Below are 114,688 nucleotides of genomic sequence, written 5' to 3'. Positions count from 1 at the left end.
GCACGGGAGCGGAGTTCGGAGCGCTGGGCGGGATTCAATTGAAGGGCAGGCATAGTCAGGCAGGATAGGGGCGACGCCGGTAAAGGCGGCTGGAAAGGCGGCCGGAAAGCCGGCTGCAAACGCGGCCGGCAGGGCCTCTTACGTCGCAAGGGCGTCGCAACGGCGCGTATTATCCGTCAAACCGTCATGGTCTGGCGGCGAAATCACGAGAAATGGCCAAGAACAAGTTCAGGCAGTCGTGGCTGCACGACCATATCAACGACCCTTACGTCAAGCTGGCGCAGCGCGAAGGCTATCGCGCGCGCGCGGCCTACAAGCTCAAGGAGATCGACGAGCAGGACAAGCTGATCCAGCCGGGTCAGGTCATCGTCGACCTGGGCGCGGCGCCGGGCAGCTGGAGCCAGTATGTCCGCAACAAGCTGGCCGCCTCGCCGCGCGCGCGGGAAGGCCATATCGACGGAGCGGTGGTCGCGATCGACCTGCTGCCGATGGAGCCGGTCGCCGACGTGACCTTCATCCAGGGCGACTTCCGCGACGAGGAGGTGTTCCGGCAGCTCGAGCAGATCGTGCTGGAGGCCTCCGGCGGCAACAAGATCGACCTTGTTTTGTCCGATATGGCCCCCAATTTGTCCGGTGTGGCCTCGGCCGATGCGGCGCGCATCGAATATCTGTGCGACCTGGCGCTCGAATTTGCCCAGGCCCATCTGAAACCCGACGGCGCGTTGCTGGTAAAGTGCTTCCACGGCAGCGGCTACAGCCAGATCGTCGAAAAGTTCAAGCGCCAGTTCAAGGTGGTGGCCAAGCGCAAGCCGAAGGCCTCGCGGGACAAGTCCTCCGAAACCTTCATTCTTGGACGCCACCTGAAGTCGCCGGGCTGAAGCCGTTGGGCCGTCCGGCACGGGCCCTGCCCAGGGTCCGGCCGGGCACCATTGGCGTCATTGCCGGTCTGACTGTCGTCCCTCAGTTGGCCGCTAGCGCTATCACTATTGGCCCGATAGGGACGCTTTTCGCCCCCCGGGGCGGCGCTGCATTACAATGCAATGCAGCTATCGTTGGCAAGGCAATCGCAAAGGAGTTCGGCCTTGAATAACAACCTGTTTCAAAAGGCGGCAATCTGGCTCGTGATCGCGCTGGTGTTGTTTACCGTCTTCAAGCAGTTCGACAAGCCCCGTGCGCAGGAAAGCGTCACCTATTCCCAGTTCATGGATGACGCCAAGAACGGCAAGGTGAGCCGCGTCGACGTACAGGGCCGAAACCTCGTGGTGACGCCCAAGGAAGGGCAGAAATACACCATCATCTCGCCGGGCGACATCTGGATGGTCGGCGACCTGATGAAATACGGCGTCCAGGTGACTGGCAAGGCCGATGACGAGCCGAATGTGCTGGTCCAGGCCCTGTACTACCTCGGACCGACCCTGCTGATCATCGTATTCTGGTTCTACATGATGCGGCAGATGCAGGGGGGCGGGAAAGGCGGCGCCTTCTCGTTCGGCAAGTCGCGTGCGCGGCTGATCGACGAGAACCAGAACGCGGTCACCTTCCAGGACGTCGCCGGTTGCGACGAGGCCAAGGAAGAGGTGGTCGAGCTGGTCGACTTCCTGAAAGACCCGCAGAAGTTCCAGAAGCTGGGCGGGCGCATCCCGCGCGGCGTGCTGCTGGTCGGCCCTCCGGGTACCGGCAAGACGCTGCTGGCGCGCGCGATCGCCGGCGAGGCCAAGGTGCCGTTCTTCAGCATCTCCGGTTCGGACTTCGTCGAAATGTTCGTCGGCGTCGGCGCGGCCCGCGTGCGCGACATGTTCGAGAACGCCAAGAAGCAGGCCCCCTGCATCGTGTTCATCGATGAAATCGACGCGGTCGGCCGCCATCGCGGCGCCGGCATGGGCGGCGGCAACGACGAGCGCGAGCAGACGCTGAACCAGATGCTGGTCGAGATGGACGGCTTCGAGGCCAACTCGGGCGTGATCGTGATCGCCGCGACCAACCGTGCCGACGTCCTGGACAAGGCGCTGCTGCGTCCGGGCCGTTTCGACCGCCAGGTCTTCGTCGGCCTGCCGGACATCCGCGGCCGCGAGCAGATCCTGAAGGTCCATATGCGCAAGGTGCCGATCGGCAACGATGTCGACGCGTCGGTGATCGCGCGCGGCACGCCGGGCTTCTCCGGCGCCGACCTGGCCAATCTGGTCAACGAGGCCGCGCTGTTTGCCGCCCGCCGCAACAAGCGCGTGGTGGACATGCAGGACTTCGAGGACGCGAAGGACAAGATCTACATGGGTCCGGAGCGCAAGTCGACGGTGATGCGCGAAGAGGAACGCAAGGCGACCGCGTACCACGAGTCGGGCCATGCGGTGGTGGCCAAGCTGCTGCCCAAGGCAGACCCGGTGCACAAGGTCACCATCATGCCGCGTGGCTGGGCACTGGGCGTGACCTGGCAGCTGCCCGAGCATGACAAGTACTCGAAGTACAAGGACAACATGCTCGACGAGATCGCCATCCTGTTCGGCGGCCGCGCCGCCGAAGAGGTGTTCCTCAATGCGATGAGCACCGGCGCGTCCAACGACTTCGAACGCGCCACCAAGATCGCGCGCGACATGGTGACCCGCTTCGGCATGAGCGACACGCTGGGCACGATGGTCTATGTCGACACCGAGCAGGAAGGCCTGTTCGGCAAGATGTCGTCGAAATCGGTGTCGGAAGTCACGCAGCAGAAGGTCGACGGCGAGATCCGCCGCATCCTCGACGAGCAGTATGCGCTGGCCAAGCGCCTGCTCGAAGAGAATCGCGACAAGGTCGAGGCGATGACCGCGGCGCTGATGGAATGGGAAACCATCGATGCCGACCAGGTCAACGACATCATGGCCGGCAAGCCGCCGCGTCCTCCGCGCGGCATGCCGGGCGCCAGCGGTGGCGGCACGCCGCCGTCGGGCGGCTCGCCGGTGACGCCGTCGAACGCGCCGGCCGCGGCCTGATCCGAGACCGTCCGCCCAGAGGATGATGGCTGCGCTGCGCTTGGCGCGCTGAGCCTCGCAAAGCCGGTGCCCCAGGGCACCGGCTTTTTTCGTCCCGGCTTCCCCCGTTACCGGCCTCGTCCTTCGTCTTACTTCCCCGTTTATTCAGGACCGCAACTTGTCGACCTCGTATTTCCAGTGCGGGCGCTATCGCTTTGCACGCGACCGCCGCCCGCTGGTCATGGGCATCCTCAACGTGACGCCCGACTCGTTTTCCGATGGCGGCCAGCATGCGAGCCGCGACGCGGCGCTGCGGCATGCCGAGCAGATGATCGCCGAGGGCGTCGACATCATCGACATCGGCGGCGAATCGAGCCGGCCCGGCTCGGCGTCGCTGCCGCTGGAGCAGGAGCTGGCGCGCGTGCTGCCCATCGTCGAAGCGCTGCGCGACTGCGGCAAGCCGCTGTCGATCGATACCTACAAGCCCGAGACGATGCGCGCGGCGCTGGCGGCCGGCGCCGACCTGATCAATGACATCTGGGGCCTGCGCATGCCGGGCGCGCTCGAGGCCGTCGCGGCCGCCCAGGCGGGCCAGGGCGCCCAACCCGGCCTGTGCGTGATGCACATGCAGCGCGATCCCCAGACGATGCAGGAGGCCCCGCACTACGACGACGTGGTCGGCGAGGTCCGCGACTTCCTGCAGCAGCGCGTCGATGCGTTGCGCGCGGCCGGCGTCGACGACAGCCGCATCGTGCTCGATCCGGGCTTTGGCTTCGGCAAGACCGCGGATCATAATCTGCGCCTGCTCGGCGAGCTGCCGCAGCTGGCCGTCGACGGATTGCCGCTGCTGGCCGGGCTGTCGCGCAAATCGACGCTCGGCGCCATTCTGGGCGGACGGCCGCCGCAGCAGCGCGTCGCGGCCAGCATCGCCGCCGCTGTGTGCGCGGCCGAACGCGGCGCCTATATCGTGCGCGTGCACGATGTGCAGGCATCGGTCGACGCGATCAAGACCTGGTGGGCCGTGCGGCAGCAACGCGTCGACGCCGCGGCCTGACGCCCGTCACGGCCATCCCGGCGACCATCTACAACCAATCTCAGCGCAAAGAATTCGAACCCGAATCAGAACAGGGAGAACGATCGGATGACACGTAAATACTTCGGCACCGACGGCGTGCGCGGCAGGGTCGGCGAGGCGCCGATCACGCCGGATTTCGTGATGCGGCTGGGCTATGCGGCGGGGCGCGTGCTGGCGCTCGGCCAGCCGAGCACGCAAGGCAAGCCCACGGTGCTGATCGGCAAGGACACGCGGATCTCCGGCTATATGCTGGAAGCCGCGCTGGAAGCGGGCTTTACCGCGGCCGGTGTCCATGTGCTGCTGACCGGCCCGCTGCCGACGCCGGGTGTCGCCTATCTGACCCGCGCGCTGCGGCTGGCCGCCGGCGTGGTGATCTCGGCCAGCCACAATCCGTACCACGACAACGGCATCAAGTTCTTCTCGGCCACCGGCGACAAGCTGCCGGACGACGTCGAACTGGCGATCGAGGCCGAGCTCGAGGCGCCGATGCATTGCGTGCCGTCCGACCAGCTGGGGCGTGCGCGCCGGATCGACGACGCAGCCGGCCGCTACATCGAGTTCTGCAAGAGCACCTTCCCATACGACCGCGACCTGCACGGCCTGAAGCTGGTCGTCGACTGCGCGCATGGCGCGGCGTACCACATCGCTCCGCACGTGTTCCACGAGCTGGGTGCCGACGTGGTGTCGATCGGCAACCAGCCCAATGGCCGCAACATCAACGACGGCTACGGCGCCACCGCGCCGGACAAGCTGGTCGAGGCGGTCAAGGCGCACGGCGCCGACCTCGGCCTGGCCTTCGATGGCGATGCCGACCGGCTGCAGGTGGTCGACGCCGACGGCCGGCTCTACAACGGTGACGAGCTGCTCTATGCGATCGTGCAGGACCGCATCGCCTGTGGACAAAGCGTCCCAGGCGTGGTCGGCACGCTGATGACCAATATGGCGGTCGAGCTGGCGCTGCAACGCCAGGGCGTCGAATTCGTGCGGGCCAAGGTCGGCGACCGCTACGTGCTCGAGGAACTGGGCAAGCGCGGCTGGACACTGGGCGGCGAGGGTTCGGGCCATTTGCTATGCCTGGATCGCCACTCTACCGGCGACGGCATCGTGTCGGCGCTGCAGGTGCTGGCGGCGCTGCGCCGCAGCGGCAAGACCCTGGCGCAGCTGCTCGACGGTGTCTCGCTGTTCCCGCAGACGCTGATCAATGTGCGGGTGCAGAAGGGCTTCGACTGGCAAAGCCATGCCGGCCTGCAAGCGGCTCGCGCCGAGATCGAGCCGGCGCTGGCCGGCAAGGGGCGCGTGCTGATCCGTGCTTCCGGTACCGAGCCGGTGGTGCGGGTGATGGTCGAGGCCGAACAGGCCGAGACCGCCGAGCAGGCGGCCCGCAAGCTGGCCGACGCGCTGGCGACCTGATCCAGCACAAGGCGCCAGCCTGCCGTGAACGCCCGGCTCCGGCCGGGCGTTTTCCTTTGTCGCGCCGGGGCCGAGGGCCGATCGGTGCCTTCCATGCCTGCTCGAGTGCGTGCGGAAATGTCCGCTTAAATGTCTCTTCAGAGAAATTTTCGCGATGTCACGGAACTGTCATAGTGGCCGCATAAAGTTCGGGATGTCAAAAAACTGACATTCCCAACCATGTTCTCTGGAGGACATATGAAGCTGGTCAAGACTGCCGTTGCGGGCATCGTATCGATGGTGGTAGCAGGCTCCGCATTCGCGGCAGAAATTACCGGTGCAGGCGCTTCCTTTCCGGCGCCCGTCTATTCCAAGTGGGCCGACGCATACCAAAAAGCCACGGGTAACAAGGTCAACTATCAATCGATCGGATCGTCGGGCGGCATCAAGCAGATCAACGCCAAGACGGTCGATTTCGGCGCTTCGGACGCCCCGCTGAAGGACGAGGAACTGGCCAAGCAAGGTCTGGTGCAGTTCCCGACCGTGATCGGCGGCGTGGTGCCGGTGATCAATCTGCAAGGCATCAAGCCGGGCGACCTGACCATCACGGGCGAAGTGCTGGCGGACATCTACCTGGGCAAGATCAAGAAGTGGGACGATCCGGCCATCAAGGCGCTGAACCCGAACGCCAAGCTGCCGAGCCAGGACATCCTGCCGGTGCGCCGCGCCGACGGCTCGGGCACCACGTTCATCTTCACCAACTACCTGTCGAAGGTCAGCGCCGACTGGAAGAGCTCGGTGGGCGAGGGCACCACGGTCAACTGGCCGGGTGGCGGCACGGGCGGCAAGGGAAATGAAGGCGTGGCCGCCTTCGTGCAGCGTCTGAACGGCGCGATCGGCTATGTCGAGTACGCCTACGCCAAGCAGAACAAGATGACGCACGTGAAGATGAAGAACGCCGCCGGTGCGGTGGTCTCGCCGAGCGATGACGCGTTCAAGGCCGCTGCGGCCGGCGCCGACTGGAGCAAGTCGTACTACCAGATCCTGACCAACCAGCAGGGCAAGGACGCCTGGCCGATCGCCGGCGCGACCTTCATCCTGGTGCACAAGAACCAGGAAAAGCCGGCGCAGGGCGCGGAAGTGCTGAAGTTCTTCGACTGGGCCTACAAGAGCGGCGCCAGCATGGCCAGCGAACTGGACTACGTGCCGATGCCCGAGTCGGTCGTCAACCAGATCCGCACGACCTGGAAGAACAGCATCAAGGACGCGTCGGGCAAGGGCCTGTACTGATCGACCTGTGGTGATCCGAAGGGAGGGCGTGCCGAGCGCGCTGCCCTCTCCCCCGGCCCCTCTCCCGCCAGCGGGAGAGGGGAGCAAAACCGAGTACTCCTGAACATGGCGACCACGTCCGATCTTCCCGCCGTACGCGCACCCGGCCGCACCGGTGACATCCTGTTCGGTGGCCTGACGCGCGGCGCCGCCATCATCACGCTGTTGCTGCTGGGCGGCATCATCGTCTCGCTCGCCATCAGCGCCTGGCCTTCGATCCAGGCCTTCGGCCTCAAATTCCTGTGGACCGCGGAGTGGGATCCCCCCGCGGACATCTATGGCGCGCTGGTGCCGATCTACGGCACCATCGTGACCTCGCTGATCGCGCTGATCATCGCGGTGCCGGTCAGCTTCGGCATCGCGCTGTTCCTGACCGAACTGTCTCCGGCATGGCTGCGCCGCCCCCTGGGCACCGCGATCGAGTTGCTGGCCGCGGTGCCGTCGATCGTCTACGGCATGTGGGGCCTGCTGGTATTCGCGCCGCTGTTCGGCGAGTACTTCCAGAAGCCGCTGGCCGCGACCGTCGGCCAGCTGCCGCTGATCGGGCCGCTGTTCCAGGGCGCGCCGCTGGGCATCGGCCTGCTGTGCGCGGGCGTGATCCTGGCGATCATGATCATTCCGTATATCGCCTCGGTGATGCGCGACGTGTTCGAGGTCACCCCGGTGCTGCTGAAGGAATCCGCCTACGGCGTCGGCTGCACCACCTGGGAGGTGATGTGGAACGTCGTGCTGCCCTATACCCGTGCCGGCGTGATCGGCGGCGTGATGCTCGGCCTGGGCCGCGCGCTGGGCGAGACCATGGCGGTCACCTTCGTGATCGGCAACACCAACCTGCTGGACAACGCCTCGCTGTTCTCGCCGGGCAACAGCATCACCTCGGCGCTGGCCAACGAGTTCGCGGAGGCCGGTCCGGGCCTGCATACCGCCGCGCTGATGGAGCTTGGCCTGATCCTGTTCTTCATCACCTTCGTGGTATTGGCGCTGTCCAAACTGCTGTTGCTGCGCCTGTCGCGCAATGAGGGCAAGAAATGAATTCGACCAGCCAAGCCACCATGTCGACCTCGTCGATCCCGGCGGTCCATGCCAATGCCAACGAGGTGCGCGAGCGCCTGCAGGCGCGGCGCAAGCGCATCAACGTCTACGCGCTGGCCGCCTCGCTGGCCGCGATGACCTTCGGCCTGTTCTGGCTCGCGTGGATCCTGTGGACGACGATCTCGCTGGGCATCGGCGGATTGTCGATCGACCTGTTCACGCAGATGACGCCGGCACCGAATACCGCCGGCGGCGGTCTCGCCAACGCGATCTTCGGCAGTTTCGTGATGGTGGGCCTGGCCACCGTGTTCGGCACGCCGCTGGGCATCCTGGCCGGCATCTACCTGGCCGAGTATGGCCAGAAGTCCCCGCTGGCCAGCTTCATCCGCTTCATCAACGACATCCTGCTGTCGGCGCCGTCGATCGTGATCGGCCTGTTCGTCTACGCGCTGGTGGTGGCCCGGATGGGGCATTTCTCGGCCTGGGCCGGCATCTGCTCGCTGGCGCTGCTGCAGATCCCGATCGTCGTGCGCACCACCGAGAACATGCTGAACCTGGTGCCCAACGCGCTGCGCGAGGCCGCCTTCGCGCTCGGCACGCCGAAATGGAAGATGGTGCTGTCGATCACGGTCAAGGCCTCGTACGCGGGCATCATCACCGGCGTGCTGCTGGCGGTGGCCCGGATCGCCGGCGAAACCGCGCCGCTGCTGTTCACCGCGCTGTCGAACCAGTTCTGGAGCACGGATCTGAACAAGCCGATGGCCAACCTGCCGGTGACGATCTTCCGCTTCGCGATGAGCCCGTTCACCGAATGGCAGCAGCTGGCATGGGCCGGCGTGTTCCTGATCACGATCGGCGTCCTGGCGCTGAACATCCTGGCGCGCGTGCTGTTCAAGAAGAGCCAGTGAGCGCAACCGGCAGACAGCAAAACGAACCGCAAGCAGCACGCGAAACCACGAATCTACCTGCGAGACCCAGCATGACTTCGACCGTCATCGACATCCCCGACAGCGTCCGCGCCAAGATCGACGTGCGCAACCTGAACTTCTACTACGGACAGTTCCATGCGCTGAAGAACATCAACATGTCGATCCCGGACCGCAAGGTCACCGCCTTCATCGGTCCCTCGGGCTGCGGCAAATCGACCCTGCTGCGTACCCTGAACAAGATGTACGCGCTCTATCCCGAGCAGCGTGCCGAGGGCGAGATCAACATGGACGGCGAGAACCTGCTGACCAGCCGCAAGGACATCGCGCTGCTGCGCGCCAAGGTCGGCATGGTGTTCCAGAAGCCGACGCCGTTCCCGATGTCGATCTACGACAATATCGCCTTCGGCGTGCGGCTGTTCGAGAAGCTGTCGCGCTCGGAGATGGACGACCGCGTCGAGTGGGCGCTGTCGAAGGCCGCGCTGTGGAACGAGGCCAAGGACAAGCTGCACCAGTCGGGCTACAGCCTGTCCGGCGGCCAGCAGCAGCGGCTGTGCATCGCGCGCGGCATTGCGATCCGCCCGGAGGTGCTGCTGCTCGACGAGCCGTGCTCGGCGCTGGACCCGATCTCGACCGGCCGCATCGAGGAACTGATCGCGGAACTGAAGGACGAGTACACCGTGGTGATCGTGACCCATAATATGCAGCAGGCTGCGCGTTGCTCGGATTTCACCGCCTACATGTACCTGGGCGAGCTGATCGAGTTCGGCGAGACGGAGAAGATCTTCATCAAGCCGCACCGCAAGGAAACCGAGGACTACATCACCGGCCGTTTCGGCTGAGCAGCAAGGCAGCCCGTCCAAGCAACGCCCGCCGTGTCGCGCGACGCGCCAGCATCCGCGGCCAGGAGAACATGATGACCGACAAGCACCTGTCGACCCAATTCGACGCCGACCTCAACGCGATCAATACCAAGCTGCTGCAGATGGGCGGCCTGGTCGAGGCGCAGATCGATACCGCGATGAAGGCGCTGGCCGAATTCGACGCCACGCTGGCCGAGCAGGTCATCGAGCGCGAGAACCAGATCAACGCGCTCGAGATCGAGATCGATGCCGACTGCGGCAATATCATCGCGCGCCGCCAGCCGACCGCGCGCGATCTGCGCCTGGTGATGGCCATCTCCAAGACCATCACGAACCTGGAGCGCGCCGGCGACGAGGCCGAGAAGATCGCCAAGCGTACCAAGCACATCATGGAAGAGACCGGCGCGCAGGGCATCAACTACGCCGAGGTCAAGCTGGCCGGCGATCTGGCGATCGCGCTGCTGCGCAAGTCGCTCGATGCCTTCGCGCGCCTCGATACGGTCGCGGCCGCGCGCATCGTCAAGGACGACAAGGCGATCGACGACGAATTCCGTGCCTTCGTGCGCAAGCTGATCACCTACATGATGGAAGACCCGCGCACGATCTCGGTCGCGCTGGACTTCCTGTTCATCGCCAAGGCCGTCGAGCGCATCGGCGACCATGCGAAGAACATTGCCGAATTCATCATCTACATCGTCAAGGGCACCGACGTTCGCCACACGTCGCGCGAGGACATGGAAAAGGAAGCGCTGAGCTGATCCAACCGGTCGAGCGACGCCGTGGTACCTGTCCGTTGTCTTGCTGCCCGGTGTGTACCTGCCCGTTTCGCTCGCCGTAGATCGTCCGCTGTACTACGTCATCTCGCTGTTCCATCTGCCAATACCTGAACCTGCCAGAGAGCGGAGACCTCATTCATGCCTAGCAGTATTCTGGTCGTCGAAGACGAACCGGCCATTGCCGAACTGATCGCCGTCAACCTGCAGCACGCCGGGCACTATCCGATCCGTGCCTACAACGCCGAGCAGGCGCTGTCGCTGATGAGCGATGTATTGCCCGATCTGGTGCTGCTTGACTGGATGCTGCCGGGCAAGTCCGGGGCGGTGTTCGCCAAGGAACTGCGCAACAACGAACGCACCAAGCAGATCCCGATCATCATGCTGACCGCGCGCAGCGAGGAGCAGGACAAGGTCATGGGGCTGGAGGCGGGTGCCGACGACTACGTGACCAAGCCGTTCTCGCCGAAGGAGCTGCTGGCGCGCATCAAGGCGGTGCTGCGCCGCCGCGCGCCGCAGCTGACCGACGACGTCGTGGCGATCAACGGCCTGCGGCTGGACCCGGCCACGCATCGCGTCACCGGCCAGGACGAATCCGGCCCGATCAAGCTGGAACTCGGCCCGACCGAATTCCGCCTGCTGCATTTCCTGATGACCCACCCGGAGCGCGTGCACAGCCGCTCGCAGCTGCTGGACCAGGTCTGGGGCGACCACGTTTTCGTGGAAGAGCGCACCGTCGACGTGCATATCAAGCGGCTGCGCGCGGCGCTGGCTCCCGGCGGCTACAGCGCGATGATCGAGACGGTCCGCGGCAGCGGCTACCGCCTGGCCCGGTCGCCGGGACAGTGAGCGGCCGGCCTCGCCAGGTTTGCCGCGGGATCCGCGGGCTGGGCGAGGCGGCGTCGCTTTCCGCGGTTTCGTGGCACACTGCGGCCCATCCCGCCTGCGGGGGCGGCCCTGACTGTCGCCTTCGCCGTACCCTGCCAGGCTGCCATCGCACGATCTCATGAATGTCATCTGGGCCCGATCCGCGGCCGTCCTGATCCTGCTGGCCATCGCCGCCGCGCTGCTGGCCGTCTTCGTCGGCGTCACCGCCGCGCTGGCGGTGACCACCGGCGCGCTGCTGGCGCTGCTGGTGTTCTACCTGTATCAGATCAACCGGCTGTGGAAGGTGCTGGACGCGCCTGCCTACGGCGAGATTCCGAGCGCGGTCGGGCTGTGGGGCGAGGTCTATTACCGCCTGCACCGTCTCGTCAAGCGCTGGCGCATGCAGGTGCTGCAGGTCGAGCAGCAGCACACGCGCTTCATCCAGGCGATCCAGGCCTCGCCCAACGGCGTGCTGATGCTGGACGACGCCGACCAGATCGAGTGGTGCAACGCCGTGGCCGAGCTGCACTTCGGCCTCAGCGCGCGGCGCGACGCGCGCCAGCGCATCACGCACCTGATCCGGCGCCCGGAGTTTGTGCAGTACCTGATGTTGCAACGTTTCGACGAACCCTTGCAGATGCGCGACATGGGCGAACACAAGCAGAGCGTGCTGGCGGTGCAGGTGCTGCCCTATGGCGACAATCGCAAGCTGGTGCTGACGCAGGACATCACCAAGCTCGAGAACACCGAGTCGATGCGGCGCGATTTCGTCGCCAATGTCTCGCATGAACTGAAGACGCCGCTGACGGTGCTGACGGGCTTTCTCGAGACCGTGCGCGATCTGCCGGTCTCGGACGAGGATCGCCGGCGCTATGTCGACATGATGATGACGCAGGCGATGCGCATGCAGCATATCGTCGAGGACCTGCTGGCGCTGGCCAAGCTCGAGAGCGATATGCAGCCGCCCAGCCAGGATCCGGTCGACATCGGCGCGCTGGTGCATCACCTGGTGCACGACGCGCAGGGGCTGTCGCAGGGCCGGCACGAGATCACCGCCGACATCGACCGGACGGTCGGCATCCGCGGCAGCGAAACCGAGCTGCTGTCGGCGCTGGGCAATCTGGTATCGAACGCGGTGCGCTACACGCCCGACGGCGGCCGCATCGGCATCGGCCTGTGCTACCGCGACGGCCATGCGGTGTTCTCGGTCAGCGATACGGGCCTGGGCATCGCCGCCGAGCACATTCCGCGGCTGACCGAGCGCTTCTATCGGGTCGACCGCAGCCGCTCGCGCGATACCGGCGGCACCGGCCTGGGGCTGGCGATCGTCAAGCACGTGCTGTCGCGCCACCATGCCGAACTGCGCATCAGCAGCGAGGTAGGCAAGGGCAGCGTGTTCCGCGTGGTGTTTCCGGTCGACCGCAGCATCCATCAGCCGGGCGCGCGGCACGCGGCGTAGGGGTAGGGCGCCCGGAGGTAGGGTGCCGAGAGGCAGGGCGCCGTCTTTCTCGCGAACGCGAGGCAGGCACCTTTGCCTTCGGCGGAAAAGGCGCCGTCGCCCTCAGGCGAACATGCCCAGCAGCTCCATCTGGCTGATCCGCCGTTCCTTCCCCTTGCCCGTCTGCTGGACATAGCTGCCGTCCGGCTGCATGACCCACGCCGAACCGTTGTCGCGCAGATGCACGAGCAGCCCTTCCTGGATCACGCGCGTCTTCAGCGTCTTGTCCAGGATCGGGAAGGCGACCTCGACGCGGCGGAACAGATTGCGGTCCATCCAGTCCGCGCTCGACAGGTACAGCAGTTCTGTGCCGCCGGCGAGGAAGTAGTTGACCCGATGGTGCTCGAGGAAGCGGCCCACGATCGATCGCACCGTGATGTTCTCGGACAGTCCCGGCACGCCTGGCCGCAGCGCGCAGACGCCGCGCACGATCAGGTCGATCTGCACGCCGGCGCGCGAGGCCTTGTAGAGCTCCTCGATCACCGACGGCTCCAGCAGCGCGTTCATCTTGGCGATGATGCGCGCCGGCTTGCCGGCCCGCGCGTTGCGCGCTTCGGCACGGATATGCTCGACCAGGTTGCTCTGCATCGTGAACGGCGACTGCCACAGATGCTTGAGCTTGATCGAGCCGGCCGTGCCGGTCAGCAGCTGGAACACGTGGTGCACGTCCTCGCACACCTCCTCGTTGGCGGTCAGCAGCCCGAAGTCGGTGTACAGCCGCGCGGTGCGCGGATGGTAGTTGCCGGTGCCCAGATGCACGTAGCGGCGCAGCTTGGTCTGCTTGCTCTTCGGACCGGCCGGCTCGCGCCGTACGATCAGCAGCATCTTGGCGTGGCACTTGTGGCCGACCACGCCGTAGATCACGTGCGCGCCGGCCGATTCCAGGCGCTCGGCCCAGTTGATATTGGTTTCCTCGTCGAAGCGCGCCAGCAGCTCGAGCACGACGGTCACGTCCTTGCCGTTGCGCACCGCGGTCATCAGCGCTTCCATCACCAGCGAATCGTTGCCGGTGCGGTAGACGGTCTGCTTGATCGCCACCACGTCGGGATCGTTGGCCGCCAGCTGCAGCAGATCCAGCACCGAACTGAAGCTCTCGTACGGATGGTGCAGCAGCACGTCGCGCTGGCGGATCACGTCGAACATCGGCGTGCCGCCGCTGAACGCCTTGACTGCGGCCGGAACGTGCGGCGGATACTTGAGCGCGGGGCGGTCGACCATGTCGGGGATCGACATCAGCCGCACCAGGTTGACCGGGCCGCTGACGCGATACAGGTCCTGCTCGCCCAGCGCGAACTCGGTCAGCAGCCGCCGCGTCAGCGCCGGCGGCGTCTCGGCGGCGACCTCCAGCCGCACCGCATCGCCGTAGTGGCGCGTCGGCAGTTCGCCCTGCAGCGCCTCGCGCAGATCCGTGATCTCGTCTTCGGAGACGAACAGATCCGAATTGCGCGTGACGCGGAACTGGTAGCAGCCGTCGACCTCGATCGCCGGGAACAGCTCGTGCACGAAGCCCTGCATGAACGAGGACAGCAGCACGAAGCCGTACGGATAGCCCGACAGCGACTGCGGCATCTGCACGACGCGCGGCAGCGCGCGCGGCGCCTGCACGATCGCGAGATCGGCTTCGCGGCCGAACGCGTCCTTGCCCGACAGCTCGACGACGAAGTTCAGGCTCTTGTTGGAAACGCGGGGGAAGGGATGGGCCGGATCGAGCGCGATCGGCGTCAGCACCGGCCCGATCTCGCGCACGAAAAAGTCGCGTGCCCAGTCGCGCTGTGCGTCGTTCCACACCGTCGTCATATGGAAGAACACGCCCTCGCGCTCGAGCAGGGGGAATATCACGTCCTGCAGCATGGCATACTGCGCTGCAACGAGGCGCTGTGTCCGCTCGGTGATCGACTGGTAGGTCTGCTGGAACGACAGGCCGTCCGGGGTCAGGCCGGACGGGTTGTCGCGCATCTGCTCCTTCAGGCCGGCCATCCGGATCTCGAAGAATTCGTCGAGATTGCTCGACACGATGCAGATGAACTTGAGGCGCTCGAGCAGCGGTACCGACTGGTCCGCCGCCTGGGCCAACACACGGGAGTTGAATTCCAGGATGCCGAGTTCGCGATTGAGCAGCGTACCGGGCGGGGTCGTCGACATGGGCATGACCTTCTTTGGGCGATGCGGCGACTTTTCCATAGAATCGTGTCAACTTGATGACAACGTGATTTTGTCATGACACCGACACGGCCAGGACATATTCTTCGTGCCTCGCGCGGCCGGCGCTGAGCGGAACGCCGCCGGTCCGTGTTTCCAGACTGCTATGACGATGAACAATACTCCCCGCCTGCTCGCCGCCGTCGATATGGGCTCCAACAGCTTCCGGCTGATGATCGGCCGCGTCGACGAGACGCAGACCGCGACCGGTCCGGTCAGCCAGATCTTCCAGGTCGATGCGCTGCGCGAACCGGTTCGCCTGGCCGCGGGCCTGACCGCCGACAAGTACCTGGACCAGCCGGCGCGGCGCCGCGGCGTCGATGCGCTGCGGCGCTTCGGCGACCGCCTGCGCGAATTCTCGCCGGATCAGGTGCGCGCCGTCGCCACCAATACGCTGCGCGTGGCCAAGAACGCGTCGGAATTCCTGATCGAGGCCGAGAACGCGCTGGGCTTTCCGATCGAAGTGATTGCCGGCCGCGAGGAAGCCCGGCTGATCTACCTGGGCGCGTCGCACGATGCGCCGGCCTGCGCCGGCAATCGGCTGGTCGTCGATATCGGCGGCGGCTCGACGGAATTCATCATCGGCCATGGCTACACCGCCAAGCTGATGGAGTCGCTGTACATCGGCTGCGTATCGCACAGCCGGCAGTTCTTTCCCAGCGGCAATGTCGACGAGTACGCGATGAAGCAGGCGGAGCTGGCCGCGCGCCGCGAGATCCAGGTGCTGGTGCGCCAGTACCGCAGCGCGGGCTGGCAGCAGGCGGTGGGCTCCTCCGGTACGGCGCGCGCGCTGGCCGAGTTGATCGAACTGAACGGCATGAACGACAACGCGCAGGAGCATGGCATCACGCGCGAAGGGCTGGAGCGGCTCAAGCGCGCGCTGATCAAGGCGGAGAACACCCATCGCGTGCGGCTGATCGGGCTGAAGCCCGACCGGATTCCGGTCTTGCCCGGCGGGCTGTCGATCATGCTGGGCGTCTTTGCAGAGCTCGACATCGACCGCATGGACGTGACGGATGGCGCGCTGCGGCTTGGCGTGCTGTATGACCTGCTCGGCCGCAGTCATCACGAGGACATGCGCACCGTCACGGTCGATCAGTTCATGCGCCGCTACGGCGTCGACCGCGCGCAGGCCGCGCGCGTGCGCCAGGCCGCGCAACGATTGCTGGCGCAATTTCCCGATCCCGTCAATGAGCGGCGCGATGACAATCTGGCGCTGCTGGGCTGGGCTGCGAGCCTGCACGAGATCGGCATGTCGATCGCGCACAGCAGCTACCACAAGCATTCGGCCTATATCGCCACGCATGCGGACATGCCGGGCTTTTCGAAGACCGATCAGGCTCGGCTCGCGACGCTGCTGCTCGGCCATGCGGGCAAGCTCGGCAAGCTGTCGGGACGCGGACGCTTTCTCGACTGGCGCATGCTGTTCAGCCTGCGCCTGGCCTTCGTGCTGTGCCGGCGGCGCGCCGACGTCGAACTGCCGGAGATCAAGGTCAGCCAGCGCGCCGATGCGCTGGAAGAGGGCTTCGAGGTGCGGCTGCCCAAGGCGTGGGTCGAGGCCAATCCGCTGGTCGAATACAGCCTCGGCAAGGAAGCCGACGAATGGGAGCGGATCGGCATCCGCTACAAGGTGGTGTACGTCTGAATCTGTGGCAGTCGCCGTCAGAAGGCACCCGGAAACAACGCGGGTGTTCTCCCTCTCCCGCTAGCGGGAGAGGGCCGGGGTGAGGGCAGCGCGCCAGCGCGGCGCGCCTTACTTCATCCCGTCAGCGCTGCAGCCCGAGGAAATGCCGCGCATAACGCGGGTTCATGTCATTGACGCGCAGCAGCGTGAGGAAGTCCGCCACATTGAAGTCCGGATCCCAGGCCGGCATGCCGCAGATGCGCGCGCCCAGGCGCAGATAGCCCTTGATCAGCGCGGGCGGCTCGACTTCGAGATCCTGGTTCAGCTCGTGGACCGGCAGCGGCAGCCGCGGAAACGCGTGGTATTCGATCGGCGCCAGATAGTTGCGCGCGAACACGCGGCTGAGGCTGGCCGCGATATGGCCGCCGTCGTTGATTGGCGCGCTCGCGCAGCCCAGCATCGACTCGATACCCCAGCGCTGCAGGTACTCGCCCAGACCGCCCCACAGCGCCATGATGACGCTGCCGGTGCGGTAGTCGCGATGCACGCACGAACGCCCCAGCTCGACCATCTTCGGCTTCAGGTGCGCCAGCCGAACCAGGTCGAATTCCGATTCGGCGTAGAGGCAGCCGATGCGCTTGGCCTGGTGCGGCGGCAGCACGCGGTAGGTGCCGACGACCTTCAGCGTGGCCAGGTCGCGCACGATCAGGTGGTCGCAGTAGGCGTCGAACATGTCGATGTCGAGTTCGGGCGACGTGGTCGACAGGCGCGCGCCCATCTCCTCCGCGAACACCTTGTAGCGCAGCCGCTGCGCCTCGACTACTTCGTCCTGGTGGCGCGCCCACGCCACGCTGAGAGCAGGCGCTGCATCTTGCTGCGCAACGGATTGGCGATGAAGACGCCTCCGGCCCGGATGGCCCGCCAGGCCATTGGGCAAGGAATCGAAGAGCGGCTGGGTAGGCGTCGGGAGGTCTCGCATCAGATGTCCTTTCGATGACAACATGGCTGCGAAACAATGTAGAGGGGGCGGGTGACAGCCCCGTGAAGCGGCGATGACGGTTGCGTGACCGTGCCGCCGTGGCGACATCGAGAGGTGGCGGAGGTCAGCGTGCCACGTACCCGGTCCGAACCGCGATCACAGAAATTCCGGGTTGATGACCGCACGCAGCACGACCTGATCCTCGTGCTCGCGCGTGCGCGCCGTCAGCCACCAGATGCCGCTCTTGCGGATGCTCCAGCCGATCTCCGTACCCGCCAGCAGCAGGGCCGCCAGCCGGCCGATCCAGGGCTGATGGCCGACCACGACGGTGGTGCCGGTCGCATGCGGCCAGTCGATCGCGGCCAGCACGTCGGTGACGTCGCTGTCGGGCGCCAGCGCCGGCACCACCAGCGCGTCGGAGCGCAGCGCCGCGGCGGTCTCGCGGCTGCGTTGCGCCGGGCTGCACAACAGCCGCGCATCGGGCGGCAGGTGAGCGCGCAGCCAGGCGGCGGAGGCTTCGGCCTGCTTGCGGCCGCGGCGGGTCAGGGCACGTTGCAGGTCCGCGGCGCGGCCCATGCCGGCAACATCGGGGAGCGCTTCCGCTTCGGCGTGGCGCCACAGGATCAGGTTCATTGCTGGGGATCGGCACGGCGCGAATGCTGTGCGGCGGTCGTTGGGTTGACACTCCGGAGACCGGTACCCGGCTCCGTCTGGATCGATTCGACTGGCGTGCCGCGGCTCGGTTCGGGGGGTATTCGCCCCGGCCTTCGGTCGGTGCTGTCGGCCTGGACGTCCGCGGCATAGCGAGCCGATGCCGCGGCCAGTATGGCGCAGCGGCGTGGTCGGGGCAATGCGCCGTCATGCCGGTGGCAGGCCCATGGCGGCGCGCGACGCGGGAGTATCGGGTGCGTCGATGACAGTGAGATGACGGTCGTGCGGCAGTCACGATCGGCGCTGCCGGCGAGCGGGCAGCGTCGGACCGGGCACGGCCTATTCAGGGTTCAGCGCGGGGTTCGGCGGGGGCAGCGGGGGAGTCAGCGGTGTGCAGCGGTGTGCAGCGGGGTGCAGCGGGGTGCAGCGGGTGCGGCGGGGGCAGCGGGGGCAGCGGGGGCAGCGGGGCGTGGTGGGGCTGCCGTTCTCGTCGGCCGGCATCGCGTCGCGGGCGTCTTCCGCCAAATGGCGGAAACGTGGTCGACGCGGGAAAATGCGCTACAAGCCGCTGCAAGCCGCTACGAGACAACGCCAGGGCGAACGCGACCGGCGCGGTCATTCCAGACGAGTGACCGCGTGCGAGCTGCGATGGAGCGGGAGGCACGGCGCCGCCGGGCGACGCACAGAATCGCGTCGTCGCCGCGACGCCGAGCAGGAGCGAAACCGTTGGACCGGGCGGTCCGGTATCAGCTCTTGTGACGGAAGTTGATGCGACCCTTGGTCAGGTCGTAGGGCGACATTTCCAGCGTCACGCGGTCGCCGGCCAGAATACGGATCCGGTGCTTCTGCATCTTGCCCGATGCGTAGGCCCAGATTTCCACACCGTTTTCCAGCAGCACGCGATAGCGGTTGTCGGGCAGCGCTTCCGAAACGACGCCGCCGAATTCAATGAGTTCTTCCTTAGCCAAGCTTCCTTCCTTTGTGGCTCCATGATGGGCAGCCGGACGGCCGCCTTTGCGGATGCGCGATTATAGCATGAACGCACCTGCAGCATTTTGGGTTCCCGGCAGGGGCCTTTAGTTCCCGCGTGCACCGATACAGTGGCGCGAACGCCCTTTCAAGGTGCGAACGCTGCTGGACGTCCAAGGCACCGATCCCGTTTGACCGCTGCGGTGCCGGCGGATACAATGCGCGGCTTCGGGGCGTAGCGCAGCCTGGTAGCGCATCTGATTTGGGATCAGAGGGTCGCATGTTCGAATCATGTCGCCCCGACCAGAACGACAAGGGTTAGCAGGCTGAGGCCGGCTAACCCTTTTTCTCTTCCGACCGCCCTTAGCTCAGTTGGATAGAGCACTCGCCTTCTAAGCGAGCGGTCGCACGTTCGAATCGTGCAGGGCGGGCCATACTTCTTGCAGTGTCCATCAAGACACTTCCCGCGCGCGTGCCGTTCCAGCGCGCAATTCAATCCGACTTTTATCGCCGTCGCCCGGTGGCGAATTCCGCTTCTTCTTTCGTTTTTGAGCTTGCCCGCTGGCAAAGCGCATGCTTGCGTCTTAAACTAGCTAATGGTTAGCTAATTGATGTTGGCGCGGGTACTCGGTCGCGGCGCCGACTTTCCGCCTTCGCCAGTACAAGGAGAGCACGATGCTGATTGTCAACATGCACGACGCGAAAAGCCGCTTGTCCCAGTTGGTGGAGGCCGTCGAAAGCGGTTCGCAGGCCGAAGTGATCATTGCCCGCAACGGCCAGCCGGCTGCCCGCATCGTGCCGATCGAACCGCTGGACATTTCGAAACGGATCGGAGGGGGCGTCGCTTTCCTCGGTGCGTTTGCCGCGATGAGTCAGGAGGAGTTCGACGAAAGCAATGAAGAAATCGCCCGCCTGTTTACGGAGAGCGAATGATTCTTCTGCTCGACACTCAGGTAGCGATCTGGGCCGCACAGGATAGTCCCCGCTTGTCTGGTCCAGCGCGGACACTGCTGCTCGACCCCGGCAACGAAGTCGTGGTGAGCGCGGTCAGCCTGTGGGAGATCGCCATCAAGTTTGCCAGCGGCAAGCTGCCGTTCAGTCCGGCGATGGCGATGGCAGCCTTCCGGGCGAGCGGCTATCGCAGTCTTGCGATGACCGAAGCGCATGCGGGGATGGTGGCGAACCTGCCCCAAGTGGACGACCACAAGGATCCGTTCGATCGGATGCTGGTGGCGCAGGCGCTTGCCGAGTCGATGCGGCTCGTGACGGCCGACACCAAGCTGGCGCGCTATCCGGTCGGGTGCATCGAACCGGTGTAGCGGGCGCGGCCGGGAAAGGATGGGGACGTAAGAAGGAGCGGCGGCCGCGGGGAACAACTCGCGGCCGCCGGGCGGACGGACGCTTATTCGCCTTCCGGCAGGCTGGCGCCGACGATGTTGAAGCCGGCGTCCACGTACGTGATCTCGCCGGTCACGCCGCTGGACAGGTCCGACAGCAGGAAGGCCGCGACGTTGCCGACTTCCTCGATGGTGACGTTGCGGCGCAGCGGGGCGGCTTCCTCGAAGTGGCCGAGCAGCTTGCCAAAGCCCTTGATGCCGGATGCGGCCAGCGTCTTGATCGGGCCGGCCGAGATGCCGTTGGCGCGGATGCCGCGCGGGCCGACCGAGGCGGCCAGGTAGCGCACGCTGGCTTCCAGCGACGCCTTGGCCAGGCCCATCGTGTTGTAGTTGGGCACGACGCGCTCGCTGCCCAGATAGGTCAGCGTCAGCAGCGAGGCCTTGTCCGACAGCAGCGGCAGCGCGGCCTTCGCGAGCGCCGGGAAGCTGTAGGCCGAGATGTCGTGCGCCACGCGGAACGCTTCTCGCGACAGGCCGTCGAGGAAGTCGCCGGCGATCGCTTCGCGCGGGGCAAAGCCGATCGAATGGACCAGCCCGTCGAGCTTGTCCCAGCGCTGGCCGAGCGCGGCGAAGGTGGCGGCGATCTGCTCGTCGCTCGACACATCGCATTCGAATACCAGATCGCTGCCGAATTCCTTGGCAAAGTCCTGGATACGGTCCTTGAAGCGCTCGCCGACATAGGTGAAGGCCAGTTCCGCGCCTTCGCGCTTGCAGGCCGACGCGATGCCGTAGGCGATCGAGCGGTTCGACAGCAAGCCGGTGATCAGGATCCGCTTACCTGCCAGAAATCCCATAAGTTCTCCATGGTGGTCTTGTGATGCGCGTTCGCGGTGTGCCGGGGCAGGGCACGCTGGCGGGCACGGGTTCTGCTGGGTCCCGCCGGGCTGCAAGGGCCGGGTGGGATTCCGCTTGTTCCACTGGATCCCCGCCGCCCGTACCGGATTGCCGATGGCGAGCGGGCAGCCCCGCTGCGGCCGCGGCCACGCCGCGTACTGGAATGTCCGGATGGCTGGAACGCCGCCGAACGAAGGTAAAATTGTCGCACAACTTGGCCCGGACACCGACCGCGGCCGTACTGCCAAGCGAAGTTCAGGGGGGAGGGCATCGACCGGATGCAAAGGCAAGCAGCAGGGCCGTTTTCGGCATGGCATCGTATCCGGGCGCGGACTCGCACCGGCCTGGTCCAGATGCTGGCACGGTCCGCCGCAGCCGCCCTGATGGCCGCGCTGTTGCCGACGATGCCCGCCACGGCCTGGGCCGCGCACGGCTTCGCGCTGCACGGCGACCTGAAGTACCCGGCGGACTTCCATCACTTCGACTACGTCAATCCCGACGCCCCCCGCGGCGGCACGCTGACGCTGGCCAATCCGGACCGGCGCACCAGCTTCGACAAGTTCAATCCGTTCACGCTGAAGGGCGTCGCCGCGCCGGGCCTGACTTCGCTGATGTTCGAGTCGCTGCTGATCGGCAGCGCCGACGAGACCGCCAGCGCCTACGGCCTGCTGGCCGAGGACGTCACGGTGGCGCCCGACGAGCTGTCGGTGACCTTCCGCATCCGCCCGCAGGCCCGCTTTCACAACGGCGACCAGGTGCTGGCCAGCGACGTCAAGTATTCCTACGACATGCTGATGAGCAAGGCCTCAAGCCCGGGCTATCGCAGCATGTGCGCCGACGTCAAATCGCTGACCGTGATCGACGACCGCACGGTGCGCTACGACTTCAAGCAGCGCAACGGCGAGCTGCCGCTGATCGTCGGCTCGCTGCCGGTGTTCTCGCGCAAATGGACGGCCAAGGTACCGTTCGAGAAGCTGACCTTCGAGGCGCCGGTGACCAGCGGCCCCTATCTGATCGAGCGCTACGATGCCGGCCGCGGCATCATCTACAAGCGCAATCCGGACTACTGGGGCAAGGACCTGCCGGTGCGGCGCGGCACCTTCAATTTCGATCGCGTGGTCTACCGGCTGTACAAGGACGAGACCGCGCGGCTCGAGGCCTTCAAGGCCGGCGAGTTCGACGCCATCGTCGAGTACCGCTCCAAGAGCTGGGCCAAGAGCTATGTCGGCAAGCGCTTCGCCAACGGCGAGCTGATGAAGACCGAATTCCCGCACCGCAATGGCGCGGGCATGCAGGGCTTCGTGATGAATCTGCGCAAGCCGCTGTTCCAGGACGTGCGCGTGCGCCAGGCGCTGATCCTCGCGCTGGATTTCGAATGGCTGAACCGGCAGCTGTTCTACGGCGCCTACAAGCGCCTGGACAGCTGGTTCTCCAACAGCGAGCTGGCCGCCAGCTCGACCTTCGACGGCCGCCCCGGCCCCGGCGAGCTGGCACTGCTCGAGCCGCTGCGCAACGAACTGCCGCCCGAGGTCTTCGGTCCGATCGTCACGCAGCCGACCACCGAACCGCCGCGCTCGCTGCGCGACAACCTGCGCGAGGCGCGCCGGCTGCTGGCGCAGGCGGGCTGGACCTACAGCGACGGCGCGCTGCGCAACGCGAAGGGCGAGCCCTTCGTGTTCGAGTTCCTCGACGACGGCGGCGCGATGAGCCGCGTGATCACGACCTATGTGCGCAATCTGGAGAAGCTCGGCATCCAGGTCCATCAGCGCACCACCGACTTCGCGCTGTACCAGAAGCGGCTGGAGGACTTCGATTTCGACGTGGTGTCGATCCGCTTCCCCGATTCGCAGAGCCCGGGCAACGAGCTGCGCGATCGCTTCACCAGCGAGGCGGCGTCGATGCCGGGCTCGGACAACCTGTTCGGGCTGAAGTCGCCGGCGGTCGACAAGCTGGTCGACCAGGTGCTGCGCGCGCATACCCGCAAGGACCTGATCAACGCGTCGCGCGCGCTGGACCGCGTGCTGATGCACGGCTATTACGTGGTGCCGAACTGGTACAGCGCCTCGCACCGCGTGGCCTACCGGCGCGAGCTGGTCTATCCGCAGCGGCTGCCGTACTACTACACGGCCGAGGGCTGGGTGCTCAGCAGCTGGTGGCGCAGCGATGTGCCCGCCGCCGCGCAGGCCAAGACGGCCCCGGCCAGGGCGGTGCGCTGAGCGCGGCGACGGCTGCGACAGGCGCCACAGGAAAACAGGAAACGGCATGCTGGCCTATCTGCTCAAACGCGTTCTGCTGATGATCCCGACGCTGATCGGCGTGATCACGCTGACCTTCGTCGTGATCCAGTTCGTGCCCGGCGGCCCGGTCGAGCAGATGATGATGGAGCTCAAGGGCCGCGGCGGCGGCGGCGAGGCCAGCGGTGGCGGCGCCGAATACCGGGGCCGGCGCGGCGTCGACGCGGAGAAGATCAAGGAGATCCAGGCGCTGTACGGCTTCGACAAGCCGCCGCTGGAGCGCTACTGGATGATGCTCAAGCGCTTCGCGCAGTTCGACCTGGGCCAGAGCTACTTCCAGCACCGCAGCGTCTGGGAGCTGGTCAAGTCCAAGCTGCCGGTATCGGTCAGCCTGGGCCTGTGGACCTTTTTCCTGACCTATCTGATATCGGTGCCGCTCGGCATCGCCAAGGCGATCCGGGCGGGCAGCCGCTTCGACGTGGTGACCAGCATGATCGTGCTGGTCGGCTACGCGATCCCCGGCTTCGTGCTCGGCGTGCTGCTGCTGGTGCTGTTCGGCGGCGGCACCTTCGTGCAGTGGTTCCCGTTGCGCGGCCTGACCTCGGACAACTGGGAGCAGCTGTCGCTGATGGGCAAGGTGATGGACTATCTGTGGCACCTGGTGCTGCCGATCACCGCCTCGGTGGTCGGCAGCTTCGCCGTGGTGACGATGCTGACCAAGAACGCCTTCCTGGAGGAGGCGCGCAAGCAGTATGTGCTGACCGCGAGGTCCAAGGGCCTGTCGGAGCGGCGCGTGCTGTGGAAGCATATTTTCCGCAATGCGCTGATCCCGCTGGTCACGGGCTTCCCGGCGGCCTTCATCGGCGCCTTCTTCACCGGCTCGCTGCTGATCGAGACGCTGTTCTCGCTCGACGGGCTGGGCCTGTTGTCCTACGAGGCGGTGCTGCGCCGCGACTATCCGGTCGTGCTCGGCACGCTGTACCTGTTTACGCTGATCGGCCTGGTGACCCGGCTGATCTCCGATGTCTGCTACGTGCTGGTCGACCCCCGCATCCATTTCGAGGCCATGCCGCGATGACCCCGCGTTGGCAATCCCCCTTCCGCTCGACGCCGCGGCCGCCGCGCCTGGACCGGCTGCCGTCGTCGCTGTCGCCGCGCCAGCGCGCCTGGCAGCGCTTTCGCCGCAACCGGCTCGGCTACTGGAGCCTGATCGCCTTTGTCGTGCTGTTCGTGCTCAGCATGTTCGCCGAGGTGCTGTCGAGCGACCGGCCGCTGGTGGTCAAGTACCGCGGCGAGTGGTATTTCCCGATCGTGCAGACCTATGCCGAAACGACCTTCGACGGTGACTTCCCGACGCCGACCGACTATCTCGATCCCTTCATCCGTCAGCGCATCACCAGCAACGGCAACTGGGCCATCTATCCGCCCAACCGCTATTCGTACGACACGCTGAACTACTTCGCCAAGGAGCCCAATCCCGCGCCGCCGTCGGCCGAGAACTGGCTCGGCACCGATGACCGCGGCCGCGACGTGCTGGCGCGGCTGATCTACGGCTTCCGGGTGTCGGTGCTGTTCGGCCTGGCGCTGACCGTGATCGGTGTGGTGATCGGCACGATCACCGGCGCGCTGATGGGCTTTTTCGGCGGGCGCTTCGACCTGATCTCGCAGCGCGCGATCGAGATCTGGAGCTCGATGCCCGAGCTCTATCTGCTGATCATCTTCGCGTCGATCTTCGAGCCCAGCCTGGCGCTGCTGATCATCCTGCTGTCGCTGTTCGGCTGGATGGGTTTGTCGGACTACGTGCGCGCCGAGTTCTACCGCAACCGCTCGCTCGACTACGTCAAGGCGGCGCGCGCGCTGGGCCTGTCCAATGTGCAGATCATGTGGCGCCATATCCTGCCCAACAGCCTGACCCCGGTGATCACCTTCCTGCCGTTCCGCATGAGCGCCGCGATCCTGGCACTGACCAGCCTGGACTTCCTCGGCCTCGGCGTGCCGCCGACCACGCCCAGCCTGGGCGAGCTGCTGGCGCAGGGCAAGGCCAATCTGGACGCGTGGTGGATCTCGCTGTCGACCTTCGGCGTGCTGGTCGTCACGCTGCTGCTGCTGACCTTCATGGGCGATGCACTGCGCGATGCCTTCGACACGCGGCTGGGCCTCGCCGCGCTGCGCGGCCGGGTCGAACCGAAGCTGCCCGACCCGTCCGCCGGATCGGCCGGCGGACCGGCGGCGGATGCCGCAGCGGCGGGGCAGTCCGCCGCGGGAGCGCGGCCATGAACGACCTTCCCATCAGGATGCCCGCGCAGCCCATGGCCACGCCGCCCGACGCCGCCGACCCGGCGCTGATCCGCGTCGACCGCCTGTCGGTGACCTTCGGCGACGGCCCGGAGGCGACACGCGCCGTGCGGGATGTCAGTTTCTCGCTGCGCCCCGGGGAACGGTTCGCGCTGGTCGGCGAGTCGGGCTCCGGCAAGACCGTGACCGCGCTGTCGATGCTGCGTCTGGTCGAGGACGCGCGCTACCAGGGCGCGATCCATTTCGGCGGGCGCGACCTGCTGCGCGTGCCCGACCGGGAGATCCGCGCGATCCGCGGCAGCGAGATCGCGATGATCTTCCAGGAACCGATGACCGCGCTGAACCCGCTCTATACGGTCGGCAACCAGATCGTCGAGACGCTGGAGCTGCACGAGGGGCTGGACAAGCGCGCCGCGCGCGCGCGGGCGATCGCGCTGCTCGAGCGCACCGGCATCGAGGAGGCCGCGCACCGCTTCGACAGCTTCCCGCACCAGCTGTCGGGCGGCCAGCGCCAGCGCGCGATGATCGCGATGGCGCTGGCCTGCCGGCCCAGGCTGCTGCTGGCCGACGAGCCGACCACCGCGCTCGACGTCACCATCCGCGTGCAGATCCTCGAGCTGCTGCGCGACCTGCAGGCCGAGTTCGGCATGGCGGTGATGCTGATCACCCACGACCTGAACATGGTGCGCGCGTTCGCGCAGCGCATCGGCGTGATGGAGCAGGGCGTGCTGGTCGAGATCGGCGAGACCGCCGAGGTCTTCGCCAACCCGCGTCATCCGTATACGCAGCGGCTGATCGACAGCCGGCCGCGGCGCGAGGTGGTGCCGGTGCTGCCGCTGGCGCCGACCTTGCTGAGCGCGCGCGGCCTGGACGTCAACTACACGCGCAAGCGCCGCGGCCTGGCCGGCTGGTTCGGCCGCGACGTGGTGCGCGCGGTCAAGGAGGTGGATTTCGACCTGCGCGAGGGCGAGACGCTGGGCATCGTCGGCGAGTCCGGCTCGGGCAAGACCACGCTGGCCCACGCGGTGCTGGCGCTGCAGCGCAAGAGCGGCGGTCAGATCCAGTTCCTCGGGCGCAGCCTGGAACAGGTCAGGCGGGCCGAGCGCGCGTCGTTGCGCGCGCGGCTGCAGGTGGTGTTCCAGGACCCGTTCGGTTCGCTGTCGCCGCGCATGACGATCGAGCAGATCGTTGGCGAGGGCCTGGCGCTGCATCAGCCGGGGCTGTCGCGCGAGGCGATGCGCGAACGCGTGATCGAGGCGCTGCGGGAAGTGGGGCTGGACCGCACGGCGCTGGGGCGCTATCCGCACGAGTTCTCCGGCGGGCAGCGCCAGCGGATCGCCATCGCGCGTGTGCTGATCCTGAAGCCGCAGGTGGTGGTGCTCGACGAACCGACCTCGGCGCTCGACGTGTCGATCCAGCAGCAGGTGCTGGCGCTGCTGTCGCAGCTGCAGCGCAAGTACAACCTCAGCTACCTGTTCATCAGCCACGATCTGGCCGTGATCCGGGCCATGGCGCATCGGGTCATCGTGATGAAGGGCGGGGAGGTGGTCGAGGCCGGAGAGACCGATGCGGTGCTCGGCGCACCGCAGCACGCCTATACCCGCAAGCTGATGCGGGCGGCCCAGCTCGGCATGGAATCGGGTCCCGGGCCGCGGGCGGGAGACGTCGGCGGCTGGCCTGGCTGATGTCCCGGCGGGGGTGTCCGCCCATGGCCGCCCATTGTCCGATCGCGCGGTCAATCACGAGAATTAGCGTGCAAGTCCCCCGCTATTCCTTTGATTACATGGCGATTTCGGCCGATTTTGTAACGAACTTTGACATCACCGGCGTGACCTTATACCATCCCGCGAGAACTTGATGTGTGGGTGGTTTGCACGCCGCACGTCTCCTGGCGGGTGCGTTCGGCCGTACCCCGACACCGTTGTCGGGCGGATTCGGCGTCTGATACCCGCCCTCAGCAGTCTTTCCACATAGTCATCTCCGATCCACACGACGATGGGTTGTCGCGTCGCGTGAGGGATGGTGTGATTTGAATCATCCGAACCGGAACCAACGGGAGAACCCATGCAGCGAACGGTGCTTCATTCCCTGGCGCGTGCCGCCATCGGACTGACCCTGGCATGCGGCGCGGCCTTGTCGAATGGAGCCCTGGCTGACACGGTGTTCAAGGAGCCGGGCGCGGAGCTGAGCGTCGAGGCCCAGCAGCCCGAGCCGAAGAAGGGCCTGCTGTCGTCGATGATGAATTCGACCAGCCATGTCGCCAACAAGGCCGGCGATCTGGTGATGAACGCGCTGGGCCTGATCGGTGTCCGTTATCGCTTCGGCGGCAACACGCCGGAGTCGGGCCTCGATTGCAGCGGCTTCGTCCGCTACGTCTTCAACGACACCTTCGGCTTCATGCTGCCGCGGCGCTCGGTCGAGATCAGCCGCGTCGGCACCAACGTCGCCGCGCACGAACTGCGCCCGGGCGATCTGGTGTTCTTCAACACGATGCGCCATGCGTTCTCGCACGTGGGCATCTATATCGGCGACAACAAGTTCGTGCACGCACCGTCGACCGGCAGCAAGATCCGCGTCGACGACATGCGTTCGGCCTACTGGGTCACGCGCTACAACGGCGCGCGCCGCATCGACGATATGCCGGAGCGCGACAATGGCGCCCCGGGCGGCATCGGAGGCATGGTCGAGACGCTCAAGCGCTTCGACCCGAACGCCAGCGGGCGTACGTTCTACGGCGGCTGAGCGCAACGGCGCCGTCGGCTGCGATCGCCATCAACGAAAAAGGACTGCCTCGGCAGTCCTTTTTCGTTGGTGCGGTGGTGATGCGCCCGTAGCGGTGCGCTCGTCCGCTGCCTACTTCCCGGCAAGCGGCGCGGCCGGCTGCAGGCGCGCCTGCGCCAGCTTCTCGCGCAGCGCGGGCAGGGCGGCCACGGCGGCTTTCTCGCCCGCCAGGATCGCGCGGTTGCGTGCGCCGAAATCGCTGCCGCTCATGTCCGGCAGGTCGGGGCGGATCACCACGTCGGCGCGGGCCAGCGCCAGCCGGTTGATCGATTGGCCCATGATCGCCGTGGTCTGCAGCAGCACGCCGCTCTGGCCGGCATTGTTCTGGCTGGCCGGATCGGCCGAGATGTTGACCGCGATCACGAAGTCGGCGCCCATGCTGCGCGCCGAGTCGACCGGCACCGGCTCGACCAGGCCGCCGTCGACGTAGTCGTGTCCCTGGATCGACACCGGCTGGAACACGCCCGGCACGCTGCTGGACGCGCGTACCGCCTGGCCGGTATTGCCGCGCCGGAACAGGATCGCGCGGCCGGTCTTCAGGTCGGTGGCGACGATGCCCAGCGGGATCTTCATTGCCTCGATCGGCCGGTTGTCCACCAGCCGGTTCACGTAGTTCTGCAGCGCCTCGCCCTTGAGCCAGCCGCCGAAGCGGGTGCCGAACGGCAGCGCCCAGTCGGCGATGGTGGCCTCGTCCATCTTCAGCGCGTGCTGGTTCAGCTCGAAGCCGTCCATGCCGGAGGCGTACAGTGCGGCGACGACTGCGCCGGCGCTGGTGCCGGTGACCAGGTCGGGGCGGATGCCGTGCGCTTCCAGCGTCTTGATCACGCCGATATGGGCGAAGCCGCGCGCGGCGCCGCCGCCCAGCGCGAGGCCGATGCGGACGGGGCGGGGCGCGGGCGTGACGGCGGCCGGCGCGGCCGGCGTATCGGGCTTCGGGCCCAGGCTGCAGGCTGCGAGCAGGGACGCCGCGGTGGCGCCCGCCGCCGCGCTCAGGAAGGTACGTCGTTGCATGCGGGAATACGAATGGGAAAGGGCAGGACCCCGGGGCCGGCGTGCCGGCGCGTCACGCTCCGACTGCAGCCGGTGGCGGCAGCGGTTCAGACCGGGCGATAGCATAAATGATTCCGCGCAGCGGCCCGATCATCCGTAGCGGCCGCGGCCGGCATCAGTCAGCGCTGACTGATGCCTTTGCTACAATGACCGGCTTCGAATCGTCGCCCGCGCCCCCTGTTGCGCGGGCTGTTTTTCCGCGAATCTCCGCAGTCTTCCCCGGTTCTTCCCCTCTATGACCACACGCGTCCGCACCCGCTTCGCCCCGAGCCCGACCGGCTTCATCCATCTGGGCAATATCCGCTCCGCGCTGTATCCGTGGGCCTTCGCCCGCCGCATGAAGGGCGATTTCATCCTGCGCATCGAGGACACCGACGTCGAACGCTCCTCGCAGGAAGCGGTCGACGTGATCCTCGAGAGCATGGACTGGCTGGGCCTGGACATCGACGAGGGCCCGTTCTACCAGATGCAGCGGATGGACCGCTATCGCGAGGTGGTCAAGCAGATGCTGGATTCGGGGCTGGCCTACCACTGCTATATGAGCACCGAGGAGCTCGATGCACTGCGCGAGGCGCAGCGCGCGCGGGGCGAAAAACCCCGCTACAACGGCTTCTGGCGGCCCGAGCCGGGCAAGGTCCTGCCGGCGCCGCCGGCCGGCGTCGATCCGGTGGTCCGCTTCAGGAACCCGATCGGCGGCAGCGTGGTGTGGGACGACGCGGTCAAGGGCCGCATTGAGATCTCGAACGACGAGCTCGACGATCTGGTGATCGCGCGGCCGGACGGCACCCCGACCTACAACTTCTGCGTGGTGATCGACGATCTGGACATGAAGATCACCCATGTGATCCGCGGCGACGACCACGTCAACAACACGCCGCGCCAGATCAATATCATCCGCGCGCTGGGCGGCACGCCGCCGGTCTACGCTCACCTGCCGACCGTGCTGAACGAGCATGGCGAGAAGATGAGCAAGCGTCATGGCGCAATGGCGGTGACCGCCTACCGCGACGAAGGGTATCTGCCCGAGGCGGTGCTCAACTATCTGGCACGGCTGGGCTGGGCGCACGGCGACGCCGAGATCTTCTCGCGCGACCAGTTCGTCGAATGGTTCGACCTCGAACATCTGGGCAAGTCGCCGGCGCAATACAACCCGGAAAAGCTGGCCTGGCTGAACAACCACTACATCAAGGTCGGCGACAACGCGCGCCTGGCCGAGCTGACGCGGCCCTTCATCGAGCAGCTGGGCGGCAAGGTCGAGGGTGCCGACCTGGTCGGCGTGGTGGCGCTGGTCAAGGATCGCGCCAATACGCTGAAGGAGGTCGCGCAGACCGCGCTGCTGTTCTATCGTGGGGAGCCGCAGCCCGATCCGGCGCTGAAGGCCGAACATCTGACCGCCGAGATCGTGCCGGCGGTGCGCGCGCTGGCGCAGCGCCTGGAAACGCTGACCGAATGGCGGCGCGAGGCGATCTCGGCCGAGTTCAAGGCGGTGCTGGCCGAGTTCGGCCTGAAGATGCCGAAGCTGGCGATGCCGGTGCGGCTGCTGGTGGTCGGGCAGCTGCAGACGCCAAGCATCGATGCGGTACTGGAACTGATCGGCCGCGATACGGTGCTGCGCCGGCTGCAGGCCGGCGTCAGTGCCTGATTCAGCAAAAAAAGTTGCGGCGGGGGCTTGCGCTTTCGTCGTGACTTGCGCATAATCTCTTTCTCCCTGCGGCGCGGTTCAACACCAAGCGGGCATCACGGCAGTACCGCGGCGGTTTGGCGGCGAATATCCGAAGCGATTTCGACGACAACCGAAGCAGTAAAAAAAGTGAAATGGGGGCTTGCAAAAAAGCAAGGCTGTTATATAATCTTGGCTTCGCTGGAAACGACAAGATAATCGCTTCGATAAAACGAACGATAATCCGAAACGAAAGGCGAATCGCCGGTGACAATAACGGCGACCGCAGTACATATGGGGCTATAGCTCAGCTGGGAGAGCGCTTGCATGGCATGCAAGAGGTCAGCGGTTCGATCCCGCTTAGCTCCACCAAAATTCCAGCGATGACATCAGCAGTACGGTGTTGTCCGTTTCGATCAAGCGGTTCGCCGCGGCCGTCGGAACAAGACGGAACGTGTTGAAAAACAGGTTTCTGTCCCCTTCGTCTAGAGGCCTAGGACATCACCCTTTCACGGTGAGTACAGGGGTTCGAATCCCCTAGGGGACGCCAGATAATGGGCGTAATCAAACGTCCAGATTATCGGTAAAGCCTGCACCCCGGTGCGGCGATATCGATAAGCCGACTAAGGAGTGGTAGTTCAGTCGGTTAGAATACCGGCCTGTCACGCCGGGGGTCGCGGGTTCGAGTCCCGTCCACTCCGCCAAAACTGAACCCGCATGGTTAGCGCCATGCGGGTTTTTCTTTTTGGATTTTCCATCCGGATTTCCTTTTCGTCCCGCCGACTTCTTCCCGCCGACTTCATCCCGCCGATTTCCACCCCGCGATATGCCCGAAAGCGCGGGGCAGGGTGGCCGGCAATGCCGTCCCGTCCCCCTCGCTTTGCTTTCGCCGCTGTCAGCTGCGCTCTTCGCTGATGCGAATGAAATAGAAGACCAGCAGCGCACCGGCGACCGCCAGGCTCAGGCTGTTGGCCAGCCAGAAACCGGCCGCGCCGTGTGTGAAGGCCGGCATGCCGTCGATCAGCCCGAAACCCAGCACATAGCCGCCGCCCAGGCCGATTCCCCACAGCGACACCGCATAGATCACCGTGGGCACCAGCGCGATCTTGTACGCGCGCAGCACGAAGGCCGTGGTCACCTGCACCGCATCGAAGGCCTGGTAGAGCGCGACGAACGTCACCAGCGGCAGCGCCGCCTGGACCACCGCCGCGTCGCTGGCATAGGCCCGCAGCACCGGCGCGCGCAGCAACCATAGCGTCGCGCCGACCGCCAGCGCCAGCGCCGCCGCCAGCCGGATCCCGCGCCAGCCGACGCGCCGCGCACCGGCACGGTCACGTGCGCCGACCGCCTGCGCCACCAGCGTCGAGGTGGCGATGCCCAGCGACAGCGGCAGCATGTAGGCGACGGCGCCAAGGTTGGCGATGATCTGGTGCCCGGCCAGCGTCACCGTGCCCAGACGCGTGATGAAGACCGACATCAGCGTGAACGACGTGATTTCGATCAAGTAGGTCAGCCCCATCGGCACGCCCAGGCGCAGCAGCGCCCACAGATGCGAACGCATTGGCCAGCTCCACGCCGCGAAGATGGCCAGCGGGCGGTAGGCGCTGCCATGGCGCAGGATCAGTACGCCGGACAGGCACCACATCCAGCTGATCAGCGTCGAAGCCAGCGCGCAGCCCGGACCGCCCATCGGCGCCAGACCCAGCCCGCCATGGATGAACCACGCATTGAGCGGCACCTTGACCGCGAGCCCCAGCAATTGCAGCAGCGTCACCATGATCGGACGCGACAGCGCATTGTTCAGCGCCGAATAAATGCGAAAGCCCAGCGCTGCGGGCAGGCCGAACGCCTGCAGATGCAGATAGGCGGTGGCCTTGTCGACCAGTTCGGGCGGCGCCTTGGCGAAGGCCAGCAGCGGCCCGGGGAAACTGAGCAGCAGCATGCCGGGCACGGCCAGTGCGAGGCCCAGCCACGCGGCCTGCCGCACCTCGACGCCGATCTCGGCGTGGCGGCCGGCGCCATAGAGCTGGCCGGCGATCGGCGCCAGCGCCTGCAGCACGCCCATCAGGCTGATGTAGACCGTGACGTAGATCGAGCCGCCCAGCCCGACCGCGGCCAGATCGGTGGCCGAGGCGCGGCCGGCCATGATGGTGTCGATCACGCTGAAGGCGATCACGGCCAGCTGGCCCACCAGCACGGGGCCGGCCAGCGCGGCAATGCGGCGAAGGTCCTGGGTCAGGGTCATGTTCGTTCGGGGGCACGGGCCGGGCGATGGCGGGACTGCCACGCGATGGCGCCGGCGGGCGCGCGACAAGGCCAGGCCCGGCGGGCAGGGCGGGCAGCGCGGCAGTCGCCGCAACCGCCGATCAAGGCTGCCGGGGCAGCCGGCGCGTGCTCTTGCGCGGCGGCACCGCGGGCTTCTCGATCAGCTGGTACATGCGGAAGCGTTCGTCGCGGTCCGACGGGCGGCGGCCTTCCCAGATCAGCCGCCATTCGAAGCGCGAGATGCTGGACGGCTCGCCGTAGTCGACCGGATCGTGCCGCAGCAGCACGTCGCAGCCGTCCTCCGGGCCGCCGAAGCGGAAATGCCCGAAGAAGGCGAACGAGGCCAGCTGCGCATCGCCCATGCGGATCGGCTGTACGCACTCGTAGGTCGACGGCAGCGCCATCGAGGCGGCCTCGGCGACATCGCGGTAGGTCTTGCCATAGTTGATCGACGGCAGCCACAGCGTCATCGCCATCACCCACATCAGCGTGGTGCCGGCGGCCGAGATCACCACCGGGCGCCAGATCTGCTTCGGCGCGCGCGACAGCCGCCAGCGTACTACCAGCACCCAGGCCGCGGTCGCCGCCAGCGCGAACAGCACCGCGCTGACGGAGAACACATGCAGGTAGCCGGGCAGCTGCTTGAAGATGTTGTTGGCGATCCGCGGCGGCCAGCCGGTCGTCTTGGCCAGCCACATGAACCAGACGGTGCCGCCGAAGATCGTAAAGAACAGCAGCGCGAACCAGTCGATCGCATTGATCGTCGCGCGTGTCAGCGTCGGCAGGCCGAAAGCCGCCAGCACCGCCATCGGCGGCAGCAGCAGGATGAACTGCACGTCGCCGGGCTGGCGCAGCATCAGCAGCAGCACGAACAGCGGCAGCAGCAGCGCCAGCGGCAGCGCGACATGGGGGCTGCGCCGCATGCCGGCCCAGCTGAGCCAGGACCAGATCGCGATCGGCCATACCGGCCACGAGAACAGGAAGAAGTTGCGCGCGACGAAGCCGATCGCGAAGCCGTTCGGCCAGCTATAGGTGCGGCGGTCGTAGCGCGACCATTCGCGGATGAAGCCGACCGCCTCGTCGCGATGCGAGGCGCCGAAGTAGGTGGCCGCCATCCACGCCGCGACCATCGCCAGCGCGATCGGCAGGGCCATCGTCAGCACGCGCCGCAACGGCAACGGCTTGCAGACCAGGCCGCCGATCAGGATCGCGGTGAACAGCACCAGCGGCAGGATCGGCCCGCTGGCCAGCGTCAGCGCGCCCAGGCCCGCGCCAAGCCACAGCGCGCCCTGGGTCGGCATGTCGAGGCTGCGCACCAGCCCATAGAGGCTCATCGCGACGAAACAGACCTGGCCGACCTGCGGCGTGGTCTCGTGGCCGCGCATCGCCAGGCCGACGCAGGCCAGGAAGATCAGCAGCGCGCCATCGGCCAGCGTGCGGCCGTAGTCGCGCGCATTGGGCTGGCCGCCGAAGGCGAAGGCGAAGGGCTGGACCTCGGCGCGGCGTCCCAGCAGGTAGGTCGCGTACCAGATGAAGGCGCAGGTCGCGAAGTAGAACAGCGCGGTGGCGAGCCGCGCGGCATCGGGCGCGCCCAGCCAGCCGCCGGCCAGCCGGATCATCGCCGCGCCAACCCAGAACACCAGCGGGCCGTCCTGCCCGTAGGGCCGGCCGGCGATATTGGGCATCAGCCAGTCCTGCCATCCACCGATGGCCAACTGCCACATCACGCCGAAGCCGGCGGCGTCCTCGTTCTTCCACGGGTCGCGGCCGAACAGGCCGACGGCGCCGTAGATGATGCAGATCGCCAGCAGCAGCGCGCGGGGCAGGGCCCCGGTGGCGGCGGCGGTCAGGTGGACGCGGGAAGCTTTGACGGGGCTCATCGATCGGTCAGCGGACTGGGCGGCGTGGTTTGGCGGCGGCGAGGCCTCGGGCGGGGCACCGAGCCTGGCGGGTGCGGTTGACTGCTTGCATTGAAGGGAAGACAGCGCCGCGCTCCACGCGTTGCAAAAGCAAAGAGGCAGCCTGGGCTGCCTCTTTTAACACAATGTGCACCGATTCCTGCAGGAAGGCGCGCATCGGACGGCGGCAGAAGGCATGCGGGATGCGCTGCCGGCGCCGTCTCTGGGTCCAGCGCCGGATTACTTCGCGGCGGCCTTGCCCAGCTTGCTGCCGAACTTCTGGCGGAACTTCTCGACGCGGCCGGCCGTGTCCATGATCTTCTGGGTGCCGGTGTAGAACGGGTGCGATTCCGACGACACTTCGATCTTGGCCAGCGGGTATTCCTTGCCGTCCTTCCAGGTGATCGTTTCCTTGGTCTGGATGGTCGAGCGGGTCAGGAAGCTGAAGTCGCACGACACGTCGACGAACACGACTTCGCGGTAATTCGGGTGAATGCCTTCTTTCATGGTGTTTCCTTGCAGGTTGGGTAGCCAGTCCGCGGCCGCCTGTTCGTGCTGGCCATGCTTGGCCATTTGCTGCTGCGCTGCTGGCGGCGAGCGAACCACTTGCCGGTGACGGACAAACGCGGATTATGGCAGAGAAACAAGGACTTGGGCAAGGTGCAACAAGCACCGCGCCGTGAAGATTCCGATGCTTCTTTATGCAGCAAGCATCACATCGATGCCGGATCCTGCCGATAGAAGGTGCTCAGCAGCCCGTACAGCACCGGCCAATGCCGCGAAAGCCCCGCCGGCTCGACGAAGAACGCCTCCGAGGCGACCGCGAAAAACTCGCCCGGCGCCTCGGCCCCATAGGGGTCGATCACGCGCATCGGCGCCGGCAGCCGGTCGGGCTCGTCCCAGACCGAGTCCGGCACCGCATCGCAGGCATCGGCGAAGCGCTGGTATTCGGCATCGAAGGTCCGCGCCCATTGGCTGCGCTGCACGCCGGCATGCAGCGCGCGCGAAAAGGGCGGCACGCCGTCGGCCTCGCCATCGAGCATGTCGAGCTTGTGGGCGAACTCGTGGATCACCACGTTGTAGGTGTCGTCGGGATGGTCGGTGGCGGCATCGAGCCCGGCGCCGGGCAGGCTCGCGTCCGGCCACGACAGGATCACGGGCCCGTGCTCCCATGCTTCGCCGCTGGCCTCCTCGACCACGCCATGCACCAGGCCGATCTCGTCCTCGACGGTCCGCCGGATGATGAATTCGCCGGGATACAGCACGATGCCGTGCCAGCCGCGATACCACTGCAGCCCGAGCCGCAGGATCGGCACGCAGGCCTGCGCCGCGACGCTGACCACCATCTCGTCGGTCAGCACGAGTTCGTGCGCGGTCGAATATTCCTTGTCGGCGATGAACAGCGTGGCGAGCTCACGCAGTGCCGCCAGGTCTTCGGCGCCGTAGCGCTGCAGGAAGGGCAGCGCGGAAACGGTCTGCTGCCACAGCGCGTCGTCGATCGCGTAGCGGCGCAGCTTGCGCTGGCGCGAGCGGGCATGCAGCAGTCTGGCGAGGCGGGCGAGCATGGCGGGCAGGTGCAGGAAGAAAAAAGGCGCGCCGCGGCGCGCCTTGATCATGCGGCGATGATGCGGGCCGGCGCGGCCTCAGCCGCCGCGGCGCATCATGTCGAAGAATTCGGCGTTGTTCTTGGTCGCCTTCATCTTGTCGAGGATGAATTCCATCGCCTGCACTTCGTCCATGTCCGAGATGAACTTGCGCAGCACCCAGATCTTTTGCAGGATCTCGGGCTTGATCAGCAGTTCCTCGCGGCGCGTGCCGGACTTGTTCAGGTTGATCGACGGGTAGACGCGCTTCTCGGCCAGCCGGCGTTCGAGGTGCACTTCCATGTTGCCGGTGCCCTTGAACTCTTCGTAGATCACGTCGTCCATGCGGCTGCCGGTCTCGATCAGCGCAGTGGCGATGATCGTCAGCGAACCGCCTTCCTCGAGATTGCGGGCGGCGCCGAAGAAACGCTTCGGACGCTGCAGCGCGTTGGCGTCGACACCGCCGGTCAGCACCTTGCCCGAGGCCGGCACCACCGTGTTGTAGGCGCGCGCCAGACGCGTGATCGAGTCCAGCAGGATCACCACGTCGCGCTTCAGTTCGACCAGGCGCTTGGCCTTCTCGATCACCATCTCGGCGACCTGCACGTGGCGGATCGCCGGTTCGTCGAAGGTCGACGCCACGACCTCGCCGCGCACCGAGCGCTGCATCTCGGTCACTTCCTCGGGACGCTCGTCGATCAGCAGCACGAACAGGTCGGCTTCGGGATGGTTGTTGGCGATCGCGTGGGCGACGTGCTGCAGCATCACGGTCTTGCCCGACTTCGGCGAGGCCACCAGCAGCGCGCGCTGGCCGCGGCCGATCGGCGCGATCATGTCGATGATGCGGCCGGTGATGTTCTCCTCGGCCTTGATATCGCGTTCGAGCGTCAGCGGCCGGTTCGGATGCAGCGGCGTCAGGTTCTCGAACATGATGCGGTTCTTGACCGCTTCGGGCGGCTGCCCGTTGACCTTGTCGACCTTGACCAGCGCGAAATAACGCTCGCCATCCTTCGGCGTCCGCACCTCGCCCTCGATCGAATCGCCGGTATGCAGATTGAAGCGGCGGATTTGCGAGGGGGAAATATAGATATCGTCCGTGCTGGCCAGATACGACGTTTCGGGCGAGCGCAGAAAGCCGAAGCCGTCAGGCAACACTTCCAGCGTGCCGTCTCCGTAGATGGTTTCGCCCATCTTGGCGCGCTTCTTCAGGATCGCAAACATCAGTTCCTGTTTGCGCATCCGCTGTGCGTTGTCGATCTCGAGGGTCGCGGCCATTTCGAGAAGGGCAGACACGTGAAGCGATTTGAGTTCTGTCAGGTGCATAGACGAGGGGTACAGATGGGCCCGGACGGGCGGAAGCAAGGGAAGGGGAAAGAAATGAGCGAACGCTCGGGGAAGTTGTAGGGGGCATCTTAGCACAATCCGACCGGCGCACCAGAGGCGGCGCGCCGGTCGGATCGAGCCGCCCGGGAGGGCGGCGATGCCTGTCGCGGCGCGCGTTGCGCGGCGCCGCGGGGGCAATTACAGGTTGCCGTCGAGGAAGGCGGTCAGCTGCGACTTCGACAGCGCGCCGACCTTCTGCGCGGCGACCTGGCCGTTCTTGAACAGGATCAGCGTGGGGATGCCGCGGATGCCGAATTTGGCCGGCACCTGCTGGTTCTCGTCGACGTTGATCTTGGCCACTTGCAGCTTGTCGCTGTAGTCCTTGGCGACTTCGTCCAGGATCGGCGCGATCATCTTGCAGGGGCCGCACCATTCGGCCCAGAAGTCGAGCAGCACGGGCTTGTCGGACTGGAGGACGTCGGCGTCGAAGGAGGCGTCGCTCACATACTTGATTTGTTCGCTCATGGCGGAAAACCTCAGGTTTCGCTCGGGGATTTCAAAAGGCTGGATTATGCCGAACCGCTACATTACACGACTTTTTCGCGGCTCGTCGGAGCCGGTCATATTGCGCCGGCTGGCGCTGCCCGGATTGGCCGCCCGGATTCGCAATACGGAAGATGGCGGCGGCGGCCCCGAATTCAACCGTCCCTTCCATCGCCCGTACGCATCGCCCGTACGCGGGCGAACCGTGCGGTCCCGGCGCCGGCGGCATCGGCCTCGTACCAGGGATGACGCCATTTTGCCGTGCCCGGCGCCGCGAGGCCAATGATGCCTTTCAATCGGCGCCAGAGATTTTGTCAATATCGCAGGCTGCGCGTCGGGTTTTCCCGAGGCACGGGGGCACCGCGCTGCCCCGCGCTTGCCGTCGGCGAGCATGGCGCGCGTAGAATGAACGCGTGCCGGACAAGTCCCGGCGCCGCTGCCACCTATCGATCAGGCCACCACCATGACGCCCGAAGACGATCCGACCCGCGACCCGATCCGCGACCCCCTGCGCGATTCCAAGCCGTTGCCCGAGGCGGATGCCGAAGGCCGGGCCGAATCCGCCGGCGCCGAGCATCTTGGCGACGCGCTGGCCCATCTGAGTACCGCCGTCGAGGAGAACAGCATTGCGGTTGGCGCGGCCAAGGGCCTCGTCTACAGCATCATCGAGACGCTCGGTACGCTGGTCGGCGATCCGGACCTGCCCGAACATGCGCGCTCCGGCTACGAAGGACTGCTCGAAACCGCGCGCGAGATCCGCGCCCGCATCGAAGGCGACCGCTCCTGAGCCCGGCCGCAATCGCGTGACGCCGGCGCGGGACCGCGCGGCGTCCGGACCGGCATGCGCCCGCGCCGGGCGCGGGCCGATGCTCCCCGATTGCCACGGATTCCGCCGGCCAAGCCTTCGCCATTTCACCCCGCTACATGACGACGCTGCGTTTCCGCCCCGGCCACGACTTTCTCGACAATGCCGCGGCCGCGGCCTGGTATTTCCTCGATCGCTGCGAACAGCACGGCCAGAGCGCGTCCGCCGCGCATCTGGTGGTGCCGACCGCGGCGCAGATTCCGGGCGTGCGCCAGGCGCTGGACCGCGCCGCGCGCGCGGCCGGCGCACCGCGCCTGCTGCCGCGCATTCTGACGCTGGGCCATTGGCTGCTCGATTTCCCGCCGGCGATGCTGCATGGCGGCAAGGTACGCAGCCACGCCGCGCGCCTGCTCGCAGTGCAGCAGGCGATCCGCGGCCAGGACTGGTTGCGGCAGGCCTTCGGCGCGCAGACCGAACCGGCGGCCTGGGGGCTGGCGCAGACGGTGCTGACCGTCTGCGACGAGCTGTCCGCGCGATGGCTCGAGGATGCCGCCATTCGCGACGATGACGCGGTGCTTGCCGACGATCGCGCCGACCTGCTGCAGCAGGCGTTGCAACGGACCTATGCGCATCTGTCCGAGCGCTTCCTTGGCGAGGAGGCGCGCATCGTGCTGGCGTTCTGGCAGGCGCTGTCCGGACCCGACGATCCGCTGCCGGCGCGCCGGCGTGCGTTGCAGGCGCTGGCCCAGCAGCTGACCGGCCCGGTGGTCTGGCTCGGGCCGACTCCGCCGACGCCGATCGAGGCCGCCTTCCTGCGCGCCGCCGCCGACATGGTGCCGGTGCTGGAGATCGGCTACGACTGGAGCGGCGGGGCGGCCGAGGGCGAGACCAACGAGGGCGCGGCGAACGAAGCCGATCGGCAAGGCCGCGGCGATGCGGAAGCGGCGACCGGTTTGCCCTTCGATCGCGCCGGCGATGGCGATGGCGACAACTGGTATGGCACCTTGCTCCGGCTCTGGCCCGAGTGCCGTCTGCCCGCCGACACGACCGCGCTGCCCTCGCTGCCGACGCTGATGGCGCCGCGCCTGCCCGCCGATCGTCCGCGCGTGCGGCTGATCGGCAGCGCGCGCTTCGAGGACGAGGCCGCCGCCGCGGCCGACCAGCTGGTGCGCTGGCTCAACGAGGGCCGCAAGCAGCTGGCGCTGGTCGCGCATGACCGCGTGGTCGCGCGGCGGGCGCGCGCACTGCTGGCGCGCGCCGGCGCGCCGGTACGCGACGAGACCGGCTGGAAGCTGTCGACCACGCGCGCCGCGGCCGCGCTGATGCGCTGGTTCGACCTGGTGGTCGGCGACGGCGATACCGCGGCGCTGCTCGATCTGCTGAAGAGCCCGTTCTGCCTGCCGCAACTGCCGCAGCGCGGCGCCGCGATCGCGCTGCTCGAGCGCCAGGTGCGCCGCCACGGCATCACCGGCGGATGGCGCCGGCTGCTGCAGCGCTTTCCGGCGACGCCGCAGGCGCAGTGGAGCGCCGACACGCTGTCCGATACCGGCCCGCATGACGACGAGCAAGCGGCCGCGCTGGCAGCGGCCCAGGGCGCCACTGCCGCGCTGTTGCGGCAGTTGGCCGGCGAGGCGCAAGCCTGGCCCCGCGGCAATGACGCGCGGCCGGTCGGCTACTGGCTGCAGCGCCTGCAGGCCACGCTCGACGCGCTCGAGATGCGTGCCGCGCTGACCGCCGACGATGCCGGCGCGCAACTGCTCGACGCGCTGGCGCGGCTCGACGAACTGCCCGACGACGAGGCGAGCGCGACCGCCACGCTGACGCTGGCCGAATTCCGCGCGATGCTCGCCGCGCTGCTCGAAGCGGTGGCCTACAAGGAGCCGAGCGAGCCCGCCGCCGCGCGCATCACGATCCTGCCGCTGAACGGCGCGCGCATGCGCCGCTTCGACGGCGTCGTGATCGTCGGCTGCGACGACGCGCAACTGCCGTCGACCGCGGCCGAGCTGATGTTCTTCTCCAACCAGATGCGCCGCGAGCTCGGCCTCGAGGATCGCGAGGCGCGCTTTGCGCAGCAGGCGCGCGATCTGGCCGAGGTGCTGCTGAACAACGACGACGTGGTGATGACCTGGCAGCGTTTCGGCGGCCGCGGCGAGCCGAAGCATGTGTCGGGCTGGCTGGAACGATTGGCGGTGCACTGCGAAGCGGCCGGTGCGCCGATCGGGGCGAGCGTCGCACCTTCCGTACACGAGGCGATCGCCCAGGCGGGCGGCATGCCCGCGCCCTCGGCGCCCGAACTGGCCCCGGCGCGCTGGACCGCGCAGTCGTACAACATGCTGCGCCGCTGCCCGTACCAGTTCTTCGCCGGCCGCATGCTGGGCCTGGCCGGCCTGGAGGCGGTCAGCGACGATCTCGAGAAGCGCGATATCGGCGAACTGCTGCACCAGATCCTGTTGCGCTACCACCGCGACGTGCAGGCGCGGGACCTGCGCGACGATGCGGCGCGCGTCGCGCATCTGCAGGCCGTCTCGCGCGAGGTCTTCGACGGCGTGATGGCCGAGGACGGCAATGCGATCGGCTACTACCGCCGCTGGCTCGCGGTACTGCCGTCATACGTCGCGTGGCAGGCCGCGCGCGAGCGCGAGGGCTGGTACTGGCAGGCGGGCGAGCTCGACGCCGGTGCCGAGCTGCCGATGCGCGACGGCCAGCCGATCCGGCTGCATGGCCGCATCGACCGGCTCGATCGCCATCGCGACGGCCGCCATGCGGTGCTCGACTACAAGACGCAAAGCGCCGCGCGCCTGAAGCGCAAGGCGCGCGATGCGCAGGAGGATTGCCAGTTGCCGTTCTACGGCCTGCTGCGCGCCGATGCGCGCGCGGGCAGCTGGATCGCGCTGGAGGACGGCCGCAACGAGCCGCGCAGCGCTTCGCCGGCCAGCCGCCGCGAGGTTTCGCTGCCGGACTTCGACGAGGCGGTGGCCTGGCTGCAGCAGCAGCTGACGCACGACGCGCTGCGGCTGCGCGAAGGCGCGCCGCTGCCGGCGTTCGGCGACGCCGCGGCCTGCACCTGGTGCAATGCGCGGGGGTTGTGCCGCAAGGGGTTCTGGCAGTCGACCGCGTTGCCGGACGCGGTCGCCGCGGCGCCCCGATACCTGCATGACCGCCCGCCCGCGCAGCGGTCGGCAGCGCCGGGGGAGCGCACGGACGAACCATTCAACGAGCCATCGAGCAACGATCCAGGAGGACCGCTGGCATGACCGTGCACGCCTATCTGCGCGACGGCCACGACGTCAGCGAAGCCGAATTCACGCGCGCCGCCTGCGATCCGGCGCGTTCCGTGGTGGTCGAGGCCTGCGCCGGCAGCGGCAAGACCTGGCTGCTGGTGGCGCGGCTGCTGCGCCTGCTGCTGGCCGGTGCCGAGCCGAGCCAGATCCTGGCCATCACCTTCACCCGCAAGGCCGCCGAGGAAATGCGCGAGCGCCTGCTCGACGTGCTGGCGCAGCTGGCGAGCGGCACCGACGACCAGGTGCTGGCCGCGCTGGAGCAGCGCGGCCTGTCGCCCGACGCGGCGCGCGCCGCGCTGCCTCGCGCGCGCACGCTGCATGCACGCGTGCTGGCCAGCCCCGGCCGCATTGCCATCGACACTTTCCACGGCTGGTTCGGTACCTTGCTGCGCGGCGCGCCGCTGGCCTCCGGCATCGTGCCCGGCGCCGCGCTGCGCGAGGATGCGCTGCGGATGAAGCGCGAGGCCTGGGCACCGTTCTGGCGCGGCCTGTCGGCGCCCGAGGCGGCGCCGTACCGCGAAGCCTACGAGCGGCTGGTCGATGCGATCGGCGAGTTCTCGGCGCGTGCGTTGCTGGACGCGATGTTCCACGCGCGCAGCGAATGGTGGGCGATGCGCGAGGCCGCGCCCGATGAAGATCCGGCCGAGCGGCTGGCCGCCGATCTGGGAGACGACGCGCGCATCGACGTGCTCGCGCAAGCCATCGGCGATGCGGCGCTGCGCGCCGATTGCGAGGCGCTGGCGGCGATCCTGTCGCAGGGCGGCAAGACCGAGCAGGGCCATGCCGACCGCATCGGTGCCGCGCTGACGGCGATGCGGGCCTGGGCCGAGGCCGGCGCGCGCAGCGGGCAGCCCGCGCAGGACGCGTTCGGCTGCTGCTGGGAGGCCTTCTTCACCGGCAAGGGCGAGCCTCGCGCGCTGCGGCGCACGGCGGCACTGGTCAAGGCCGCCGGCGGCGAGGCCGAAGCCGACGCGCTGCTGGCGCGGCACGCGGCGCTGTGCGACGCGTTGCGGCAGGCCGCCGCGCGCCGCTGCGAGGCCGCGGTGCTCGCGCTCAATCGCGACCTCTATCTGCTCGGCGATGCGTTGCTGACGCGCTATCAGCAGCACAAGGGCCAGCAGCGCGCGATGGACTTCGCCGATCTCGAATGGCTGGCGGCGCGGCTGATGCGCGACGAGCAGACCGCGACCTATCTGCAGGTGCGGCTCGACGCGCGCTATCGGCACCTGCTGCTCGACGAATTCCAGGATACCAACCCGCTGCAATGGCGCATCCTGCAGGGCTGGCTGGCCGGCTATCAGGATCTCGCGGAGCGGCCCACGGTCTTCCTGGTCGGCGATCCGAAGCAGTCGATCTATCGCTTCCGCCGGGCCGACGCGCGGCTGTTCGAGGTCGCGCGGCAGATGCTGCAGCAGGAGTTCGGCGCCACGGTGCTGCGCACCAACCGCACCCGCCGCAACAGCGGCAGCGTGCTGCGCTGGGTCAACGCGGTGTTCGACCAGGCGCGCGCCGAAGGCCGCTACCCGCTGTACGAAACGCAGACTACCGCGCTGACGCAGCAGGGCGGGCCGGTGTGGCTGCTGCCGCTGGTGCCGGCGAACGGCAATGGCGACAACGGCGACAACGGCGGCAACGGCGAGCGCGACAGCAACGGCGACGGCAACGGCAACGGTAACGGCAATGATGGCTCCACCATCGCCCCCGAGTCCCGCGACACGCTGACCCAGCCGCGTACGCCGCTGGGCGATTCGCCGCGCTTCGAGGAGGGCCGCCGTGTCGCCGCCTGGCTGCGGCATCTTCGGGCCACCGTGCCGGTCGAGGAGGGCGACGGCCAGCGTCCGGCCTGCTGGAGCGATATCACGCTGCTGGTCCGGCGCAAGACCTATCTGGCCGACTACGAGCGCGCGTTCCGCGAGGCCGGCATTCCGTGCCTGAGCCCGCGCCGCGGGGGGCTGCTGGCCACGCTCGAGGCGCTGGACCTGTCGGCGCTGCTCGCCTTCCTGATGACGCCCGAGTCCGACCTCGATCTGGCGCACGTGCTGAAGAGCCCGCTGGTGGGCGCGGGCGACGACGATCTGATCGCGATTGCGCAGCTGGCCGGCAAGCGCCGCTGGTGGCCGACGCTGTCGGCCGGCGAGCTTCCGCAGCAGGTGTCGCCGGCCCTGCGCGAAGGATTGGCGCGGCTGCGCCGCTGGCTCGAGATCGCCCCGCATCGGCCGGTGCACGATCTGATCGACCACATCTATCACAGCGGCGAGGTGCGCCGCCGCTATGCACAGGCGGCGCCCGCGGAAATCCGCGAGCAGGTGCTGGCCAACCTCGACGCGTTCCTGAAGCTGTCGCTCGATCTCGACGGCGGCCGCTATCCGAGCCTGCCGAAGTTCATCGACGAACTGCAGGCGATCCGCCGCGGCGACGAGGACGAGAGCCCCGACGAAGGCGGCATGGGCGATGCGGCCGAAGCCGAGGCCGACGAGCCCGAGGGCGCCGACGACAGCAACGGCACGCTGGACGCCGTGCGCATCCTGACCGTGCACGCGGCCAAGGGGCTGGAGGCGCCGTTCGTGGTGCTGCTCGATGCCAACCACAGCGAGCCGGCAGCCGATCGCGCCGGCATCCTGATCGACTGGCCGCCGTCGGCCCCGGCGCCGGTGCATTTCTCCGCGTACGGCAAGCGCTCGGAGCGGGGACTCGCGCGGGCGGCACGCTTCGACGAGCAGGCCGCGCTGGCGGAACGCGAGAACTGGAACCTGCTCTATGTCGCGATGACGCGTGCCCGGCAGGGCCTGATCGTCAGCGGCATCCAGCGCAACGGCAAGGGCGGCCCGGGGCGCAGCGAGCCGGACAGCGAGATCGCCGGCAGCTGGTACGTGCGCCTGCAGGTCGCGGCGGTCGGCGAGCCGGTGCCGGCGCTGCCGGGCGAGGATGCCGGCGTGCGCGGCGCCGCCTTCGGCGCTGCGGCGGGACCGATCCGCTTTACCGACTTCCGCGCACGCTATCGCGATGCGCCGCCCGCGACGCCGCTCGATGCCATCGGCAAGGACGACGCTGTCGAGGACGGCGAAGAGAGCCACGACGAGATCGTCTTCGATGCCGCCGCCGCTCGTCACGGCGAACTGGTGCATGCGCTGCTCGAACGGATCACGCGCTATCCCGGGGCCTACGAGGGCGTGCCGGACGCCGATGCGGTGATGCGCTGGTTCCCGCTGGCCGGCGCCGGCAGTCCGCAGGCGCGCGCCGAGTGGCGCGAGCAGGCCGAGGCCGCGGTACACGCGGTCAGTACGATGCTCGCTGCGCCGGCGCTGCGCGCGCTGCTGCTGGCCGACGGCGCGCTGAGCGCGCGCAACGAGGTCGAGCTGTACGACGCGCAGGGGCGGCTGTTGCGGATCGACCGGCTGGTGGAATTCGCCGATCGCGTGGTGGTGGTCGACTACAAGCTGCGCCTGCTGCCGCAGGAACATGCCGCCTACGCGGCGCAGCTGCGGCGCTACGAGGCCGCGCTGCGGCCGATGTTCCCCGGCCGGCGCATCGAGTCGGGCATCGCCACGGCGGAAGGCGAATGGATCGCGCTGGCGCAACTGTCGACGTCCCGGCGGCCGCGGCAGGCGTCGCTGTTCTGAGCGCGCGGCCCGGCGAACGGGAATAAGATGCGAACGATGCGGGGCGATGCGGCGTCGTTGCGCTCTCCCCCGAGCCCTCTCCCGCGGGGGAAAGGGGAGACGAGATGCGGTGGCGTCAGCGTACCCGTACCCTGTACCGATGCCGCGCTCCCTTTTCCCGCCGTGCGGGAGAGGGGCTGCGGGAGAGGGCAATGTCGCGCCATCGCGAACGAATGCGAACACCATCGTTCGGCCGATCTGGCACGCTGGAGCGAACAGCTGGAGGGAAGGGCAACGCAGGAGGGGAAAAGGAAGGGGGACGAGCCTGACCCTCGGCACTGGCGGAAAACGGCTGTGGCTGCTTCGTTCCCGACCTGACCAGGTTGACCGCGCCGCCATGCGAGGAGGCCCGTCCGACCGGCATTGTAACCCAGAGCGCGAGTCCCGCGCCAAAACCTGGTGATCTGACCGATGAATGCCAACGAACAGATGATGCAGGCCGCGCTGCCGCCGCAGGAAATCTCGATCGAAGTGCTGCGCGAAAAGTACGCCAAGGGCGAAGAACGGAGCACGGCCGATGTGCGCGCCCGCGTGGCGCGCGCGCTGGCCGAGGCCGAGCCCGAGGCGCAGCGCGAACGCTGGGCGCAGCGCTTCCTCGCGGCGCTCGAAGGCGGCTTCGTGCCGGCCGGGCGCATCCATTCGGCGGCGGGCACCCGCATCGAGGCGACGCTGATCAACTGCTTCGTGCAGCCGGTCGGCGATGCGGTGTCCGAGACCGTCGACGGCAAGCCCGGCATCTATGCCGCGGTGGCGCAGGCCGCGGAAACCATGCGCCGCGGCGGCGGCGTCGGCTACGACTTCTCGGCAATCCGTCCGTCTGGCGCGCTGGTGCGCGGCACGCATTCGCGCGCGTCGGGGCCGGTCTCGTTCATGAAGGTATTCGACGCCTCGTGCGCCACCGTCGAATCGGCCGGCGCGCGGCGCGGCGCGCAGATGGGCGTGCTGCGCGCCGACCATCCCGATATCGAGGCTTTCATCCACGCCAAGGACCGTGGCGAGCTGACCAACTTCAACCTGTCGATCGGCGTCGATGATGCCTTCATGCAGGCGGTCGAGGCCGATGGCGAGATCGAACTGGTGCACGTTGCCGAGCCCGCGCCCGAAACCATCGCCGCCGGCGCCTGGCGCCGCGGCGACGGCATGTGGGTGTACCGGCGCGTGCCGGCGCGGCAGCTGTGGGATCAGGTCATGCAGGCGACCTACGATCACGCCGAACCGGGCATCCTGTTCCTGTCGCACATCAACGACGACAACAACCTGCACTACTGCGAGCGGATCGAGGCCACCAACCCGTGCGCGGAGCAGCCGCTGCCGGCCTACGGCTGCTGCGACCTCGGTTCGATCGATCTGACGCGCTTCGTGCGCGGCCCGTTCAGCGACGCGGCGGCCTTCGATTTCGACGGCTTTCGCGCGCTGGTCGCGGTCGCGGTGCGGATGCTGGACAACGTGCTCGACGTCACCTACTGGCCGCTGCCCGAGCAGCGTGCCGAGGCGATGGCCAAGCGCCGCGTCGGCCTCGGTTTCCTGGGCCTGGGCAGCGCGCTGGTGATGCTGGGCGTGCGCTACGACAGCGAGGCCGGCCGCGCATTGGCCGCGCGCATCGCGCAGACGCTGCGCGATGCCGCCTATCTGGCCTCGACAGACCTGGCGCGCGAGAAGGGCGCGTTCCCGCTGTTCGACGCCGATGCCTATCTGCGCAGCGGCTTCGCCAGCCGGCTGCCGGAACCGGTACGCGCCGCGATCCGCGCGCATGGCATCCGCAATTCGCATCTGCTGTCGATCGCGCCCACCGGCACCATCACGCTGGCCTTCGCCGACAACGCCTCCAACGGCATCGAGCCGGCCTTTTCGTGGACCTACCAGCGGCGCAAGCGGATGGGCGACGACAGCTACAAGGTCTACGAGGTCGCCGACCATGCCTGGCGGCTGTACCGGCATCTGGGCGGCGACGTCGAGCAGTTGCCCGACAGCTTCGTCACCGCGCTGCAGATGTCCGCGCTCGACCATATGAAGATGCTCGAGGCGGTGCAGCCCTATATCGATACCAGCATCAGCAAGACCGTCAACGTGCCGGAGGACTATCCGTACGAGGCGTTCCGCAACCTGTATCTGGAGGCGTGGAAGGCCGGGCTGAAGGGCCTGGCGACCTACCGGCCCAATCGCGTGCTGGGGGCGGTGCTGTCGGTCGAGCAGGCGGGGCAGGGCGCGGCGGCGGCAGCCGCCGGTGCTGCCGCCGCCAATGGCGACGATCCGCTGCGCAAGCCCTTCGAGAGCCGGCCCGTCGGCGATCTCGAGGGCGTGACTTCCAAGGTCGAGTACCTGACGTACGAGGGCCACAAGACCGTCTACCTGACCGTCAATTTCATGCGTGTCGACGGCGTGGTCGACGGCAAGCCGGTGACGATCGAGCGGCCGGTCGAGTTCTTCATGCCGGCCGGCCAGCGCAGCGAAGGCCAGCAATGGATTACCTCGACGATGCGGCTGCTGTCGATGGTGGCGCGCTCGGGCGGCTCGATCGCCAAGGCGCTGGCCGACATGCGCAACGTGGTGTGGGACAAGGGCACCGTGCGCTACGGCACGCTGACGCGGCAGGACGGCACCGAAGTGCCGCGCTTCCACGATTCGGAGGTGGCGGCGCTCGGCTATGCGCTGCAGCGCATCCTGATCAAGCGCGGTTTTCTCGATGCCGAGGGGCAGCAGGTACCGGTGGCCGTGCTGGCCGAGCGGCTGGCGCAGCGCGAGGCCGGCCTCGCGCCGGACGCCGCGCCGCTGCAGGGCGCAGCCGCACTGGGCGCGGGCCTGCCGGTCGGCGCGCCCGGCGTCGGCACCGGCAAGCCCTGCCCGGAGTGCGGCGCGCACGCGCTGCACAAGGTCGACGGCTGCGCCAAATGCGCCAACTGCGGCTACGTCGGCGAGTGCGGCTGATCGCGCGCCGGATTCCCCGCTGAATGCCTCGCCGGATCCCCCGCTGGATCTCCCGCTGGATCTGCGCTCGACCCCGCGGCCGATCGCCTTGCCCGGCCCCGTGACAGGCCGCCGGCCGGCGGGTCGCCATTTGCTACAATCGCCGCCATGAGTTACCAAGTTCTAGCGCGCAAATGGCGCCCCAGGGATTTCACCACGCTGGTCGGCCAGGAGCACGTGGTGCGCGCGCTCACGCATGCGCTGGAACAGCAGAGGCTGCATCACGCCTACCTGTTTACCGGTACGCGCGGCGTCGGCAAGACCACGCTGTCGCGCATCCTGGCCAAGGCGCTCAATTGCACCGGCGCTGACGGCAACGGCGGCATCACCGCGCAGCCCTGCGGCGTCTGCAAGGCCTGCACCGAGATCGATGCGGGCCGCTTCGTCGACTACATCGAGATGGATGCGGCATCGAACCGCGGCGTCGACGAGATGGCCCAGCTGCTCGACAAGGCGGTCTACGCGCCGACGGTCGGACGCTTCAAGGTCTACATGATCGACGAAGTGCATATGCTGACCAACCACGCCTTCAACGCGATGCTGAAGACGCTGGAAGAGCCGCCGGGTCACGTCAAGTTCATCCTCGCTACCACCGACCCGCAGAAGATCCCGGTCACGGTGCTGTCGCGCTGCCTGCAGTTCAATCTGAAGCAGATGCCGCCCGGCCATATCGTCAGCCACCTCGACCGCATCCTGGCCGAGGAGGGCATCGCGCACGATGGCAATGCGCTGCGGCTGCTGGCGCAGGCCGCGCACGGCTCGATGCGCGACGCGCTGTCGCTGACCGACCAGGCGATCGCCTACAGCGCGGGCGAGGTGTCCGAGGCCTCGGTGCGCGGCATGCTCGGCGCGATCGACCAGAGCTATCTGGTGCAGCTGCTCGACGCGCTGGCCGCCGAGGACGGCGCCGCGATGCTGGCGGTGGCCGACAGCATGGCCGATCGCAGCCTGTCGTTCGCCGGCGCGCTGCAGGACCTCGGCTCGCTGCTGCACAAGATCGCGCTGGCGCAGGCGGTGCCGGCCTCGGTGCAGGAGGAATGGCCCGAGGCCGGCGAAGTGCGCCGCCTGGCGGCCGCCTTCGATCCGCAGGAAGTCCAGCTGTTCTACCAGATCGCCAATCTCGGCCGCAGCGAGCTCGCGCTGGCTCCGGACGAGTACGCCGGCTTCACGATGACGCTGCTGCGGATGCTGGCGTTCCGGCCTTCGGCGATGCCGTCGGCGCCGACGCCGGCAGGACCCGCGGCGACCGGCGCGCGGCGGATGCCGGGCCCGGCGATGGCCGGTGTGGCTGGCGCGGCGGCAGCGTCGGCGCCGGCTGTATCGACCGCAACGGCAGCATCCGCTGCGTCTGCTCCGACCCCGAGTCCGGTCGCTGCCGGCCCCGCGACCGGCGCAACCATTGCCGCCGCCGCACCCGTGGCGGTGCCAGGTCCTCGCCCGGCCCCGTCGAGCCCGATGGCCTCGGGCGCGGCGTTCGCTGCCGCGGCGCCGGCGCCCACACCGGCGGCCCCCGCATCCGCTGCCGCGGCGCCGGCCCCTGGTGCCCGGCCGGCCAATGACGGCAAGCCGCTGTCGCCCGCCCGCGCGGCGCTGGCGGCGGCACGCCAGGCCTCGGCAGGGCGGGGCGGCGCTTCGGCACGGCCCGCGGCCGCAGCTCCTGCGCCCGCGCCGGTGCCTGCCGCGGTCCCCGCACCGACGCAATCGCTGCGCCCGGCCGCGCCGCAACGCCGGGCCGAGCCGCCGCGTCCGCCGGCGCAAGCTCCGGCCCACGCCGCGCCGTCCGCGGCCCCGGCCGCCGAGCCTCCGCCATGGGAACTGGCCGGCGGCGGCGACGTACCGCCGTGGGAAGAGCTGCCGCCCGACCTGCCGTTGATCGGCCCATACGACAGCGAGCCGGAGCCGCAGCGCGCCGCGCCGCTGCGCCGGCCCGAGCCGCCGCGCACGGCCATGCCGGCGCCGTCCGCGGCCGCCGACGAGGCATTCGCGCCGAGCCCCAACAAGGCGCCGCCGGCCGCCGCGCCGCTGCCGCCGGACGATGGCACGCCCGCGATCTTCGACGGCGACTGGCCCGCGCTGGCCGCCAGCCTGCCGCTGAAGGGCCTGGCCCAGCAGCTTGCCTATCAGAGCGAACTGGCGCGCGTGCAGGGCCGTACCTTCGTGCTGCGCGCGCCGGTCGCCGCGATCGCCGAAGGCAACGCGGTCGAGCGCCTGGCGCAGGCGCTGTCGGACCATTTCGGCGAAGCGGTGCGCGTGCACTGCGAGGTCGGCGCGGTCAGCGAGACCGCCGCGGCGGCCGACGCGCAGGCGCGCGCCGAGCGCCAGCGCGCGGCTGAAGCCGCGATCGAGAACGATCCGTTCGTGCAGGGGCTGTTGCGCGAGTTCGGCGGCCAGATCGTGCCGGGCTCGATCCAGCCGCGGGCGCTGTGACACCGGTACGCCGGCCAGAACGTTGCATACGCCCCACGCTCATCAGCTCATCGGCCCATACGCTCATACAGAAGGCGCACGGCGCGCACCGACACCGAATCCACCGAATCCATCGAACTCAGGAGAAGCATCATGATGAAGGGCCAACTCGCCGGGCTGATGAAGCAAGCCCAGCAGATGCAGGAAAACATGAAGAAGATGCAGGAGCAGCTCGCCCTGATCGAGGTCGAGGGCCAGTCCGGCGCCGGTCTCGTCAAGGTCGTGATGACCTGCAAGAACGACGTCAAGCGCGTGACCATCGATCCGAGCCTGCTCGCCGAGGGCGAGGACAAGGAGCTGCTGGAAGACCTGGTCGCGGCCGCGTTCAACGATGCGGTGCGCAAGGCCGAAGCGACCACGCAGGAGAAGATGGGCTCGATGACCTCGGGCCTGCCGCTGCCTCCGGGCTTCAAGCTGCCGTTCTGAGCGCCGGCTTGCCCCACGCAGACTCCCGATGAAGGCATCCACTCCCACCTCGCTGCAGGCGCTGGTCGAGGCACTGAAGGTGCTGCCCGGCGTCGGCCCGAAGTCGGCGCAGCGGATCGCCTATCACCTGCTGCAGCATGACCGCGAGGGCGCGCGCCGGCTCGGCGACGCGCTGCGCGGCGCGGCCGACGGCGTGCGCCACTGCGCGCGCTGCAATACCTTCACCGAGGCCGAGGTCTGCGAGACCTGCCTGGACGCGCGCCGCGATGCCTCGCTGCTGTGCGTGGTCGAGACGCCAGCCGACCAGGTGATGATCGAGCAGACGCTGACCTATCGCGGCCAGTATTTCGTGCTGATGGGCCGGCTGTCGCCGCTGGACGGCGTCGGCCCGCGCGAGATCCATCTGGACCGGCTGCTGGCGCGCGCCACCGATCCGGCGCTGGGCGGCCCGGTGGCCGAGGTCATCGTCGCCACCAACTTCACCAGCGAGGGCGAGGCCACCGCGCATTACATCGGCGAGATGCTGAAGGCGCGCGGGCTCAAGGTCTCGCGGCTGGCGCGCGGCGTGCCGGTCGGCGGCGAGCTCGAATACGTCGATGCCGGTACCATCGCGCGCGCGGTGATGGACCGCCGCACGCTGTGAAGCGCGATGCCGCATCGCATCGCTTCGGCCCGCATGGTCTGATCGCCCGATGAACCTGGCCCGCTTCGATCTGGTCACGCTGGGACTGTTCGTCGCCGTCGCGCGGCAGGGCAGCATCTCGGCCGGCGCGCGCCAGTCGCATCTGGCCGTTGCCGCGGCCAGCAAACGGATCTCCGATCTCGAGGCCGCCGTCGGCGCGCCGCTGTTCTTCCGCCATGCGGCCGGCGTGCAGCTGACCGAGGCGGGGCAGGCGTGCTTCCATCACGCGCTGACCGTGCTGCAGGACGTCGAGCGCATGGCGGGCGTGATGTCCGACTATGCGTCTGGCGTGCGCGGGCAGGTGCGCGTCTGCGCCAACACCTCGGCGATCACGCAATTCCTGCCCGACGATCTGGCCGGCTTCATGCGGCTGCATCCGACCATCCGCATCGAGCTGGAAGAGCAGAACAGCGGCGATATCGTCGCGGCGCTGGTCGAGAACCGCGCCGACGTCGGCATCTTTGCCGACCGCACGCCCAGCGCGGGCCTGGTCACCGTCGAATACCGCCAGGACGAACTGGTGCTGGTCACGCCGCCGGGGCATCCGCTGTCGCAGCGCGGGCCGGTGCGCTACGCCGATACCCTCGAATACGACTTCGTCAGCCTGCCGCAGGTGACCTCGCTGGCCGCGCGCCTGCTCGAGGAAAGCAGCCGGCTGGAGCGGCCGTTCCGGCTGCGCATCCAGGTGCGCAGCTTCGATGCGATGTGCCGCATGGTGATGGCGGGCCTGGGCGTCGGCGTGCTGCCGCGCATCGCCGCCGAGCCGCACGTCAAGTCGATGGGCCTGTCGCTGGTCAAGCTGCAGGACGCCTGGGCGCAGCGCTCGCTGCTGATCGGCATGCGCGATCCGGCCGCGCTGACGGTGTCGGCCCGGCTGTTGATCACCCATCTTTGCGGCGATCGCGCGCCGTTCTGATTTCCCGCACTGAGGATTGCCCTGTCCCCGCCGTCTCCCACAAGCGGGAGAGGGAGCCTGCTGCTGGCCGCATGGTTTTCCCCTCTGCCGCTTGCGGGAGAGGGGCAGGGGAGAGGGCGGAGGGCAGCAGCCTTTCGCGTTCGGTGAAAGCCCGCTTCACCGATTGACGCCTTCCGCGCCCCCAAGCCCTGCGGCACACTGCGTCCAAATTCGATCGCAGGGCCCTCTCGCCGTGCTCCTCGCGATCGCCAGACACACATCGATCCCCGGAGACAATCCGCATGCCGCGACAGATTCTGGATGGCATCCGCGTGCTCGAACTCGGGCAGCTGATCGCCGGCCCCTTCGCCGCCAAGACGCTGGCCGATTTCGGCGCCCACGTGATCAAGGTCGAGCCGCCCGGACAGGGCGATCCGCTGCGCAAATGGCGCATGCTGTATCAGGACACCTCGGTCTGGTGGGAGGCGCAGTCGCGCAACAAGGAATCGATCTGCATCGACCTGCGCAGCCCCGACGGGCAGGCGCTGGTGCGCAAGCTGGCCGCCGAGGCCGACGTGCTGATCGAGAACTTCCGCCCCGGCACGATGGAAAAGTGGGGCCTCGGCTGGGACGTGCTGCACGCCGCCAATCCGAAGCTGATCATGCTGCGCGTATCCGGCTACGGCCAGACCGGCCCGAAGCGCGACGAACCCGGCTTTGCCGCCGTCGCGGAGGCGATGAGCGGGCTGCGCCATCTGACCGGCGAGCCGGGCCGGCCGCCGGTGCGCGCAGGGCTGTCGCTGGGCGACACCATCGCCGGCCTGCATGGCGCGCTGGGCGTGCTGCTGGCGCTGTACGAGCGCGATGCGCGCGGCGGCACCGGCCAGGTCATCGACGTGGCGCTGTACGAGGCGCTGTTCAATCTGAGCGAGAGCCTGCTGCCCGAGTATTCGGCGTTCGGCGCGGTGCGCCAGCCGGCCGGCGGCGCGCTGCCCGGCATTGCGCCGTCGAACGCCTATCCGTGCGCCAGCGGCGAATATGTGCTGGTCGCCGCCAACGGCGATGCGATCTTCAAGCGGCTGATGCAGGCGATCGGCCGGTCCGACCTGGCCGACGATCCAGCGCTGGCGCGCAACGACGGCCGCGTGGCGCGGGTCGACGAACTCGATGCCGCGATCGCGGCGTGGACGCGCACGCAGGACATCGACAGCGCGCTGGCCGTGCTGCGCGAGGCCCAGGTGCCGTCCGGCCGCATCTACACGGTCAAGGACATCGCCGAGGACCCGCACTACCGCGCGCGCGGCGTGATCGAGCAGGTCACCGCCGCCAGCGGCCTGACGGTCGAGGTGCCGGGCATCGTGCCCAAGCTGTCCGGCAGCCCCGGCGCGATCCATGATCGCGCGCCGACGCTCGGCGAGCATACCGACGCGGTGCTGGTGCAGGCGGGCTTCGATGCCGCGACGATCGCCGACCTGCGCGCACGCGGGGTGGTGGCATGAACGCGACCGCTTCGAACACGCATTCGACGACCCGCTTCCCGCTGCGCGGCCCGGCCCGCATCGAGATCAACGAGGTCGCGCCGCGCGACGGCCTGCAGATCGAACCGGTGGTGGTGCCGACCGATGCCAAGGTCGCGCTGCTGGAGGCGCTGTCGGACTGCGGCTTCGCCCGCATCGAGGCGACCTCGTTCACCTCCGCCAGGGCGATTCCGGCGCTGGCCGACGCCGAGGCGGTGATGCACCGGATGCGCCGCGCCGACGGCGTGCGCTACACCGTGCTGGTGCCGAATCTGCGCGGACTCGAGCGCGCGCTGTCGTGCGGGCCGGATGAGGTCAATCTGGTGATGTCGGCCAGCGAGACGCACAACCGCGCCAATCTGCGGATGACGCGCGCGCAATCGCAGGCGCAGCTGCTGGCGATGATCGAGGCCGCGCGCGCCGCCGGCGTGCCGGTCAATGTCTCGCTGTCGACGGTATTCGGCTGCCCGTTCGAGGGCGAGGTCGCGATCGACGCGGTGATGGCGCTGGCACGCAGCTTCGCGCTGGCCGGCGCCGACGGCATCACGCTGTGCGATACCACCGGCATGGCCTATCCGAACCAGGTGCGCGCGGTCTGCGAGACCTTCCAGCGCGAACTGCCGGCCACCGGCCTGACCATCCATCTGCACAACACGCGCGGCATGGGGCTGGCCAATGCGCTGGCCGCCTGGGAGACCGGCGTGTCGCGCTTCGACGCGGCCGCCGGCGGGCTCGGCGGCTGCCCCTATGCGCCCGGTGCCAGCGGCAACGTCGCGACCGAGGAGCTCGTGCATATGTTCGCGTCGATGGGCGTGGACACCGGCGTCGATCTGCAGCGCCTGCTCGGCATCATCGGCGAGCTGCCGACCGTGGTCGAGCGCGAGGTCTGCAGCCAGCTGCTGCGCGCCGGTCCGCGGCTGCGGACGCACCAGCCGCCGGCCTGGCTGGCCGAGCATTTCGCGGGACAGTGAGGGCAGGCGGCCTATCCCCCAAGAACAACAGCAATCAGCAAGCACGCGGATGAAGGTCCGCAACCCCAACCCAAAAACAACATCGATTCCTGGAGGAGACAGCATGTCGATCCGTTCGTCCCAACCGTTCCATTCCGCCAGCCCGGTCGCTGACTCGGCCATGCCGGGCCGCCGTCGTCTGCTCGCCGCGGCCGTTTGCGCCGCCGCGGCGTGCCTGAGCGCCGGCGCGCACGCGCAGGACGGCGCCTACCCGAACCGCGCCGTCACGCTGATCGTGTCGGCGGCGCCGGGCGGCACCACCGATCTGGCCGCCCGCATGATTTCCGAGCCGCTGGCCAAGGCGCTCGGCCAGCCGGTGGTCGTCGAGAACCGCCCCGGCGGCGCCGGCGGCATCGCCGCGCAACTGGTGGCGCGCGCCAAGCCCGACGGCTACACGCTGCTGGTGCAGTACTCGGGCTTTCACGTGATCACGCCGCTGCTGATGAAGGGCCTGTCGTGGGACCCGGTCAAGGACTTCGCGCCGGTCGCCAATCTGCTGTCGGCGCCGCAGGTGCTGGTGGTGCGCCCGAGCCTGCCGGTCAAGTCGCTGTCCGAACTGGTGGCCTACGCCAAGGCCAATCCGAACAAGCTGAACTACGCGTCGTCGGGCAACGGCTCGCTGCAGCATGTGTCCACCGAGCTGCTGAACCAGATGGCCGGCATCCGCATCACGCACGTGCCGTACAAGGGCACCGGTCCCGCGATGACCGACCTGCTCGGCGGCTCGGTCGACCTGACCATCACCACGCCGCCGCCGCTGATTCCGCATATCCAGGCCGGCAAGCTGCGCCCGCTGGTGGTCACCAGCAAGAACCGGCTGCCCAGCCTGAAGGACGTGCCGTCCGCGCCCGAGGCCGGCTACGCCGATCTGGACGTGTCGTCGTGGTTCGCGATGTACGCGCCGGCCGGCACGCCCAAGCCGGTGATCGACAAGCTGACCGGCGAGATCGACAAGATCATGAAGACCGAGGCCTTCCGCAAGAAGGCCGAGGAGCTGGGCGCCGAGGCGAAGTACATGAACCCGTCGCAGCTGGGGCAGTACCAGCGCGCCGAGCTGACGCGCTGGGGCAAGGTCATCCAGTCGGCCAATATCCAGGCCGAGTAAGCCCGGGCGGCGGGTCATCGCGTCGTTCCCGCGCAAGCGGGAATCCGGCGTCTTTCGCGGCCGCCGGGTCCCCCGCTAGGTAGTGTTCCCGATTGGGCCGCCCCGCGCCGCTCGGATAGCATCGCACGAAGCCGCGCGGCGGCGGAACACAAAAAGCAGGAGACACAGATGTACAACCGGAAATTCTGGAAACAGGTGCTGATCGCGCTGGTGCTGTTCCTGGCCGGCTGGTTCACCTTCGGCGGCTTCGCGCATGCGCAGGGCAAGCCGGAGAAGACCAAGGTCACGATCGCGGTCGGCGGCAAGAACCTGTTCTACTACCTGCCGCTGACGATCGCCGAGCGCCAGGGCTACTTCAAGGACGAAGGGCTCGACGTCGAGATCGTCGACTTCGCCGGCGGCGCCAAGGCGCTGCAGGCGGTGGTCGGCGGCAGCGCCGACGTGGTTTCCGGCGCCTACGAGCACACCATCAATCTGCAGGCCAAGGGCCAGGACTACCGCGAGTTCGTGCTGCAGGGCCGCGCGCCGCAGATCGTGCTGGTGACCTCGAACAAGACCATGCCGGACTTCAAGTCGGTGGCGGACCTGAAGGGCAAGAAGATCGGCGTCACGGCGCCCGGATCGTCGACCAACATGATGGCCAACTTCGTGCTGGCCAAGGCCGGCCTCAAGCCTTCGGACGTGTCGTTCATCGGCGTGGGCGCCAGCAACGGCGCGGTCGCGGCGATGCGCTCGGGCCAGATCGACGCGATGGCGAACCTGGACCCGGTGATCTCGATGCTGACGCAGAAGAACGAGGTCCGCGTGGTGGCCGATACCCGCACGCTGAAGGACACGCAGGCGGTGTTCGGCGGCAACATGCCGTCGGGCTGCCTCTATGCGTCGGCCTCGTTCATCGAGCAGAACCCGAACACCACGCAGGCGCTGACCAATGCGATGGTGCGCGCGCTGAAGTGGCTGCAGAAGGCGGGCCCGTCGGACATCGTCAAGACGGTGCCCGAGAGCTATCTGCTGGGCGACCGCGCGCTGTATCTGTCGGCGTGGGAGAAGGTCAAGGAAGCGATCTCGCCGGACGGCATGATGCCGGCCGACGGTCCGCGTACCGCGCTGGCGACGCTGCAGCAGTTCGATCCGGCACTCAAGGGCAAGGCGATCAAGCTGGACCAGACCTTCACCAACAGCTTCGTGCAGAAGGCCAACGCCAAGTACAAGTAAGCCGCGCCGCGGCGCACCGTCGTCCCCGCGAAGGCGGGGACCCGGCGGCTTCCAGAGGCGCCTGGATTCCCGCGCACGCGGGAGTGACCTGAGGATCGGCGGCACGTCCCCGGCGGGCTGCCGTTCTGCCGGCTTCCGGTTGTATCAGACAAGGGCCGCGCGCCCTGGATGCGCCATGGAGGTGCCACCGAACACCACGCCGCCGCCGGCCCGGCCGATGCGCGGCGCACGCACAGCGACACGCATGACCACTCCGGCCCTTTCCCTCGACAACGTCACCTGTACCTTCATCTCGCGCGAGGACCGCAACCAGCGCTACACCGCCGTCCAGGACGTCTCGCTGGCGATCGCGCCCGGCGAATTCGTCTCGGTGGTCGGGCCTACCGGCTGCGGCAAGTCGACGCTGCTCAATGTCGGCGCCGGCCTGCTGGCGCCGTCGTCCGGCCAGGTGCGCGTATTCGGCGAGCCGCTGGCCGGCATCAATGCGCGCGCCGGCTACATGTTCCAGACCGAGGCGCTGATGCCCTGGCGCAGCGCGCTCGACAACGTGATCGCGGGTCTCGAATTCCGCGGCGTGCCGCGCGCGCAGGCCGTGGCGGAAGGCCAGGAGTGGCTGCGCCGCGTGGGCCTGGGCGGCTTCGGCGACCGCTATCCGCACCAGCTGTCGGGCGGCATGCGCAAGCGCGTCGCGCTGGCGCAGACGCTGGTGCTCGACCCCGACATCATCCTGATGGACGAGCCGTTCTCCGCGCTGGACGTGCAGACCCGCCAGCTGATGGAAAACGAGGTGCTGGAACTGTGGGCCGCCAAGCGCAAGGCGGTGCTGTTCATCACGCACGATCTGGACGAGGCGATCGCGATGAGCGACCGCGTGGTGGTGCTGTCGGCGGGACCGGCGACGCATCCGATCGGCGAATTCGACATCGACCTGCCGCGTCCGCGCGACGTGGCGGAGATCCGCAACCATCGGCGCTTCGTCGAACTGCACGCGGCGATCTGGGACGTGCTGCGCGAGGAAGTGCTCAAGGGCTATGCGCAGCAGCGCAAGGTCGCCTGAAGCGGCGGCCATCGACACCGACACGGATACCGGCACCGACACCGATACGTCGATCCCGCAACTGACAAGAAAAAACGATCCATGGCATTCCGTACCGATTCCCGCAGCATGCTGCGCGTCTGGCAACTGCTCGTCCTCGTGGTCATCCTCGGCGCCTGGCACCTGGCCACGCGCTCCCAGCAGGTGGCGTTCTTCTTCGGCGAGCCGTGGCTGGTGGCGCAGCGCGTCTGGAGCTGGTTCTTCGTCGAGCGCGACATCTACCTGCATCTGGGCGTCACGCTGCTCGAAACGGTGCTGGCGTTCGGCATCGGCACCGTCGCGGGCCTGGGCGTCGGCCTGTGGCTGGCGCTGAGCCCGGTGGCCTCGGCCATCCTCGATCCGTACATCAAGGCGATGAACTCGATGCCGCGCGTGATTCTGGCGCCGATCTTCGCGGTGTGGTTCGGCCTCGGCATCTGGTCCAAGGTCGCGCTGGCGGTGACGCTGGTGTTCTTCATCGTCTTCTTCAACGTCTACCAGGGCGTCAAGGAGGTCAGCCCCGTGGTGCTGGCCAATGCGCGCATGCTGGGCGCCAACCGGCAGCAGCTGCTGCGCCATGTCTATCTGCCGAGCGCGACCAGCTGGGTGTTCTCGTCGCTGCATACCTCGGTGGGCCTGGCCTTCGTCGGCGCGGTGGTGGGGGAGTACCTGGGCTCCGCACGCGGGGTCGGCTATCTGATCCTGCAGGCGGAAGGGACCTTCGACATCAACACGGTGTTCGCCGGCATCGTGGTGCTGACGGCGTTCGCGCTGGTGCTGGACTGGATGGTGGGGCTGGTGGAGCGGCGGCTGATGAAGTGGCAGCCGAAGAGCGGGGAGACGGAGAAGCTGTAGGACGAGGTGGATGACGGTAGACGGACAGTAAGCGACGGGTCTTCTCCCTCTCCCGCTTGCGGGAGAGGGGTGGGGAGAGGGAAGTCCCGCCTTACGGCACGATCACGATCTTGCCGGTGACCTTGCGCGCTTCCATGTCCTTGAGCGCCTGCGCGGCCTGCTCCAGCGGATAGCGCGCCGAGATGTGCGGGCGGATCTTGCCTTCCTTCATCCAGCCCAGCATCTGCGCCATGTTGGCCTGGTTGGCGCGCGGCTCGCGGCGCGTGAATTCGCCCCAGAACACGCCGACCAGCGATGCTCCCTTCAGCAGCGCCAGGTTCAGCGGCATCTTCGGAATCTCGCCGTTGGCGAAGCCGACCACCAGATAGCGGCCGCGCCAGCCGATCGAACGGAATGCGGGTTCCGCATAGATGCCGCCGACCGGGTCATAGATGACGTCGGGACCCTTGCCATCGGTCAGCGCCTTGATGCGCTCGCGCAGGTCCTCGGTGCTGTAGTTGATCAGCGCGTCGGCGCCATGTTCCTTGCAGACGGCGAGCTTCTCGTCGGTCGACGCGGCGGCGATCACCCGCGCGCCGATCGCCTTGCCGATCTCGATCGCGGCCAGGCCCACGCCGCCGGCCGCGCCCAGCACCAGCATGGTCTCGCCGGCCTTCAGTTCGCCGCGATCGACCACCGCGTGGTGCGAGGTGCCATAGGTCAGCGTGAAGGCGGCGGCGGTCTCGAAATCGATGCCCGGCGGCATCGGCACGACCGCGGCGGCGGGCGCCTTGGCCTGCGTCGCGAACGCGCCGTTGCCCAGATAGGCGATCACCTTGTCGCCGGGTTTGACGTGGCTGACGCCGTCGCCGACCGAGTTGACGATGCCGGCCAGCTCGGAGCCCGGGGAAAAGGGCAGCTGCGGCTTGGCCTGGTACTTGTTCTGGATGATCAGCACGTCGGGGAAATTGACGCCGGCAGCTTTCACGTCGATCACGACTTCGCCGGGACCGGCGACCAGGTCGGGCAGGGTTTCGAGCGCCAGCGAATCGGGCGGGCCCCAGGCTTTGCACAGTACGGCTTTCATCGTGTCTCCATTCAGTCTTGATGTCTTGATGCCTCGATCTGAACCGCGCGGCCACGCGGCCCGGGCTAGTGTAGCGCAGAAATAGTACGATCGTTCAGTTCGGCGGCCGGGGCGGCGATGCGGTGCAAATCGCCCGTTGCGGCAGCACCGGCGCGCGACGCCATCGCAATCGCCTCGGGTACAATCGCGGCCATGCACATCCTTCTCGCCAACGACGACGGTTACCTCGCGCCGGGACTTGCCATGCTGCATGCCGCGCTGGCGCCGCTGGGCCGTATCACCGTGATCGCTCCCGAGCAGAATCATAGCGGCGCATCGAATTCGCTGACGCTGCAACGGCCGCTGACGGTGTTCGAGGCCAGAGAGGGCGTGCAGAAGGGATTTCGCTTCGTCAATGGCACGCCGACCGACTGCGTGCATATCGCGCTGACCGGCCTGCTCGACGAAAAGCCGGACCTGGTGGTGTCGGGCATCAACCAGGGCCAGAACATGGGCGAGGACGTGCTGTACTCCGGCACCGTCGCCGCCGCGATCGAAGGCTTTCTGCTCGGCATCCCGTCGATCGCCTTCTCGCAGGTCGACAAGGGTTGGGAACATCTGGATGCCGCGGCCCGCATCGCGCGCGGCATCGTCGAGCGCGCGATCGCGACGCCCCCGCGCGAACCGTTCCTGCTCAACGTCAATATCCCCAATCTGCCGTACGAACATATCCGCGGGCTGCGCGCCACGCGGCTGGGCAAGCGCCATCCTTCGCAGCCGGTGATCTCACAGGTCAATCCGCGCGGCGAGACCAACTACTGGATCGGTCCGGCCGGCGACGCGCTCGATGCCAGCGAAGGCACCGATTTCCACGCGACCGCGGAAGGCTTCGTTTCGCTGACGCCGCTGCAGCTGGATCTGACCCACCGCGCCCAGCTCGATACGCTGCGGCAATGGCTTGCATGAGGCCAGCCGCGTGCCGGCCGCCGGGACCATGGGCGCGTTGAGGCCATGAGTTCGAGCCCGCGCCGCCCGAAGTTTCCGCTGACGCTCGACTCCGTGGTCGAGCGCAAGCCCGCGCCCGCGCGGACCGCGGGTCTGCCGGCGATGGCGGGCAAGCGTGCCGCCACGCCGGCCCCGGCGCCGACGCCGGCGCGCCGCGTGCCTCCCGCCGCCGCGCCGGTGCCCGCGCCCGCGCCGCCGGGCAGCGCGGTGCAGGCCCGCACCATTGCGGCAAGCGTGGGCGGCGGCGGCATGGCCTCGGATCGCGCGCGCGCCGCGCTGGCCGCGAAGCTGCGCAGCGGCGGCATCCGCGACGAGCGCGTGCTGCAGGCGATTGCCACCGTGCCGCGCCATCTGTTCCTCGAGCCGGGGCTGGCCTCGCAGGCCTACGAGGATGCGGCGCTGCCGATCGGCCATCAGCAGACCATCTCCAAGCCGTCGGTGGTGGCCCGCATGATCGAATTGCTGCGCCATGGGCTCGCGCCCGCGCAGCCGCTCGAGCGCGTGCTGGAGATCGGCACCGGCTGCGGCTATCAGGCCGCCGTGCTGAGCCTGGTTGCACGCGATGTGTTTTCGATCGAGCGGATCCGGCCGCTGCACGAACAGGCCAAGGCCAATTTGCGTGCGCTGCGCCTGCCCAATCTGCGCCTGCACTATGGCGACGGCATGCTGGGGCTGCCGCAGGCCGCGCCGTTCTCCGCGATCATCCTTGCCGCGGCCGGCATGGAAGTGCCGGAGGCGCTGCTGGAACAGCTGGAGGTCGGCGGCAGGCTGATCGCGCCGGTCGCGGTCGCGTCGGCCGGCACCGACGGCCACAAGCAGGGGCAGGCCGTCTCGCAGCAATTGCTGCTGATCGAACGCCGGAGCCGGCATCGCTTTCACCGCACCGCGCTTGAAGCCGTTTTCTTTGTGCCATTAAAATCGGGCACCACCTGAGTCGAACTATGCACAACACCGTGACTTCGCAACGTCTTATCCGCGCGGGCCAGCTCGCCACCGCCTCGCTGCTGGCAGCCCTGCTGGCCGCCTGCGCTTCCTCGCCGATGCCCGCGCCCGTGATCGACCGCACCGCCGGCGGCACCGGGACCACGATCGCACCGGTCGAGCCCGCGCCCCCCGGGTACTATCGGGTCAAGCGCGGCGATACGCTGTATCGCATCGCCCTCGAGAACGGCCAGTCGTATCGCGATGTCGCGGCCTGGAACAATATCGTCAACGCCAATCAGATCGAGGTCGGCCAACTGCTGCGGATCGTGCCGCCGGGCGCGGACGTCAATGCGGCGACGGGCGTCGCGACCATGCCGGTGGCGCCGGCCGCGGTCCAGGGCCAGCCGCTCGAACAGGCCGGGCTGCCGCCGACCACGCCGGGCGCGACTGCGCCCTCTGCCGCGTCGGCGCCCGCTGCCGCAGCGCCGGCCCCTGGCGCTGCCGCGGACGGCACGATCCAGTTGGCATGGCCCGCGCGCGGTTCGCTGCTCGGACGCTTCGACGAGAAGGGCAACAAAGGCATCGATATCAGCGGTCAGCGCGGCGACGCGGTGCTCGCCGCGGACGACGGTCGGGTGATTCACGTAGGCCCCTTGCGCGGCTACGGGAATCTTGTCATCATCAAACACAACGAGACTTTTCTTACTGCCTACGGCCACAACGACAAGGTCGTCGTGACCGAACAGGCAACGGTCCGCCGGGGTCAGAAAATTGCAGAGATGGGCAACACCGATGCCGATCGCGTGAAACTGCATTTCGAGGTTCGCAGGAACGGGAAACCGGTCGATCCGATGCGGTATTTGCCGCCACAGTGAGGGTTCATGCCACGCCAGAAAACAGTCTCCTCCGGAACCGCCAGCCGCACCCGTCGCGCCAAGCAACCGGAAACACGTTCTGGTGTGGCACATCGTGACGGGCAAGCCGATGGCTACGATCACGATCTGGCGGCCGAGCTGATTCCCCTGACCGACGAACCGATCGCGCCCGGTGCGGGCACCGTCGGTTTGCGCGAGGCCGACCTGATGGCCGACGACGGCGACGCGGTCGCGCGCGACGATGACGAAGGCGAGCGCGAGAGCGACGAGGAAGAGGGCGCGACCGAAGCGGTCGCCACCGAGCAGGACGAATTCCGCAGCGCCCTGCATACCGAACTCGCTGCCGATACCGTTCAGCACTATCTGAACCGCATCAGCATCAAGCCGCTGCTATCGGCTCCCGAAGAACTCCATTTCTCGACGCTGGCCAAGGACGGCGATTTCTCCGCGCGTCAGGTCATGATCGAGCGCAACCTGCGCCTGGTGGTCAGCATCGCGAAGGGCTATCTGAATCGCGGCGTGCCGCTGCTCGATCTGATCGAGGAGGGCAACCTCGGTCTGATGCATGCGATCGAGAAGTTCGATCCGTCGCGCGGCTTCCGCTTCTCGACCTATGCCACCTGGTGGATCCGCCAGAGCATCGAGCGCGCGATCATGAACCAGGCGCGTACCGTTCGGCTGCCGGTGCACGTGATCCGCGAGCTCAATCAGGTGCTGCGCGCCAAGCGGCATCTGGAGAAGGGCGGCACCGACGGACGCGATGCCAGTCTCGAGGACATCGCGCATCTGCTCGGCAAGACCCCCGACGAAGTGCAGGACGTCCTCGCACTGAACGAACACACGACCTCGCTCGATACGCCGTTCGATCTCGATCCGGGTTCGAGCCTGCTCGACTTCCTGTCGGACGAACACAATGCCGCGCCGGACCAGGAGGTCGCACACCGCGAGCTCGAGAATCTGATGAAGCTGTGGCTGGCGCGCCTGTCCGAGAAGCACCGCTATGTCGTCGAGCGCCGGTTCGGCCTGAACCATATCGAGCCGGCCACGCTGGAAGAGCTGGCCGAGGAGATGGGGCTGACGCGCGAGCGCGTGCGCCAGATCCAGCAGGAAGCGCTGGTCAAGCTCAAGCGGCATTTCGCTTCGCAAGGGGTGCGCAAGGACGCGGTTCTATGACGCCTGTGCTGGTATTCGACATCGAGACGGTTCCCGATGTCGCCGGCCTGCGCCGTCTGCACGACCATCCGCCCGGCCTGTCCGATGCCGAGGTCGCGGAACTGGCCTTCGCCGCCCGCCGCGAAAAGACCGGCAGCGATTTTCTTCCCCTGCATCTGCAACGCGTGGTCGCCATATCGTGCGTGCTGCGCCGCACGCAACGCGACGGGACCGCGCTGTTCCACGTCGGCTCGCTCGGCAGCGAGGACGACGGCGAAGCGACGCTGATCCAGCGCTTCTACGAACTGATCGCACGCTACAGTCCGCAACTGGTGTCATGGAACGGCGGCGGCTTCGATCTGCCGGTTCTGCACTATCGCGGACTGATCCACGGCGTCAGTGCGCCCCGCTATTGGGAAATGGGCGAGGGCCGCGACGACGACAGCCGCGACTTCAAGTGGAACAACTACATCAGCCGCTACCACATGCGGCATCTGGATCTGATGGATCTGCTGGCGATGTACCAGCCGCGTGCGAGCGCGCCGCTGGACGACCTCGCCAGGCTGTGCGGCTTTCCCGGCAAGATGGGCATGGACGGCAGCAAGGTGTGGGAGGCATTTCAGCAGGGGCAGATCGGTGCGATCCGCGCCTATTGCGAGACGGATGTCGTCAACACCTATCTGATGTACTGCCGCTTCCAGATGATGCGCGGCGGGCTGACGCCGCGCGAGTTCGATGCCGAAGTCGAACTGGTCCAGGAATCGCTGGCGGAACTGCCCGGCCCGCAATGGATGGAATATCTGCGGGCCTTCCAGCTGCAGCCGGCGAGCCGCGTGGCGGACGACGAACCGATCGACTGAACGGTCTGGCGCTTCCGCTGCCCCTGACGTTTCCCTTTTCCCTCAATCGAAGTCGCGCAGAGTCAGGTGCACCGGCTGATGGTCCGATGCCTGTGTACTGCCGTCGACCTCGCATCGGGTCGCCCGTTCCAGCAGATCCTCGGTGACCAGCACGAAGTCGCAGGCGAATGGCGGCTCCTTCCATTGCACCCTGTCATGGAGCGCGCAGGTCGGCGCATGGGGCTGGCCTGGATGCAGATGCAGCCAGGCATCGCGCCACGCCGGCGTGCCGTCGTCGAACGATGCAGTCAGCCTCCGGTAGGCCGTGTCGTCCGGTTTGCTGTTGAAATCGCCGCAGAGGATGGCGCTGCGCGGACGCGGCTCGGGCGTGAACGGGCCGAAGCGCTGTTCCGCCGGCCCTGGCCGTGCCGCGTGCTGGCAAGCCTCGACGTGCCAGGCGCGCAACGCTTCGGCCTGTGCGTCGCGTTGCAGCGCCGAGTAGTACTCCAGATGCGTGCAAATGACGCGCAGCCGCTCCCCGCCTGCGATCACCGTTGCTTCCAGCGCGACGCGCGGCATCGACGCGACCGTCGGATCGGCCGGCCACGGCAGCGCATGGCGGAATACTTCGCAAACCGGCAGGCGCGTCGCGATCAGATTGCCGAACTGGCGCGGCATGCCATCGGGCCCGAAGCGGTCGACGCCCGGCGCGAACAGCAGGTGGAAGCCGGGCAGCAGGGCCGCCAGTTCGGCGACCTGGTCCGCGCCCGGACCGCCCGGCATCTCGCCGAAGCCGCGCGTCACTTCCTGCAGGCACAGCACGTCGAAATCGGCCAGCGCGCGCAGCGTCGCCACCGTGCGGGCGAGGTCGACCTGGCCGTCGCAGCCGCGCCCCCATTGAATGTTCCAGCTGATCAGTTCCATCGCTTGCCTCTGCCGGGCGGCGGCCGCATGGCCCGTTCGGATCGCGGCGACTGGTCTACAATCGCGCTTTCGCAAAACAATACGTCAGGTCCCGCTGGTGTCTCAAGCCGTGTCTTCCCCGCAATCCGCCCCTGAGCCGGTGCAACAGCCGGCTGCCTCGCCCGCTCCTGTCCGCAAGCGTGGCGGCGCCGCCGCATCGGCTGCCCCATCGGCTGCCGCATCGGCCACCGGTACCGAGGCTCAGGCCCATCCGACCGTGAAGATCGACAGCCTCGACATGGAGGCGCGCGGCGTCGGACGGCTGGTGAACGAGGACGGCACGCCCGGCAAGGTGATCTTCGTCGAGGGCGCGCTGCCCGGCGAGACGGTGGCCTACCAGAGCTATCGCCGCAAGCCGAGCTTCGAGCAGGCGCATCTGGTCGAGGTCCGCGCTTCGTCGGTGATGCGGGTGCAGCCGGGCTGCGTCAATTTCGGCATCTGCGGCGGCTGTTCGATGCAGCACCTGGATGCGCGCGCCCAATTGGCGATCAAGCAGCGCGTGCTCGAGGACAACCTGTGGCATCTGGGCAAGGTGCGGCCCGAGATGGTCTTCCGGCCGATCGCCGGGCCCGACTGGGGCTATCGCTACCGCGCCCGGCTGACGGTGCGCCACGTGGCGAAGAAGGGCGGGGTGCTGGTCGGCTTTCACGAGCGCAAGAGCAGCTATGTCGCCGACATGAAGTCGTGCGAGGTGCTGCCGCCGCATGTGTCGGCGATGCTGGTGCCGCTGCGCGAGCTGGTGGCCGGATTGTCGATTCGCGACCGCATGCCGCAGATCGAACTGGCGGTCGGCCAGGACGTCACCGCGCTGGTGCTGCGGATCCTGGAGCCGCTGAACGATGCCGATCGCGATCTGCTGCGCGCCTTCGCCGACCGCCACAACGTTCAGTTCTGGCTGCAGCCCAAGGGCCCGGACACGGTGGTGCCGTTCTATCCGCTCGACCGCGAACTGGCCTATACGTTGCCGGAATTCGGCATTCGCATGCCGTTCAAGCCGACCGATTTCACCCAGGTCAACCATCAGATCAACCGCGTGCTGATCAAGCGCGCCCTGCGTCTGCTCGATGCCCAGCCGGGCGACCGGCTGCTGGACCTGTTCTGCGGCATCGGCAACTTCACGCTGCCGCTGGCGACGCAGGGGCGCGAGGTGATGGGGATCGAGGGCAGCGAGGCGCTGACCGCGCGGGCGCTGGCCAATGCCGACTACAACGGCCTCGCCCACAAGGTTGCTTTCGCCTGCCGCAACCTGTTCGAGGTCACCGCCGAGGACATGGCAGCGCTCGGGCGGTTTGACCGCTGGCTGGTCGACCCGCCGCGCGAAGGCGCGCTGGCCGTCAGCAAGGCGCTGGCCGAACTGGCGCAGGCCGGCAGCGACGTGCTGCCCGACCGTATCGTCTATGTGTCATGCAATCCGGCCACGCTGGCACGTGATGCCGGCCTGCTGGTGCACGAAGCGGGCTATCGGCTGCGCGGCGCGGGCGTGGTCAACATGTTCCCGCATACCTCGCACGTCGAATCGATCGCGGTGTTCGAGCGCGCCTAGTCGGCGAACGCCAAGGGACGTGGGGAAAAAAGAAAGGGCCGGCATTGCCGGCCCTTTGTCATCGCGGTGAAGCGATCGCTTATTCGCGGCTGCCGCCGAAGATGCCCAGCAGCGCCAGCAGGTTGACGAAGACGTTGTAGATGTCCAGATAGATCGCCAGCGTCGCCGTAATGTAGTTGGTCTCGCCGCCGTTCACCACGCGCTGCACGTCATACAGCATGTAGGCCGAGAAGATGCCGATCGCGATCACCGAGACGGTGATCATCAGCGAGGGCAGCTGCAGCCAGATGTTGGCGACGCTGGCCAGGATCAGCAGGATCACGCCGACGAACAGGAACTTGCCCAGGCCGGAAAAATCGCGCTTGCTGACCGTGGCGATGGTCGCCATCGCGGCAAAGACTGCCGCGGTGCCGCCGAACGCATACATGATCAGCGCGGGCCCGTTCGAGAACTGCAGCACCGAGCCGATCAGCCGCGACAGCATCAGGCCCATGAAGAAGGTGAAGGCCAGCAGCAGCACGACCCCCATGGCGCTGTTCTTGGTCTTTTCGATCGCGAAGAAGAAGCCGAAGGCGATCGCGAGGAACAGGATCAGCGACAGGCCCGGGCTGGCGGCCATGAAGCTGAAGCCGGTGGCCACGCCGATCCACGCGCCGAGCACGGTCGGCACCAGCGACAGGGCCAGCAGCCAGTAGGTATTGCGCAGGACCCGATTGCGGACGGTGACGGCTCCCGCCGTCGCGCCGGCATTGCCGAACCCATAGGTATTCAGCTTGTCGTTCATGATGACTCCTCATTCAAAGGGCGGTGCCGGAAGCGCCGGCGGACACCTTGCCAATGTGGCATCGTCCTTGCACGATTGCAAGTGCAGAGTGATTCAGAAAGCACTAAAAATCGCGAAACCGTCGAGGAACGGATGAGGCGCTTACGTTGCCTTGGATCGATGGGAGGCGCCGGTGTTCCCGTCCCTTTGTCCCATATCGCGGCAATGGTGCGCCGCGATAATGTAGGGGATGCAGCCCCTTTCGTTTCGCCGCCGCCCGCTCTCGAAACGATTGGGGTCTCGTGCTAGAATCTCGTGTTTCCCAATTTGGTAACCCCTTCATTTTTCGGAGTTTTTATGGCAATCGAACGCACCCTGTCGATCATCAAGCCGGATGCCGTGGCCAAGAACGTCATCGGCCAGATCTACGCCCGTTTCGAGGCCGCCGGCCTGAAGATCGTGGCCGCCAAGATGGCGCATCTGTCGCGCGGCGAAGCCGAGCAGTTCTACGCGGTCCACAAGGAGCGTCCGTTCTTCAAGGATCTGGTCGACTTCATGGTGTCGGGCCCGGTGATGATCCAGGTCCTCGAAGGCGAGAACGCGATCGCGAAGAACCGTGAGCTGATGGGCGCCACCGACCCGAAGAAGGCCGAGAAGGGCACGATCCGCGCCGATTTCGCCGACAGCATCGACGCCAATGCCGTGCATGGCTCGGACGCCCCGGAAACCGCGGCCGTCGAAGTGGCGTTCTTCTTCCCCGGCATGAACGTTTACTCGCGCTGATTGTCTGGCCTGAACCCGGACACTAGACTGCTACCCGAAGCCCCGCTGCCGTCATGAACGCTCTCGTCAACCTGCTCGATCTGGATGCGGACGGGCTCGCCACGTACTGCGGCGAGCTCGGCGAGAAGCCGTTTCGCGCCCGCCAGCTGCAGCGCTGGATCCACCAGTTCGGCGCCAGCCGGTTCGACGAGATGTCGGACCTGGCCAAGTCGCTGCGCCAGAAGCTGGCCACGCGCGCCGAGATCCGCGCGCCGTCCGCGATCACCGACCACGTGTCGGCGGACGGCACGCGCAAGTGGCTGCTCGACGTGGGCAACGGCAATGCGGTCGAAACGGTCTATATCCCCGAGGAAACGCGCGGCACGCTGTGCGTTTCCTCGCAGGCCGGCTGTGCCGTCAATTGCCGCTTCTGTTCGACCGGCAAGCAGGGCTTTTCGCGCAATCTGACCACCGGCGAGATCATCGGCCAGCTGTGGATGGCCGAATTCGCGATGCGCGCCCAGCTGGGGCGCGGCCCGAAGGACGATCGCGTGATCTCCAACGTGGTGATGATGGGCATGGGCGAGCCGCTGCTGAACTACGACCAGGTCGTGCCGGCGATGCGGTTGATGCTCGACGACAACGCCTACGGGCTGTCACGCCGCCGTGTCACGCTGTCGACGTCCGGCGTGGTGCCGATGATGGACCGTCTCGCCAGGGACCTGCCTGTCGCGCTCGCCGTGTCGCTGCACGCATCGAACGATGCCTTGCGCGACGGGCTGGTGCCGCTGAACCGCAAGTACCCGCTGGCCGAGCTGATGGCGGCGTGCCGCCGCTATCTGGAGTTAGCCCCGCGCGACTTCATCACCTTCGAATACTGCATGCTGGACGGCGTCAACGACGGCGTCGAGCATGCCCGGGAATTGTTGAAGCTGGTGGCCGACGTGCCATGCAAGTTCAACCTGATCCCGTTCAATCCCTTCCCCGAATCGGGACTCAAGCGCTCGAACAACGAGCAGATCCGGCGCTTCGCCCAGGTGCTGATCGACGCCGGCATCGTCACGACGATCCGCAAGACGCGCGGCGACGATATCGACGCCGCCTGCGGCCAGCTCGCCGCCGAGGGGCGCGTGCAGGATCGCACCCGGCTTGCCGAGCGGGGCCGCTTCGGCAAGATTCCGCCGGTGGTAGCGGCGCCGGGCGGGGAGGCGCGATCTGCATGAGGCGTCTGCCTGCCGGTCTGCCCGCCGTGGTTCTGGCCGGGCTGGCGCTGCTGACCGCGTGCCAGTCGACCGGCACACCGGGTACGCAAGGCACGCCGGGACAGCAGGCGCCGCAGGCGCGGGACGCCGATCCTGCACCGGCCGATGCGCATCAACGCGCCGCGCTGCGGCTGCAGCTGGCCTCGCGCTATCTTCAGGCCGGCCAGAGCGCGATCGCGCTCGATGAGGCCCGGCAGGCGATCGCGCTCGATCCGGACCTGACCGACGCCTATCACGTCCAGGCGCTGGCGCAGATGGCGCTGCGGCGGCCCGCCGAGGCCGAGCAGAGCTTTCGTGCCGCGCTGTCGCGCCGCCAGGACGACGGCGACTTGTTGAACAACTATGGTTGGCTGCTGTGCGACCAGGGGCGCTATGCCGAAGGGCTGGCCCAGCTGCAGCGCGCGGTGACCGTGCCCTCGACCGGCGGCACAGCCAGGATGCTGACCAGCCTTGGCGCCTGCCAGTTGCGTCAGGGCGATCTGGCGGCGGCGCACCGCAGCCTGACCGCGGCCCTCGCGCAGCCGGGCCCGATGGCGGGCGCCTATTCGAGCGATGCCGGGAGCGATGCCGGGAGCGATGCCGCGACCCATGCCGCCGCGCACACCCAGCTCGGGCTGCTGTATTGGAAGCAGGGCGATCTGCCGCGCGCCCGTGCGGAGGCGGCGCAGGTCAATGCGGGACGCTACGCCAGTCCGGCCTCGCTGTGGCTGGGCGCCCGCATCGCGCACCGCGAGGGAGACGCGGCCGCGCAGCAGGCATTGCTGACGCAATTACATAAGCGCTTCCCGGACTCGCGGGAGTCGAGCGCATACCAACAAGGAGCATGGGATGAATGAGCACGAGCGCGCCGAGGGCCAGGCCGTCTCGACCAATGCGAGCGGCAGCGCCAACGCGGTCGCACAGGAGATCGGCGCGAGCCTGGCGAAGGCGCGCGCGGCCCAGGGGCTGTCGATACACGACGTCGGTGCGCGGCTGAAGGTGCCGGCACAGAAGGTCGATGCGATCGAGTCCGGCAATGTCGACGCCTTGCCCGATCTGACGTTCGCCAAGGGGCTGATGCGCGCCTACGCGCGTCTGCTGCAGGTCGATATCGACGGGCTGCTGGCCCGGTTCCATGCCCAGGCCGCGCCACCGGCGCCCGAGGTGGCGATTCGCCGCCAGGGCAGCCTGAACGCGAGCTTCGACGATCGACGGCGCTTCCGCGGCAGTGGCGCTTCGACCTCGGGTACCGGCGGGCGCTGGGTCTGGCTCGCGCTGGTCGCGGCCGTGGTCTGTGCCGGCGCGCTGTTCGGCGTCGACCATGTCAAGCAATGGCTCGATGCACGCGAGCAGCAGTTCACGCAGTCGGCCACGGATACCGCGGTCGAGGCCGAATCGGGCACCGTGACCGCGGTGCTGCCGCATGTGATGGGCGGCGCCGCGAGCGAGGCACCGGGCGCGGCGGCCGGCACGGAAGGCGCCACCGGCACCGGTGCCGCCAATGCGTCCGCCACGCTGGCGACGCCGCTGGCCCCGGTGACCGCTGCGTCGGCCACCGCGAACGAATCGGCCGCCACGGCGGCATCGGCAGCGGCGGCGCCCGCCGCTGCCGCCACGCCGGCCGCCGGCGAGCTGCAGCTGCGCTTCAGCGCGCCGACCTGGTATGAGGTCCGCGACGCCAGCGGCAAGGTCGTGCTGGGCGGCACCGCCAAGGCCGGCGACGAGGTTGCCGGCGGCGGCACGGCGCCGTACAAGGTCGTGATCGGCAACGTCAAGGGCGTCGCGGCAATGACCCGCAACGGCGAGCCGGTCGATCTGCAGGCCGCCAACCGCAACAACGTGGCGCGCCTGACGCTGCCCTGATTGATCCGTCGGTCCGGGATCGTTCCCGTTCGTCGACCACACGCCAATGCAACGAGGTAACCCCATGAACGCACAGGCCTGTCTGCCCGTACTGCCCGGATCGCTGCCGCGCCGCCGCACTCGGCAGGCGCGCGTGGTCTGGGGCGACAACGTGGTGACGATCGGCGGCGACGCGCCGGTGCGCGTGCAGTCGATGACCAATACCGACACCGTCGATGCGGTGGGCACCGCGATCCAGATCAAGGAGCTGGCGCGCGCCGGCTCGGAAATCGTGCGCATCACGGTCAATACGCCGGAAGCCGCTGCCGCCGTGCCGGCGATCCGCGACCAGCTCGACCGCATGGGCGTCGACGTGCCGCTGGTCGGCGACTTCCACTACAACGGCCACAAGCTGCTGCAGGACCATCCGGCCTGCGCGCAGGCGCTGTCGAAGTACCGCATCAATCCGGGCAATGTCGGCCAGGGCGCCAAGCGCGACACGCAGTTCGCGCAGATGATCGAGATGGCCTGCCGGCATGGCAAGCCGGTGCGCATCGGCGTCAACTGGGGCAGCCTGGATCAGGATCTGCTGGCGCGCATCATGGACGAGAACGGCCGGCGCGCCGAACCGTGGCCCGCGCAGAGCGTGATGATCGAGGCGCTGATCACGTCGGCGATCGAGTCCGCGCACCGGGCCGAGGAAATCGGCCTGCCGGGCGACCAGATCATCCTGTCGTGCAAGGTGTCGCAGGTGCAGGAGCTGATCGCGGTCTACCGCGAGCTCGCGCGCCGCTGCGAGTATCCGCTGCATCTGGGATTGACCGAGGCCGGCATGGGCAGCAAGGGCATCGTCGCGTCGACCGCGGCGCTGGCGGTGCTGCTGCAGGAAGGCATCGGCGACACGATCCGCATCTCGCTGACCCCGGAGCCCGGCGCCTCGCGCGACAAGGAGGTCCATGTCGCGCAGGAAATCCTGCAGACGATGGGCCTGCGCAATTTCACGCCGATGGTGATCGCATGCCCGGGCTGCGGGCGCACCACCAGCACGGTGTTCCAGGAACTGGCGGCCAGCATCCAGTCTTACCTGCGTGAGCAGATGCCGGTATGGAAGACCGAGTATCCCGGCGTCGAGCAGATGGATGTGGCGGTGATGGGCTGCATCGTCAACGGGCCGGGCGAGAGCAAGCACGCCAATATCGGCATCTCGCTGCCGGGCTCCGGCGAGTCGCCGGCGGCGCCGGTGTTCGTCGACGGCGTCAAGGTGAAGACGCTGCGCGGCGAGCGGATTGCCGAGGAATTCCAGGCGATGGTCGACGAATACGTGCGGACGCACTACGGCAAGGGGAACGCGGCCGCCGATATTGGCCAATGATCGGCCAGTGATCGGTCACGCCGCCCCCAGCAACAGAATGACAACCATGAACGCATCCGAGAATCCGGCGCCGGCCAACGGCGGCGCCCAGAACCAGGGCAAGGCCCGCGCGCTGCAAGGCGTCAAGGGCATGAACGACATGCTGCCCGCCGACGCCCCGTTGTGGGAGCAGTTCGACCAGGCGGCCCGCGCGATGCTGCGCGCCTACGGCTACCAGCAGATCCGCACGCCGATCGTCGAGCCGACCCAGCTGTTCGTGCGCGGCATCGGCGAGGTCACCGACATCGTCGAGAAGGAAATGTATTCCTTCACCGATTCGCTGAACGGCGAGCAGCTGACGCTGCGTCCCGAAGGCACGGCAGCGGTGGTGCGCGCGACCATCGAGCACAACCTGCTGTACGACGGCCCCAAGCGCCTGTGGTACACCGGCCCGATGTTCCGTCACGAGCGTCCGCAGCGCGGCCGCTATCGCCAGTTCCATCAGCTCGGCGCCGAGGCGCTCGGCTTTGCCGGCCCCGATGTCGACGCCGAGATCATCCTGATGTGCCAGCGGCTGTGGGACGACCTCGGCCTGACCGGTGTGCGGCTGGAGATCAATTCGCTGGGCCAGGCCGACGAGCGCGCCGCCCATCGCCAGGAACTGATCCAGTATCTGGAAGGCTTCCAGGACATTCTCGACGAAGACGGCAAGCGCCGCCTGTACACCAACCCGCTGCGCGTGCTGGACACGAAGAACCCGGCCCTGCAGGAGATGGCGGCGAACGCGCCGAAGCTGATCGACTTCCTCGGCGAGGCCTCGCTGGCCCACTTCGAGGGCGTGCAGCGTCTGCTGAAGGCGAACAATATTCCGTTCACGATCAATCCGCGGCTGGTGCGCGGGCTGGACTACTACAACCTGACCGTGTTCGAGTGGATCACCGACAAGCTCGGCGCGCAGGGCACCATCGCCGGCGGCGGCCGCTACGATCCGCTGATCGCGCAGATGGGCGGCAAGCCGGCGCCGGCCTGCGGCTGGGCGATGGGGATCGAGCGGGTCATCGAGCTGATGCGCGAGGAAGGGCTGGCGCGCCAGGCCGACGCCTGCGACGTCTATGTCGTGCACCAGGGCGAGGCCGCCGCGCAGCAGGCCATGATCGCAGCGGAGCGCATGCGCGACGCCGGCTTCGACGTGGTGGTCCATGCCACCGCGGACGGCAGGAGCGGCAGTTTCAAGTCGCAGATGAAGCGGGCCGACGCGAGCGGGGCGTCGCATGCCGTTATCATTGGCGAGGACGAACTGGCCGCCGGCGTGGTGCAGGTCAAGGCGCTGCGCGCCGCCGACGGCCAGACCGAGAACAACGGCCAGCAGGCCACGGTGCCCGCCGAGGACCTGGTCGACTATCTGGTCGAATCGATGGTCGCCGGCATGGGCGGCGAGGCCGGCGAAGACCTTCAATGACGCAGGCGCGGCGCCGGACGCGCGCGCTTGCCTGACAACAAACCAACGCGGTTGAAACCACGAGATGGCTTACGATCTGGAAGAGCAGGAACAGCTTGAAAACATCAAGGCATGGTGGCGCCAGTACGGCAACTTCCTGACCTGGCTGCTGATTGCCTGCCTGCTGGCCTTCGCGGCCTGGAACGGCTGGAACTGGTGGCAGCGCAAGCAGGCCGGCGAGGCCGCGGTGCTGTACGAGCAGGTGCTGAAGGCCGCCGAGGCGCGCGATGTCGAGCGCACCAAGCGCGCGGCCGGCGACCTCGAGGACAAGTACGGCAAGACCGCCTACGGGCAGATGACCGCGCTGGTCGCCGCCAAGGTGTTGTACGAGGCCGGCGATCTGGCCGGTGCCAAGAGCCAGCTGCAATGGGCTGTCGATCATGGTGATGGCGAGTACCAGCACCTGGCGCGCGTCCGGCTGGCCGGCGTGCTGCTCGACGAGAAGGCCTACGACCAGGGACTGGCGCTGCTGAAGAACGAGCCGCCGAGCCCGTTCGTCGCGCTGTATGCGGACCGCCGCGGCGATCTGCTGGCCGCGCAGGACAAGCGCGACGAGGCGCGCGCGGCCTACCGCCAGGCGCTCGACAAGCTCGGCGTCGACGAGGCCGGCATGCGCCAGATCATCCAGTTCAAGCTGGACGCCCTGGGTACGGCCTGAGCAGGGCAGCCGTGAACGATGCACCGGCCTGACCGCTGCATCGATCACGCTCGATTGCGTACAGAACGCTCCCCATTTCGCTTCCCACCTTTTTTCAGGAACGCAACCAGATGATGTCGATGCCCAACGGCGCTGCCCGGACCTCTCGCCCTGTTCGCTTGACCCAGGCGCTCGTCGTTGCCTGTGCCACCGCCCTGGCTGGCTGCTCGCTGTTCGGCAAGGCCGACAAGAATCCGCCGGCCCAGCTGCAACCGGTCACGCAGACGCTGACAGTCAAGGAAGCCTGGCGCGCCAGCGTCGGCAAGAGCGGCCCGTATTCGCTGCAGCCCGTCGCGGTCGGCGACAAGGTCTATGTGTCGTCGCACGGCGGCGACGTGATGGCGCTCGACGCGACCAGCGGCCGCACGCTGTGGAAGGTCGACACCGACGTGGACCTGACCACCGGTCCGGGCAGCGACGGCAACGTGACGGCGGTCGCGGGCGAGAAGGGCGTGGTGTTCGCCTTCGATGCCAGCGGCAAGCAGCTGTGGAAGAAGCAGATCAATGGCGAGATCCTGTCCTCGCCGCTGGTCGGCCATGACCTGGTGGTGGTGCGCACCACCGATACCCGCGTGCTCGGTCTCGATGCGCAGACCGGCGAGCGCCGCTGGATCTACCAGCGTGCGCAGACGCCGCTGAACCTGCGCGCCGCGATGGGCATGGTGTTCGCCGGCGACGGCATCGTGATGGGCTTCCCCGGCGGCAAGCTGGGCGTGCTGGCGCCGTCCAATGGCGTGCTGCGCTGGGAGAGCACCGTCTCGTATCCGAAGGGCGTGTCCGAGATCGAGCGGCTCAACGACGTGACGGGCCTGCCGATGATCAACGGCCGCCAGGTCTGTGCGACGACCTTCCAGGGCCGCATCGCCTGCCTGGAACTGAGCAACGGCCAGCCGCAATGGGGCAAGGACTTCTCGTCGCCGGTGGGCCCGGCCCAGGATGACGTGTCCTTGTTTGCCGCCAACGAGAATTCGGTGGTCTATGCCTTCGACCGCCAGAACGGCAACGAGCGCTGGCGCAACGAGCAGCTGCGCAACCGTCCGCTCGGCATGCCGCTGGCCCTGGGCCGCTCGGTGGTGTTCGGCGATTTCGAGGGCTACCTGCATTTCCTGTCGCGCGAAGATGGCAAGTTCGTCGCGCGCGTGCGCGCCGGCAGCAGCCCGATCACCGCGGCACCGGTGGTGGCCGGCCAGACCCTGGTGGTGCAGACCCGAGGGGGCGACGTCTACGGCTATATTCCGGAATGAAGCGCTGACCAGAACGCGGACGGCCGCCACGGCGGGCGTCCTGCCGGCGACCGCGCGCTCACCTGTCGGTGCGCGCGATCGCCGGAGCCGACAGCATGGCCGACCCGCCGCGATGGCGGTGTCGGCCACATGCGTCATGCGGGCCCTGGCCCGCGACTTGATTACACCCGACAGGATTGCCGGCCCGGCGCGTTGCGCCAGGCTGTCGGACCAACCTGATTCTTTGGAGGCATGCCCGGCGCACCGCGCCCGGCGTGGCCCTCCACGATTTGCATGAAACCAGTGATCGCACTCGTCGGCCGCCCCAATGTGGGCAAGTCGACGTTATTCAACCGCCTGACCCGCTCGCGCGACGCGCTGGTCGCGGACCTGCCGGGCCTGACCCGCGACCGCCACTATGGCGAGGGGCGCGGCGCCGACCGTCCGTATATCGTCATCGATACCGGCGGCTTCGAACCGGTGGCCAAGGAGGGCATCGTCGCCGAGATGGCCAAGCAGACCCGGCAGGCCGTGGTCGAGGCCGACGTCGTGATCTTCATCGTCGATGGCCGCCTGGGCCTGGCGCCGCAGGATCTGGTCATCGCCGACTATCTGCGCAAGACCGGCCGCCGCGTGATGCTGGCGGTCAACAAGGCCGAGGGCATGAAGTACACCGCGGTCGCGGCCGACTTCTACGAGCTCGGCATGGGCGATCCCTATGCGATTTCGGCCACTCACGGCGACGGCGTGCGCGAACTGATCGAGGAAGCGCTGGAGGCCGCGGTCGAGCAGCGTCCCGAGCTGGCCGAGCCCGAGGACCAGAACACGCGCGGCACCAAGATCGCGATCGTGGGCCGCCCCAACGTCGGCAAGTCGACGCTGGTCAATACGCTGATCGGCGAGGAGCGCGTGATCGCGTTCGACATGCCGGGCACCACGCGCGATGCGATCTATGTCGAGTTCGAGCGGGGCGGCAAGCCGTACACGCTGATCGACACGGCCGGTCTGCGCAAGCGGGGCAAGGTGTTCGAGGCGATCGAGAAATTCTCGGTGGTCAAGACGCTGCAGTCGATCGCCGATGCGAACGTGGTGGTGCTGCTGCTCGATGCCCAGCAGGACGTCTCCGAGCAGGACGCGCATATCGCCGGCTTCATCGTCGAGTCGGGACGGGCGCTGGTGGTCGGCGTCAACAAGTGGGACGGGCTGGACGGCCATACCCGCGACCGGATCAAGCACGATCTGCAGCGCAAGCTGCAGTTCCTCGATTTCGCCAACTTCCATTTCATCTCGGCGCGCGAGCGCACCGGCATCGGCCCGCTGCTGCGCTCGGTCGACGACGCGTACGCCGCGGCGATGCTCAAGATGCCGACGCCGAAGCTGACCCGCGTGCTGCACGACGCGGTGGCCTTCCAGCAGCCGCGCCGCGTCGGCGCGACTCGCCCGAAGATGCGCTACGCGCACCAGGGTGGTTCCAATCCGCCGATCATCGTCGTGCACGGCAACTCGCTGAACGCGGTGCCGGAAACCTATCGGCGTTTTCTGGAAGGGCGCTTCCGCGCGGCCTTCAATTTGAAGGGAACACCGCTTCGAATCGAATTTCGTACGAACAAAAACCCGTACGCGGACTCGAAGGATTGAGTCGGAAAAGGCGGTCAGATGGGGGCGCCGCAGCCCCGTCTGTGGCGCCGAAGTTTCGTTTGCGTTCGTTTGGAACTGCGGCTAAATTCACACTAGCGGGAGCCCCCGCTGGTTGATGCCGGCCTGGTACCGTTTTGACTTTTTTTGACGCGATCTTGCGTCGTCCGACTTGAAACCGGGGATATCGATCCCCATCATTGATCACTAAATCTATAAATTTGGAGTGTGCCATGAGCAACAAAGGGCAATTGCTACAAGACCCGTTCCTGAACGCGCTGCGCAAGGAGCACGTGCCGGTTTCCATCTACCTCGTCAATGGCATCAAGCTGCAAGGTAATATCGAATCGTTCGACCAATACGTCGTCCTGCTGCGTAACACGGTGACGCAGATGGTCTACAAGCATGCGATTTCCACTGTCGTTCCCGCGCGCGCGGTCAATTTCCGCGTTGACGACTCCGCGGAAGGCTGATTCCGACGCCGCTCGCATTTCCCGCCGCGCGCACGCGCGGCAATCACGCTCCGACGCCGCGCCAGCGCCATCCGGTGCTGGCGCGGCATCGTTCTTTGTAGCGTCGCGTTTTGCGGAGCGCGCCTTCCTGTTTCTGATCCCCGTTTTTTCCCGCGCCGCTGTGCGCCCCGAGCTTGCAACCTAGAGCCACTTCCCCCTCCGAACCCACCCGCGCCATTCTCGTCGGCGTCGATTTCGGCAAGCACGATTTCGAAGAGAGCCTGAGCGAACTGGCGTTGCTGACGTCCACCGCCGGCTCCACGCCGGTGCATACCCTGACCGGCAAGCGTTCGCGTCCGGATCCGGCGCTGTTCATCGGCTCGGGCAAGGCCGAGGAGCTGAAGGAAGCGGCCGACGCGCTCGATGCCGACGTGGTGGTGTTCAACCACGCGCTGAGTCCCGCGCAGCAGCGCAATCTCGAACGCTTTCTGAACCGGCACGTGATCGACCGCACGGGCCTGATCCTCGATATCTTCGGCCAGCGCGCGCAAAGCCATGTCGGCAAGGTGCAGGTCGAACTGGCCCAGGTGCAATACCGCGCCTCGCGGCTGGTCCGCGCCTGGAGCCACCTGGAGCGGCAGAAGGGCGGTATCGGCATGCGCGGCGGCCCGGGCGAGCGCCAGCTCGAACTGGACCGCCGCATGCTGGACGACCGCGCCAAGCGGCTGAAGACGGATCTGTCGCGGCTGCAGCGCCAGCACAGCACGCAGCGCCGTGCCCGCGCGCGCAACGAGACGCTGAGCATTTCGCTGGTCGGCTATACCAATGCCGGCAAGTCGACGCTGTTCAACGCGCTGACCAAGGCGCGCGCCTATGCGGCCAACCAGTTGTTCGCGACGCTCGATACGACCTCGCGCCGGCTCTATCTGGATGGCCTGGGCAATGTGGTGCTGTCCGATACCGTCGGCTTCATCCGCGACCTGCCGACCCAGCTGGTGGCGGCGTTCCGCGCCACGCTGGAGGAGACCGTGCATGCCGATCTGCTGCTGCATGTGGTCGACGCCGCCAGTCCGGTGCGACACGAGCAGATCGAACAGGTCAATCGCGTGCTGGCGGAGATCGATGCGGCCGACATTCCGCAGATCGTCGTGATGAACAAGATCGACGCGGCCCCTGAACTGCTCGAACACGGTCCGCGCATCGAACGCAACGAGGACGGTGTGCCCGTGCGGGTCTTCATCAGCGCGCGCGACGGCATCGGGCTGGACGGCCTGCGCGATGCGATCGTCGATGTCGCCCGCTGGCTGGCCGAGCGGCCGGCCGCGCCGGACCCGGCCGACCCGCGGCTGCAGGATCTGCACGAGCGCCGCCAGCCGGAGGGCGACGGCGCGGATGGCGCTGCGTTTGCCGAGCTCGGCGCCGATGCGCAGTCCGACGCGGAAGATGCCGATCCGGATTCGGACTCCGCTTCGGACTCCGGTTCCGACGCGGATTTCGACGCGGATTTCGACCGCGGTTCGGACCCTGGTTCGGAGCCCCGAGCGCGGGCCGATCGCCGACTTCCCGATCGCGACGCCGACTGACGCGGGCGGCGCCATGCGCCGCCTTCGGCATCAAATGAGCAAAAGTGGCGTCGATGGCTGCTAGAATCCCCTCGTTACAACTTTCCCGGAACCGTGCCCTACATGCCCCAGTTCTCCCGGACCTCTGATACAAGCCTTGCCCGAGGCGCCCGTCGGCCGAGCAGCTGGCAGCGTCTGCGCGCGATCCTGTCGCTGAACGATCCTCGCTGGGGCCGTGGCGACAAGGACGACGAGGACAAGGATGGGCGCGACGGCGGACGCGACAACGGCCGCCAGAACCAGCGCCCGCAGGACGGTCCGCCGGACCTCGACGAGCTGTGGCGCGATTTCAACCGCCGCCTGAACAGCCTGCTGGGCCGCAAGGACAACGGCGGCGGCAACAACAACCAGAACTTCGGCGGCGGCACCCGCACGCCGGGCAAGGGCTCCGGCATCGGCGCCGGCGTGATCGCGGTCGCGGTGATCGCGATCTGGCTGGCCAGCGGCTTCTTCATGGTGCAGGAAGGTCAGACCGCGGTGGTGCTGCAGTTCGGCAAGTTCAAATACACCACCGGTCCGGGTATCAACTGGCGCATGCCGTGGCCGATCCAGTCGGCCGAGATCGTCAACCTGTCGGCCGTGCGCTCGGTCGAGGTCGGCCGTTCGACCTCGATCAAGGACAGCAATCTGAAAGACTCGTCGATGCTGACGCAGGACGAGAACATCATCGACGTCCGCTTCACGGTGCAGTACGACATCCAGGACGCAACCGAATTCCTGTTCTTCAACAAGACCGACCGCGGCGGCGACGAGGAACTGGTGACGCAGGCCGCCGAGACCTCGGTGCGCGAGATCGTCGGCCGCAACAAGATGGATTCGGTGCTGTACGAGAACCGCGAACAGATCGCCCAGGGCCTGGCCAAGTCGATCCAGGCGATCCTGTCGGCCTACAAGACCGGCATCCGCGTGATTTCGGTGAACGTGCAGAGCGTGCAGCCGCCGGAGCAGGTGCAGGCGGCGTTCGACGACGTCAACAAGGCCAGCCAGGACCGCGAGCGCGCGATCAGCGAAGGCCAGGCCTACGCCAACGACGTGATTCCGCGCGCCCAGGGTACCGCCGCGCGCCTGGCCGAGGAGGCGCAGGCTTACAAGGCCCGCGTGATCGCGCAGGCCGAGGGCGATGCCTCGCGCTTCCGCCAGGTGCAGAACGAGTACGCCAAGGCGCCGCAGGTCACGCGCGACCGCATCTATCTGGAAACGATGCAGCAGATCTACGCCAATACCAGCAAGGTGCTGGTCGATACGAAACAGGGCAACAATCTCCTCTACCTGCCGCTGGACAAGCTGATGGCGCAGTCGCAGGGCGATTCCCGCGGGATGGCCGGCGCGGTGCCGCCGCCGGCCACGCCGGCACCGGTGCCGGACGCCAGCGCCGACACGCGTTCGCGCGAAGCGCTGCGCAATCGCGATCGCGATTCCCGTTGAGGAGAGAACCGAGATGAACCGACTGATTTCCTATGCCATCGGCCTCTTCATCGTGCTGGCGATTGCCTCCTCGATGGTGTTCGTGGTCGACCAGCGGCAGTACGCCGTGGTGTTCGCCTTCGGCGAGATCAAGCAGGTGGTGCGCGACCCCGGCCTGCATTTCAAGCTGCCGCCGCCGCTGCAGAACGTGGTCTTCATGGACCGCCGCCTGCAGACCATCGACGTGGCCGCCGGCGAGCGTTTCCTGACCGCCGAGAAGAAGAGCATGATGGTGGACTGGTTCGTCAAATGGCGAATCACCGATCCGCGCAAGTTCTTCGTCGCCTTCGGCGGCAACCTGCGCGGCGCGCAGGACCGCATGACGCAGCGGATCGATGCCGCCGCGCGCGAGGAGTTCGGGCGCCGCACCGTTGCCGAGGTGGTCGCCGGCGAGCGCGACAAGGTCATGCAGAACATCCGCAACAGCATGACCGAGTACGGCCAGTCGGTCGGCGTCGAGATCCTCGACGTGCGCCTGAAGCGCGTCGACCTGCTGCCGGCGATCAGCGAATCGGTCTACCGCCGGATGGAAGCCGAGCGCAAGCGCGTCGCCAACGAGCTGCGCTCGACCGGCGCGGCCGAGGGCGAGAAGATCCGCGCCGACGCCGATCGTCAGCGCGAGGTGGTGCTGGCCGAGGCCTATCGCGAGGCGCAGAAGATCAAGGGCGAGGGCGATGCCCGCGCCTCGCAGATCTACGCCGATGCGTTCGGCCGCGATCCGCAGTTCGCGCAGTTCTGGCGCAGCATGGAAGCCTATCGCAACACCTTCCGCGACAAGCGCGACGTGCTGGTGCTGGAACCCGACTCCGAGTTCTTCCGCTACATGCGCTCGTCGGGCGGCGCGCAGACGGCGACCCGTCGCTAGCGAGCGTACCGGCCTCCGCAGTGCGATAGCGCGATAACGCGGTAGCGCGGCAGTGCGGTAGTCCGCTGTGCCCGAACCCCGGCTTGCCGGGGTTTTGTTCGCCCGCAGGGCGGTGCGCCATCGGCGCCGTCCGCTGACCGATGCCCCTTTTGTGCGAGCCGCCCGCGCCCGGCCCGCGACCCACATGAATCAGAGAAGCACCATGTCCAACCACTGGCTCCTGCCCGAGAACATCGCCGACGTGCTGCCGTCGGAGGCCCGCAAGATCGAGGAGCTGCGCCGCCGCATGCTCGATCTGTTCCGCACCTACGGCTACGAGCTGGTGATGCCGCCGCTGCTGGAATACATCGAGTCGCTGCTGACCGGCACCGGCCACGATCTGGACCTGCGTACCTTCAAGCTGGTCGACCAGCTGTCAGGCCGCACGATGGGCCTGCGCGCCGATATCACGCCGCAGGTTGCCCGCATCGACGCGCACCTGCTGAATCGTCCCGGCGTGACGCGGCTGTGCTACGCCGGCAACGTGCTGCACGCGCGCCCGGCCGGCTTTCATGCGACGCGCGAGCCGATCCAGGTCGGTGCCGAGATCTATGGCCATGCGGGCCTGGAGGCAGACGTCGAGATCCAGAATCTGATGCTGGCCGCGCTGCAGTCGGCCGGGCTCGGCGAGGTGCGGCTGGACCTGTGCCATGCCGGCATCGTCGCGGCGCTGCTCGACGGCCTGCCGCCGGCGCGCAGCAACGAGCAGGCCCTGTTCGATGCGCTCGAGAACAAGGATGTGCCGGGCCTGCGCGAGCTGACCGCCGGTTTCCCGCAGGTCGAGCGCGACGCGCTGCTGGCGTTGCCGACGCTGTATGGCGGCCCCGAGGTGATCGAACGGGCCCGCGCGGTGCTGCCGAGCAGTCCGGCCATCGGCCGCGCGCTGGACGAGCTGGCGTTCCTGGCCGGCGAGGTGCGCGGCGCCACGGTCAATATCGACCTTGCCGATCTGCGCGGTTACCACTATCACAGTGGAGTCATGTTCGCGGCCTACGTGGCGGGCCTGCCCAACCACGTCGCCCGCGGCGGCCGCTACGACAAGGTAGGCGAGGCCTTCGGCCGCGCGCGCCCGGCCACCGGCTTTTCGCTGGACCTGCGCGAGGTGGCGGCGCTGTCGCCGGTCGAGGTGCGCGCGCTGGCGATCTTCGCGCCGTGGGACGCCGATCCCGCGCTGCGCACCGCGATCGCGGCGCTGCGCGAGGGCGGCGAGATCGTGATTCAGTCGCTGCCGGGCCACACGCACGAGCTCGACGAGTTCAATTGCGACCGCCAGCTGGTGCGCGACGGCGGCCGCTGGGTGGTGGTGCCGCGCTGAGCGGCCGGTCTTGCCGCGGGCGCCGGTCTGAGCGGTTCTCCCGCCAAAATCGGGGATCGGCCCGCAACAAGAGTAGAATACGTTTTTAACCTTCTGACCAGTTCAACATGTCCGCTTCAGCAGTAAGCCAGGGACGCAACGTCGTCGTGATCGGCACCCAGTGGGGTGACGAAGGCAAAGGGAAAATCGTCGATTGGCTTACCGATCATGCAAAGGGCGTGGTGCGGTTCCAGGGTGGCCACAATGCCGGCCACACGCTGATCATCGGCGGCAAGAAAACGATTCTGCGGCTGATCCCGTCCGGGATCATGCGCGAAGGCACCGTCTGCTATATCGGCAACGGCGTGGTGCTGTCGCCCGAGGCGCTGTTCCGCGAGATCGAGGAACTGGAAGGGGCCGGCCTGCAGGTGCAGAACCGCCTGCGCATTTCCGAGGCGGCCACGCTGATCCTGCCGTACCACGTGGCCATCGACAAGGCGCGCGAGCTGCGCCGTGGCGCCGGCAAGATCGGCACCACCGGCCGCGGCATCGGCCCGGCTTACGAAGACAAGGTGGCCCGCCGCGCGCTGCGCGTGCAGGACCTGTTCGATCCGCAGCAATTCGCCGAACGCCTGCGCGAGAACCTGGACTTCCACAACTTCATGCTGACTCAGTACCTGGGCGCCGAGGCGGTGGACTTCCAGCAGACGCTGGACGAGGCGCTGGCCTATGCGCCGCGCCTGGCGCCGATGGTGGCGGACGTGTCGGCCGAGCTGTACGCGGTCAATGCCGCCGGTCAGAACCTGATGTTCGAAGGCGCGCAAGGCACGCTGCTCGACGTCGATCACGGCACCTATCCGTTCGTGACCTCGAGCAACTGCGTGGCGGGCGCCGCCACCGCCGGCGCCGGCGTCGGCCCGGGCCGTCTGCACTACATCCTGGGCATCACCAAGGCCTATTGCACGCGCGTCGGATCGGGCCCGTTCCCCAGCGAGCTGTACGACAACGACAATCCGCGCCGCCAGGATCCGATCGGCGTGCGTCTGGCCAATGTCGGCAAGGAATTCGGCTCGGTCACCGGCCGGCCGCGCCGCACCGGCTGGCTCGATGCCGCGGCGCTGAAGCGCTCGGTGCAGATCAACGGCGTGTCGGGCCTGTGCATGACCAAGCTGGACGTGCTCGACGGCCTCGACACGATCCGCCTGTGCGTCGGCTATACGCTGGACGGCAAGCAGATCGACATGCTGCCGCGCGGCTCGGACGCCGTGGCACGCTGCGAACCGATCTACGAAGACTTCGCCGGCTGGAACGAATCGACCTTCGGCATCAAGAGCTGGGACGCGCTGCCCGAGGCCGCGCGCCAGTACCTGAAGCGCATCGAGGAAGTGGTCGGCATTCCGATCGACATGATCTCGACCGGTCCGGACCGCGACGAAACCATTCTGCTGCGTCATCCGTATCTGATCTGATTCGACGCCAGCCGCGGGCAAGCCGCGGCCTTCGATGGAAATCCGGCCCGCGCAAGCGGGCCTTACTGTATCCCGCGCACGGGAAACCCCTATTACAAAGCAGCGACGAAGAGCAAGCGATGACCCTGCCCCAGAACGATGACGAGAACCTGTGGATCTCGTGGGACGAATACCACCGGCTGATTGCCCGCCTGGCACTGAACGTGCACGAGTCGGGCTGGCGTTTCGACAAGATCCTGTGCCTGGCGCGCGGCGGCCTGCGCGTCGGCGACCAGATGTCGCGAATCTTCGACGTGCCGCTGGCGATCCTGGCCACCAGCAGCTACCGGGAGGCGGCCGGCACGGTGCAGGGCGATCTCGATATCGCGCAGTACATCACGATGACGCGCGGCGAGCTCAGCGGCCGCATCCTGCTGGTCGACGATCTGGTCGACTCGGGCGTGACGCTGGAGCGCGTCGGCCGCCATCTGCAGGAACGCTATCCGGCGGTGACCGAGGTCCGTTCGGCGGTGCTGTGGTACAAGGCCTGTTCGAAGGTCAAGCCCGACTATCACGTCAGCTTCCTGCCGACCAATCCCTGGATTCATCAGCCGTTCGAGGAATACGACACGCTGCGTCCGCATAACCTGGCCGCCTGGCTCAAGCGCGGCAAGCGGGCGGAGGGCGAGGGCGGCCAGGGCTGATTGGCCCGCGGATTTTTCCGTCACCCCGGCCTTCTCCGCTTGCGGGAGAGGGCCGGGGGAGAGGGCGGCGCACCCGCCGCTCCCTTCAATACCCTCTTCAATATCCCACCGTAAACCGCTCGCGCGAATGCGCGTGCCGCTCCAGTTCGTCGACCAGCGCGACGGCGAAGTCCTCCATCGAGATCCAGCTCTTGCCGTTGGCGTCGGCCAGCAGCTCGTCCTTGCCGACGCGATAGCTGCCGGTGCGCTGGCCCGGCTCCAGCAGCGCGGACGGCGACAGGAAGACCCAGTCCAGCTCCTTCTCCGCCCGCAGTGCATTCAGGAAGTCGCGGCCGGCCAGCGCCTCGTCCTTGTAGGCCGCCGAAAATTCGGGCGTGTCGACCAGCTGCACCCCGGGTGCGACATACAGACTGCCGGCACCGCCGACCACCGCCACGCGCTTGACGCCGGCCTGGCGGGCCAGTTGCAGCAGCGGCTCCGGTCCCGCTTGCGCGAAGCGCACCGCGCTGACCAGGGCGTCGTGACCGGCCAGGGCCGGCGCCAGCTTTGCGGTATTGGCCAGATCGGTGATATCCGCGTCCAGCCGTTTCAGGCCCGGACGATCCGTCAGCGTGCCGGCGTGGCGAGCGATCGCGGTCACGGTATGGCCGCGCTGCAGCGCCTCGTCGGCGATGCGGCTGCCGACACGTCCGGTAGCACCCAGGATGGCGATTTGCATGATGGAACTCCTTCACAGGTTGGCTTCGCGAGGAAGCAAAGAGAGCTTCGCATATGAAACTACTTTGGTTACATATGCGGACAAAAAAATCAGCGCCGCCGCGCGCGCGCCAATCGCTGGACGTCGGCCAGCATGCCGGCGATTGTCGTCTGCGCCAGGTTTTCCTCCATCGCGGCCTGCGCCCGGTCGGTGATGCGGATCAGCGCGCCGGTGATCTCGCGCCCGACCATGCAGGCCGGATTCGGTGCGCCGGCATGCAGCCCGATCACGCTGTCCGACTCCACCGCGCGGAACACATCGCGCAGCGTGATGGTGTTCGCGGCCCGTGCCAGCGAGGCGCCGCCCGCGGCGCCCATCGCGGTGCAGACCAGTCCCGCCTGCGCCAGCACGCCGATCAGCCGGCGGATCAGCGCGGGATTGGTGCCGACGCTGCCGGCGATCAGCGAGGAAGGCAGCGGCTCGTCGGCGCTGGCGAGCAGCGTCAGGATATGAACGGCAACGGCGAATCGGCTGCTGGTGGACATGGCGGAAAACGAATAAGTGAAACCATCGTAGTTACATATGGCCGAACTGTCAACCGCGGCGGAAAACGATGGAGGGAAGGGTGCCGGGCAAGCGGCCGGCAAGCGATGCAGACACGAACTCGACAGAATGCCGGAAGCGCCACTGAAGCTGATACACTGCGCGTTGATGCCGAGGCGCGGCGATGACGGTCGTGCCTGGCGCAAGGGGCGGCGTAGCCGCGCATCGGTGATACCGATTGCAGGCGTGCCGCAAGCAGTGAAAGATGGTCGTCGGCCGCGCAAGGTCGGCACATGGTCGGAATTCGTCGGGACGCGATCCCGGGGATCCGGGGCAACCGGCGCTCGCGGCGCCGAACTGGAGCGCCAATGGCCCGATCAAAGCAGAACGCGCAAGCGATCCGGATGGAAACGCAGATGCACGCGGGAAAGAAAAAACCCGCAGCGCCGGAAAGCGATGCGGGTTTTTTGATCTGGTGCCCAGGAGAGGACTCGAACCTCCACAGTGTTGCCACCGCTAGGACCTGAACCTAGTGCGTCTACCAATTCCGCCACCTGGGCAGGTGTCGAAACAACCGAAGCGCTCATTATAGCGACGACAATCGATTTGTCAAATCCTCTTTAGAAGAAATTGAATCAGAACAACTATCCGATCCCGAGTCGGGAAGAAATCCTCGGCGTCCTGCGTACCTCCGGTTCGCCACTGTCGGCCGGCGACATCGCCAAGGCCCTCGCCGTCACGCGCAAGGAGCATGACGGCTTCCAGAAACGGCTGGCCGCGATGGAACGCGACGGCCAGATCGAACTGAACCGCAAGGGCCGCTACGAGCTCGCCCACCAGCCCAATTTCGTGGTCGGCCGCGTGCAGGGCCACCGTGACGGCTTCGGCTTCCTGATCCGCGACGACGGCGAGGACGATATCTTCCTGCCCGAGCGCGAGCTGCAGAAGGCGATGCACAACGACCGCGCGCAGGTGCGCGTGATCGGCTACGACCGCCGCGGCCGCCCGGAAGGGCAGATCGTCGAGATCGTCGAGCGGGCCAACCGTTTCGTGATCGGCCGCCTGCTCAGCGAGGGCGGCGTGCTGGTCGTGGCGCCCGAGGACAAGCGCATCAGCCAGGACATCCTGATCCCGCCGCGGGCGCAGGGCAAGGCCAAGGTCGGCCAGGTCGTCAGCGTCGAGATCGTCGAATATCCGGACCGCTATGTGCAGCCGGTCGGCCGCGTGGTCGAGGTGCTGGGCGAGATCGACGACCCCGGCATGGAAATCGAGATCGCGGTGCGCAAGTACGGCGTGCCGCATACGTTCTCGCCGGGCGCGCAGAGCGAGGCCGCCGCACTGCCCGACGAGGTGCGCGAGGCCGACCTGGACCACCGCATCGACCTGCGCGACGTGCCGCTGGTGACGATCGACGGCGAGGACGCGCGCGACTTCGACGACGCGGTCTATTGCGAACCGGTCAAGATCGGCCGCGCCAAGGGCTGGCGCCTGATCGTCGCGATCGCCGACGTCTCGCACTACGTGCGTCCCGGCACGCCGCTGGACGCCGACGCGCTCGACCGCGCGACCTCGGTCTACTTCCCGCGCCGCGTGATTCCGATGCTGCCGGAGAAGCTGTCGAACGGCCTGTGCTCGCTGAACCCGCTGGTCGACCGGCTGTGCATGGTCTGCGATGCGGTGATCACCGCCAAGGGCGAACTGAAGGCCTACCAGTTCTATCCCGCCGTGATGCATTCGGCCGCGCGCCTGACCTACAACGAGGTCTGGGCGGTGCTGTCCAACACCAAGGGTCCGGAGGCCCACAAGCGTGCCGAGCTGGTGCCGCATCTGCAGAACCTGTACGAGCTGTACCAGGTCCTGCTGAAGGCGCGCCGCGAGCGCGGCGCGATCGACTTCGACACCACCGAGACCTATATCGTCTGCAATGCGCAGGGCAAGATCGAACAGATCCTGCCGCGCACGCGCAACGACGCGCACCGGCTGATCGAGGAATGCATGCTGACCGCCAACGTCTGCGCGGCCGACTTCCTCGAGCGCTTCAAGCATCCCGCGCTGTACCGGATCCATGCCGGCCCCAGCGAGGAAAAGCTCAAGGCGCTGCGCGAGTTCCTGAAGACCTCGGGCCTGTCGCTGGGCGGCGGCGACAAGCCGCAGGCGTCCGACTACGCCGAAGTCATGAATAAGATCAAGGCGCGTCCCGATGCGCCGATGCTGCAGACCATGCTGCTGCGCTCGATGCAGCAGGCGGTCTACAGCCCGGACAACATCGGCCACTTCGGGCTGGCCTACGAGGCCTACGCCCACTTCACCAGCCCGATCCGGCGCTATCCGGACCTGCTGGTGCACCGGGCGATCAAGGCGGTGCTGGCGCATACCAAGTACCAGCCGGCCTTTGCCCCGGGCACCGCGCTCAATACCGCGATCTCGCCGAAGGCCCGCCGCATGCAGGCCAAGGACGAGGCCGCGCGGGCCGAGAAGATGGCCGGCCGCGCCCGCCGCAACGAAGCGGTGTGGGACGAGCTCGGGCTGCACTGCTCGGCCAACGAGCGGCGCGCCGACGAGGCCTCGCGCGATGTCGAGGCCTGGCTCAAGTGCTACTTCATGCGCGACAAGCTGGGCAACGAGTTCGCCGGCACGGTCAGCGCGGTGACCTCGTTCGGCATCTTCGTGCAGCTCGACGAGCTGTATGTCGAAGGGCTGGTCCATGTGACCGAACTGGGCAGCGACTACTTCGAGTACGACGAGGCGCGCAACGAGCTGCGCGGCCAGCGCACCGGCATCCGCTACCGGCTGACCGACCGCGTGCGCGTACAGGTCTCGCGCGTCGACCTCGACGCCCGCAAGATCGACTTCAGGCTGGTGCAGGAGCCGTCGGCCAAGAGCCTGCGCGCGCGCCCGACCACCGAGCCGGCGCCGCATGTGCCCGCGGCGCATGCACTGCCGGCGCGCAAGAAGGGCCGCCAGCTGGCTGCGCTGCTGGGCGGCACCTCCAAGCCCGAGGAGTCGTTCGACGAAACGCTGGATCGCGTGTTCGAGGAGCAGCCCGTGTTCGAGGCGGTGATCACGCCGGTCAAGATCCGGCCAGAGAGCGGTGTGGCCGGCGCCACCGGCAAGCCGTCCAAGCGGGCCGCCAAGCCCAAGCCGGCCGGCGCGGTAGCCAGGACGGGCGGCAGGGCGGGCGGCAAGGCCGCGGCGAAGTCGACCGCCAAGCGGGCCGGCAAGACGGCCCGCAAGACCGCGTCGAAGAAGGCCACGCGGACGCGGTAAGCCAGGGCGGGCAGCGGCAGACCGAGCGCTGCTGCCCTCTCCTCGGTCCCGCTCCCGCGAGCGGGAGCGCGAAGCAAAGGGGGCGCGCCGTCCGCGACGGAGCCTGATGCGAATGCCGCGGCTTTCATCGGGTGCAACCTCGCATGGCGCCGCCGCATGCAGCCCTGCCTCCCGCTGTTGCAAGCCCTGAGACGGCGGGGGAGAGGGCGAGCCCGGGCGGGTACAATCCCGCCCATGGCCAAACAAAAACTTCTGATCGGCTTTCACGCCGTCACCGCGCGCCTGCGCCAGGACGCGGCCGGCGTCTCCGACGTCTATATCGAGTCCGCCCGGCGCGATCGCCGCATGCAGGACTTCATCCGCCTCGCCGAGGGACTCGGCGTGCGTCTCCATCCGGTCGATGCCGAGCGCCTGCGCGGCATGGCGGGCACCGACCGCCACCAGGGCGTGGTTGCCCGCGCCGAGGACGTGTCGCTGGCGCTCAATCTCGACGAACTGCTCGATGGCATCGAGGGCACGCCGCTGCTGCTGGTGCTCGATGGCGTCACCGATCCGCACAATCTCGGCGCCTGCCTGCGCGTGGCCGACGGCGCCGGCGCGCATGCGGTGATCGCGCCCAAGGACCGCAGCGTCGGCCTGAACGCGACCGTCGCCAAGGTGGCCAGCGGCGCGGCCGAGACCGTGCCCTATATCACCGTGACCAATCTGGCCCGCACGCTGCGCGAACTGCAGGAGCGCGGCATCTGGGTCGTCGGTACCGCCGATGGCGCCGAGCGCACCGTCTATGACATCGACCTGACGGGCCCGACCGCGCTGGTGATGGGCGCCGAAGGCGAGGGCATGCGCCGGCTGACGCGCGAGACCTGCGACGAGCTGGTGTCGATCCCGATGGCCGGCGGCGTCGAAAGCCTGAACGTGTCGGTCGCCAGCGGCGTCTGCCTCTATGAAGCGGTGAGGCAGCGCCGCGCGGTGGCGCGTTGAGCCGACGGGCCGATCAAGTGGGCGCAATGAAGTTGGCGCAATGAAGGAGGCGCGATGCTGATCGATGCCGCCGACCTGGCCGACGCACGGCGGCGCATCGCCGCCGCCAGCGACATCCTGGTGCTGACCGGCGCCGGCATCTCGGCCGAGTCCGGCGTGCCGACCTTCCGCGATGCGCTGACGGGCCTGTGGGCCCGTTTCGATCCCGAGGAACTGGCCACCGAGGACGCCTACCGCCGCCAGCCCGGCCTGGTCTGGGACTGGTATCAGCATCGCCGCGCACTGGTTGCGGCGGCGCAGCCCAATCCCGCCCATCGTGCGATCGTCGCGCTGGCCGCGCAGAAGAACGTGACGCTGGTCACGCAGAACGTCGACGGGCTGCACCAGCGCGCGGGCAGCCCCGACGTGATCGAGCTGCACGGCAATCTGTTCGCCAACAAATGGCTGGACGGCTGCGGCCGCTGCGAGGCCGCGCCGGACGACGGCCGCAGCCCGCCGCGCTGCGTCCATTGCGGCGCGCCGATGCGGCCCGGCGTGGTGTGGTTCGGCGAGGACCTGCCGCGCGTGGCGCGCTACCGCGCCGAGCATGCGGCGCAGACCTGCGATCTGTGCCTGGTGGTCGGTACCTCGGGCATGGTCTATCCGGCGGCGGGGTTGCCGGGCCTGGCCAAGGACCATGGGGCCGGCGTGATCGTCGTCAATCCGCAGCCGTCGGCGCTGGACGCGACCGCCGACCTGGTGCTGTCCGCGCCGGCCGGGCAATGCCTGCCGATGCTGTGGGACGCGGCCGGCGACTGACGCAGGCCCGCGCCGCGTCCACCGCTCTTCAGGAGAACGTCTCGGCGATCAGCCGTTCCAGCTTGACCGCATCGGCAGCGAAGGCGCGGATGCCCTCGGCCAGCTTCTCGGTGGCCATCGCGTCCTCGTTCAGCTGCCAGCGGAAGGCCGGCTCGTCGCAATGCACGCGGGCGATATGGCCGGCCTGGGCATCGTCGACCGACAGCTTGCGCTCGACCGGCGCGGTGCTGGCCGCCAGCTGTTCCAGCAGCTCGGGGCTGATCGTCAGCAGATCGCAGCCGGCCAGCGACAGGATCTGGTCGGTATTGCGAAAGCTCGCGCCCATCACCTCGGTCTTGTAGCCGAAGCGCTTGTAGTAATCGTAGATCTGCCGCACCGAATGCACGCCCGGATCGGCATCGCCGCTGTTCGCATCGGGATTCCACTTGTCGCCGGCCTGCTTGCGGTACCAGTCGAGGATGCGGCCGACGAACGGCGAGATCAGCTGCGCGCCGGCCTCGGCGCAGGCCACCGCCTGCACCAGCGAGAACAGCAGCGTCATGTTGCAGCGGATGCCTTCGCGCTGCAGCACCTCGGCCGCGCGGATGCCTTCCCAGGTCGACGCGATCTTGATCAGCACGCGCTCGCGCGGCACGCCGGCGCGCTCGTACAGCGCGATCAGGTGGCGCGCCTTGTCGACGGTCGCCGCGGTATCGAAGGACAGCCGCGCGTCGACCTCGGTCGACACCCGGCCCGGCACGATCTGCAGGATCTCGCCGCCGAAGGCGATCAGCAGCGCGTCCATCACGGCATCGACGCCGGCGTCGTGATGATCGCGCACGGCCTTCTCGAGCAGCGGCCGGTATTCGGGCTTCTGCACGGCCTTCAGGATCAGCGACGGATTGGTGGTGGCGTCCTGCGGCGTGTACTGCTTCATCGCCTGGAAGTCGCCGGTATCGGCCACCACGGTGGTGAACTGCTTCAGTTGCGCTAGCTGGTTCATGATGATTGCGTCGGACGGGAAGGGAATCGGAACGGGGTCGCCGCGGCGGGGCTGCATCAGTGCAGTGCCATATCGGTATGCCGCATCGGTATGCCGCATCGGTATGCCGCCTTGGGGCCACGTCGGGTCATTGTACCGGCCCATTGTGGGACCCCTGGCGGCCAGGGCGCAATCCGTTACACTACGCGGTTTCCGCAACCGACTTTTGCGGCTCGCAACGTACCGCACCGCGGTCCACGGGGCAGCCGAAGGCAGCAGGCAATGACCCAGGATGAACTGAAGGCGCAGGTGGCGCAGGCCGCCGCGGACTATGTCGAGAAGGAAGTCCCCGAAGGGGCAGTGCTCGGTGTCGGCACCGGGTCGACCGCCAACCTGTTCATCGATGCGGTGGCGCGCTTCAAGGACCGCTTCGCCGGCGCGGTGTCGAGCTCCGAGGCCTCGACCCGCCGCCTGCAGCAGCACGGCTTCAAGGTGCTGGACCTGAACGAGGTCGACGAGATCCCCGTCTATGTCGACGGCGCCGACGAGATCGACGCCAGCGGCGCGATGATCAAGGGCGGCGGCGGCGCGCTGACGCGCGAGAAGATCGTCGCCTCGGTGGCGCGCACCTTCGTCTGCATCGCCGACGCCAGCAAGCTGGTCGGCGTGATGGGCCAGTTCCCGTTGCCGGTCGAGGTGATTCCGATGGCCCGCGCCGCGGTGGCGCGCCAGCTGGCGGCGCTGGGCGGCCAGCCGCGCCTGCGCATGACCAGGGAAGGCGGCATCTACAAGACCGACAACGGCAATGTGATCCTGGACGTCGGCGGCCTGGCCATCGGCGACCCGAAGGGCATGGAGCAGGCGATCAACCAGCTGCCCGGCGTGGTGACGGTGGGGCTGTTCGCGCTGCGCGGCGCCGACGTGCTGCTGCTGGGCACGGCCGATGGCGTGCGGCGCACGGACTTCTGAGCCGATTCGCCAGCCCCGCAGAAACGACAAAGGCGCCAGCAAACCTGGCGCCTTTTGTTTTCCCCTGTCCCGCTTGCGGGACAGGGGAACACCATCAGCCGAGAAAATCCTGCCGCGTGCCGCTCAGGCCTGCGGCGGCACATACCCCGCCGCCTGGTCCGCACCCTCGCCGAAGAAGTACTTCTCGGTCTGCTTCAGCAGATACTGCCGCGCACGGGCGTCGGCCATGTTCAACCGGTTTTCGTTGATCAGCATGGTCTGGTGCTTGAGCCAGCCGGCCCAGGCCTCCTTCGACACGTTCTGCCAGATCTTCTTGCCCAGTTCGCCGGGCAGCGGCGGGAAATCGAGGCCCTCGGCCTCCTTGTTCAGCTTGACGCAATGGACCATGCGGGCCATGGGGAACTCCTTCTATCCTTCTGTTCGTGTGATCGCGGCGCGATGTCGTGGGGCGTTCGTACGGCGGCTATTGTAGCGAAGCGGACCTCCGGGCCGGGCGCCGCCCCTACCGTCCTTACAGTTTCTTCATCAGCACCATCGACTTGCGCTGCCAGTTGTACAGCTTGCGCTTGTCCTCGGGCAGGTCGTCGACGCTGGCGCGCACGAAGCCGCGCTTCAGGAACCAGTGCTCGGTGCGGGTCGTCAGCACGAACAGCCGCTCCAGGCCGAGCGCGCGGGCCCGCCGCTCGATGCGCTTGAGCAGCCGTTCGCCGTCGCCGGTGCCCTGGGCCTCGGGCGAGACCGTCAGGCAGGCCATCTCGGCCATGCCTTCGCGCGGGTAGGGGTAGAGCGCGGCGCAGCCGAACAGCACGCCGTCGTGCTCGATCACCGAGAAGTTGGCGATGTCGCGCTCGATCAGATGGCGCCCGCGCGGCACCAGCGTGCCGTCCTGCTCGAGCGGCGCGATCAGCTGCACGATCGCGCCGACGTCGTCGAGCGTGGCCTCGCGCAGGCTCTCCAGATCGGTGTCCGACACCATCGTGCCGACGCCGTCGTGCAGGAACAGTTCCAGCAGCACCGAGCCGTCCATGTCGAACGGGATCAGATGCGCGCGCGGCACGCCGCCCTTGAGCGCCTTGACCAGATGCTGCAGGTAGTAGGCGACGTCGGGCGGCAGGTGGTTGTTCTGCAGGCGCTCGACCGCGGTGCGCAGCGACATCTCGGGCATCAGCTTGCCGACCGGGTCCAGCACGCCCGGCACCTCGGTGATGAAGATCAGCTTGTCGGCCTTCAGCGCGGTGGCGGTCGCGCTGGCGACATCCTCCATCGACAGGTTGAAGGCCTGACCCGTGGGCGAGAAGCCCAGCGGCGACAGCAGCACGATCTTGCCGTGCTGCAGCGACATGCGCACCGAATCGCCGTCGATCTTGCGAACCAGACCGGTGTGCTGGTAGTCGGTGCCCTCGACGATGCCGACCGGGCGCGCGGTGACGAAGTTGCCGGATACCACCGACAGCTGCGCCCCGGCCATCGGCGTATTGGGCAGGCCCTGGCTGAACGCGGCCTCGATATCGAGGCGCAGTTCGCCCGACGCTTCCTTCGCGCATTCGAGCGCCGCGTTGTCGGTGATGCGCAGCCCGTCGACGAAGCGCGACTCGACCTGGCGCAGCGCCAGCTGTTCCTCGACCTGCGGACGCGAGCCATGCACCAGCACGATCTGCATGCCCATCGCGTGCAGCAGCGCGACGTCGTTGACCAGCGCGTTCAGCATGCCGGCCTTGACCAGCTCGCCGCCGAAGGCGATCACGAAGGTCTTGCCGCGGAAGGCATGGATATACGGCGCGACCGCGCGCAGCCAGTCGACGAACTGCTGGCGGTCCGGTCCGGGCGCGGCGCGCTCCGGCGTGGCGGGCGCCTTCGGCAGGCTGGGCACATCCGGCGTGGTGGAAGGAACGGCCACGGTCGCGGCCGGCGCATCGATGGCGTCGGCGGCAGGGTCGGGCAGGGGATCGCCGGCTGCGTCGTTGTGCGCGCCGGCTGTCGGGGTCGTGGCGGTTCTGGCGTTCATGGCGCGGATTATAATCCCCGCCAATGTCCGAACAACGCCCCGTCCCACCCGCAGCCCTGCGCCGCAGGCCGCCCCGACCGCAGTCCGCACGCCAGTCCCAGGGTCCATCGAAGAGCCAGTCCGAAGGTTCGCCCCAGGGCCCGACCGAAGACCAGTCCGAACGCAAGCCCGAACGCCGCCCCGAAGGCCAGCCCGAAGGCCGGCCCGGGCGCCGCGCGGTGTTCGCCAATCCGCTGCCGCCGATTACATTCCCCGAAGCGCTGCCCGTCTCGGCACGGCGCGACGAGATCGCGCGCGCGATCGCGCAGCACCAGGTGGTCATCGTCTCGGGCGAGACCGGCTCGGGCAAGACCACGCAGCTGCCCAAGATATGCCTGTCGATCGGCCGCGGCCCGGCGCGTGCCGATGCCGCCGGCGCCGAAGGGAACGGCGAAGGGAACGGCGAAGGGAAGGGCGAAGACCAGGGCAAGGGCAAGGACGGCCAGCCCCGGCGCCGCGGCGGCCTGATCGGCCATACCCAGCCGCGCCGCATCGCCGCGACCTCGACCGCCAAGCGCATCGCGCAGGAGCTCGGCTCGCCGGTGGGCGAGCACGTCGGCTACCAGGTGCGCTTCAACGACACGATGTCGCCCGGCGCGTCGATCAAGCTGATGACCGACGGCATCCTGCTGGCCGAGACGCAGACCGATCCGCTGCTGCGCGCCTACGACACGATCATCATCGACGAGGCCCACGAGCGCAGCCTGAACATCGATTTCCTGCTGGGCTATCTGAAGGAGATCCTGCCGCGCCGCCCGGACCTGAAGGTGATCATCACGTCGGCGACGATCGACGCGCAGCGCTTCGCCGAACATTTCGGCAGCGGCGGCAAGCCGGCGCCGGTGATCGAGGTCAGCGGGCGGCTGTATCCGGTCGAGATCCGCTATCGCCCGATCGCCGACGAAGGCAGCGCGAACCAGCGGGGCGACAAGGCCGACAAGAGCGACAAGGGCGCCAGGGCCGGCGATAGCCCGGCGAAGTCGGCGCAGGCGCGCGAGCGCGACCTGTACGACGGCATCGTCGACGCGGTCGACGAGCTGAGCCGGCTCGGCCCCGGCGACGTGCTGGTGTTCCTGCCCGGCGAGCGCGAGATTCGCGAGGCCGCCGAGGCGCTGCGCAAGCACCATCCGCCGCACACCGAGATCCTGCCGCTGTTCGCGCGGCTGTCGGTGCAGGAGCAGGAGCGCGTGTTCAAGCCGTCGAACGCGCGCCGCATCGTGCTGGCCACCAACGTCGCCGAGACCTCGCTGACGGTGCCCGGCATCCGCTATGTGGTCGACACGGGCCTGGCGCGCGTCAAGCGCTATTCGTATCGCAACAAGGTCGAGCAGCTGCAGATCGAGCCGATCTCGCAGGCGGCTGCCAACCAGCGCGCCGGCCGCTGCGGCCGCGTCGCCGACGGCGTCTGCATCCGCCTCTACGACGAGGCCGATTTCGCCGCGCGCCCGCGCTTTACCGATCCCGAGATCCTGCGCTCGTCGCTGGCCGCGGTGATCCTGCGGATGAAGGCGCTGCGCCTCGGTGCAATCGAGTCGTTTCCCTTCATCGAGCCGCCGCTCGGGCGCGCGATCGCCGATGGCTACCAGCTGCTGCAAGAGCTCGGCGCCGTCGACGAGGCCAATGCGCTGACGCCGCTGGGCAAGCAGCTGGCGCGTCTGCCGCTGGACCCGCGTGTGGCCCGGATGATCCTGGCCGCGCGCGACCAGCATTGCCTGCGCGAGGTGCTGATCATCGCCAGCGCGCTGTCGGTGCAGGATCCGCGCGACCGTCCGCAGGAGGCGCAGGAGGCCGCCGACCAGGCGCACCGCAAGTTCATGGACGAACGCTCGGAATTCCTCGGCTGGGTCAAGCTGTGGAAGTGGTTCGAGGACGCGGTCGCGCACAAGAAGAGCAATCGCCAGTTGCAGGACCAGTGCCGCGCAAACTTCCTGTCGCATCTGCGGCTGCGCGAATGGCGCGACGTCCATTCGCAGCTGCTGACCACGGTCGCCGAGCAGGGCTGGAAGCTCAACGACAGCGAGCCGACCTACGAGCAGGTCCACAAGGCGCTGCTGACCGGTCTGCTCGGCAATATCGGCCAGAAGCTGGACGAGGCCGACGGCCGCGGCCGCGAGTACCTGGGCGCGCGCGGCATCAAGTTCCATCTGTGGCCCGGCTCGCTGGTGGCGCGCAAGATGGGCCGCTGGCTGATGGCCGCCGAGCTGGTCGAGACCAGCCGGCTGTTTGCCCGCACGCTGGCGCGCATCGAGCCTGACTGGCTCGAGCAGGTCGGCCGCCATCTGCTGAAGGTCAGCTGGAGCGATCCGCACTGGGAGAAGAAGGCCGGCCAGGTGCTGGCGATGGAGCGCGCCACGCTGTATGGCCTGACGGTCTACCAGCACCGGCGCGTGCACTACGGCCCGATGAACCCCCGGGAAGCGCGCGAGCTGTTCATCCGCCGCGCGCTGGTCGAAGGCGAATTCGATACGCGGCTGCCGTTCTACGCGCACAACCAGCGGCTGGTGCGCGAGATCGAGAACCTCGAGCACAAGGCGCGCCGGCAGGACGTGCTGGTCGACGACGAGCTGATCTACGCGTTCTACGACCGCCATATCCCGGCCGACATCCATCAGCAGACCCAGTTCGAGCAGTGGTACCAGAAGGAGAGCGCGCGCGACCGCAAGCTGCTGTACCTGAACCGCGAAGAGCTGATGCGGCACGAGGCGGCCGGCATCACCACCGACCTGTTCCCGAAGACGCTGAACGTCGCCGGCGTCGACATGGGTTTGAGCTACCACTTCGAGCCCGGCAGCCATCGCGACGGCGTCACGCTGACGGTGCCGCTGTACGCGCTGAACCAGGTCAGGCCCGAGCGCGCCGACTGGCTGGTGCCCGGCATGATCAAGGAGAAGGTGCACCTGCTGCTCAAGTCGCTGCCGCAGAAGCTGCGCCGACATTGCGTGCCGCTGCCCGACTATGCGGCGGGCTTCGTCGAGCGCCGGCCGTTCGGCGAGGGCGAGCTGATCGACGTGCTGATCGCCGATATCCGCGAGCAGACCGGCACGATGATCCGGCGCGCGGACTTCAAGCTCGAGACGCTGCCGGCCCACCACTTCATGAACTTCAAGGTGGTCGACGAGCACGGCCGCCAGCTCGACATGGGCCGCAACCTGGCGCAGCTGCGCGCGGAACTGGGCGGACAGGCGCAGCAGTCGTTCCAGAGCCTGGTCGCGCGCGAGGCGCCGGTGGCCGAGGCGGCGCAATACGAGGGGCTGACCGGCTGGACCTTCGGCGAGCTGCCCGAGCTGCTGGAGATCCGCAAGGGGAACCGCACGCTGTTCGGCTATCCGGCGCTGGTCGACCGCGACACCCACTGCGACGTCGAGGTGTTCGACGACCCGCAGGAGGCCGAGCGCCTGCACCACGCCGGGCTGCGGCGGCTGTTCGCGCTGCAGCTGCGCGAGCAGGTCAAGTTCGTGCAGAAGAACATCCCCGGGCTGTCGCAGATGGCGATGCAGTACATGACGCTGGGCACGCAGGACATGCTGCGCGACCAGATCGTGACGCTGGCGCTGGAGCGTGCCTGCATGCAGGCGCCGCTGCCGCGCAACGAGGCCGAGTTCGCCGCGCGCAAGGAGGAGGGCCGCGGGCGGCTCGGCCTGCTGGCGCAGGAGATCGCCCGGCTGGCCGGCACCATCCTGGCCGAGTACGCGGCGCTGCCGCGCAAGCTGCTGCAGGCCAAGCCCTTCGCCGCCGCCCATGCCGACATGCAGGCGCAGCTGTCGCAGTTGATGGGCAAGCATTTCCTGGCCGAGACCCCGTACGACTGGCTGGTGCATTTCCCGCGCTATCTGAAAGGCATCGCGATGCGGATCGACAAGCTCAAGGGCGATCCGGCCCGGGATGCGCAGCGGCAGCAGGAAATGGCGCCGCTGCTGCAGCAGTGGCAGCGCGCCGACAAGCAGCGGCGGCAGGCCAGGGGCGGCGAGGACGCGCGGATGGAGGAATTCCGCTGGATGCTGGAGGAGCTGCGCATCGCGCTGTTCGCGCAGGAATTGCGAACCCCGGTGCCGATGTCTGTCAAGCGCCTGCAGAAGGTGTGGGAGTCGATGCAACGGTAGGGCGGCCGGCGCACGATTTTGGCGCATCCGGTCATCGAAACGAGGGGGCTCGACGTTAGAATGCGTGGGCCTTGGCGGTCGCATGTTTGCGGCCGTCTGGACCGCCTGGACGGACGGTCCGGCGCTTGCGTGTTCCGCCGCCGGTTCCACGTTCCGTCCGTTCCGTTTCCTTGTTCGATCCCTGCCGCCGACCGTCCCGAACGGTCCGCCAACCGTTCCGTTCGCCGTGTCTATGCCCGCCTTTCGCCGTGTCGTTGCTGCCTGTTTATCCTGGGCCTGTCTTGGCGCGGCGGCCCTGCCAGCCCGGTCGGCCCATGCCGAAGTGGTCGTGGTGCTCAATGCGGGTGACGCAAGCGTTACTCTGATCGACCGCGACAGCCACAAGGTGCTGGAGACCTTCCCGGTCGGCAAGGAGCCCCACCACCTGATCGCGACGCCCGACGACCGCTCGCTGATCGTCGCCAACGCGGTCGGCAACGACCTGGTCTTTCTAGACCCGGTCAGCGGGCGGGTCCAGCAGCGCGTGCCGGACATCGACGACCCGTATCACATCGGCTTTTCGCCGGACCAGAAATGGTTTGTCGTGACCGGCAACCGGCTCGACCGCGTCGACCTGTACCGCTGGGACGGCCGCGCGCTGAAGGCGGCCAGGCAGTTGCCGCTGGGCCGCACCCCCAGCCATATCGCCTTCACCGCCGACAGCCGCATCGCCTTCGTGACGCTGCAGGACTCGAACGAGGTGGCCGCGATCGATTTGCCGACGCAGACGCTGCTGTGGCGCATGGAGGCCGGCTCGGCGCCGGCCGGCATCTGGGTGACGCCGGACCAGCGCTACCTGCTGGTCGGCATGACCGGCGCCGATTATGTCGCCGTGATCGACTGGCGCACGCGTGCGGTGGTCAAGCAGATCCAGACCGGCAAGGGCGCGCACAACTTCCGCGCGCTCGGCGACAAGCGGCATCTGCTGCTGACCAACCGCGTTTCCGGCACCATCAGCATCCTGGACCAGCAGACGCTGACCAAGGTCGGCGACATCACCGGCCTGCCGCCGGGCCCGGACGACATGGAACTGGCCGCCGACGGCAAGACGCTGTGGGTGACCTTCCGCTGGGCCCGCTCGGTGGGCGTGATCGACGTGCCGAGCCGCAAGCTGATCAAGACGATCCGCGTCGGACGCTCGCCGCACGGCATCTATTTCCGCACGCGGGCGCCGCTGTATTGACGGGGGTGGTATGAGCCTTGGCAACCTGCTGCCGGCATCGATGCTCGCGTTTCTCTCCCCGCTCCGGCCCGGCGGGAGCGGGGTGGGAGCGGGGAAGCGGTCGCGCGGGCGTGGGCGGCTGGCGCGGGCCTGGGCGGCCGCGCTGTTCGGTCTGGCGCCCGTCATGTCGCCCGCCGCCGATGCCGCCCCCGACGACTGCCGCGCCGGCACGCTGTACCTGACCTTCGATACCGGCAGCATGAGCCAGGCGCAGCTGATCGCCGACGTGCTGCGCCGCCAGCGCGTGCGCGCGACCTTCTTCCTGGCCAACGAGCCGACCGTGCGCGGCGACCACTCGCTCGATCCCGGCTGGGCGCCGTACTGGAAGTCGCTGGCGGCCGACGGCCACGTATTCGGCTCGCATACCTTCGACCACGTGTACCTGCGCAGCACGCGCGGCGGCAAGGTCGTGATGCGGCCGCAGTTCGGCCCGAAGGCCGGCCAGGACATCGCGATGGACCAGGCTGCCTTCTGCGCCGAACTGGATCGCAGCGCCGCGGCGCTGCAGCGGCTCGCCGGGGTCGGCATGGAGCCGCTGTGGCGCGCGCCGGGCGGCCGCACCGCGCCGCAGACGCTGGCCTGGGCGCGCCAATGCGGCTATCGCCATGTCGGCTGGGCGCAGGCGGGCTTCCTTGGCGACGAACTCGATTCGGACCGCTATCCGAACACCGCGCTGCTGACGCGAGCGCTGCGCGACCTGCGCGACGGCGACATCGCGATGGCGCATCTGGGCATCTGGTCGCGGCGCGATCCGTGGGCGCCGGCCGTGCTCGAGCCGCTGATCGAGGGCCTGCGCCGCAAGGGCTTCTGCTTCGCCACGCTGCGCGAGCATCCGGACTACCGCCAGGCCAAACCGGCCGGCGCCGCGGCACGCCATACGGGAGGGGCCAACTGATGCTGCAGACCTTGGACGCCTGGCTCGGCGATCTCGAAGGCGCGCTGTTCCAGCACGTGGTGCTGCCCGTGGTCTATGCGCTGGGCCTGGGCGGCTATGCCGAGGACGCCTTCGCCGGCACCGAATGGCTGGTGGTCGGGCTGCTGCAGCTGACCGTGATGGCCGCGCTGCTGTGGCCGCTGGAGCGGCTGCGTCCGGTCGAGCCGGTCACCGATCGCGCCGCGATCCGCACCGACATGATCTACACGATGATCCACCGGCTCGGCCTGTTCCGGCTGGTGCTGTTCTTCACGCTCGATCCGGCGGTCGACGCGATCGAAGGGCGGCTGCACCTGGCCGGCTGGCAGCGCATCAATGTCGAGGACTGGTGGCCCGGCGTCACCAGCGAGCCGCTGGTCAGCTTCCTCGTCTACCTGCTGCTGTTCGACCTGCTCGGCTACTGGTATCACCGGCTGTCCCACACGGTGCGCTGGTGGTGGTGCCTGCATGCGGTCCATCACAGCCAGCGGCAGATGACGCTGTGGAGCGACAACCGCAACCATCTGCTCGACGATCTGCTGCGCAGCCTGGTGTTCGCACTGACCGCGCTGGTTATCGGCGTCGAACCGTCGCAGTTCCTGCTGCTGGTCGCGCTGTCGCAGCTGATGCAGAGCCTGCAGCACGCCAACGTGCGGCTGCATTTCGGCCGCGTCGGCGAACGCCTGCTGGTATCGCCGCGCTTTCACCGCACCCATCATGCGATCGGCATCGGGCACGAGGCGCACGGGCAGCCGGCGCGGCTCGGCGGCTGCAACTACGGCGTGCTGTTCCCCTGGTGGGACATGCTGTTCGGCACCGCCCGCTTCGCCGACGACTACCCCGCCACCGGCATCCGCGACCAGCTGCCGCCGCCGGCGGGGCGCGGCCGCGACTACGGTGCCGGCCTGCTGCAGCAGCAGTGGTACGGCATCAAGCGCTGGTTCCGGCGCGCCTGAGGCCGTCGCGCACGGCGATCCTGCCGTGCCGACACGATGCGTTGCCGGCACGTGTGCTAGTCTGTCCCACCTGAATCGGCCCCGATGGCCGGCCCCGCGCCGCCGCGCTGCCCACGCCGTCCGCGCCGTCCGCGCCCGCGCCGATCCGTTTCGACCTTCGCATTGCATGAACGACCTCGTCCGCTCCTTCGTCCGCGCGCTGATCAGCCAGCTGCATCCGCGCATGCTGGCGCTGACCGTGATTCCCTTCGTGCTGGCCACCGTGTTCTGGGGCGGCCTGCTGTATTTCACCTGGGATCCGGTGATGACCGCCGCGCGCGGCTTCCTCGAAAGCTCGATCTTCACCAGCTGGATCTACGGCGCGCTCGACTGGTTCGGCCTGTCGTCGCTGCGCGCGGTGGTGGCGCCGCTGTTCGTGGTCGCGCTGACGATTCCGCTGGCGGTCGCCTCGCTGCTGCTGTTCATCGGCCTGTGGTCGGTGCCGGCGGCGGTGCGCTTTCTCGAGCGCAGCTATCCGGAGCTGGCCAAGAGCAAGGGCGGCAGCGTGCTGGGCAGCGTCTGGCATTCGCTGTCGAGCACCGGCGTGTTCCTGCTGCTGGTGCTGATCTCGCTGCCGCTGTGGCTGGTGCCGCCGTTCTTCGCGCTGGTGCCGCCGCTGCTGTGGGGCTGGCTGACCTATCGCGTGATGACCTACGACGCGCTGGCCGACCATGCCAGCGCCGATGAGCGCAAGGCCATCATGCGGCGCCACCGGATGCCGCTGCTGATCATCGGCGTGGTGGTCGGCCTGCTGGGCTCGGCGCCGACGCTGCTGTGGGTCTCCTCGGCGGCGATCATCTTCCTGTTTCCGTTCGTGCTGGCCGGCGCGCTGTGGCTCTACGCGCTGATCTTCATCTTCTCGGCACTGTGGTTCGGCCACTACTGCCTGCATGCGCTCGGCCAGCTGCGCGCCGAGCGGCAATCGGTGGCGCCGCCTCCGGCCGGGCCGGATGTCATTGAACTGGCGCCGTCGGACGTGCGCCGCATCGAATCATCGTAAAAAGAGGGGCATCATGGGTTTCGGCCTGATCGTGATCGGCGACGAGATTCTGTCGGGACGACGCGAGGACAAGCACATGCGGCGCGCGATCGCGCTGCTGGCCGAGCGCGGCCTGGCGCTGCAATGGGCCGAATATGTCGGCGACGAACGCGAGCGGATCACCGCGACGCTGCGCCGCACGCTGGCGGGACCCGACGTGGTGTTCTGCACCGGCGGCATCGGTGCCACGCCGGACGACCACACGCGCCAGTGCGCGGCGGCGGCGCTGGGCGTGCCGCTCGAGCTGCATCCGGAGGCGCGGGAGCTGATCGCGCAGCGCATTGCGGAAACGGCGGGCGGCGATCCGGTCAAGGGCGACCTGTCGCTGCCCGAGAACCAGCACCGCTTCAAGATGGGCGAGTTCCCGCGCGGCGCCCGCATCATCCCGAACAGCTACAACCGGATTCCGGGCTTCTCGATCGGCCACCACCATTTCATGCCCGGCTTCCCGGTGATGGCGTGGCCGATGATGGAGTGGGTGCTGGACAACGAGTATTCGCACCTGTTCCATCAGGTCCAGCACGTCGAGCGGGCCTTCCTGGTGTTCGAGGCGCCGGAATCGACGCTGACGCCGCTGATGGAGCAGGTCGAGATGGCGTTTGCGGGCGTGCGCGTGTTCAGCCTGCCGTCGGTCGGCGACGCGCAGCGCGGCGAGCTCTATGCGCGCCGGCATATCGACCTGGGCGTCAAGGGCGCGCCCGCGCTGGTGGAGCCGGCCTACGCGATGCTGCGCGACGGCGTGCGCGCGATGGGATTCGAGGTGGTGGAGAACGCGGGAGCGGGCGTCAGCGCGGGGTGAGGTGGCATTGCGCGATCGCGCCGCAAAAGGGGCGGGTTTGCTCCCGTCTCCCGCGGGCTCGAGAGAGGGATAGGGCGGTCCGTCATGCGTCAGGGTGTCGCCATGGCGAGCGCCTTTCTCTCTCCCCCGACCCCTCTCCCCGACCCCTCACCCGCAGAGCGGGAGAGGGGAGAAAACGAGCGGATGGACGAAATTGTCCGGTCCTCAAGCCCCGTGCCAAGGCAATCCGCGCACGCACCAGCCCTCGACGGTCTTGCGGTGATGGTGCTCGTCGCGCGCGCCTTCGAAGCCTTCCAGCACGTCGATCGCATAGCGGTAACCGGCTTCGGTGGCCACCCGGGCGGCGTGCTTGGAGCGCGCCGCGCTGCGGCACAGGAACAGCACCGGCGCGTCCTGCGGCACCTTGGCCTTCAATTCCTCGACGAAGCGCGGATTCTGCGCGCCGCCCGGATAGCCGGACCATTCCACGTGCAGCGACTGGTGCTCCGGCACATCCGGGCCGCCGACCCAGTCCAGCTCGGCCTGGGTGCGTACGTCGACCAGCACCGCGGCGGGATCGGCCATCAGCAGATCGTAGGCCTGCTGCGGCGTCAGGGCGCCGTAGTAGGGCAGTTGGTCCTGTTGTTGCCGCGCGTTGGCGGCCTGCAGAAGCGCGTCTCGGTTGGTCATTGCAAGGGACGGTTTGGATCGATAAGGGGCGTGACGCCGATCGCGGCCACACCTGCTGCAAAGACCGTTATTCTACTCCGCCGGCGCGGCGCGGCCGCAGTGCGAGGCCAGCGGCAGACTCGACATCGGGCGCTGGCGCCAGCATGGTGCCGATGGCACCATAGCGGTGCATTCGGCGGCGAGGATGCACCGGTTTGGGGTGCGCGGCCCGTCGGACGGCGCAGCGGCCGAGCCGGCGGAGCGCTGTTGCGGCGTGTCCGGCATCCGTCCCGGTCCTTGCGCCAGCGCGGTGCGATGGCGCCATCCCGCGCCGATGCACAGCTTTCGGGAACGGCGCGGGGACGGCATGGCGGCAACGCCACCCCCGCGCCAAATCCGTGCGGACGTTGGCATGCTTTCTGCTAACATGCTTCGTCCTTTTGATGGCCGGTCGCCGCCGGCAGGCGGCAGCGATGCGCCCCCGGCGGCCGGCACGTGAATGGCTCCAACTGAACTCAGCCGAATTACCAGGAGATAGGCATGGCGCAGAGCGTTGCAGATGTGATGAAGCTGGTGAAGGAAAACGACGTCAAGTTCGTCGACTTCCGTTTCACCGACACCAAGGGCAAGGAGCAGCACGTGTCCGTGCCGACCTCGCACTTCGGTGACGACAAGTTCGAGAGCGGCCATGCTTTCGACGGCTCGTCCATCGCTGGCTGGAAGGGTATCGAGGCCTCCGACATGCTGCTGATGCCGGATCCGAACACCGCCCATATCGACCCGTTCTACGAAGAGCCGACGCTGGTGCTGACCTGCGACGTGGTCGAGCCGTCGGACGGCAAGGGCTACGACCGCGACCCGCGTTCGATCGCCAAGCGCGCCGAAGCCTATCTGAAGAGCACCGGCCTGGGCGACACCGCCTACTTCGGTCCGGAGCCCGAGTTCTTCATCTTCGACGGCGTGACCTGGAACGTCGACATGCAGGGCTGCTTCGTCAAGATCCACTCGGAAGAAGCGCCGTGGTCGTCGGGCCGCGAGTTCGAACACGGCAACAGCGGCCACCGTCCGGGCAAGAAGGGCGGCTACTTCCCGGTCGCCCCGATCGACACCTTCCAGGACATGCGTTCGGAAATGTGTCTGATCCTGGAGTCGCTGGGCATCCCCGTCGAAGTCCACCACCACGAAGTGGCCGGCCAGGGCCAGAACGAGATCGGCACCAAGTTCAGCACGCTGGTGCAGCGCGCTGACTGGACGCAACTGCAGAAGTACGTGATCCAGAACGTCGCCCACACCTACGGCAAGACCGCGACCTTCATGCCGAAGCCGGTGGTCGGCGACAACGGCTCGGGCATGCACGTGCACCAGTCGATCTGGAAGGACGGCCAGAACCTGTTCGCGGGCAACGGCTACGCCGGCCTGTCGGAGTTCGCGCTGTACTACATCGGCGGCATCATCAAGCACGCCCGTGCGCTGAACGCGATCACCAACCCGGGTACCAACTCGTACAAGCGTCTGGTGCCGGGCTTCGAAGCGCCGGTCAAGCTGGCCTACTCGGCCCGCAACCGCTCGGCCTCGATCCGCATCCCGTACGTGGCGAACCCGAAGGGCCGCCGCATCGAGACCCGCTTCCCGGATCCGCTGATGAACCCGTACCTGGGCTTCTCCGCGCTGATGATGGCCGGCCTGGACGGCGTGCAGAACAAGATCCACCCGGGCGAGGCCGCGGACAAGAACCTGTACGACCTGCCGCCGGAAGAGGATGCGAAGATCCCGACCGTGTGCGCGAGCCTGGATCAGGCGCTCGAGTACCTCGACAAGGACCGCGAGTTCCTGACCCGTGGCGGCGTGTTCAGCAACACGATGATCGACGCCTACATCGAACTGAAGATGGAGGAAGTGACCCGCTTCCGCATGACCACCCATCCGCTCGAGTTCGAGATGTATTACTCGCTGTAAGCGCTCGCTGCCAGCACGCGCTGTAAGCACACCGTGCTTGTTGCACCAGGAAGGGGCGGCCTCGGCTGTCCCTTTTTGTTTGGCTCGCTAGAATTGGGCTTCCTCCGATCTCGATGCCTGCCGATGCGACGCCCGTCCATGACCGCGACCCTGTCTTCGTTCCGCTTGCCGCACCGCCCCGGTGCCGAACCGGCGCCACTACCCCGGACCGGTGCATCGGCCGCCCTGTTGCTGGGCATCGCGGCGGGGGTGGTGGCGGCGCTCGGTCCGCTCGGAGCGTTGCCCGCAGCGGCGCAGTCCGCGCCGAGCGGTTCGGAGATCTACGTCTGCAGCGGCCCGAAGGGCGTGCCCGAATACCGCAACGGCAACGGCGGCAAGGGCTGCAGAAGGCTGGACCTGCCCGAGGTGCTGACCGTGCCGGTGACGCGGCAGCCGTCGCGCGGCGGCGGCGGTGGTGGCGGTGGTGGCGGTGGTGGCGGTGGTGCGGCGCCGCTCGAAGGCGCGACCGCGGCGAATTTTCCGCGCATCGACGCCGCCACGCAGCGCCGCCGCGACGGCGAACGACGTGCGGTGCTGGAAGAGGAGCTGCGCAGCGAGCAGGCCAGGCTGGCCGCGCTGCGCGCGCAATTCAACGAGGGCCAGCCGCAGCGGCAGGGCGACGAGCGCAACTACCAGCGCTATCTGGACCGTACCGCCGCGCTGCGCGAGGACATCGCCCGCAGCGAGGCCAATGCGGCCGCGCTGCGGCGCGAGCTGGCCAACCTGAAGGACTGAGGATCGATCGATGCGCCGCCTGATTCGCAGCGTTTCCCGCAAGGTCGGCGGCGGCGAACGCGCGCCGGCCGACGACGCCGCCGTGTCGCCGGCAACGGCCGCGCCGCCGGTGGCGCCCGCGTTGGCCGCGTTGAGCGGACTTGCGGCCGGGCTCGACATGATGCCCAACCCCGTGCTGCTGGTCGCGCAGCCCGGCATGCGGATCGTCTATGCGAACCCGGCGGCCGAGGCGAGCTTCGGCCTCTCGCGCAAGTCGATGCTCGAGCTGTCGCTGTCGGCGCTGTTCGGGCGCGCCGACGAGCTCGACGCGATGATCGATTCGGTGCTGGCGCGCCAGGTCGATGCGCGGCGCCAGGACGTGGTCCTGCAACCGCCGCTGCGCGAGCCGATGCACGCGCATGTGGTGATCGGCGGCATCGACGCGAGCCCCGGCACCGCGCTGGTCGAGGTGCTGCCCAACGAGCAGAAGGTCCGCAGCGAAAGAGAGGAACGCATCCTCGACCTGACCTCGGCCAACAAGGAGCTGATCCGCAATCTGGCCCACGAGATCAAGAACCCGCTGGGCGGCATCCGCGGCGCCGCCCAGCTGCTCGAATTCGAATTGCCCGAGCGCAGCCTGCGCGAATACACGCAGGTCATCATCAAGGAGTCGGACCGCCTGCAGACGCTGGTCGACCGGCTGCTCGAGCCGCACCGGCATCCGCATATCGTGCGCGAGCTCAATATCCACGAGGTGCTCGAACGCGTGCGCTCGGTGGTGCTGGCCGAATTCCCCAACGGCCTCGAGATCGTGCGCGACTACGACGCCAGCCTGCCCGAGCTGTCGGGCGACATCGAGCAGCTGATCCAGGCCGTGCTCAACATCGTCCATAACGCGGCGCAGGCGCTGGCCGAGCGCATCGCGCGCGGCGATGCGCAGATCGTGCTGCGCACGCGGGTCGCGCGCCAGGTCACGATCGCCAAGCGGCTGTACAAGCTGGCATTGGACTTGCATGTGATCGACAACGGTCCGGGCATTCCCGACGATATTCGCGAACGCATCTTCTACCCGCTGGTGTCGGGCAGGGATGGCGGCAGTGGGCTCGGTCTGACACTGGCGCAGACCTTCGTGCAGCAGCACGAGGGATTGATCGAATGCGAGAGCCGGCCCGGCTGTACCGATTTCCGCATCCTGCTGCCGCTGCGCTGAATCGCCCGAGATCGGCTCACGATCGATGCCTCCCACGCCGGGCGGCGGGCGGACGGCGCAGCGAAGGCGGACCTCCGAAACACCGAGCAGACAAGCGACGCACATGAAGCCGATCTGGATAGTCGACGACGATCAATCTATTCGCTGGGTCCTGGAAAAGGCCCTGGCCCGGGAGAGCCTGCTGTCCCGCAGCTTTACCAATGTGCGCGACGTGCTGTCGGCGCTCGAGGAAGACGAGCCCCAGGTCCTGATCTCGGACATCCGCATGCCCGGCGGTTCGGGGCTCGATCTGCTGCAGGCGATCAAGGCCCGCCATCCGGGCCTGCCGGTGATCGTGATGACCGCCTACTCGGATCTCGACAGCGCGGTGGCGGCCTTCCAGGGCGGCGCCTTCGAATACCTGGCCAAGCCCTTCGACGTCGACAAGGCCGTCGAGCTGATCCGCCGCGCGCTGGAGGAAAGCCTGCGCGAGGAGGAGTTGGACGACCGCCTGCTCGACGCGCCCGAGATCCTTGGCCAGGCGCCGGCGATGCAGGACGTGTTCCGCGCGATCGGCCGGCTGTCGCAGTCGAACGTGACGGTGCTGATCACCGGCGAGTCCGGCACCGGCAAGGAGCTGGTCGCGCGCGCGCTGCACAAGCACAGTCCGCGCGCCAACGGCCCCTTCATCGCGCTCAATACCGCGGCGATTCCGAAGGACCTGCTCGAGTCGGAACTGTTCGGCCACGAGCGCGGCGCCTTCACCGGCGCGCAGACGATGCGGCGCGGCCGCTTCGAGCAGGCCGAGGGCGGCACGCTGTTCCTCGACGAAATCGGCGACATGCCGTTCGACCTGCAGACGCGGCTGCTGCGCGTGCTGTCGGACGGCAACTTCTATCGGGTCGGCGGCCACAATCCGCTGCGCGCCAACGTGCGCGTGATCGCCGCCACCCACCAGAACCTCGAGACCCGCGTCAAGGAAGGGCTGTTCCGCGAGGATCTGTTCCACCGGCTGAACGTGATCCGGCTGCGGCTGCCGCCGCTGCGCGAACGGCCGGAGGACATCACGCTGCTGGCGCGGCATTTCCTGCAGAAGAGCGCCAAGGAGCTGGGTGTCGAACCGAAGCGGATGTCGGACGAGGCGCTGGCCTATGTCAGCACGCTGCCGTTCCCCGGCAACGTGCGGCAGCTGGAGAACCTGTGCAACTGGCTGACCGTGATGGCGCCGGCGCAGACCATCGAAGTCAAGGACCTGCCGCGCGAGATGATCGGCGGCGGCGCACCGGACGGGCAGGCCGGCATGGCCGGCTACGGCGTCGCGCGCGCGGCCGAGCGCGACGCGCAGGGCGGCGTCGAGGCGGTCGATGCCGCCGCCATGTCCGGCGGCTTCGGGGGCGGGTTGGCCGGTGCGATGGCGGGCGGGTTTGCCGCCGACGGCGCGGCCACGCTGGCGCCCGATGCGGAGGCGCCGGCTTACGGCGGCCGCCTGGCGCCGGGCTTCGGCACGGCGGGCACGCTGCCTTCGGCGCCGGCACCGGCGCCAGGCGCCGCGCCGGCGCCCGGCTGGGAAAGCCTGCTAGCGGGCGAGGCGCGCGCGATGCTGGAAGCGGGCCAGCCCGAGGTGATGGACCTGCTCACGCGCCGTTTCGAAAAAGCGGTGCTGGAGGCCGCGCTGGGCGTCACGCGCGGCCGCCGCGTCGAGGCCGCGACCCGGCTCGGCATCGGCCGCAACACCATCACGCGCAAGCTGCAGGAGCTGGGCTTCGATTGAGCGTGGCTTGCCGCCACGCAAGCAAAAGGCCACGGTCCCATGCCGTGGCCTTTTTTGCTGGCGCCGCTGTTGTCCCCGCGACGGCGGGGACCCGGCGGCTTGCAGACGACGCTGGATGTCCGCCTGCGCGGCAATGACAGCGCAATTCGCGTACGCGCTAGCCGCGGCGTTGACCGACCGTAAAGGCGAACTCGCTCAGTCCCGCCACACCGCCGCGCACCGCGTCGCCCGGCTGCAGCTTGCCGACGCCGGCCGGCGTGCCGGTGAAGATCAGGTCGCCCGCAGCGAGTGCGACGCTCTGCGAGATATAGGCGATCACGTCGGCCACCGGCCAGATCATCTCGTTGAGGTCGCCCTGCTGGCGCACCTCGCCATTGACCTCGAGCCAGATGCGGCCCTGGGCCGGATGGCCGACCGCACTGGCCGGCTGCAGCGGCCCGCACGGGCCCGACGCGTCGAAGGCCTTCGCCCAGTCCCACGGCCGGCTCATCGACTTGGCGACATCCTGCAGATCGCGGCGCGTCAGGTCCACGCCGACGCCATAGCCCCACACATGGTCCAGCGCGCGCTCGACGGCGACGTCGGTGCCGCCCTTGCCGATCGCGACCACCATTTCGATCTCGTGGTGCAGGTTGTCCGTCAGCGGGGGATAGGGCACGGTGCCTTGCGCCGGCACCACCGCATCGGCCGGCTTGCTGAAGAAGAACGGCGGCTCGCGGTCGGGGTCCTTGCCCATCTCGCGCGCATGGGCGGCGTAGTTGCGTCCCACGCAGAACACGCGGCGGATCGGGAAGCGGGCGTCGCTGCCGGCGACGGCGACG

The 114,688-nt window shown here is 68.0% G+C and carries 94 protein-coding genes, 6 tRNA genes and 1 other RNA gene (2 of these 101 only partly in view); 75 read left to right on the top strand and 26 right to left on the bottom strand.

Going from position 1 to position 114,688, the window contains the following annotated elements; all coding sequences use genetic code 11:
- Positions 1-53: the start of a YhbY family RNA-binding protein gene (locus FOB47_RS19305; protein ID WP_174781854.1), read on the bottom strand. Its footprint begins 448 nt before the window's first position; only the first 53 of its 501 coding nucleotides appear in the window; the start codon lies at positions 51-53; the stop codon falls past the left edge of the window.
- A 159-nt stretch (positions 54-212) separates the two neighbouring features.
- Between FOB47_RS19305 and FOB47_RS19300 the strand changes: the two genes are divergently transcribed.
- The 11 genes from FOB47_RS19300 (at position 213) to phoR (ending at position 12,658) form a co-directional block, all read left to right on the top strand.
- The gene (locus FOB47_RS19300) at positions 213-878 is read left to right on the top strand and encodes an RlmE family RNA methyltransferase (RefSeq protein WP_174781853.1); all 666 of its coding nucleotides are present in this window, start codon (positions 213-215) and stop codon (positions 876-878) included.
- Positions 879-1,082: 204 nt separating this feature from the next.
- On the top strand, positions 1,083-2,966 hold the full coding sequence (ftsH, locus tag FOB47_RS19295; RefSeq protein ID WP_006576612.1) for an ATP-dependent zinc metalloprotease FtsH: 1,884 nt from the start codon (positions 1,083-1,085) through the stop codon (positions 2,964-2,966).
- 157 nt (positions 2,967-3,123) lie between these two features.
- Positions 3,124-3,999: a dihydropteroate synthase gene (gene folP, locus FOB47_RS19290; RefSeq protein ID WP_082371498.1), complete on the top strand. Its 876-nt coding sequence runs from the start codon at positions 3,124-3,126 to the stop codon at positions 3,997-3,999.
- Positions 4,000-4,086: 87 nt separating this feature from the next.
- Positions 4,087-5,430: a phosphoglucosamine mutase gene (gene glmM / locus FOB47_RS19285; protein WP_174781852.1), complete on the top strand. Its 1,344-nt coding sequence runs from the start codon at positions 4,087-4,089 to the stop codon at positions 5,428-5,430.
- Positions 5,431-5,667: 237 nt separating this feature from the next.
- Positions 5,668-6,699 carry a phosphate ABC transporter substrate-binding protein PstS gene (gene pstS, locus FOB47_RS19280; RefSeq protein WP_053822094.1) on the top strand — a complete coding sequence of 344 codons (1,032 nt, stop codon included), beginning with the start codon at positions 5,668-5,670 and terminating at the stop codon, positions 6,697-6,699.
- Between the two features lie 105 nt (positions 6,700-6,804).
- Entirely contained in the window at positions 6,805-7,770 is a 966-nt protein-coding gene (pstC, locus tag FOB47_RS19275) for a phosphate ABC transporter permease PstC (protein ID WP_174781851.1), read from the top strand.
- The gene (pstA, locus tag FOB47_RS19270) at positions 7,767-8,678 is read left to right on the top strand and encodes a phosphate ABC transporter permease PstA (protein WP_053822092.1); all 912 of its coding nucleotides are present in this window, start codon (positions 7,767-7,769) and stop codon (positions 8,676-8,678) included. The genes pstC and pstA overlap by 4 nt, the downstream gene beginning before the upstream one ends.
- A 71-nt stretch (positions 8,679-8,749) precedes the next feature.
- Positions 8,750-9,538 carry a phosphate ABC transporter ATP-binding protein PstB gene (gene pstB / locus FOB47_RS19265; protein WP_006576607.1) on the top strand — a complete coding sequence of 263 codons (789 nt, stop codon included), beginning with the start codon at positions 8,750-8,752 and terminating at the stop codon, positions 9,536-9,538.
- 74 nt (positions 9,539-9,612) lie between these two features.
- On the top strand, positions 9,613-10,317 hold the full coding sequence (gene phoU, locus FOB47_RS19260) for a phosphate signaling complex protein PhoU (RefSeq protein WP_053823135.1): 705 nt from the start codon (positions 9,613-9,615) through the stop codon (positions 10,315-10,317).
- Positions 10,318-10,473: 156 nt separating this feature from the next.
- Entirely contained in the window at positions 10,474-11,181 is a 708-nt protein-coding gene (gene phoB, locus FOB47_RS19255; RefSeq protein WP_006576605.1) for a phosphate regulon transcriptional regulator PhoB, read from the top strand.
- Between the two features lie 157 nt (positions 11,182-11,338).
- Positions 11,339-12,658 carry a phosphate regulon sensor histidine kinase PhoR gene (phoR, locus tag FOB47_RS19250; protein WP_053822091.1) on the top strand — a complete coding sequence of 440 codons (1,320 nt, stop codon included), beginning with the start codon at positions 11,339-11,341 and terminating at the stop codon, positions 12,656-12,658.
- Between the two features lie 102 nt (positions 12,659-12,760).
- Here phoR and ppk1 read toward each other — a convergent pair whose 3' ends face one another.
- Complete coding sequence (ppk1, locus tag FOB47_RS19245) at positions 12,761-14,839, bottom strand: polyphosphate kinase 1 (protein WP_244959337.1); 2,079 nt, start codon at positions 14,837-14,839, stop codon at positions 12,761-12,763.
- A gap of 169 nt (positions 14,840-15,008) precedes the next feature.
- Here ppk1 and ppx point away from each other — a divergent pair, with 169 nt between their 5' ends.
- The gene (gene ppx / locus FOB47_RS19240; RefSeq protein WP_174781849.1) at positions 15,009-16,541 is read left to right on the top strand and encodes an exopolyphosphatase; all 1,533 of its coding nucleotides are present in this window, start codon (positions 15,009-15,011) and stop codon (positions 16,539-16,541) included.
- 121 nt (positions 16,542-16,662) lie between these two features.
- Here the strand turns inward: ppx and FOB47_RS19235 are convergent, their stop codons facing one another.
- The 3 genes from FOB47_RS19235 to infA all read right to left on the bottom strand — a co-directional run bounded on the left by FOB47_RS19235 (position 16,663) and on the right by infA (position 19,118).
- Positions 16,663-17,499, bottom strand: coding sequence for a GNAT family N-acetyltransferase (locus FOB47_RS19235; RefSeq protein ID WP_174781848.1), 837 nt, complete (start codon positions 17,497-17,499; stop codon positions 16,663-16,665).
- Positions 17,500-17,655: 156 nt separating this feature from the next.
- The gene (locus tag FOB47_RS19230) at positions 17,656-18,132 is read right to left on the bottom strand and encodes a SixA phosphatase family protein (RefSeq protein WP_053822089.1); all 477 of its coding nucleotides are present in this window, start codon (positions 18,130-18,132) and stop codon (positions 17,656-17,658) included.
- A gap of 764 nt (positions 18,133-18,896) precedes the next feature.
- A complete protein-coding gene (gene infA, locus FOB47_RS19225) occupies positions 18,897-19,118 on the bottom strand; it encodes a translation initiation factor IF-1 (RefSeq protein WP_006578938.1) in 222 nt (73 codons plus the stop codon).
- 230 nt (positions 19,119-19,348) lie between these two features.
- Between infA and FOB47_RS19220 the strand changes: the two genes are divergently transcribed.
- The 4 genes from FOB47_RS19220 to FOB47_RS19205 all read left to right on the top strand — a co-directional run bounded on the left by FOB47_RS19220 (position 19,349) and on the right by FOB47_RS19205 (position 20,438).
- Positions 19,349-19,425, top strand: a tRNA-Pro gene (locus FOB47_RS19220).
- A 51-nt stretch (positions 19,426-19,476) separates the two neighbouring features.
- A tRNA-Arg gene (locus FOB47_RS19215) sits at positions 19,477-19,553 on the top strand.
- Positions 19,554-19,794: 241 nt separating this feature from the next.
- On the top strand, positions 19,795-20,052 hold the full coding sequence (locus tag FOB47_RS19210) for a type II toxin-antitoxin system Phd/YefM family antitoxin (protein ID WP_174781847.1): 258 nt from the start codon (positions 19,795-19,797) through the stop codon (positions 20,050-20,052).
- Positions 20,049-20,438 (top strand): type II toxin-antitoxin system VapC family toxin, encoded by a 390-nt coding sequence (locus FOB47_RS19205; RefSeq protein WP_174781846.1) that lies wholly within the window; start codon positions 20,049-20,051, stop codon positions 20,436-20,438. The genes FOB47_RS19210 and FOB47_RS19205 overlap by 4 nt, the downstream gene beginning before the upstream one ends.
- An 83-nt stretch (positions 20,439-20,521) precedes the next feature.
- On the opposite strand, the gene fabI is transcribed toward FOB47_RS19205, so the two are convergent.
- Positions 20,522-21,310 (bottom strand): enoyl-ACP reductase FabI, encoded by a 789-nt coding sequence (gene fabI / locus FOB47_RS19200; protein WP_006578939.1) that lies wholly within the window; start codon positions 21,308-21,310, stop codon positions 20,522-20,524.
- 393 nt (positions 21,311-21,703) lie between these two features.
- Here fabI and FOB47_RS19195 point away from each other — a divergent pair, with 393 nt between their 5' ends.
- The 5 genes from FOB47_RS19195 to FOB47_RS19175 all read left to right on the top strand — a co-directional run bounded on the left by FOB47_RS19195 (position 21,704) and on the right by FOB47_RS19175 (position 28,621).
- Positions 21,704-23,566: an extracellular solute-binding protein gene (locus tag FOB47_RS19195; RefSeq protein ID WP_174781845.1), complete on the top strand. Its 1,863-nt coding sequence runs from the start codon at positions 21,704-21,706 to the stop codon at positions 23,564-23,566.
- Between the two features lie 46 nt (positions 23,567-23,612).
- Complete coding sequence (locus FOB47_RS19190) at positions 23,613-24,662, top strand: microcin C ABC transporter permease YejB (protein ID WP_174781844.1); 1,050 nt, start codon at positions 23,613-23,615, stop codon at positions 24,660-24,662.
- Positions 24,659-25,861 (top strand): ABC transporter permease, encoded by a 1,203-nt coding sequence (locus FOB47_RS19185; RefSeq protein ID WP_174781843.1) that lies wholly within the window; start codon positions 24,659-24,661, stop codon positions 25,859-25,861. The genes FOB47_RS19190 and FOB47_RS19185 overlap by 4 nt, the downstream gene beginning before the upstream one ends.
- 17 nt (positions 25,862-25,878) lie before the next feature.
- Positions 25,879-27,564, top strand: coding sequence for an ABC transporter ATP-binding protein (locus tag FOB47_RS19180; RefSeq protein ID WP_244959482.1), 1,686 nt, complete (start codon positions 25,879-25,881; stop codon positions 27,562-27,564).
- 379 nt (positions 27,565-27,943) lie between these two features.
- Positions 27,944-28,621: a C40 family peptidase gene (locus FOB47_RS19175; RefSeq protein WP_053822081.1), complete on the top strand. Its 678-nt coding sequence runs from the start codon at positions 27,944-27,946 to the stop codon at positions 28,619-28,621.
- 111 nt (positions 28,622-28,732) lie between these two features.
- Here the strand turns inward: FOB47_RS19175 and FOB47_RS19170 are convergent, their stop codons facing one another.
- Positions 28,733-29,671, bottom strand: a complete 939-nt coding sequence (locus FOB47_RS19170; protein WP_174781841.1) for a patatin-like phospholipase family protein — start codon at positions 29,669-29,671, stop codon at positions 28,733-28,735.
- Between the two features lie 274 nt (positions 29,672-29,945).
- Between FOB47_RS19170 and gltX the strand changes: the two genes are divergently transcribed.
- The 4 genes from gltX to FOB47_RS19150 all read left to right on the top strand — a co-directional run bounded on the left by gltX (position 29,946) and on the right by FOB47_RS19150 (position 32,074).
- Positions 29,946-31,352 (top strand): glutamate--tRNA ligase, encoded by a 1,407-nt coding sequence (gltX, locus tag FOB47_RS19165; protein WP_174781840.1) that lies wholly within the window; start codon positions 29,946-29,948, stop codon positions 31,350-31,352.
- Between the two features lie 314 nt (positions 31,353-31,666).
- A tRNA-Ala gene (locus FOB47_RS19160) sits at positions 31,667-31,742 on the top strand.
- Positions 31,743-31,844: 102 nt separating this feature from the next.
- Positions 31,845-31,920: transfer RNA gene (locus FOB47_RS19155), tRNA-Glu, on the top strand.
- A gap of 77 nt (positions 31,921-31,997) precedes the next feature.
- A tRNA-Asp gene (locus FOB47_RS19150) sits at positions 31,998-32,074 on the top strand.
- Positions 32,075-32,265: 191 nt separating this feature from the next.
- Here the strand turns inward: FOB47_RS19150 and FOB47_RS19145 are convergent.
- From FOB47_RS19145 to trxA, 6 genes are all read right to left on the bottom strand, one after another.
- Entirely contained in the window at positions 32,266-33,615 is a 1,350-nt protein-coding gene (locus tag FOB47_RS19145) for an MATE family efflux transporter (protein ID WP_174781839.1), read from the bottom strand.
- Positions 33,616-33,736: 121 nt separating this feature from the next.
- Positions 33,737-35,515 carry an ArnT family glycosyltransferase gene (locus FOB47_RS19140; protein WP_053822077.1) on the bottom strand — a complete coding sequence of 593 codons (1,779 nt, stop codon included), beginning with the start codon at positions 35,513-35,515 and terminating at the stop codon, positions 33,737-33,739.
- A 258-nt stretch (positions 35,516-35,773) separates the two neighbouring features.
- Positions 35,774-36,040, bottom strand: a complete 267-nt coding sequence (locus tag FOB47_RS19135) for a type B 50S ribosomal protein L31 (RefSeq protein WP_053823133.1) — start codon at positions 36,038-36,040, stop codon at positions 35,774-35,776.
- Positions 36,041-36,246: 206 nt separating this feature from the next.
- Positions 36,247-37,098: a M90 family metallopeptidase gene (locus tag FOB47_RS19130; RefSeq protein ID WP_174782503.1), complete on the bottom strand. Its 852-nt coding sequence runs from the start codon at positions 37,096-37,098 to the stop codon at positions 36,247-36,249.
- Between the two features lie 78 nt (positions 37,099-37,176).
- Positions 37,177-38,439, bottom strand: coding sequence for a transcription termination factor Rho (gene rho, locus FOB47_RS19125; RefSeq protein ID WP_006578219.1), 1,263 nt, complete (start codon positions 38,437-38,439; stop codon positions 37,177-37,179).
- 198 nt (positions 38,440-38,637) lie between these two features.
- Positions 38,638-38,964 carry a thioredoxin TrxA gene (trxA, locus tag FOB47_RS19120; protein WP_006578220.1) on the bottom strand — a complete coding sequence of 109 codons (327 nt, stop codon included), beginning with the start codon at positions 38,962-38,964 and terminating at the stop codon, positions 38,638-38,640.
- Between the two features lie 481 nt (positions 38,965-39,445).
- On the opposite strand from trxA, the gene FOB47_RS19115 reads away from it, so the two are divergent.
- From FOB47_RS19115 to FOB47_RS19105, 3 genes are all read left to right on the top strand, one after another.
- On the top strand, positions 39,446-39,769 hold the full coding sequence (locus FOB47_RS19115) for a hypothetical protein (protein ID WP_226994742.1): 324 nt from the start codon (positions 39,446-39,448) through the stop codon (positions 39,767-39,769).
- 137 nt (positions 39,770-39,906) lie between these two features.
- Positions 39,907-43,041: a PD-(D/E)XK nuclease family protein gene (locus FOB47_RS19110; protein WP_174781838.1), complete on the top strand. Its 3,135-nt coding sequence runs from the start codon at positions 39,907-39,909 to the stop codon at positions 43,039-43,041.
- Positions 43,038-46,688 carry a UvrD-helicase domain-containing protein gene (locus FOB47_RS19105; RefSeq protein ID WP_174781837.1) on the top strand — a complete coding sequence of 1,217 codons (3,651 nt, stop codon included), beginning with the start codon at positions 43,038-43,040 and terminating at the stop codon, positions 46,686-46,688. Before FOB47_RS19110 ends, FOB47_RS19105 begins: the two co-directional genes overlap by 4 nt.
- Before the next feature lie 294 nt (positions 46,689-46,982).
- On the opposite strand, the gene ffs is transcribed toward FOB47_RS19105, so the two are convergent.
- An RNA gene (ffs, locus tag FOB47_RS19100) (signal recognition particle sRNA small type) lies at positions 46,983-47,081 on the bottom strand.
- A 57-nt stretch (positions 47,082-47,138) separates the two neighbouring features.
- On the opposite strand from ffs, the gene FOB47_RS19095 reads away from it, so the two are divergent.
- From FOB47_RS19095 to FOB47_RS19045, 11 genes are all read left to right on the top strand, one after another.
- Complete coding sequence (locus FOB47_RS19095; RefSeq protein WP_174781836.1) at positions 47,139-49,652, top strand: adenosylcobalamin-dependent ribonucleoside-diphosphate reductase; 2,514 nt, start codon at positions 47,139-47,141, stop codon at positions 49,650-49,652.
- Between the two features lie 147 nt (positions 49,653-49,799).
- Positions 49,800-52,118 carry a DNA polymerase III subunit gamma/tau gene (locus FOB47_RS19090; protein WP_174781835.1) on the top strand — a complete coding sequence of 773 codons (2,319 nt, stop codon included), beginning with the start codon at positions 49,800-49,802 and terminating at the stop codon, positions 52,116-52,118.
- 132 nt (positions 52,119-52,250) lie between these two features.
- On the top strand, positions 52,251-52,583 hold the full coding sequence (locus FOB47_RS19085) for a YbaB/EbfC family nucleoid-associated protein (RefSeq protein WP_023263605.1): 333 nt from the start codon (positions 52,251-52,253) through the stop codon (positions 52,581-52,583).
- A 28-nt stretch (positions 52,584-52,611) separates the two neighbouring features.
- On the top strand, positions 52,612-53,226 hold the full coding sequence (gene recR, locus FOB47_RS19080) for a recombination mediator RecR (protein ID WP_053822074.1): 615 nt from the start codon (positions 52,612-52,614) through the stop codon (positions 53,224-53,226).
- Between the two features lie 49 nt (positions 53,227-53,275).
- Entirely contained in the window at positions 53,276-54,181 is a 906-nt protein-coding gene (locus tag FOB47_RS19075; protein ID WP_053822073.1) for a LysR family transcriptional regulator, read from the top strand.
- 281 nt (positions 54,182-54,462) lie between these two features.
- A complete protein-coding gene (locus tag FOB47_RS19070) occupies positions 54,463-55,659 on the top strand; it encodes a CaiB/BaiF CoA transferase family protein (RefSeq protein ID WP_174781834.1) in 1,197 nt (398 codons plus the stop codon).
- Entirely contained in the window at positions 55,656-56,648 is a 993-nt protein-coding gene (locus FOB47_RS19065; RefSeq protein WP_053822071.1) for a hydroxymethylglutaryl-CoA lyase, read from the top strand. The genes FOB47_RS19070 and FOB47_RS19065 overlap by 4 nt, the downstream gene beginning before the upstream one ends.
- Positions 56,649-56,808: 160 nt before the next feature.
- Positions 56,809-57,792, top strand: a complete 984-nt coding sequence (locus tag FOB47_RS19060; protein WP_053823130.1) for a Bug family tripartite tricarboxylate transporter substrate binding protein — start codon at positions 56,809-56,811, stop codon at positions 57,790-57,792.
- A gap of 168 nt (positions 57,793-57,960) precedes the next feature.
- The gene (locus tag FOB47_RS19055; protein ID WP_174781833.1) at positions 57,961-59,007 is read left to right on the top strand and encodes an ABC transporter substrate-binding protein; all 1,047 of its coding nucleotides are present in this window, start codon (positions 57,961-57,963) and stop codon (positions 59,005-59,007) included.
- Between the two features lie 244 nt (positions 59,008-59,251).
- Positions 59,252-60,064 carry an ABC transporter ATP-binding protein gene (locus tag FOB47_RS19050; RefSeq protein WP_174781832.1) on the top strand — a complete coding sequence of 271 codons (813 nt, stop codon included), beginning with the start codon at positions 59,252-59,254 and terminating at the stop codon, positions 60,062-60,064.
- An 81-nt stretch (positions 60,065-60,145) separates the two neighbouring features.
- Positions 60,146-60,937: an ABC transporter permease gene (locus FOB47_RS19045; RefSeq protein WP_053822069.1), complete on the top strand. Its 792-nt coding sequence runs from the start codon at positions 60,146-60,148 to the stop codon at positions 60,935-60,937.
- 91 nt (positions 60,938-61,028) lie between these two features.
- Here the strand turns inward: FOB47_RS19045 and FOB47_RS19040 are convergent, their stop codons facing one another.
- Together FOB47_RS19040 and FOB47_RS26300 are read right to left on the bottom strand one after the other, a co-directional pair.
- On the bottom strand, positions 61,029-62,003 hold the full coding sequence (locus FOB47_RS19040; RefSeq protein ID WP_174781831.1) for an NADPH:quinone oxidoreductase family protein: 975 nt from the start codon (positions 62,001-62,003) through the stop codon (positions 61,029-61,031).
- Positions 62,004-62,068: 65 nt separating this feature from the next.
- Entirely contained in the window at positions 62,069-62,197 is a 129-nt protein-coding gene (locus FOB47_RS26300) for a hypothetical protein (RefSeq protein WP_260731348.1), read from the bottom strand.
- Between FOB47_RS26300 and surE the strand changes: the two genes are divergently transcribed.
- The 5 genes from surE to FOB47_RS19015 are packed head-to-tail and all read left to right on the top strand — an operon-like array spanning position 62,196 to position 66,798.
- Complete coding sequence (gene surE, locus FOB47_RS19035) at positions 62,196-62,948, top strand: 5'/3'-nucleotidase SurE (RefSeq protein WP_053822067.1); 753 nt, start codon at positions 62,196-62,198, stop codon at positions 62,946-62,948. The two genes, FOB47_RS26300 and surE, sit on opposite strands and share 2 nt — an antisense overlap.
- Positions 62,949-62,993: 45 nt before the next feature.
- Positions 62,994-63,920, top strand: coding sequence for a protein-L-isoaspartate(D-aspartate) O-methyltransferase (locus FOB47_RS19030; RefSeq protein ID WP_174781830.1), 927 nt, complete (start codon positions 62,994-62,996; stop codon positions 63,918-63,920).
- Between the two features lie 8 nt (positions 63,921-63,928).
- Positions 63,929-64,786 (top strand): peptidoglycan DD-metalloendopeptidase family protein, encoded by an 858-nt coding sequence (locus FOB47_RS19025; protein ID WP_053822066.1) that lies wholly within the window; start codon positions 63,929-63,931, stop codon positions 64,784-64,786.
- Between the two features lie 6 nt (positions 64,787-64,792).
- On the top strand, positions 64,793-65,959 hold the full coding sequence (gene rpoS, locus FOB47_RS19020; RefSeq protein ID WP_053822065.1) for an RNA polymerase sigma factor RpoS: 1,167 nt from the start codon (positions 64,793-64,795) through the stop codon (positions 65,957-65,959).
- Complete coding sequence (locus tag FOB47_RS19015; RefSeq protein ID WP_151023340.1) at positions 65,956-66,798, top strand: 3'-5' exonuclease; 843 nt, start codon at positions 65,956-65,958, stop codon at positions 66,796-66,798. Before rpoS ends, FOB47_RS19015 begins: the two co-directional genes overlap by 4 nt.
- A gap of 42 nt (positions 66,799-66,840) precedes the next feature.
- Here FOB47_RS19015 and FOB47_RS19010 read toward each other — a convergent pair whose 3' ends face one another.
- The gene (locus tag FOB47_RS19010; RefSeq protein WP_174781829.1) at positions 66,841-67,701 is read right to left on the bottom strand and encodes an endonuclease/exonuclease/phosphatase family protein; all 861 of its coding nucleotides are present in this window, start codon (positions 67,699-67,701) and stop codon (positions 66,841-66,843) included.
- A 40-nt stretch (positions 67,702-67,741) separates the two neighbouring features.
- Here FOB47_RS19010 and rlmD point away from each other — a divergent pair, with 40 nt between their 5' ends.
- Positions 67,742-69,283: a 23S rRNA (uracil(1939)-C(5))-methyltransferase RlmD gene (gene rlmD / locus FOB47_RS19005; RefSeq protein ID WP_390884850.1), complete on the top strand. Its 1,542-nt coding sequence runs from the start codon at positions 67,742-67,744 to the stop codon at positions 69,281-69,283.
- Between the two features lie 79 nt (positions 69,284-69,362).
- Here rlmD and FOB47_RS19000 read toward each other — a convergent pair whose 3' ends face one another.
- Entirely contained in the window at positions 69,363-70,067 is a 705-nt protein-coding gene (locus tag FOB47_RS19000; RefSeq protein WP_006577118.1) for a Bax inhibitor-1/YccA family protein, read from the bottom strand.
- A gap of 336 nt (positions 70,068-70,403) precedes the next feature.
- On the opposite strand from FOB47_RS19000, the gene ndk reads away from it, so the two are divergent.
- The 16 genes from ndk (at position 70,404) to FOB47_RS18920 (ending at position 88,183) form a co-directional block, all read left to right on the top strand.
- Entirely contained in the window at positions 70,404-70,829 is a 426-nt protein-coding gene (gene ndk, locus FOB47_RS18995; RefSeq protein WP_053822063.1) for a nucleoside-diphosphate kinase, read from the top strand.
- A 53-nt stretch (positions 70,830-70,882) separates the two neighbouring features.
- The gene (gene rlmN / locus FOB47_RS18990; protein WP_174781828.1) at positions 70,883-72,031 is read left to right on the top strand and encodes a dual-specificity RNA methyltransferase RlmN; all 1,149 of its coding nucleotides are present in this window, start codon (positions 70,883-70,885) and stop codon (positions 72,029-72,031) included.
- The gene (locus FOB47_RS18985) at positions 72,028-72,906 is read left to right on the top strand and encodes a tetratricopeptide repeat protein (protein ID WP_053822062.1); all 879 of its coding nucleotides are present in this window, start codon (positions 72,028-72,030) and stop codon (positions 72,904-72,906) included. Before rlmN ends, FOB47_RS18985 begins: the two co-directional genes overlap by 4 nt.
- On the top strand, positions 72,899-73,912 hold the full coding sequence (locus tag FOB47_RS18980) for a RodZ domain-containing protein (protein WP_174781827.1): 1,014 nt from the start codon (positions 72,899-72,901) through the stop codon (positions 73,910-73,912). Before FOB47_RS18985 ends, FOB47_RS18980 begins: the two co-directional genes overlap by 8 nt.
- 64 nt (positions 73,913-73,976) lie before the next feature.
- Positions 73,977-75,263, top strand: a complete 1,287-nt coding sequence (gene ispG, locus FOB47_RS18975) for a flavodoxin-dependent (E)-4-hydroxy-3-methylbut-2-enyl-diphosphate synthase (protein WP_244959336.1) — start codon at positions 73,977-73,979, stop codon at positions 75,261-75,263.
- A 46-nt stretch (positions 75,264-75,309) separates the two neighbouring features.
- Entirely contained in the window at positions 75,310-76,701 is a 1,392-nt protein-coding gene (hisS, locus tag FOB47_RS18970) for a histidine--tRNA ligase (protein ID WP_174781825.1), read from the top strand.
- A gap of 64 nt (positions 76,702-76,765) precedes the next feature.
- Complete coding sequence (locus FOB47_RS18965) at positions 76,766-77,398, top strand: YfgM family protein (protein ID WP_006577123.1); 633 nt, start codon at positions 76,766-76,768, stop codon at positions 77,396-77,398.
- Between the two features lie 110 nt (positions 77,399-77,508).
- Entirely contained in the window at positions 77,509-78,681 is a 1,173-nt protein-coding gene (gene bamB / locus FOB47_RS18960; protein WP_053822058.1) for an outer membrane protein assembly factor BamB, read from the top strand.
- Positions 78,682-78,954: 273 nt separating this feature from the next.
- Positions 78,955-80,298 (top strand): ribosome biogenesis GTPase Der, encoded by a 1,344-nt coding sequence (der, locus tag FOB47_RS18955; RefSeq protein WP_053822057.1) that lies wholly within the window; start codon positions 78,955-78,957, stop codon positions 80,296-80,298.
- A gap of 230 nt (positions 80,299-80,528) precedes the next feature.
- On the top strand, positions 80,529-80,768 hold the full coding sequence (gene hfq, locus FOB47_RS18950) for an RNA chaperone Hfq (RefSeq protein ID WP_006577126.1): 240 nt from the start codon (positions 80,529-80,531) through the stop codon (positions 80,766-80,768).
- A 173-nt stretch (positions 80,769-80,941) separates the two neighbouring features.
- Positions 80,942-82,330 carry a GTPase HflX gene (gene hflX / locus FOB47_RS18945; RefSeq protein WP_244959335.1) on the top strand — a complete coding sequence of 463 codons (1,389 nt, stop codon included), beginning with the start codon at positions 80,942-80,944 and terminating at the stop codon, positions 82,328-82,330.
- 102 nt (positions 82,331-82,432) lie between these two features.
- Positions 82,433-83,794: an FtsH protease activity modulator HflK gene (hflK, locus tag FOB47_RS18940; protein ID WP_006577128.1), complete on the top strand. Its 1,362-nt coding sequence runs from the start codon at positions 82,433-82,435 to the stop codon at positions 83,792-83,794.
- Between the two features lie 13 nt (positions 83,795-83,807).
- On the top strand, positions 83,808-84,698 hold the full coding sequence (hflC, locus tag FOB47_RS18935) for a protease modulator HflC (protein ID WP_006577129.1): 891 nt from the start codon (positions 83,808-83,810) through the stop codon (positions 84,696-84,698).
- A 202-nt stretch (positions 84,699-84,900) separates the two neighbouring features.
- Positions 84,901-86,052 (top strand): ATP phosphoribosyltransferase regulatory subunit, encoded by a 1,152-nt coding sequence (locus tag FOB47_RS18930; protein WP_053822056.1) that lies wholly within the window; start codon positions 84,901-84,903, stop codon positions 86,050-86,052.
- A gap of 107 nt (positions 86,053-86,159) precedes the next feature.
- Positions 86,160-87,500, top strand: coding sequence for an adenylosuccinate synthase (locus tag FOB47_RS18925; RefSeq protein WP_174781824.1), 1,341 nt, complete (start codon positions 86,160-86,162; stop codon positions 87,498-87,500).
- 119 nt (positions 87,501-87,619) lie between these two features.
- The gene (locus FOB47_RS18920) at positions 87,620-88,183 is read left to right on the top strand and encodes a phosphoribosyltransferase (protein WP_053822054.1); all 564 of its coding nucleotides are present in this window, start codon (positions 87,620-87,622) and stop codon (positions 88,181-88,183) included.
- 97 nt (positions 88,184-88,280) lie between these two features.
- Here FOB47_RS18920 and FOB47_RS18915 read toward each other — a convergent pair whose 3' ends face one another.
- The 3 genes from FOB47_RS18915 to FOB47_RS18905 all read right to left on the bottom strand — a co-directional run bounded on the left by FOB47_RS18915 (position 88,281) and on the right by FOB47_RS18905 (position 89,983).
- Positions 88,281-88,901, bottom strand: coding sequence for an NAD(P)-dependent oxidoreductase (locus FOB47_RS18915; RefSeq protein ID WP_174781823.1), 621 nt, complete (start codon positions 88,899-88,901; stop codon positions 88,281-88,283).
- Positions 88,902-88,990: 89 nt separating this feature from the next.
- Complete coding sequence (locus FOB47_RS18910) at positions 88,991-89,425, bottom strand: Rrf2 family transcriptional regulator (protein WP_174781822.1); 435 nt, start codon at positions 89,423-89,425, stop codon at positions 88,991-88,993.
- A gap of 471 nt (positions 89,426-89,896) precedes the next feature.
- Positions 89,897-89,983, bottom strand: a tRNA-Leu gene (locus FOB47_RS18905).
- Between the two features lie 70 nt (positions 89,984-90,053).
- Between FOB47_RS18905 and rnr the strand changes: the two genes are divergently transcribed.
- The 3 genes from rnr (at position 90,054) to FOB47_RS18890 (ending at position 94,469) form a co-directional block, all read left to right on the top strand.
- Positions 90,054-92,690 carry a ribonuclease R gene (gene rnr / locus FOB47_RS18900; protein ID WP_174781821.1) on the top strand — a complete coding sequence of 879 codons (2,637 nt, stop codon included), beginning with the start codon at positions 90,054-90,056 and terminating at the stop codon, positions 92,688-92,690.
- A gap of 234 nt (positions 92,691-92,924) precedes the next feature.
- The gene (rlmB, locus tag FOB47_RS18895; protein WP_174781820.1) at positions 92,925-93,671 is read left to right on the top strand and encodes a 23S rRNA (guanosine(2251)-2'-O)-methyltransferase RlmB; all 747 of its coding nucleotides are present in this window, start codon (positions 92,925-92,927) and stop codon (positions 93,669-93,671) included.
- Between the two features lie 54 nt (positions 93,672-93,725).
- Positions 93,726-94,469: an SIR2 family NAD-dependent protein deacylase gene (locus tag FOB47_RS18890; RefSeq protein ID WP_053822049.1), complete on the top strand. Its 744-nt coding sequence runs from the start codon at positions 93,726-93,728 to the stop codon at positions 94,467-94,469.
- 28 nt (positions 94,470-94,497) lie between these two features.
- Here FOB47_RS18890 and tal read toward each other — a convergent pair whose 3' ends face one another.
- A complete protein-coding gene (gene tal, locus FOB47_RS18885) occupies positions 94,498-95,451 on the bottom strand; it encodes a transaldolase (protein WP_053823127.1) in 954 nt (317 codons plus the stop codon).
- Positions 95,452-95,712: 261 nt separating this feature from the next.
- Here tal and rpiA point away from each other — a divergent pair, with 261 nt between their 5' ends.
- Positions 95,713-96,399 carry a ribose-5-phosphate isomerase RpiA gene (gene rpiA, locus FOB47_RS18880; RefSeq protein ID WP_053822048.1) on the top strand — a complete coding sequence of 229 codons (687 nt, stop codon included), beginning with the start codon at positions 95,713-95,715 and terminating at the stop codon, positions 96,397-96,399.
- Between the two features lie 123 nt (positions 96,400-96,522).
- Here the strand turns inward: rpiA and FOB47_RS18875 are convergent, their stop codons facing one another.
- Positions 96,523-96,795, bottom strand: a complete 273-nt coding sequence (locus FOB47_RS18875) for an oxidative damage protection protein (RefSeq protein ID WP_006577139.1) — start codon at positions 96,793-96,795, stop codon at positions 96,523-96,525.
- Positions 96,796-96,910: 115 nt separating this feature from the next.
- Entirely contained in the window at positions 96,911-98,260 is a 1,350-nt protein-coding gene (gene argA, locus FOB47_RS18870) for an amino-acid N-acetyltransferase (RefSeq protein ID WP_170265957.1), read from the bottom strand.
- Between the two features lie 167 nt (positions 98,261-98,427).
- Here argA and hrpA point away from each other — a divergent pair, with 167 nt between their 5' ends.
- From hrpA to FOB47_RS18840, 6 genes are all read left to right on the top strand, one after another.
- On the top strand, positions 98,428-102,543 hold the full coding sequence (gene hrpA, locus FOB47_RS18865; protein ID WP_174781819.1) for an ATP-dependent RNA helicase HrpA: 4,116 nt from the start codon (positions 98,428-98,430) through the stop codon (positions 102,541-102,543).
- 232 nt (positions 102,544-102,775) lie between these two features.
- Positions 102,776-103,765 (top strand): YVTN family beta-propeller repeat protein, encoded by a 990-nt coding sequence (locus FOB47_RS18860; RefSeq protein ID WP_174781818.1) that lies wholly within the window; start codon positions 102,776-102,778, stop codon positions 103,763-103,765.
- Between the two features lie 163 nt (positions 103,766-103,928).
- Positions 103,929-104,699, top strand: a complete 771-nt coding sequence (locus tag FOB47_RS18855; RefSeq protein ID WP_174781817.1) for a polysaccharide deacetylase family protein — start codon at positions 103,929-103,931, stop codon at positions 104,697-104,699.
- Complete coding sequence (locus tag FOB47_RS18850; protein ID WP_174781816.1) at positions 104,699-105,673, top strand: sterol desaturase family protein; 975 nt, start codon at positions 104,699-104,701, stop codon at positions 105,671-105,673. Before FOB47_RS18855 ends, FOB47_RS18850 begins: the two co-directional genes overlap by 1 nt.
- 166 nt (positions 105,674-105,839) lie before the next feature.
- Positions 105,840-106,712, top strand: a complete 873-nt coding sequence (locus FOB47_RS18845; protein ID WP_151023348.1) for an EI24 domain-containing protein — start codon at positions 105,840-105,842, stop codon at positions 106,710-106,712.
- Positions 106,713-106,725: 13 nt separating this feature from the next.
- Positions 106,726-107,550 carry a competence/damage-inducible protein A gene (locus tag FOB47_RS18840; RefSeq protein ID WP_053822044.1) on the top strand — a complete coding sequence of 275 codons (825 nt, stop codon included), beginning with the start codon at positions 106,726-106,728 and terminating at the stop codon, positions 107,548-107,550.
- A gap of 204 nt (positions 107,551-107,754) precedes the next feature.
- Here the strand turns inward: FOB47_RS18840 and FOB47_RS18835 are convergent, their stop codons facing one another.
- A complete protein-coding gene (locus FOB47_RS18835; RefSeq protein WP_174781815.1) occupies positions 107,755-108,219 on the bottom strand; it encodes a rhodanese-like domain-containing protein in 465 nt (154 codons plus the stop codon).
- A 519-nt stretch (positions 108,220-108,738) separates the two neighbouring features.
- Here FOB47_RS18835 and FOB47_RS18830 point away from each other — a divergent pair.
- The 4 genes from FOB47_RS18830 to ntrC all read left to right on the top strand — a co-directional run bounded on the left by FOB47_RS18830 (position 108,739) and on the right by ntrC (position 113,867).
- Complete coding sequence (locus FOB47_RS18830) at positions 108,739-110,154, top strand: 3-hydroxylaminophenol mutase (RefSeq protein WP_053822041.1); 1,416 nt, start codon at positions 108,739-108,741, stop codon at positions 110,152-110,154.
- Between the two features lie 138 nt (positions 110,155-110,292).
- On the top strand, positions 110,293-110,928 hold the full coding sequence (locus FOB47_RS18825; protein ID WP_244959334.1) for a DUF4124 domain-containing protein: 636 nt from the start codon (positions 110,293-110,295) through the stop codon (positions 110,926-110,928).
- 10 nt (positions 110,929-110,938) lie between these two features.
- Positions 110,939-112,117, top strand: a complete 1,179-nt coding sequence (gene glnL, locus FOB47_RS18820) for a nitrogen regulation protein NR(II) (RefSeq protein ID WP_174781814.1) — start codon at positions 110,939-110,941, stop codon at positions 112,115-112,117.
- A gap of 103 nt (positions 112,118-112,220) precedes the next feature.
- Entirely contained in the window at positions 112,221-113,867 is a 1,647-nt protein-coding gene (gene ntrC / locus FOB47_RS18815) for a nitrogen regulation protein NR(I) (RefSeq protein ID WP_174781813.1), read from the top strand.
- A gap of 157 nt (positions 113,868-114,024) precedes the next feature.
- On the opposite strand, the gene FOB47_RS18810 is transcribed toward ntrC, so the two are convergent.
- On the bottom strand, positions 114,025-114,688 hold the 3' portion of the coding sequence (locus FOB47_RS18810) for a fumarylacetoacetate hydrolase family protein (protein WP_174781812.1). The gene runs 38 nt beyond the window's last position; the window shows 664 of its 702 coding nt (coding positions 39-702); its start codon lies beyond the right edge, outside the window — the gene reads right to left on this strand; it ends in the stop codon at positions 114,025-114,027.

This window comes from Cupriavidus gilardii (assembly GCF_013347325.1).
In the GTDB taxonomy this organism is placed as follows: Bacteria; Pseudomonadota; Gammaproteobacteria; order Burkholderiales; family Burkholderiaceae; genus Cupriavidus; species Cupriavidus gilardii.
The sequence above is the reverse complement of the archived record's forward strand: the minus strand, read 5'-3'. Positions and strand labels throughout refer to the sequence as shown.

Bases quoted from the DNA above. Each gene is read 5' to 3' on its own strand.
- FOB47_RS19300 (WP_174781853.1), top strand. From the start codon at position 213: ATGGCCAAGAACAAGTTCAGGCAGTCGTGGCTGCACGACCATATCAAC.
- glmM (WP_174781852.1), top strand. From the start codon at position 4,087: ATGACACGTAAATACTTCGGCACCGACGGCGTGCGCGGCAGGGTCGGC.
- pstS (WP_053822094.1), top strand. From the start codon at position 5,668: ATGAAGCTGGTCAAGACTGCCGTTGCGGGCATCGTATCGATGGTGGTA.
- pstC (WP_174781851.1), top strand. From the start codon at position 6,805: ATGGCGACCACGTCCGATCTTCCCGCCGTACGCGCACCCGGCCGCACC.
- pstA (WP_053822092.1), top strand. From the start codon at position 7,767: ATGAATTCGACCAGCCAAGCCACCATGTCGACCTCGTCGATCCCGGCG.
- pstB (WP_006576607.1), top strand. From the start codon at position 8,750: ATGACTTCGACCGTCATCGACATCCCCGACAGCGTCCGCGCCAAGATC.
- phoU (WP_053823135.1), top strand. From the start codon at position 9,613: ATGACCGACAAGCACCTGTCGACCCAATTCGACGCCGACCTCAACGCG.
- phoB (WP_006576605.1), top strand. From the start codon at position 10,474: ATGCCTAGCAGTATTCTGGTCGTCGAAGACGAACCGGCCATTGCCGAA.
- phoR (WP_053822091.1), top strand. From the start codon at position 11,339: ATGAATGTCATCTGGGCCCGATCCGCGGCCGTCCTGATCCTGCTGGCC.
- ppk1 (WP_244959337.1), bottom strand. From the start codon at position 14,839: ATGTCGACGACCCCGCCCGGTACGCTGCTCAATCGCGAACTCGGCATC.
- ppx (WP_174781849.1), top strand. From the start codon at position 15,009: ATGAACAATACTCCCCGCCTGCTCGCCGCCGTCGATATGGGCTCCAAC.
- FOB47_RS19235 (WP_174781848.1), bottom strand. From the start codon at position 17,499: ATGCGAGACCTCCCGACGCCTACCCAGCCGCTCTTCGATTCCTTGCCC.
- FOB47_RS19230 (WP_053822089.1), bottom strand. From the start codon at position 18,132: ATGAACCTGATCCTGTGGCGCCACGCCGAAGCGGAAGCGCTCCCCGAT.
- FOB47_RS19210 (WP_174781847.1), top strand. From the start codon at position 19,795: ATGCTGATTGTCAACATGCACGACGCGAAAAGCCGCTTGTCCCAGTTG.
- FOB47_RS19205 (WP_174781846.1), top strand. From the start codon at position 20,049: ATGATTCTTCTGCTCGACACTCAGGTAGCGATCTGGGCCGCACAGGAT.
- fabI (WP_006578939.1), bottom strand. From the start codon at position 21,310: ATGGGATTTCTGGCAGGTAAGCGGATCCTGATCACCGGCTTGCTGTCG.
- FOB47_RS19195 (WP_174781845.1), top strand. From the start codon at position 21,704: ATGCTGGCACGGTCCGCCGCAGCCGCCCTGATGGCCGCGCTGTTGCCG.
- FOB47_RS19190 (WP_174781844.1), top strand. From the start codon at position 23,613: ATGCTGGCCTATCTGCTCAAACGCGTTCTGCTGATGATCCCGACGCTG.
- FOB47_RS19185 (WP_174781843.1), top strand. From the start codon at position 24,659: ATGACCCCGCGTTGGCAATCCCCCTTCCGCTCGACGCCGCGGCCGCCG.
- FOB47_RS19180 (WP_244959482.1), top strand. From the start codon at position 25,879: ATGCCCGCGCAGCCCATGGCCACGCCGCCCGACGCCGCCGACCCGGCG.
- FOB47_RS19175 (WP_053822081.1), top strand. From the start codon at position 27,944: ATGCAGCGAACGGTGCTTCATTCCCTGGCGCGTGCCGCCATCGGACTG.
- FOB47_RS19170 (WP_174781841.1), bottom strand. From the start codon at position 29,671: ATGCAACGACGTACCTTCCTGAGCGCGGCGGCGGGCGCCACCGCGGCG.
- gltX (WP_174781840.1), top strand. From the start codon at position 29,946: ATGACCACACGCGTCCGCACCCGCTTCGCCCCGAGCCCGACCGGCTTC.
- FOB47_RS19145 (WP_174781839.1), bottom strand. From the start codon at position 33,615: ATGACCCTGACCCAGGACCTTCGCCGCATTGCCGCGCTGGCCGGCCCC.
- FOB47_RS19140 (WP_053822077.1), bottom strand. From the start codon at position 35,515: ATGAGCCCCGTCAAAGCTTCCCGCGTCCACCTGACCGCCGCCGCCACC.
- FOB47_RS19135 (WP_053823133.1), bottom strand. From the start codon at position 36,040: ATGAAAGAAGGCATTCACCCGAATTACCGCGAAGTCGTGTTCGTCGAC.
- FOB47_RS19130 (WP_174782503.1), bottom strand. From the start codon at position 37,098: ATGCTCGCCCGCCTCGCCAGACTGCTGCATGCCCGCTCGCGCCAGCGC.
- rho (WP_006578219.1), bottom strand. From the start codon at position 38,439: ATGCACCTGACAGAACTCAAATCGCTTCACGTGTCTGCCCTTCTCGAA.
- trxA (WP_006578220.1), bottom strand. From the start codon at position 38,964: ATGAGCGAACAAATCAAGTATGTGAGCGACGCCTCCTTCGACGCCGAC.
- FOB47_RS19115 (WP_226994742.1), top strand. From the start codon at position 39,446: ATGACGCCCGAAGACGATCCGACCCGCGACCCGATCCGCGACCCCCTG.
- FOB47_RS19110 (WP_174781838.1), top strand. From the start codon at position 39,907: ATGACGACGCTGCGTTTCCGCCCCGGCCACGACTTTCTCGACAATGCC.
- FOB47_RS19105 (WP_174781837.1), top strand. From the start codon at position 43,038: ATGACCGTGCACGCCTATCTGCGCGACGGCCACGACGTCAGCGAAGCC.
- FOB47_RS19095 (WP_174781836.1), top strand. From the start codon at position 47,139: ATGAATGCCAACGAACAGATGATGCAGGCCGCGCTGCCGCCGCAGGAA.
- FOB47_RS19090 (WP_174781835.1), top strand. From the start codon at position 49,800: ATGAGTTACCAAGTTCTAGCGCGCAAATGGCGCCCCAGGGATTTCACC.
- FOB47_RS19085 (WP_023263605.1), top strand. From the start codon at position 52,251: ATGATGAAGGGCCAACTCGCCGGGCTGATGAAGCAAGCCCAGCAGATG.
- recR (WP_053822074.1), top strand. From the start codon at position 52,612: ATGAAGGCATCCACTCCCACCTCGCTGCAGGCGCTGGTCGAGGCACTG.
- FOB47_RS19075 (WP_053822073.1), top strand. From the start codon at position 53,276: ATGAACCTGGCCCGCTTCGATCTGGTCACGCTGGGACTGTTCGTCGCC.
- FOB47_RS19070 (WP_174781834.1), top strand. From the start codon at position 54,463: ATGCCGCGACAGATTCTGGATGGCATCCGCGTGCTCGAACTCGGGCAG.
- FOB47_RS19065 (WP_053822071.1), top strand. From the start codon at position 55,656: ATGAACGCGACCGCTTCGAACACGCATTCGACGACCCGCTTCCCGCTG.
- FOB47_RS19060 (WP_053823130.1), top strand. From the start codon at position 56,809: ATGCCGGGCCGCCGTCGTCTGCTCGCCGCGGCCGTTTGCGCCGCCGCG.
- FOB47_RS19055 (WP_174781833.1), top strand. From the start codon at position 57,961: ATGTACAACCGGAAATTCTGGAAACAGGTGCTGATCGCGCTGGTGCTG.
- FOB47_RS19050 (WP_174781832.1), top strand. From the start codon at position 59,252: ATGACCACTCCGGCCCTTTCCCTCGACAACGTCACCTGTACCTTCATC.
- FOB47_RS19045 (WP_053822069.1), top strand. From the start codon at position 60,146: ATGGCATTCCGTACCGATTCCCGCAGCATGCTGCGCGTCTGGCAACTG.
- FOB47_RS19040 (WP_174781831.1), bottom strand. From the start codon at position 62,003: ATGAAAGCCGTACTGTGCAAAGCCTGGGGCCCGCCCGATTCGCTGGCG.
- surE (WP_053822067.1), top strand. From the start codon at position 62,196: ATGCACATCCTTCTCGCCAACGACGACGGTTACCTCGCGCCGGGACTT.
- FOB47_RS26300 (WP_260731348.1), bottom strand. From the start codon at position 62,197: ATGGCCGCGATTGTACCCGAGGCGATTGCGATGGCGTCGCGCGCCGGT.
- FOB47_RS19030 (WP_174781830.1), top strand. From the start codon at position 62,994: ATGAGTTCGAGCCCGCGCCGCCCGAAGTTTCCGCTGACGCTCGACTCC.
- FOB47_RS19025 (WP_053822066.1), top strand. From the start codon at position 63,929: ATGCACAACACCGTGACTTCGCAACGTCTTATCCGCGCGGGCCAGCTC.
- rpoS (WP_053822065.1), top strand. From the start codon at position 64,793: ATGCCACGCCAGAAAACAGTCTCCTCCGGAACCGCCAGCCGCACCCGT.
- FOB47_RS19015 (WP_151023340.1), top strand. From the start codon at position 65,956: ATGACGCCTGTGCTGGTATTCGACATCGAGACGGTTCCCGATGTCGCC.
- FOB47_RS19010 (WP_174781829.1), bottom strand. From the start codon at position 67,701: ATGGAACTGATCAGCTGGAACATTCAATGGGGGCGCGGCTGCGACGGC.
- FOB47_RS19000 (WP_006577118.1), bottom strand. From the start codon at position 70,067: ATGAACGACAAGCTGAATACCTATGGGTTCGGCAATGCCGGCGCGACG.
- ndk (WP_053822063.1), top strand. From the start codon at position 70,404: ATGGCAATCGAACGCACCCTGTCGATCATCAAGCCGGATGCCGTGGCC.
- rlmN (WP_174781828.1), top strand. From the start codon at position 70,883: ATGAACGCTCTCGTCAACCTGCTCGATCTGGATGCGGACGGGCTCGCC.
- FOB47_RS18985 (WP_053822062.1), top strand. From the start codon at position 72,028: ATGAGGCGTCTGCCTGCCGGTCTGCCCGCCGTGGTTCTGGCCGGGCTG.
- FOB47_RS18980 (WP_174781827.1), top strand. From the start codon at position 72,899: ATGAATGAGCACGAGCGCGCCGAGGGCCAGGCCGTCTCGACCAATGCG.
- ispG (WP_244959336.1), top strand. From the start codon at position 73,977: ATGAACGCACAGGCCTGTCTGCCCGTACTGCCCGGATCGCTGCCGCGC.
- hisS (WP_174781825.1), top strand. From the start codon at position 75,310: ATGAACGCATCCGAGAATCCGGCGCCGGCCAACGGCGGCGCCCAGAAC.
- FOB47_RS18965 (WP_006577123.1), top strand. From the start codon at position 76,766: ATGGCTTACGATCTGGAAGAGCAGGAACAGCTTGAAAACATCAAGGCA.
- bamB (WP_053822058.1), top strand. From the start codon at position 77,509: ATGATGTCGATGCCCAACGGCGCTGCCCGGACCTCTCGCCCTGTTCGC.
- der (WP_053822057.1), top strand. From the start codon at position 78,955: ATGAAACCAGTGATCGCACTCGTCGGCCGCCCCAATGTGGGCAAGTCG.
- hfq (WP_006577126.1), top strand. From the start codon at position 80,529: ATGAGCAACAAAGGGCAATTGCTACAAGACCCGTTCCTGAACGCGCTG.
- hflK (WP_006577128.1), top strand. From the start codon at position 82,433: ATGCCCCAGTTCTCCCGGACCTCTGATACAAGCCTTGCCCGAGGCGCC.
- hflC (WP_006577129.1), top strand. From the start codon at position 83,808: ATGAACCGACTGATTTCCTATGCCATCGGCCTCTTCATCGTGCTGGCG.
- FOB47_RS18930 (WP_053822056.1), top strand. From the start codon at position 84,901: ATGTCCAACCACTGGCTCCTGCCCGAGAACATCGCCGACGTGCTGCCG.
- FOB47_RS18925 (WP_174781824.1), top strand. From the start codon at position 86,160: ATGTCCGCTTCAGCAGTAAGCCAGGGACGCAACGTCGTCGTGATCGGC.
- FOB47_RS18920 (WP_053822054.1), top strand. From the start codon at position 87,620: ATGACCCTGCCCCAGAACGATGACGAGAACCTGTGGATCTCGTGGGAC.
- FOB47_RS18915 (WP_174781823.1), bottom strand. From the start codon at position 88,901: ATGCAAATCGCCATCCTGGGTGCTACCGGACGTGTCGGCAGCCGCATC.
- FOB47_RS18910 (WP_174781822.1), bottom strand. From the start codon at position 89,425: ATGTCCACCAGCAGCCGATTCGCCGTTGCCGTTCATATCCTGACGCTG.
- rlmB (WP_174781820.1), top strand. From the start codon at position 92,925: ATGGCCAAACAAAAACTTCTGATCGGCTTTCACGCCGTCACCGCGCGC.
- FOB47_RS18890 (WP_053822049.1), top strand. From the start codon at position 93,726: ATGCTGATCGATGCCGCCGACCTGGCCGACGCACGGCGGCGCATCGCC.
- tal (WP_053823127.1), bottom strand. From the start codon at position 95,451: ATGAACCAGCTAGCGCAACTGAAGCAGTTCACCACCGTGGTGGCCGAT.
- rpiA (WP_053822048.1), top strand. From the start codon at position 95,713: ATGACCCAGGATGAACTGAAGGCGCAGGTGGCGCAGGCCGCCGCGGAC.
- FOB47_RS18875 (WP_006577139.1), bottom strand. From the start codon at position 96,795: ATGGCCCGCATGGTCCATTGCGTCAAGCTGAACAAGGAGGCCGAGGGC.
- hrpA (WP_174781819.1), top strand. From the start codon at position 98,428: ATGTCCGAACAACGCCCCGTCCCACCCGCAGCCCTGCGCCGCAGGCCG.
- FOB47_RS18860 (WP_174781818.1), top strand. From the start codon at position 102,776: ATGCCCGCCTTTCGCCGTGTCGTTGCTGCCTGTTTATCCTGGGCCTGT.
- FOB47_RS18855 (WP_174781817.1), top strand. From the start codon at position 103,929: ATGTCGCCCGCCGCCGATGCCGCCCCCGACGACTGCCGCGCCGGCACG.
- FOB47_RS18850 (WP_174781816.1), top strand. From the start codon at position 104,699: ATGCTGCAGACCTTGGACGCCTGGCTCGGCGATCTCGAAGGCGCGCTG.
- FOB47_RS18845 (WP_151023348.1), top strand. From the start codon at position 105,840: ATGAACGACCTCGTCCGCTCCTTCGTCCGCGCGCTGATCAGCCAGCTG.
- FOB47_RS18840 (WP_053822044.1), top strand. From the start codon at position 106,726: ATGGGTTTCGGCCTGATCGTGATCGGCGACGAGATTCTGTCGGGACGA.
- FOB47_RS18835 (WP_174781815.1), bottom strand. From the start codon at position 108,219: ATGACCAACCGAGACGCGCTTCTGCAGGCCGCCAACGCGCGGCAACAA.
- FOB47_RS18830 (WP_053822041.1), top strand. From the start codon at position 108,739: ATGGCGCAGAGCGTTGCAGATGTGATGAAGCTGGTGAAGGAAAACGAC.
- FOB47_RS18825 (WP_244959334.1), top strand. From the start codon at position 110,293: ATGACCGCGACCCTGTCTTCGTTCCGCTTGCCGCACCGCCCCGGTGCC.
- glnL (WP_174781814.1), top strand. From the start codon at position 110,939: ATGCGCCGCCTGATTCGCAGCGTTTCCCGCAAGGTCGGCGGCGGCGAA.
- ntrC (WP_174781813.1), top strand. From the start codon at position 112,221: ATGAAGCCGATCTGGATAGTCGACGACGATCAATCTATTCGCTGGGTC.